Here is a 113,484-nt window from a genome sequence, read left to right as displayed (position 1 = left end):
CGCGGTCAGGCGAGGCCGGTGCGGGCCGCCACGGCGGTGTCCGGGTGGTCGGCGAAGATCCCGTCCAGGCCGAGGTTGAGGAACAGCTCGTACTCGGCGATGATGTCACCCCGGGCGTTCGGGTCGGTGCCGATCCGGTGGTCGACCGGCAGGAACTGATTCTCCGCCCGGAACGTCCAGGCGTGCACCACCAGACCGGTCCGGTGCGCGTCGGCGATCAGGCTGGTCGGGGCGAGCAGCCGGCCGGTCCGGTCCCGGGGGACGATCAGGTTCTTGTTCGCCCCGACGCCGTCCGCGTACCCGCTGATCCACTTCAGCCCCTCCGGCTTCGCCAGGTCGGCGTAGCTGCGCGGGTCACCGGCGACGGTGAGGTCGTACGGGCGGCCGGAGGCGTCGAGGAGCTGCGCCAGCTTGACGTCGATCATGCCGTTGAGCTTGCGCAGGTTGGCGGTCTCGAAGGACTGGATGATCACCGGCGAGTTCCGATGGGTCAGCTTGTTGGCCTTCAGCACGGCGACCAGCGGCTCCTCCAGCGGCAGCCCGATCGAGGCGAAGTAGCTGGGGTGCTTGGTCTCCGGGTAGATGCCGATGGTCCGGCCCCGGGCCCGACCCTCGGTCCGGGCCAGGTCGATGACCTCCTGAAGGGTGGGCACCTGGAACTGCCCGTCGAAGGCCGTGTTCGCGGTACGGACCTGGGGCAGCCGCTCCTTGGCCCGCAGGGTCTTCAGCTCGGCCAGGGTGAAGTCCTCAGTGAACCAGCCGGTGACGGTCATCCCGTCGATGGTCTTCGTCGCCTTCCGGGCAGCGAACTCGGGACGGGCCGCCACATCGGTCGTACCCGAGATCTCGTTCTCGTGCCGGGCGACCAGCTTGCCGTCCCGGGTGGCGACCAGGTCCGGTTCGATGTAGTCGACGCCCATCCGGATGGCCAGCCGGTACGCCTCCAGGGTGTGCTCCGGCCGGTAGCCGCTCGCGCCCCGGTGGGCGATGACGATCGGCCGCCGGTCGGCCCGGTCGGACCGGTCGGCACCGTCCGGTCCGGCCGACGCCGAGGTGGTCGGGGCCACCGCCGCCGCGGTCAGCAGCGCTCCGGCCAGGCCCATGGCGAAAAGGGTACGTCGCAACGCGCTCTCCTGATGTCGAGGGATGCGCCGAGTAGACCCGAGACGGGCGACCGTCAGTTGGTCGCCGGCTGGCCGGCCGGTGAATCCCGCGCGAGTCCCGAATGACCACACACCACGTCCGCTTGGCGCCAGAATGAGATGATGCGTCGGACGCTGCGACACCCGGTACGGCTGGTGCCGTTGGCGTTCCTCGGCGCGATCGCGCTGGGCACCGCCGTGCTGATGTTGCCGGTCTGCTGGGAGCAGCCCGGCCCGGCCCCGCTGCTCACCGCGCTCTTCACCGCCACCTCGGCGGTCTCGGTCACCGGGCTCTCCGCGGTGGACACCCGCAGTAGCTGGTCGGACCCCGGGCTGGTGATGATCGCCCTGCTCACCCAGCTCGGCGGCTTCGGCATCCTCGCCCTGGCCAGCCTGCTCGGTCTGGTCGTCTCACAGCGTCTCGGCCTGCGCAACCGGGCACTGCTGGCCGCGGAGAGCGCCGAGTTGGCCAAGGGCGACGTCCGCTGGCTGCTGCTGCGGATCGGCCAGACCGTACTGATCACCGAAGCGCTGATGACCCTGGTGCTCGCCGTCCGGTTCTGGTCGGCCTACGACTACCCGCCCAGCAGGGCGCTCGGCTATGCCGTGTTCCACGCGGTGCAGGGGTTCAACAACGGCGGTTTCTCGCTCTACCCGGACAGTCTGGCCCGGTTCGCCGGGGACCCGTGGATCTGCCTGCCGTTGGCCGCCGGCGGGATCATCGGGGGGTTGGGTTTTCCGGCGCTGTTCGAGGCGGCCCGCCGGTGGCGCCGACCAGGCCGCTGGACGGTGGCCACCAAGCTCACCATCTGGGGCAGCCTGACCCTACTGGTGGTCGGTTTCGTCGGCATCCTGGTGATCGAGTGGGGCAACCCGCGCACTCTCGGCCCCTTCGGCTGGCCGCAGAAGCTGCTGGCTGCGTTCACCCAGGACGCGATGATCCGTACCGGCGGGTTCAGCACGATCAACATCGACGCGATGAACGAGGGAAGCTATCCGTTCTTCATCGGCCTGATGTTCATCGGCGGCGGCAGCGCCAGCACCGCCGGTGGCATCAAGGTGTCCACCTTCTTCCTGCTCGCCTTCTGCATCTGGGCAGAGCTGCGCGGCGATCCGGACGTGGTGGTGGGCCGGCGCCGGATCGCCGAGGCCAGCCAGCGGCAGGCGCTGACGGTGGCCCTGCTCAGCGTCGCCCTCGTCGTGATCGGCACCTTCGTCATGATCGTGACCACCCGGGACCTGCAGTTCTACCAGGCGTTGTTCCAGGTGGTCTCGGCGTTCAGCACCACCGGACTGTCGCTCAGCCCGGCGGCGGCCACCCCGATCCCGGACCAGATCGTGCTGATCATGCTGATGTACATCGGCCGCATCGGCACGATCGCGGTCGGTTCGGCGATCGCGTTGAACACCCGGCAACGGCACTTCCGCTACCCGAAGGAGCAACCCATTGTCGGCTAGACACAAACCCAGCCCGGAGGAGTCCGGGATCGCCGTGATCGGTCTGGGCCGCTTCGGCTGCCACGTCGCGTACTCGCTGATCGCCCTCGGGTACGAGGTACTGGCCATCGACGAGAACCCCCGGACCGTGCAGCGGTGGTCCGAGCAGCTCGCCCGGGTGGTGCAGGCGGACGCGACCGACGAGACGGCACTGCGGCAGCTCGGCCTGACCGAGTTCGGGCGGGTCGTGGTGGCCATCGGCGCCTCGGTCGAGGCAAGCGTGCTCACCGTCCTGGGGCTGACCGACCTCGGGATACCGGAGATCTGGGCCCGGGCCACCTCGGAGAAGCACGCCAAGATCCTCGATGCGGTCGGCGCCGATCACGTCGTCTTCCCCGAGGCGGCAACCGGCGAGCGGGTGGCCCACCTGATCATCAGCAAGATGCTCGACTTCATCGAGTTCGACGAGGACTTCGCCATCGCCAAGGTCCGTACCCCCAGAACGCTCCAGGGCCGCCCGGTCGGGGAGATCGCGATCAGCGACCGGCACGGGGTGGTCGTGGTCGGGGCCAAGCAGCCCGGGGAGAAGTTCCGCTACACCTCCCCGGACACCGTGCTCGCCCCGGGCAGCATGCTGATCGTGGAGGGGACGATCAGCCAGGTGCAACGGTTCGCCGAGATGACCTGAGCAGGCCGGGCACGCCGCCTCCGTCAGTCGTCCTCACCGCCGCCGCCATCGTCGTCATCGTCGGGGGCCGTGCCTTTTCCCGGCGCGTCACCCGACCCCTTGCCCTTGTTGCCGGTGGTCGACTTCTTCGAGCCGCTGGAGGAGCCGCCCGAAGAGCCCGGTCCACCGGTGGCCTTCCTGCCCCCGGAGGTGGGTGGGGCACCGGTGGTGGCGGGCGCGGTGGTCGCCGGGGCGCCGGTCACCGCAGAGACCTGTACCGCACAGTCGGTGTCACCGATCCGGAACCGCACCGGCAACGGGTTGGTGGTGTCGTACCGGCCGGCCAGGGTGAGCTGTGCGGCAGCCCCGGGTGCCAGGCCACCGTCGCCGGTCGGCGGGCGCAGCAGGACGGTGGCGTCCTGCTGGTGCCAGTCGGCCCGATCGGCCTTGGCCACCCGCTGTTCACCGGGGAAGTCGAACCGCAGCGCGGCCGGCAGCGCCCGGCTGCCGGTGTTGGCGACCCGGACCTCGGCCTCGAAGGTCTTCCCGGTGTCGCGGCGCAGCGCGTACCGGACCTCGCAGCCGGCCGGCTCACCGACCATCATCCGGGCCTCGGTGGGCTTCTCCACGCCGCCACTCGCCGGGGAACGGGAGGTCACGCCCCACACCGCCCCGGTCACCGCGAGCAGGCCCACCCCGACCGCCGCCACCTGCACCCGGGCTCGCCGGTCGGCCACCCGGCGGGCCCGGGCGGCGGAGAGCGGCAACGCGTCGGTCGCCGCCGACCAGGGCAGGATCGTGGTACCGGCGTTCGCCATGGCCTCGGGGTCCTCGTCCCCGCCGCTCCACGGGGCGGGCGAGACGGGCACCACCGCGGCCAGCCCGGCCGCCCCGGCGAGGGTACGCGCCACCTCGGCGCTGTCCGGCCGGTCCGCCGGCTGCTTCGCCAAGCAGCGGTGCACCAGGTGGGCGACCTCCTCGGGTAGCCCGTCGACCGGGCCCATCGGGGCCGGTTCGGTGTAGAGGTGGGCCCGCAGCATCTGGGTACCGGTGCTCGCCCGCCAGGGCAGCCGGCCGGTGAGCATCCGGTAGAGCAGCAGACCGAGGGCGTACACGTCGGTGGCCGGGGAGACCTGCCCCCGGTCCAGGCGTTCGGGGGCGAGGTAGGCGGGCGTACCGAGCAGCGCCCCGTTCGGCGTGGTGTCACTCTCCCCGACCAGCGCGGAGATACCGAAGTCGACGACCCGGGCGCCGGTCGCGGTCAGCATCACGTTGCCCGGGGTCACGTCCCGGTGCACCACGCCCCGGGCGTGTGCGGTGGCCAGCGCCGAGGCGACCTCGGCGCCCACCGTGACCGCCTCCCGCCAGGGCAGCCTGCCGCTGCGGGTCAACCGGGCGGTCAACGACTCCCCGTCGACCAGTTCCATCACGACGTACGGGACGGTCAGCCCGACCTGGACCGACTCGCCGTAGTCGTAGACGTTGGTGATGTGCGGGTGGCAGAGGCGGGCCGCCGCCTGTGCCTCGATCCGGATCCGGTGCCGGAACTCCCGGTCGCTGGCCAGCCGGGAGGCGAGCATCTTGACCGCCACCTGCCGGCCGAGCACCTCGTCGTACCCGCGCCAGACGACCGACATGCCACCCGAACCGAGCTGCTCGACCAACCGGTACCGGTCGCCGAGCAACTGGGCACCGTGCCTACCCGCTACACCCATGGTTGTCCCTGTTGCCCGGGCGGTCCCGGGCTACACCTGAACCTGCTGAATCGGTCAGGGATAATCCGGTTCAGGCGGTGGCGAGAAGCTGATCCACGGGTGCGTAGTCGTCGGTCAGCACCCGGGCCGAACCGACGAAATCGGTCAATGCCTGCCCGGACATCACGGCCACCGGCTCGGTGAGACGGTCCAGCCGGGTACGGAGCGCATCCAGCGGCAGCGGCGAGTCCGAGGCGACGATGACGAAGTTGGCGCCCTGGGTACCCGCGATCCCGGCCGGCGGGGCGACCAGCGCGACGTGCGGGAACTCGGCGGCCACCGTGGCGAGTTCGGCCCGGATGAACCGGCCCGGCGGGTAGTCGATCACGTTCTGCGTGTAGATCCCACCCGGCCGCAGTACCCGCCGGATCCCTGCGGCCATCTCCCGGGTGGCCAGGTGCCAGGGCACCACGAGGTGCCCGAAGGCGTCCCCGACCACCAGGTCCCGGCTGCGGGCCGGTTCGGCGTCCAGCAGCACCCGGGCGTCACCGACCACTGCCCGCAACTGCGGCCCCTCGCGTACGCCCAGCTCCCGCCGGCCCAGCTCGACCAGGCCGCCGTCGATCTCGAAGACCAGGTTCGCGGTGCCGGGACGGGTCGCGGAGAGGTACGTCGGCACGGTGAACCCGCCGCCACCGAGGTGCAGGGCGTCCAGCCGGCGCCCGGCGGGGGCGGCCACATCGGCTACCGCCCCGATCCACTGGGTGTACGCGAACTCCAGGTGGGTCGGGTCGGCGAGGTCGACGTAGGAGTGCTGGGCGGAGTTGAGCATCAGGGTCCGGCCGGACGACCGCTGCGGGTCGACCTCGACGCGGGCACAGTGGTACGCCGTCTCCACGTCGCAGGGGTTCGGCGCGACGGTGGTCAGCGCCGCCCCGACCAGGCCGACCACCGCGACCGCCGACCTGGTCCGGGCCGGCCCGGGTAGCCCGGCCCGGTCCTGCCGGCGCAGGTACACCGCCAGCGCCAGCCCGGTCGCCCCGAGCACCACCGCGACGATCAGCACGATGGCCGTGCTGGGCAGCGCGGCGACCAGCACGAACCCGGTGGCCAGGGTGGCGGTGATGCCGCCCAGGGTGCCGATGCCGCTCAACCGGCCGACCACCTGCCCGGTCCGGCTCAGGTCACCGAGCTGGAGTTTCACCACCAGCGGGGTGACCGAGGAGAGCAGTGCCGCCGGCACGAAGACAGCGATCGCGGTGAGCAGCAGGATCGCGCTGGCCGCGCCGCCACGCAGCACCTCCCCGGCGTACCGGACCACCGGGACGGTGACCGCGGCGGCGATGCCGGCCAGCACCAGCGCCGGGGCGAGCAGGCTGCGCGGGTCCCGCCGGTCGGCCAACCAGCCGCCGAACCAGGCGCCGTACGCGATGGCGGCGAGCGCCAGCCCGATCACCGAGCTGGTCACCTCCAGGGTCACCCCGACGTACGGGCCGACCAGTCGCAGCGCGACGGTCTCCAGGACCAGTACCGCCCCGCTGGCCAGGAAGACCAGGAACGCGGCGAGGCCGTTGGGCAGCGGCTCGGAGTTCGCGGCGGCGGACGGCTCGGAGGTGGCCGTGACCTGCGGTGGTGGGACGCTCATCGCTGCGATGGTACGCAGCAGAACTGGCAAAAGGGTCAGTACATGGAGAGATGAACGTGGTTCGTGTGGTCGGCGGCCGGGCTGCCGCTGCCGCTGTACGAGCGCCACCCGGTGCCCGGATGCCAGATCTGCCGGTACCAGATCACGTAGAGCACACCGAGCCGGCTGGCGTTCTTGACGTAGAACGAGGCCACCGCGTCGCCGTAGCTCTTGTCCCCGCCGGTGGCGGTCTCGTTCTTGAATCCCCCGGCGGCGGCGGAGAAGTCGCACGCCCGGCCCTTGGGGTGCTCACCGCCGCCGCCACTGCGGTAGCAGGAGACGTACCGGGTGTAGCCGGCTGCCTTGGCCTGCTGCAACGCGTGCAGGGTGCGGGGGGTGATGCAGCCCGAGGTGGTCGGGTCGTTCACCGAGCAGGACTCCGACGGCCAGGAGCCGTCCGAGTTGCGGGGGGCCGGTTTCGCCGACGGCGAGTTGGCGCTGACGAACCCGCCGCTGGTACCCCGGCTGACCGCCGCGAGCGCCCGCTCGGCGTCCTTCTTCTTGCGTTCCATGACGGCGAGCTGCTTCTGCTGCTCGGCCACCTCGGCGTCGATGGCGGCCTTGGCCTTCGCGGCCTGCTCGCGGGCGGCGGTCAGCGCCCGCAGCCGCTTGTCGTCGCGTTGCGCCATCACCTCCAGCCCGGCGGCGCGTTGCAGGAACGCCTCGGGTGAGGTGCTGTTCAGCAGCATGGTGATCGGGGTCAGCCGGCCCAGCCGGTACGACTCGGCCGCCACCTCACCGACCTGGACGGTGAGCAGGGCCAGTTGCAGCTCCGCCGCCCGGAACTGGTCGCTCGCCACCTTCTGCCGCTGCTTGGAGCTGTCCAGCTTGGCCTTGGCCTCGATGTGCCCCTTGGCGGTCGCCTCCAGGGCGTCCCGCAGGCCTTTGGTGCCGCCCTCGTTGGGCGGGGTGGTCGGGGCCGCGTACCCGGGTGCGGCCAGCGCTCCGACCAGCACGGAGACGGCCGCCACGATCGCGACCAGCGGATTGAGGCACCGGGCGAGAGCCGTCCTGCGCACGAAAGCCGTTTCCTTCCGTCGACCGCCGGCCCCCCGGTGGTGCCCTGCCGGCGGCGGCCACCGCCGGCACCGCAGCGGTGCCTGCGGGCGGAGACCGCCGGTCACAATACCGGACCCCGCAGGCTGCGGTCGTCCCCGAACCGGGCGGGATGTGGCTCCCCCGGGCCACCGGTCGGCTGCGGACCGGCCGTGCTCGGGTGTTAAGCGGGGGCCCTTCCTCTACCAGAAGCGTTAAGAAGGGGCCCTTCCTTACGTCAGGAGGGCGGTGTGGACCGTCTGCCAGGTCGACTCGTCGGCGGCGACCAGCAGGCCGCGCCGGTCGTCCCCCGGGTGGTACTCGGTGCCGTCGAACCGGCGGGCCACCCCGCCCGCCTCACGGACCAGCAGCACCCCGGGGGCGTGGTCCCAGGGCAGGGTGCGCCAGAAGAGGACGAACTGCTGGTCCCCGGTGAGCAGATCGAGGTACTCCCGGCCGGCGCAGTGCTGCCCGTCGTGCACGTCCCCCAGCCGACCGATCCCGGCCTCCACCCGTTCCCGCAGCGGCGGCGGGAGGAACCGGGTCATCGCCGCACCCCCTGGTGATCCGTCCGCCGGTCCCAGCCGGACCGGCGTCCCGTTGCAGACGGTGCCGGCACCGGCCCGGGCCACGGCCAGATCGTCGGCGAGCGGGTCCAGGATCCAACTCGCGGTCAGCTCGCCACCGGTCAGCAGCACCACCATGATCGCGAACGGTCGGCGGCCGGCGGCGAAGTTCGCCGTACCGTCGACCGGGTCGACCACCCAGACCGGCCCGGCATCGCGCAGGTGCCCGAGCAGGCCGGGATCGGCGGCGACCGCCTCCTCCCCGACCACCGTCGAGCCGGGCAGCAGCCGACGCAGCCCGGCGTCGATCATCTCCTCGGCCCGCTGGTCGGCCACGGTGACCAGCTCACCCGGGGCCTTCTCGGACACCTCGCCGTCGCCGAGCCGCCGGAACAACGGCACCACCACCTGCGCCGCAGTGTCCCGCAGCAGCGCAGCGACCTCGTCCAGGGGTACGTCAACCACGCGGCGGCAGCCTCACCACGCTGACGAAGAACTCGTCGATCTGCCGGACCACCGAGATGAACCGCTCGAAGTCCACCGGTTTGGTGACGTACGCGTTGGCGTGCAGCTGGTAGCTGCGGAGGATGTCCTCGTCGGTCTGCGAGGTGGTGAGCACGACCACCGGGATCCGGCAGAGCTGCTCATCCTGCTTGATCTCCTCCAGCACCTCCCGGCCGTCCCGGCGGGGCAGGTTGAGGTCGAGCAGGATCAGGTCGGGAGCGACCGCGTCGGCGTACTGGCCCTCCCGGCGCAGGTAGGCCAGCGCCTCCGCGCCGTCGGAGACCACGGTCAGCCGGTTGCGCAGCTTGTGCTCCTCGAACGCCTCCTGCGTCATGAGCACGTCGCCCGGATCGTCCTCGACGAGCAGGACCTCGATCGGGCTGCGCCCGTCCGCAGGAGCGGTCATACCGCTGTCTCCTTCGTGCCACCGGTGCTGGCCGGGGCTGTGTCGTCGGGAGCGTCGCCGGACGGCGACCCATCCGCCCGTGCCGCACCGGGGTCCTCCTCCGGCCGGCGCTGGGCCGGCGCGGGCGCCGGGCCCGCAGTGGGCTGCACCGTCTCCGGGTCGGCATCCGCCCCGCTCTCCGGTTCGGTACCCGGCTCGACCGGGTCGGCGGACCCGGCCTGGTCCGGATGGGGCAGGACGGGCAGGGCGGGCAGAACGGGCAGGGTGAACCGGATGGCGGTGCCCTCCGGGACGTCGGTGTCCACCCAGACCCGACCGCCATGGTATTCGACGATCTTCTTGACGATGGCCAGACCGATGCCGGTGCCCGGGTACGCGTCCTTGGAGTGCAGCCGCTGGAAGATCACGAAGATCTTGTCGGCGAACTCCGGCTCGATGCCGATGCCGTTGTCCTGGCAGGTGATCTCCCACTCGTCGTCCACCCGGCGGGCGGAGACGTGCACCCTGGGCGGTATGTCCGGCCGGCGGAACTTGACCGAGTTGCTCACCAGGTTGGCCAGCAGATTGGTCAGCAGCGGTTCCTCGCCGCGGATCACCGGCAGGTCGGACCAGGTCAGCTCGGCACCAGCGGACTCCCGGGCGGCCTCGGTCTGGGCCGCCACGTCACCCATCACCCGGTCCAGGTCGACCTCGGTGAATCCGGAGGTCAACCGGCCGATCCGGGAGAACGCCAGCAGGTCGTTGATCAGGCGCTGCATCCGCTGGGCGCCGTCCACCGCGAAGGCGATGTACTGGTCGGCCCGCTCGTCGAGCTTGCCCGCGTACCGGCGCTGGAGGAGCTGGCAGAAGCTGGCCACCTTGCGCAGCGGTTCCTGCAGGTCGTGCGAGGCGACGTAGGCGAACTGCTCCAGGTCACGGTTGGAACGGGTCAGCTCCTCGGCCTGCTTCTGGAGCTGGCTGTTGACCCACTCGATCCGGCTCCGGGCCTCCCGGACCTCCGCCAGGTCGGCGGCGATCCGCTGGCGCATCGCGTCCACGTCGTCGGCGAGCTGGGCCAGTTCCGGCGGGCCCTGCCGGGTGATCCGGCGCTGGTAGTCGCCCTCCGCGACCTCGCGTACCTGCGCGGCCAACTGGGTGATCGGGCCGATGAAGAGCCGGTTGAGCGAGGTCATCAGGGCGAATCCGGCGACCACCACGACCACCCCGGCGACCACCAGCAGCAGCACCAGGATGTTCCCGGTGCCCCGGGCGTCGTCGGCGACCCGGTTACGCAGTCCGAGGATGGAGTCCTGGAGGGCGGTCACCGAGGTCCGGAGTCGGTCGAACTGCTGCCGGGCCGAGTCGGTGACCAGCGTCTGACCGGCGGTCGGGCCCTGGGCGGCGGTGGCGTCGATGATCGGCACCGCGATCGTGGCCCGCCACTGCGCGGACTCCTGCTCGACGGTCCGGAGCTGCTGACGGATCGCCGGCTCATCGGCGAGCAGCCGGTCCATCCGGGCGGCGATCTCCTGCTCCTGGGTCACCCCCTGCTGATAGGGCTCCAGGTCGGTGCGGTCCCCGCTCACCGCGTAGCCGCGTACCCCGGTCTCCTGGTTGACCAGGGCGGCGAGCAGCGCCTCGCCGTCCGAGTGGAGCGGACCGGTCTTGGTGAGCAGGGTGTCCAGGTGGGCCCGGTTCTGCGCGGCGACCACCACCGCACCGGCGGCGAGTAGTGCCAGTACCGCGCCGACCACCGCGCAGAGCGCCATGGCCCGGCGGCGTAGCGTCCAGATGGCCGGGTCGGTCGTCACCGGCCACCGCCCCGGCTGACCAGCAACATGGCCACGTCGTCGGCGAGCGGACCGCCGTTGATCTCCTCGGCCCGGCCCACCAGCCAGCCCGGCAGATCGGCCAGGGGTACGTCGCGGGTACGCCCGTCGGCGAGCAGGGCACTCAGCCCCGGCACGTCCAGCCGCTCCTCCCCGCCGTCGACCCGGCCCTCGATCAGCCCGTCGGTGTACATCAGCAGGGACCAGTCATCGGTGGCGAACTCCAGATCGAATGCGGTGGGACGGCGCGGGCGCACGCCGAGCAGCAGCCCGCCCGGGGCGGGTACCGGTCGGACGGTGCCCCCGGCGAGCAGCAGCGGTGGCGGGTGGCCGGCGAGCCGGACGGTCGCCCGGTTGGCGCTCAGGTCCAGCCGGGCGGTCGCCACCGTGGCGAAGATCTCCTGGAGGCGGCGCTCGCTCATCAGCACCTGTTCCAGGGCCGGCAGCACCTCGTCGTCGGGCACCCCGGCCAGGATCAGGGCGCGCCAGGCCACCCGTAGCTCGACGCCGAGCGCGGCCTCGTCCACGCCGTGCCCGCAGACGTCACCGACGATCAGGTCGACCCGGTCCGGTCGGGTCTGCACCACGTCGTAGAAGTCGCCACCGATCAGCGCGGCGTGCCGGCCGGGGCGGTAGAAGGTGTGGACGGCGACCTCGTCGGTCTCCATCAGCGGCGTGGGCAGCAGGCCCCGCTCCAGTCGGGCCGACTCGGCCTGACGCAGTTCCACCTCGCGCAGCCGCCGGGCGTTCTCGTCGGCGCGTTTGCGCTCGACCGCGTATCGCAGCGAACGGGCCAGCAGTACCCCGTCGACCTGGCCCTTGACCAGGTAGTCCTGCGCGCCCTCGGCGACCGCGCCGATCCCGAGGTGCTCATCGGAGCGGCCGGTGAGTACGCAGACCGCCGCGCCGGTGGACATGTCGAGGAGCTGCCGCAGCCCGTCGAGGCCCTGCGAGTCGGGCAGGCCGAGGTCGAGCAGGACGCAGTCGACCTTGGCGATCCGCTGCCGCGCCTCGTTCAGGCTGGTCGCGACGTGCAGGTCGATGGCCGCGTTGACCTCGGCCAGCAGCTCACCGACGAGGAAGGCGTCCCCCTCGTCGTCCTCGACCAGCAGGACCCGGAGGCGTTCCCCGGCGGGCAGATTCGGATTACGCCCGAGCCCACCGTGCTGGTATGCCCGGGGCACGACAGAGGAACCGGTCATACCGGCTCTCCGTACGGCTGGCCAACCGCAAGTGTGCTGATCGTCAGGCTCCTTCTAACTTGCCCCGCTGAATCCTGTATTAGACAACGCTCCCATACAACACGACCGGCACGGGATCTGCCGTGGCGAGCGGGTCACGGCGCCGCACACCGATCCACGGTATGCGACCGGGCTGATCGCTGCTGGACGCTGCTGGTCCGGCCGTCTGCAGGACGCGCCGGCCGGTCCGGGCGGGCAGGATGTGCACACCCCGCACCATCCACCACCCCCCGAGGAGGCACCGTGGGCGTCCCCCTGGCGCGGCCCGCCGACCGCGCGCTCGCCCGCCCGTACCGGCGGCGGCTGGCCGCCGCCGCGTCGCTCATCACCCTGATCGCCGTCGGCGCCGCCGTCCTGGCCACGCTGCGGCCACCCGCGCCCGTTCCGGCCGACGCCCCGGCGGACGAGTTCAGCGCCGCCCGCGCCTACCGGGAGGCGCAGGTCGTGGCGGCCGGCACGCACGTCGCCGGCAGTCCGGCCAACGACGAGGTACGCCGGCACATCGAGGAGACGCTGCGCGGGCTGGGCCTGGAGACCTCGGTGCAGGACACCATCGGTCCGGAGGCGGGTCAGCTCAGTGGTGGCGCCGGAGGTGCCGCCCTGGCCCGCGTCCGCAACGTGGTGGCCCGGCTGCCCGGCACCGACCCGACCGGGCGCGTCTTCCTGGTCGCGCACTACGACTCGGTGCAGGTCGGGCCGGGCGGGAACGACGACGCGGCCGGTACCTCGGCGATCCTGGAGGTGGCCCGGGCGCTGACCGCCGGCCCACGGCCCCGCAACGACGTGATCTTCGTACTCACCGACGCCGAGGAGGCGTGCCTGTGCGGGGCGGCGGCGTTCGCGTCCAGCCATCCGCTGGCCACCGACGGTGGGGTGGTGCTCAACCTGGAGGCCCGGGGTTCGACCGGCCCGGTGATCATGTTCGAGACGTCGGAACGGAACGCCGACCTGGTGGCCGCGTTCGGTCGGGCCGCACCCCACCCGGTCGGTACGTCCTTCGCGGTGGAGGTCTACCGGCTGCTGCCCAACGACACCGACTTCACCGCGTTCCTCGACGAGGGTTTCGTCGGGCTGAACTCCGCGTACATCGACGGCGGGGCGATCTACCACACCCCGCTGGACACCGTGGACCGGATGGACCGGCGCAGCCTCCAGCAGCACGGCGCCAACGCCCTCGCCCTGGCCCGGGAGTTCGGCGCCGCCGACCTGACCGACCTGGGCGCCCCGGGCGACGCCACCTACTTCCCGGTGCCCGGTGGCCTGGTCCGCTACCCGGGTTGGCTGACCTGGCCGCTGGCGCTGCTGGCGGTCGTCGGGGTGGCCGCACTGGCCTGGGCGGCCCGCCGGGCGGGGCGTACCTCGTGGCCCCGGCTCGCCGCCGGGTTCGGGCTGGCGCTGCTCCCGGTCGTGCTCGCCCCGCTGGTCGCCCAGCTCTTCTGGTGGGCGGTCACCGCCATCCGGCCGGGTTACGCCGAACTGCTCGACCCGTACCGGCCGGTCTGGTACCGGCTGACCGTGGTGGCCTCGGCGGTGGCGGTGTTCTTCGGCTGGTACGCGCTGCTGCGGCGGCGGACCGGTCCGGCCGCCCTGGCCGTGGGCGGGCTCGCCTGGCTGGCCATCCTCGGGGTGGTCCTCGCGGCGGTGGCACCCGGCGGGTCGTACCTGACCGCCCTGCCGGCGCTGGCCGGTGCGCTCGCCGGGCTGGTCGCCCTCCGGCTGCCGGTCGACGGCCCCGGGCCGGTGCTCGCGGTGACCGCCGCCGGGGTGGTCGCGGTGGTCATCCTGCTGCCGACCGTGGTGCTGCTCTTCCCGGCGCTGAGCATGGCGATGGGCGGGGTCGCGGCGTTCTTCTCGGTGCTGCTCGGGTTGGCCACCCTGCCGGTGGTCGATCTGCTGCACCCGCAGGCCGGCGGGCAGCGGGCGATGGACGCTCTGCGGGCCCGCCGCCGGGGTGCCGTCCCGACGTTCGCCGCCGCGCTCGCTGCGGTGGTGCTGGCCGGGGTCGGCCTGACCGTGGACCGCTTCGACGCCGACCACCCGGTGCCCACCCACCTGATGTACGCGCTGGACGCCGACACCGGGCAGGCCCGTTGGCTGAGCCACGAGGCCGATCCGCAGCCCTGGACGGCCGGGTACGTCGACACCGAGGCCTCGGTGGGCGGCGAGTTCCCCGCCCTCGGCGACGAGCCGCTGCGCACCGGGCCGGCGGCGGCTGCCCCGTTGCCGCCCCCGAGGGTCGAGAAGATCGCCGACACCGCCGCGAACGGGCTGCGTACCCTGCGGCTGCGGCTGGTGCCGGAGCGCCCGGTACGCCTCGCCGCACTGCACGTGGAGACGGGGAACGGCGCGGTGACCGTGGAGCGGGCGACGGTGGCCGGGCGACCGGTTTCCGACCCGGTCACCGACCCGGCGCAACGCTGGGGGTTCGGGATCGTCTTCCACGCCCCGCCGGCGGAGGGCGTCGAGATCGAACTGGTGCTGCGCGGCGCTCCCGGGCAGGTGCGGGTACGCGCGATGGACGCCAGTGACGGGCTGACCGGGCTGCCCGGCTTCCGGCCCCGCCCGGCCGGGGTGGGGATCGCCGGCTCGCACAGTTCGGAGATGGTGGCGGTGGCCCGCACGTACCCGGTCTGACCGGTCACGTCCCGCCCGGCGCCGTACCGGCACGGGTCGCGGGTCGACCCCGCCCCCCCTGGTCCCCCGTCCTTCGGGACGGGGGACCGCTCATTTTCTCCGGCCAATATCACGCCGATTCATGATCGGCCGTCCTGGATCACCGGGGGCGCATTCCGTGAAAGTTCCACCGGCACCGTGATCACTTTTCCGGCACCACATCCGGCGAAGATCGGATTTTTCCCTCCCGGCGCCGGCAACGGGCACAAACTATTGCGCAATCAGGCCATCATGAGGGAAATTCTTGGTCCGCGTTCCCACGACACCGACCGACGGGCCGCCACAGCCGGTTCATGCAAAGACGCTACCGGAGCGGAATCGGTCGGAATCCGTACCGCACCGGCACACAGGAAAGGGGGCCGACAATGCCGCAACCCCGGCCCGAAGTGCGTACGCCCCGAAAGGGGCACCGCCGGCTCATCAGCAAGATTTTCATCAGCCTCACCACCTCACTGGTAGCTCTGGCCTTCGCCACATTCCTGCCCACCGACCGGCAACCCGAGGTGCTGTGGAACACCGGCGCCTCGCTGTTCATCGGCGGCGTGATGTTCGTCGTGCTGCATCTGCTGGACGTGGAACGGCAGTTGGACAGCCTGGTCAAATCCGTCGACGACCATCGCGACCAGGTGGTGGAGAAACTGACCGACGGTTTCTCCCGCGTCCGGCTGGGCAGTGAACTCGTCGATCTGCGTGAGGTGTCCCGACTCAGCCCGGAGGAGATCACCCAGATCGCCGAGCTGATCCACTACCGGACACGGATCACCGAGGAGGCCACCCCGCTGGTCCGGGAGTTCGCCCAGACCGAGGTGGCCCGGCTCACCGAACAGCTCCGGCGGATCGGTGACCGCAGCGACGTCACCTACGAGGGCGAGGACCGGGAATGGCTGCTCCTACTGACCAGCATCGCCCGCCGCAGCATCCGGGCCACCAGTCTGAGTTCCATCGACGCCGGGGTCCGGGGTTTCGACGGCGGACTGTGGCGGGGTGAACTGGGCCGGCGGTACCTGGGCCGGCAGGCACAGGCCATCCGGCGGGGGGTACAGGTCCAACGGCTGTTCATCATCGACCGGGGTGACCTGACCGAGCATGATCTCCTCAGCGACCTGCGCCTGCATCTCCAGATCGGGGTGGAGGTGCGGGTACTCAACGCCAACGACGCCCCGCATCTGCGGGAGACGCTGCGCGACTTCATCATCTTCGACGAGGAGCTGAGCTTCCAGTCCACCGGCGCACCGATGGTCGGCCAGCACTACGCCTCCATCATGGACACCACACTGGTCACCAACCACGAGCGGATCCGGTCCCGGCTGGACGAGTTCAGCAACCTCTGGCCCTCAGCCGGGGTCCAGGTCGCCGAACTACAGCCCGACGGGCGGGTGGTGCTGTCCCCGCCCGGGTGAGCGCGCGTCTGCGGCGCCGCACCATCAGCGTCAGCGCCGCACGTCAGCCGTCTGAGCGGCGCCGCACCGTGAACCGTCGGCACGGCGCCGCAGGGTCAGGTGTCAACCGCGGGACCGCCCGGTCGCCACGATCATGCCGCCGTACCCCTCGCGCAACGGGTCACCGATGTCGATCGGGGTCACGGTGACATCGGTGGCGACCGGCGCCAGCGTGTCCCGCACCTCGTCGGCGTCGATGGCCACCGCCGGGAACCACCGCTCGCCCACGTGGTACCCCTGGGACTTCGCCATGAACGCGGTGGCGAACGGCGCCTGCGGACGCAGCGCGGCGACGAAGCCGTGCACCGCCCGGCGGAACTCGACCAGATCGGCCGAGAGCGAGCAGGCCACGAAGAACATGGTGCCCAGGTCCCAGTGCTCCGGGGGCAGGTCGAAGACGCTGGCCTGGTGCACCTCGGTCTTGGCGGTGAATTCGGCCCGGGGGTCTGCGACCTCGGCGTACGCCGGCCGGTCCCGGTAGACCTCCCAGAACCGCAGCCAGTTGTCGCCGAACCCGGCGACCTGGCCACGGAGCCAGGCCACGTTGGCCGCGCTGTACTCCCACAGGTCCAGGTGCGCGCAGAAGGGGAGCATCGCCAGTGAGGGGTAGAGGTTCGCGCCCGCCCCCACATCCACCGCGCGGGCACCCGGGGCGATCCCGGCGGAAACGAAGAAGTCCCGCACAATCACCATGATCTGCCGGTCATCGTCGCGCACATCAAGGTAGTTGTGAGATAAGTACGCCTCCGAATCGAACTGGTCCCAGTCGAATTGATCGTTCGAACCGGGTAGCGGCGCACTGCCATCGTCATTGACACGCAGGGCGGCGATGCCAGGTGAGCGTGCTCCGTCCATGGGATTCACCCTTCACGTTTCGGGTCCCGGTGCTTGCGGCGATGGCATCAGGAGGGACACTTTCCGCAACGCTACGGACCGGATAGCGTAACCATTGACGATACGCCCAAGTACTTGACCAGACAATTGACCAAGAATTGCCGCGCCATTGGATCATCTGATCGGTCCAGGCAGCGCACCGTACGTTCGGTTCCGGCCGCCCGGACGGGCCATCCGGCACGCTGACCATAGGCGCGGGCAGTGGTCACTGGAGCCCGCTGAGGCTGAACACCTCGTCCGCGCATCCCCAGGAGAGGGTGATACCCGCACCACCGTGCCCGTAGTTGTGCAGTACCGGGATCCCGGCACACGGCGCCCACTCCACCCGTACCCGGGGCCGACTCGGCCGCAACCCGACCCGCACCTCCCGGACGGCGGCACCGTGCAACCTCGGCTCGACCGCCGCGCAGCGGGCCAGGATCGCCGTGGTCGAGCCGGCGTCCGGCTCCAGGCTCTCCGCGCCGGGCAGCGCGCAGCCACCGAGTACCACCCGGTCCCCGTGCGGGAGGAAGTAGGTCAGCTCCCCGCGTTCCCCGTTGTCCTGGAAGAAGGTGTCGATCCCCGGGTTGTCCACGATCACCAACTGTCCCCGGGTGGGGTACATCTGCCCGTCGGGCACCAGCGTGCGGGATCCCAGGCCAGTGCAGTTGACCAGCACCCGGGCCGCTCCGGCGACCTCAACGAAGGAATTGATCCGGCCGTCCGCCATCCGTCCGCCGGCAGCGTCCAGTCGCCGGGTCAGGTAGTCGAGGTAGCGGGGCATGTCCACCAGGGGGACGGTGTACCGCCAGCCGCAGACGTACCCGTCAGGCAGCTCTTCGGGACGGCACAGCTCGAAGTCACCGACCCCGCGTACCCACAGCGGCGGCTCGACCGGATCGCGGGCCGCCTCCAACCCCCGGGCCAGATGCACCCCGGAGAGCGGATCCTCGGCGATCTTCTCCAGGGTCAGCCGGGTCTGCTCACTCCAGTGCGGCACCCGGTCGTCCCTGACCAGATAGGGGCCCCAGCTCGCACCGGCGCTCGCGGAGGTGGTGGCCAGGGGTGGCCGGTCAGCCAGTACGCAGACCGAGAACTTCGCCTCGGCGAACCGGATCGCGGTGGTCAGGCCGGCGACACCCGCTCCGATCACGAGCACGTCGAACTCCGCAGCACTCACCATTCGCCAATATTATCGGAGATCGACGTTTATCAGCAGACTTGTGTGTTGCGACCTCTCCCGCCATTTCCCGAGAATTGCCGCGATCTCGACACGTCCCGGGACCGCGGAATACGGGCACGATCATTACCCTCCGTGGAAATGCCACGGTGCACGGCGGGACCGGCTCCTCACTTCCAGCGGAAGTGCACGAAGAGTCGGCCGAAGTTCTTGGAGTCCTTCTCCACGCGGTGGTAGAGCTGCTTGACCTCCTTCTGGTCGAGGAAGCGCAGCACCCGCTTCTTGAGCTGCCCGGACCCCTTTCCGGGGATGATCTCCACCAGGGTGGCCTTCTTGGCCACCGCCTCGTCCATGATTCCGCGCAGCGCCCGGTCGATGTCGTGGCCGCGATTGAAAATGTCGTGAAGATCCAGTTTGAGCTTCATCGCGCGCCCACCGGCAGATCAGGTCCCATAACGGCCCATGGTAGGTCGGTCGCTCACCGCCGGCCGCCGACCCGGCTCTCCACCCGTTGCAGCGCGACCCGGTAGTCGTCGTTGGCGGAGTGCATCGCGGCGGCGATGCGCAGGTGCCGCAGAGCGTCCGCCGGCCGGTTCATCCGCTCCAGCGTCCGCCCCAGCACGTGGTGCGCGTAGTGGTCGCTCGGGTCCTGGTCGACCAGGGCCCGCAACTGCTCCTCGGCGCGGCCGAGCTGGGCCGACTGGAAGTAGGCCCGGGCCAGCAACTGCCGGACCGAGGCGTTGCCCGGCTCGGCCGCCACGATCGGCTCCAGCAGCCGGGCCGCCCCGCTGGCGTCGCCGGCCTCGAAGAACATGGTCGCCCGCCGGTACTCGGCCAGAAGATCCATCCCTCCCACCTCCTCGTGTCGTCCCGCGTTACGTCGACGCTGGCACAACACCGGCGGGAGCGCGAGTGTTCCGGCCCGCCTACCCGGTGCCGGTCGCGCCGGACATCAGCGCCCAGGCCCGCACGCCGCCGACGATCCCGGCGGTGTTCGGCACCACCACCACGTCCTCCCCCATCCGGGCCAGCTGCTCCGGCCGGATCAGCCGGGAGTTGCCGCCGCCCAGGTAGAGCCGGTCCCAGCGGAAGACCGGACGTAGGCCCTCCACCACCTGCCGGACCCGCCGGGACCAGAAGGCGTCCCCCAGCCGGCGCCGCTCCGGCTCGCCGACATAGGTGTCGTAGCTCATCCCCCACCGGACCGGCGCCTGGGACAGCTCCAGGTGCGGGGCGAGCACCCCACCGTCGAAGAGCGCGCAGCCCAGCCCCGTACCGAGGGTCAGTACCAGCTCGCACCCGGTGCCGGCGACCACCCCGGCGCCGTGCACCTCGGCGTCGTTGAGGGCGAGCACCGGCAACCCGAACGCCCCGGCGAGGGCACTGCGCACATCGAAACCGGACCACTCGGCGACAAGTTCCGGGTCGACCCGGCTGCGCGGGCCCGACCGGGTGACGTAGTGCGGGGTGGCCACCACCATTCCGTGCCGGATCATGCCCGGCAGACCGACCGTCACCCGGTCCGCCGGAGGGAGCTGGCCACCCACCTCCAGCAGCGTCTTGACGAAGATCGCCGGGGGCAGCGGGTACGGCGTCGGCACCCGGATCGGCCTGGCCCGCATCGTCCCCGCGTCGTCCAGTACCGAGGCCTTGATCCCGCCGCCACCGCAGTCGATGGCAAGAGTGGTCAGCACCGGAACAGTCTGCCCGGCTCCGTCGCCGACAGGCGCGCACCCCGACCGGATAGCATCAGTGCCTCGTGAGCGCCACACTGATCGTCAGGGACCTCGCCGCCGGGCATGGCGAGCGGGTGCTCTTCTCCGCCCTCGACCTGGTGGTCGCCCCCGGTGACGTGGTCGGCCTGGTCGGGGTGAACGGTGCCGGCAAGTCGACGCTGCTGCGTACCCTCGCCGGGATCCAGCCGGCCGAGCAGGGCACGGTCACGGTCAACCCACCCACCGCCACCATCGGGTACCTGCCCCAGGAGCCGGAACGACGCCCGGGCGAGACGGTACGGGCGTTCCTCGCCCGCCGCACCGGGGTGGCCGATGCCCAGGCCGCGCTGGACGCGGCGACCGAGGCGCTGACCGTCGGGGCGCCCGGCGCGGACGACGCGTACACCCCGGCGCTGGAGCGCTGGCTCGCCCTGGGTGGGGCGGACCTGGACGAACGGGCCGGGCAGGTCGCCGCCGATCTGGGGCTCGCCGTCGATCTCGACCAGCCGATGACCTCGCTCTCCGGCGGGCAGGCCGCCCGGGCCGGGCTGGCCTCGCTGCTGCTCAGCCGGTACGACGTCTTCCTGCTCGACGAGCCGACCAACGACCTGGACCTGGCCGGGCTGGACCGGCTGGAGGAGTTCGTCGGCGGATTGCGGGCCGGCACCGTACTGGTCAGCCACGACCGGGAGTTCCTGACCCGGACGGTCACCCGGGTGGTCGAGCTGGACCTGCACCAACAGCAGGTCCGGCAGTACGGCGGCGGGTACCTCGCCTACCTGGAGGAGCGGGAGGTGGCCCGCCGGCACGCCCGTGCCGACTACGAGGAGTACGCCGACACCCGGACCGCCCTGGAGGCCCGGGCCCGGACCCAGCGGGCCTGGATGGAGAAGGGCGTACGCAACGCCCGGCGCAAGGCCACCGACAACGACAAGTTCGTCCGGAACTTCCGGGGCGAGACCTCCGAGAAGCAGGCCGCCAAGGCCCGGCAGACCGACCGGCTGATCGAGCGGCTGGAGGTGGTCGAGGAGCCGCGCAAGGAGTGGGAACTCCGGATGGAGATCGCCGCCGCGCCCCGGGCCGGCGCGGTGGTCGCCACGCTGCGCGGCGCCACGGTCCACCGGGGTGGGTTCACCCTGGGCCCGGTCGACCTCCAGATCGACTGGGCGGACCGGGTGGCCATCACCGGTGCCAACGGGTCGGGCAAGTCGACCCTGCTCGCCGCGCTGCTCGGCCGGCTGCCGCTGGACGCCGGGTACGCCGCTCTCGGCCCCGGGGTGGTGGTCGGCGAGGTCGACCAGGCGCGGGGACTCTTCCTCGGCGACCAGCCGCTGATCGACGCCTTCGCCGCCGCCGTACCGGAACTCAACCCGGCGGACGTGCGGACCCTGCTGGCCAAGTTCGGCCTGCGCGCGGCGCACGTGCTCCGGACGGCGGCCACCCTCTCCCCCGGGGAACGGACCCGGGCGGCCCTCGCGCTGCTCCAGGGCCGGGGGGTCAACCTGCTGGTGCTCGACGAGCCGACCAACCACCTCGACCTGCCGGCGATCGAGCAGCTCGAATCGGCCCTGGAGAGCTTCGGCGGCACCCTGCTGCTGGTCACCCACGACCGGCGGATGCTCGCCTCGGTCCGGACCACCCGGCGACTGCACGTCGACGGCGGTCGGGTCACCGAACGCTGAACGCTGCCAATCTCCGGCGGTCGGGTCACAATGGACCCATGCTCAGGTGGGAGTACGCGCTGCTGGTGCGGCGCCGGCAGGCGAGTTCCCAGGATGTCGGCTGGGAGGTGACCTTCACCTGGTACGGCCCGGACGGCTCGATGCTCGACCTGACGCCGTACGGCGACACCGCGCTGTCACACCTCAACCGCGCCGGTGACCAGGGCTGGGAGATGGTGTCGATGAGCGAGGACACCAACCAGGCGGGCAGCAGCGAGCTGCACCGTTACCACCTGAAGCGGCCGAAGGTGACCGCCCCGCCCCGGCCACGGATGCGCGGTTCCCGGGCCACCCGCCGGTTGCCCGGCTGATCCCGCCGGGTGCATAGTCGGCCCGGATCGGGGTATGGGCGGCCCGGAGGTGTCCGGGATGGTCGCGCTGGCGCAGCACCCGCCCTCGGCCGACCGGCTGCGGGCGATCGACGGGTTTCTCGACGGAGCATGGGCCGACCTGGCCCGCCACGACGAGCGGTTACGCGGGCTGGCGGTCGAGGTGCGCTTCGACCGGGGCGTCGCCCACCTGACCGGTGAGGTCGCCGAGCCCGGTCAGCTCCGGCTGGTCCGGGACACCGTGGGCCGGTTGGCCGGGGTGTTCGGCGTCTGGTCCCGGGTCCGGGTCGGCGGCCGGGACCCGGTGGTGGTGGACCTGGGCTGCGGCCGGACCAAGCAGTACCCGGGCAACCTGGGGCTGGACATCTGGCCGGCGCCGGGGGTGGACGCGGTCGCGGACCTCTCCGGCTCGCTGCCGCTCGCCGACGACTCGGTGGACGTCATCTTCGCGGTACACATCCTGGAACACCTGATCGACTTCCTGCCGCTGGTCGACGAGGCCCACCGGGTACTCCGCCCCGGTGGCGTACTGCACGTGATGAGCCCCTGGTGGCGGCACGTGAACGCGGTCGCGGACCCGACCCACGTCCGGTTGCTCGACGTGCAGACAATCAAGGGGGTCTGCGGCCAGCGCCCGGCCGGCACCCCGCGCTGGTACCCGCTGCACGTCGGCTGCGACGGCGCGTCGATCTTCGCGGACCTCACCCCGCTCGCCGACGGCGATCCGGAACCCGCCCCGGCACAGCTGGCCCGGTTCTTCGACTGACCACACGGCTGACCACACGGCTCGTCCCGGGTCGTCCCGGCTGGTCACGGCCGGCGGGGCCAGTCGGCGGGTCTGCCTTGGGTGAGCCTTGGGTGAGCCGGCTGGTGCCGCAGGTCTTGTTGTCCCGCTGGCTCCCTGTCGAGCTGCTGGCGCAGACGGAGCGGAGCAACAGCGGCTGTGGTGCCCCGGCAGAGCCGGAGACCGATCACCCCCGCACGCACAAACGGAGCAGCTCGACAGGACCAGCGAGGGTGCCGTCGACCCACCCGGAGCGGCCATGCCGGTCGACCCCGGCCGGTCAGCCGCGACCGAGGGTGCTCTCCCGCAGGGCGAGGCGGTAGGGCGCGACCAGTTCCCGGGCCGGCGCGTCCCGCTCCCCGCCGAGCCGGCCAGCCAGCAGCTCGACCGCGAGCCGGGCGATCCGTTCCTTGTCGGGGGCGACGGTGGTGAGGGTCGGCATCGCGAACCGGCCGTCCTCGATGTCGTCGAACCCGGCCACCGCCACCTCCTCGGGGACGCGCAGCCCGTGCTCGTGCAGGGTCCGCAGGGCGCCCAGGGCGAGGGTGTCGTTGAAGCAGAAGACCGCGTCCGGGCGTACCCCGTTGGTGACCAGCTCCCGCACGGCCGCTGCGCCGTCCGCGCGGTGCCAGGCCGCGGCCGGCGCCACCAGGGTCTCGTCGTAGTCGATGCCCGCGGCAGCCAGGGCCTGGGTGTAGCCGGCCAGCCGGAGCCGCGCGCTGGCCCCCTCGGGGGTACGCTGCGCGCCGATCGCCGCGATCCGGCGCCGGCCGAGACCGATCAGGTGCGCGGTGATCTCCCTGGCGGCGGCCACGTTGTCGATCACCACATGGTCGGCCGGACCCTGATCGATCCGTTCGCCGAGCAGGACCATCGGGGTACCGTCCAGCCCACCGGCCAGGTCCTCGGCGGTCAGTGCCAACGGGCTGAAGATCAACCCGTCGATGAGGTGGTCCCGGATACCGGCGGCCACCACCCGTTCCTGTTCCCGCGCGCCGCCGGTCTGGTCGATCAGCACCGTCCAGTCGTACCCGGCCGCTGCGGTGACGACGTGCCGGGCCAGTTCGGCGAAGTACGGGATGTCCAGCTCCGGCACCGCCAGGGCGATCACCCCGGTCCGCCCCTTGCGCAGGTTGCGGGCGGAGAGGTTGGGCCGGTAGTTGAGCTCGGCGATCGCCTGCTCGACCCGGGCCCGGGTGTCCGGTCGGACGTGCGCGTAGCCGTTGACCACGTTCGAGACGGTCTTCACCGATACCCCGGCCCGCTCGGCGACGTCCTTGAGCCTGTGTCGCACGCCGCACCCTCCCCCGGTCACCTGCGCGCACTCTACCGCGTACGACGGCCTTTACAACGTTGACTACAACGTTGTAGAAAGCTTGCGACGGTCAGTGACCCCGGTCACTGACTCTGGGGACGAGGAAGGTGACACGTTGCAGACCGCGCAGCTCACGATCGACCCGGCGTTCCGGGTGGCGCCGGTGGACCGCCGGCTCTTCGGTTCCTTCGTCGAGCACATGGGGCGGTGCGTCTACGGCGGGGTCTTCGAACCGGGGCACCCCACCGCCGACGCCCGTGGCCTCCGCACCGACGTGCTCGACCTGACCCGGGAGCTGGGCGTCTCCGTGGTCCGCTACCCCGGCGGCAACTTCGTCTCCGGCTACCGCTGGGAGGACGGCATCGGCCCGGCCGGCGACCGGCCCCGCCGGCTCGACCTCGCCTGGAAGTCCATCGAGACCAACGCGTTCGGGCTGGACGAGTTCATGACCTGGGCCCGGCAGGCGGGCGTCGAGCCGATGATGGCGGTCAACCTCGGCACCCGGGGCGTGCAGGAGGCCTGCGACCTGCTGGAGTACAGCAACCACCCGGGCGGCACCCAACTGTCCGACCTGCGCCGCAGACACGGCGCCGAGCAGCCGTACGGGGTGCGGCTCTGGTGCCTCGGCAACGAGCTGGACGGGCCGTGGCAGGTCGGCCACAAGACCGCTGCCGAGTACGGTCGCCTCGCCGCCGAGACCGCCCGGGCGATGAAGATGATCGACCCCTCGATCAGCCTGGTGGCCTGCGGCAGTTCCAACCGGGGCATGCCCACCTTCGCCGCGTGGGAGGCCACCGTCCTGGAGCACACCTACGAGCACGTCGACTACATCTCGGCGCACACCTACTACGACCCCTCCGACGGCGACCGGGCCAGCCTGCTCGCCTCCGCCGTCGACATGGACGCCTTCATCAACGACGTGGTCGCCACCGCCGACCACGTGGCCGCCAAGCAGCGGCACCGGCGCCGGTTGAAGATCTCCTTCGACGAGTGGAACGTCTGGTACCAGGCCCGGTTGCAGGCCGACCTGGACCGGCGCGGCTGGGTGGAGGCACCGGCGCTGATCGAGGACACCTTCACGGCGGTGGACGCGGTGGTCGTCGGCGACCTGCTGGTCACCCTGCTCCGGCACGCCGACCGGGTCGGGGTGGCCTGCCAGGCGCAGCTCGCCAACGTCATCGGCCCGATCCGTACCCGCACCGGCGGCCCCGCCTGGCGGCAGAGCATCTTCCACCCGTTCGCGCTGACCGCCCGGTACGCCCGGGGCACCGTGCTGCGGACCGAACCGGTCTGCCCGCGCTACGAGACCGCGAAGTACGGCGATGTGCCGGTACTGGACACCGTCGCGGTGCACGACGAGTCCACCGACGAACTGACCGTCTTCGCCGTCAACCGGGGCCCCGGCGACCTGCCGCTCGACATCGACCTGCGCGGTCTGCCCACGCTGGACGGAGTGGCCCACCTGACCCTCGCCGCCGGGGACGACCCGGCGGCGGCCAACACCGAGGCCGAACCCGACCGGGTGACGCCCCGGACGCTCCCCACCCCCACCGGAGACAACGGGCACTGCACGGTACGCCTGCCCGCCGTCTCCTGGAACGTGCTGCGTTTCGCGCCCCGGCGCTGACCGGCACACTTCCTACCGTCCCCCAAGGAGAGTTACCCCATGATGCACAGCGAGATGAGCCGGCGGCGCCTGCTCGGCCTCGGTGTCGGGCTCGGCGCGGCGGCCACCCTGACGCTGGCCGGCTGCGGCGGCGGAGACGACAAGGAGTCGACCGCGTCGGGCAACGGTGGCAAGGAGTACACCGGACCGAAGGTCGACCTGAACCTCTGGAACGGGTTCACCGGCGGTGACGGTGACATCTTCAAGAATCTGGTCGAGCAGTTCAACACCGAGCACGCCAACATCGCCGTGTCGGTGGCCACCTACCGGTGGGAGGACTACTACGCCAAGCTGCCGGGCGCGGTCTCCAGCGGCAACGGGCCGGACATCGCGGTCATGCACATGGACCAGCTCGCCACCTTCGCCGCCCGGGGCGTCATCACCGAACTCGACGACGTGGCGAAGGCACTGGAGCTGACCGACTCCGACTTCGCACCCACCGTCTGGCAGGGCGGCCTCTACCGGGACAAGCGGTACGGCATCCCGCTGGACATGCACCCGCTCGGCTTCTACTACAACAAGGCGGTCATGCAGTCCGCCGGCCTGGACCCGAACAAGCCGCCGCTGACGAAGGACGAGTACACCGCCGCGCTGACCGAGCTGAAGAAGTCCGGCGTACAGGGCTTCTGGGTCAGCCCGTTCCAGTTCACCGGTGGGATGACGTTCTACTCGCTGCTGCACCAGTGGGGCGGCACCCTCTTCGACGCCGAGGTCGCCAAGGCCACCTTCAACTCCGACCCGGCGGTCGAGGCGTGCACCTGGCTGGTCGACATGATCAAGCAGGGGCACTCCCCGGCCAACGTCGGTCAGGACGCCGACTACCTGGCGCTCAAGAGCGGCAAGAACGCCTTCAACTGGAACGGCATCTGGCAGATCAACGACCTGAAGAAGAGCGCGGACGTCCAGTGGGGGGTGGCACCCCTGCCACAGATCGGCAGCAGGCCAGCGGCCTGGGCCAACTCGCACAACTTCACCATCGTCAAGCAGCGCAGCGCCAACGCGAACGAGGTTGCCGGCTCCAAGGTCTTCATCAACTGGCTCAGCCAGCACTCACTGGACTGGGCCGCCGGAGGTCAGGTGCCGGCCCGCAAGGCGGTCCGCGAGGACGCCGGGTTCAAGGCCCTGACCGAGGTGGGCGCGCTCGCCCCCGAGCTGGACTACGCCGCCTTCCCGCCGGCCGCCCCGGGCATCGGCGAGGCACTGCTTACCTTCTACCAGTCGTTCAACGAGGCGACGCTCGGCAAGAAGTCGCCGAAGCAGGCGCTGGACGACGGGGCGGCCAAGGCGACGAAGCAGCTTGAGGACAACCGCAAGAAGTACGGAAACTGACCTGTCGTGGCGGACGTGATCGAGGCTGGGGCGGCGCGTACCGACGCGCCGCCGCCGGCCGCCCGCCCCTACCGGGCCGGTGGGTCCGGCCGCTTCACCCCGTACCTGTTCCTGGCCCCGTACCTGCTGGTCTTCGGGGTGTTCGGCCTGCTGCCGATCGTGCTGGGCATCTGGCTGAGCCTGCACCAGTGGGACTTCCAACTGCCCAACCGGCCCTTCGTCGGGCTGGCCAACTACGCCGAACTCTTCTCCAGCGACTCGGCGATCTACTCCGACTGGTGGCAGGCGGTACGCGCCACGGCGATCTTCACGGTCGCCTCGGTGCCGCTGCTGGTGACCGTACCGCTGGGGCTGGCCCTGCTGCTCAACAAGGCGTTCCCCGGCCGGACCTTCTTCCGGGCGGTCTACTTCGCGCCGTACGTGGTCGGCGTGGCCGTGATCGGGGTGCTCTGGCGGTTCCTGCTGGACGCCAACCTGGGCCTGGTCAACCGGGTCGCCGGGGTGTTCGGGCTGCCCGCCGACACCCCGTGGCTGACCGGCATGCCGTGGGCGTGGATCTCGCTGGTCGGGGTGACCGTCTGGTGGACCTGCGGATTCAACGCGGTGATCTACCTGGCCGGGCTCCAGGACATCCCGCCGGAACTCTACGAGGCGGCCACCATGGACGGGGCCGGCACCTGGGACAAGTTCCGCAACGTGACGCTGCCCGGGTTACGCCCGGTGCTGCTCTTCGTGGTCACCACCACCGTGCTCGCCTCGGCGAACATGTTCGGCCAGTCGTTCCTGATCACGCAGGGGGCGCCGGGGACGGAGACCCGCACCGTGGTCTGGTACATCGTGCAGGAGGGGCTGCGGGACAACGACGCCGGCCGGGCCGCGGCGATGAGTGTCGTCTTCGCCCTGCTGCTGGCGCTGGTCAGCGTCGCCAACTTCCGGCTCTTCCGCTACCGGGAGGACTGAGGTGCCCATGACGTCGGCACTGCGCCGCACCGCCCGCTACCTCGTGCTGCTCGCGCTGGCCCTGGTCTTCGTGACGCCGCTGGCCTGGATGGTCGTCACCTCCCTGAAGGACTATCCGGACGCCCAGCGCATCCCGCCGAGCTGGCTGCCCGACCCGGTCTCCGGGTACGGCTACGAGCAGATCCTCGGCAACTCGGCCAACCCGGTGCTGCGCTGGTTCGTCAACAGCATGCTCGCCGCCACCCTGCACGCGCTGCTGGTACTGGTGACCGCCGCGACGGCCGGGTACGCGCTGGCCCGGCTGCGGTTCCGGGGACGGAAGGTGGGCTTCGCGCTGATCGTGGCGACGCTGTTCATCCCGCCGACCTCGCTGATCATCCCGAACTTCCTGGTCGTCGACTCGCTCGGGTGGATCGACACCCTGACGGTGGTGGTCGTACCGGGGGCGGCCAGCGCGTTCGGGGTGTTCTTCCTCCGCCAGTTCTTCCTCTCCCTGCCCCGGGAGTTGGAGGAGGCGGCCGTGCTGGACGGCGCCAACCAGTGGCAGATCTTCATCCGGGTGGTGCTGCCGCTGTCCAAGCCGGCCCTGGCCACCCTCGCGGTGCTGTCGTTCCTGACCAACTGGAACGACTTCCTCTGGCCGATCTTCGTGCTGTTCAGCCCGGAACAGCTCACCCTGCCGCCGGGGCTGGGGCTGCTCCAGGGCGCGTACGTCACCGACTATCCGGTCATCATGGCCGGCGCGGTGCTGGCGAGCGTACCCGTGCTGGTTCTCTTCGTCCTGGCCCAGCGGTACGTCATCCAGGGTGTCTCCCGTAGCGGCCTGAAGGGATGAGGATCCGACCACGGCCGGCCACCCCGGCGACCCGGTCCCGGGGTGGTACGGCGGCACTGGTCGCCGCCGTACTCGCGGTCACCGCAGCGACCACCGGGTGCCGGGCCGACGACCCATCCCCGACCACGGAACGCGAGAAGTCGATGTTCACCAACCCCGTGCACCACACCGACACACCCGACCCGCAGGCAATCCGGGTCGGCGACACCTGGTACCTCTTCCACACCAACGCCGATGGCCGGAACGTGCCCGTGCTGACCTCGCCCGACCTGGTGGACTGGACACCGGCCGGGGACGCCCTGCCGGAGCTGCCCGGCTGGGCCGACCCGGGCAAGACCTGGGCGCCGGAGGTCATCGCCCTGGCCGACGACCGCTACCTGCTCTACTACACGGTCGCCGGCCACGAGTCCGGTCGGCAGTGCATCGGCCGGGCGGTGGCCACCTCCCCCGGCGGGCCGTACCGGGACGACTCGACGGCGCCCCTGGTCTGTCAGGCGGACCGGGGCGGGGCCATCGACGCCAGCCCGTTCCGGGACACCGACGGCAGCCTGTGGCTGCTGTGGAAGAACGACGGCAACGCGATCGGGGTGGACACCTGGCTCTGGTCGCAACGCCTCTCGCCGGACGGACTCAGCCTGGTCGGTGCACCCCACCGGCTGCTGAAGCAGACCGAGGCGTGGGAAGGGCATCTGATCGAGGGTCCGTTCCTCTGGCGGCAGGACGGCACGCTCTTCCTCTTCTACGCGGCGAACGCCTACGACCGGGCCGAGTACGCCGAGGGGTACGCGGTCTGCGAGTCACCGGCCGGGCCGTGCGTGAAGGCGCCGGAGAACCCGGTCCTGCGAACCAACACGGTCGCCTCCGGTCCGGGCCACGCCTCGATGGTGGCGCACAACGGGCGGACCTGGCTGCTCTACCACGCCTGGCCGCCGGGCCAGGAGGGCGCGGTGGACCCGGGCCGGCAGCTCTGGCTCGACGAGGTCACCTGGGACGGTGGCCGACCCCGGGTGCACGGGCCGACCGGCACCCCGCAACCCCGCCCCTGAGCGGGGCCGTCTCCCCCTGACCGCCCGGCGCCGGGTGCGCGGCGCCGGGCCACGGGCGGCAGGACCTGCGGCGGTACCAGGTGACCGGGCTCCGGGGAGCAGCCGTCCCGCCGGTCCGACCGGAAAGTTCCGCGTTTCGCCGACATGAACATCGACTTATCTGAAATCTTGGTAACCAACCGAGAGGAACCAGTCACCATCCGGAGGTACCGTTGAGCGCACCGCCCACTCTGCCCGACGCGCTGCTTGGAAGGGTGCTCACCCTGGGCAAGGAGGACTGGCGCTACGGCTGCCGTCGACTGCGACTCCGGGTCGAGCAGGTCCGTCACGACCTGTCCCGCTACTACGACAACGAGTGGATCTGGCTGGTCGGCGAGACGCTGGGGCCGGACGGCGCGCCGCAGGGCCGGATGGGCGCCCTGGTCCGGGTCGCCGCACTCGCGGCCACCGACTGAGCATTCCGTCCCGCCCGGGGGCTTGCGCTCAGCGCACCTGGTGTGAAAATTTCCTTCTGGCGGCAGATAGCCCATGGCGGATTCTTGCTAAGTTGCGCAATCCTGCCCAGTCCGGCCGCCGCACCCTGCTCCGAGCCCCAACGGAGGGACACACCGCATGAAGGCAACTCGGCTCAGAGCCGCCGGGCTGGCCGTCGCGCTGCTCGGTACGCTCGCCGCCGCCTCCCCCGCGTCCGCCACCGAAACCGAGGGGGCGGCCCCATACACGCAGAGCACCTGCCAGACCGACCCCGCGACACCGAAGCGTCAGTTCCGGGCCATGTGGATCGCCTCGGTGGTCAACATCGACTGGCCGACCAAGGCGTCCTACACCGCACCGGACCGGATCGCCGCCCAGAAGGCGGAGTACGACGGCTGGCTCGACCTGGCCGAACGGCTCAACCACAACGCGGTCATCGTGCAGGTCCGGCCGACCGCCGACGCGTTCTGGCCGTCGCCGCACGAGCCGTGGTCGGAGTACCTGACCGGGGTCCGTGGCCAGGACCCGGGCTGGGACCCGCTGGCCTACCTGGTCGACCAGGCGCACAAGCGGAACCTGGAGTTCCACGCCTGGTTCAACCCGTACCGGATCTCCATGCCGGACGGCGCGGGCGCCGACATCGACAAGCTCGCCCCCGGCCACCCGGTGCGGCAGCACCCGGACTGGGCGGTGGCCTACCCGCTCAACGCGGCCGGCTCGCGGCTCTACTACAACCCGGGCATCCCCCAGGTCCGCGAGTTCGTCCAGACCGCGATGATGGACGCGGTCAACCGGTACGACATCGACGGGGTCCACTTCGACGACTACTTCTACCCGTACCCGGCGGCCGGGCAGGACTTCGGTGACCAGGCCACCTTCGAGCAGTACGGCGCCGGCTTCGCCAACAAGGCCGACTGGCGGCGGCACAACATCGACCTGCTCGTCCAGGAGATGAACGGGAAGATCAAGGCGGCCAAGCCGTGGGTGAAGTTCGGGGTCAGCCCGTTCGGCATCTGGCGGAACAAGTCCGCCGACCCGCTCGGCTCGGAGACCAACGGCTCACAGTCGTACGACGCCAACTTCGCCGACACCCGCAAGTGGGTGAAGGAGGAGTGGGTCGACTACATCCTGCCGCAGATCTACTGGCACATCGGGCTCGCCGTGGCCGACTACGCCAAGCTCGTACCGTGGTGGTCCGAGGTGGTCGAGGGCACCGACGTGCAGCTCTACATCGGACAGGCGGACTACAAGATCGCCGCGGCCGGGCAGCCGGCCCCCTGGTTCGACCCGAACGAGATGTCCAAGCACCTGTACTTCAACCGGGACTACCCGCAGGTCGCCGGGAACGTGCACTTCAGTGCGGTGCAGGTGCAGGCGAACCGGCTCGGGGCGACCGACATCTACGCCCGGGACCACTACTCCCGGCCGGCGCTGGTGCCGACGATGTCGCACCTGCCCGCCAAGCCGCTGCTGATGCCGGTGGTGACCGGCGCGACCCGGTCGGCCGACGGGGTACGGCTGAACTGGCGGCAGCCGGCGGACGGGATGGGCCCGCTGGGCGAGGCCACCTCGTACGCCATCTACCGGTTCGACGGGACCGGCCTGGCGGAGCCCTGCGGCTTCGCTGACGCCGCGCACCTGGTGGACACGGTCCGGGCCACCCCGGACGCGGTCCAGTCGTGGGTGGACCGCACGGCCGAGCCGGGCGCGGAGTACACCTACTACGTGACCGCGCTGGACCGGCTGTACAACGAGAGCCCGGCGAGCCCGCCGCGCTTCGTACGCTGATCAAGACCGGATGCCCCGGGATGTGCCACACATCCCGGGGCATTCGTCTTTTTCAACTCATCTCATGAAATTCACCCCGGGCAGGGGGATCAAAGGTCACCGATTGATCGAAGCTGGTTCCCATCCCGGTACCAGCCGGTAACCCCGTCCCCGGCGCCGCTGTGCGGTGCCGGATCCCTCAGGAGGTACCCCGTGCCCCGCCGTCTCACCACCCTGCTGGCGGCCGGTGCGCTCGCCCTGCTGACCCTGCTCGGCACCGCGTCGCCCGCCGCCGCCGTCACGTCCTCGGAGAAGCTCGCCGTGCTCTCCAGTTGGACCCAGACCAGCTCCACCAGCTACAACAACTGGAACGCGGCCCGGCTGAACAAGGCCGCCTGGTCCGCGTACGCCTTCGACTGGTCGACCGACTACTGCTCGTCCAGCCCGGACAACCCGCTCGGCTTCAGCTTCAACCTCTCCTGCTACCGGCACGACTTCGGCTACCGCAACCACAAGGCCATGGGTGCCTTCACCAGCAGCGCCAAGGCCCGGATCGACGACGCCTTCTACGCCGACCTGAAGCGGGTCTGCGCCACCCACAACTCCCTGGTGCAGCCGGCCTGCTACAGCCTGGCCTGGACCTACTACCAGGCGGTGAAGGCCTTCGGCTCGGTCATCATCAGCCAGTCCGAGCTGGACCGGGCGGCCCGGATGAAGGCCGACGCCGAACGGCGGGCCGCCGCGACGCTCTGACCCCGGATCAGGGCCGCTCCCAGCGGTCGGCGGTCTCCCAACCGGCCTCCCGCAGGACCGGGCGGGTCGCCGACCGTGGGCGCGGCGGTTCCACCTCGGCGAACCGGGCCGACCCGGCGGCCAGATCCGGATGCTCCACGGACAGCGCGATCTCCGCCGCATCCTCCAGGCTGAGCTGGGTACCGGCCGCGTACGCGGCATCGAATGCGGGGTCGCCCAGCTCGGCCCGGAGCTGCGCCTGCCGGGCCAACCAGTACGCGCCGAAGGTGCCCGGCGTGGCCCGCAGCACCGACCGGGTGGCCTGGGCCGCCCCGAACAGCCGGGCAGCCGTGACGGTGAGCCCCTCGGCGGCGCACCGCACCGCCATCGCGTTGAGGGTGTCGCAGGCCCGGCCGTGGAAGCCGTGGCTCATCCGGGAGCGCAGCGCGACCACCAGGTGGTCGTGCGCGGCGACCAGATCGTCCCGGGCCAGCGCCACCATGCCCAGCAGCATGTCCACCGAGCGCCGGGCCCGCTCCACCGGGCGGGCCGCCTCCACCGGCCGGGCCGCACCGAGCAGCTCCGCCGCCTCGTCCAGCGCACCCCGCTGCCAGAGCAGCTCGGCCAGGCTGTACACGGCGAGCAGAGCGTCCCCGGAGACCCCCTCCCGGCGGGCCCACTCGATCACCTCCCGGCAGACCCGTTCGGCCTCCGCGAGCTGCCCCATGTCCACCAGCGGCCCGGCCCGTCCGGCGAGTACCCGGGCCAGCAGACCGGCGTCCCCGGCCTGCCGGGCCGCCGCCTCCGCCCGCTGCGAGAAGCGCAGCTCCTCGGCGAACTCACCGTCGGCACCGGCGTGCAGCGAGTGCATGTGGTACGCCGCCGCCAGCTCCGCCTCGGCGATCCGTTCCCCGGTCTCGGCGATCCGGCTGTAGAGCCGGAACAGCCAGAGCCGCCCCTCCCGGGCCAGCCCCCGCTCCCGCCACCAGTGGTCCAGACCGCTGGCCAGACGCAGGCCGGAGCGGGCGCTGCCACCGGTGGCCGACCAGCGCAGCGCGGCCCGCAGCTCGGCGGCGAGCGGGTCGAGCGCGTACAGCGACAGGTTCACCGGGTTACCGCCCGGACCGAGGTACGCCTGTTCGAGGGCGTACAGCGACCAGGCCACGTGCCGGTCCCGGGCCGCCTGCTCCTCCCCGGCGTCGACCAGCCGACGGGCCGCGTACGCCCGGATCGGGTCCAGCATCCGGTAGGTGGCCCCGGTCGCACCCGGCTCGGCCACGATCATCGACTTGTCCACCAGCACCGCGAGCGGACCGAGGGGATCCTCGTCGAGCAGCCACTCCACGGTGGCCAGTTCCACCGGTCCGGCGAAGACCGCCAGCCAGCGCAGCAGCCGCGCCGCCCGGGGCCCGAGGGTGCGGTACGACCAGGTCACGGTGGCCTGCATGGTGACGTGCCGCTGGGTGGCCGTCCGGTGGGCGGCCCGGCTCGCCGGCGGGGTGACCTCACCCCGGGCGGCGGCGGCCAGGTCGACGGTGTCCTCCTGGCTGGCCGACCAGCGGGCGCCGGTCAACACCGGCTGATCCGCTTCGGTCCGCCCGGCGTCCAGGACGCCGAGCACGTCATCCAGCCGCTCGGCGAGCTGCCCTGCGGAGAGCACCCGCAGCCGGGCGGCGGCCAGCTCGATCGCCAGCGGCAGCCCGTCCAGCCGCTCGGCCACCCGGCGCAGGGCGACCGCCTCGGCCGGGCCCGGCCGCCGGCCGCCCCGGGCGGCGGTGGTCCGGTCGAGCAGCAACGCGACGGCGTCGCTCTCCCCACCGCCCGGACCGGGCTCCACCGACAGCGGCGGTATCCGCCACACCACCTCGCCCGGCAGGCCGAACGACTCGCGGCTGGTGGCCAGCACCCGCACCCCGCCGCCGCCGGTGAGCAGCCGGGCGATCACCTGGGCCGAGGCGGCCGGCTGGGCGTCGCAGGTGTCCAGCACGACCAGCATCCGGCGGGCGGCGGCGTACTCGACCAGGGTGTCCACCATGGGCCGGCCCGGCTCCGGGCGGAGACCGAGGACCGCGGCGACCGCGAAGGCCACCAGCCCCGGATCGGTCACCGTGGCGATGTCGACGAACCAGATCCCGTCCGGGTACGACTCGACCAGGCCCGACGCCAGCTCCACCGCGAGCCGGGTCTTGCCGGCCCCACCGGCGCCCAGCACGGTCACCAGCCGGTACTGCGCGACCAGGTTGCGCAGCTCGGCCCGCTCGGCCTGCCGGCCGACGAAGGAGGTCACCTGGGTGGGCAGGTTGTGCGGGCTGGATTCGGCGGTACGCGGTCGGGGGAACTGCCGTTCCAGGCCGGGTGCGACCAGCTGGAAGATACGTTCCCGGTCGTCGAAGCCGCGCAGCCGGTGCAGGCCGAGATCGAGCAGGGACGCGCCCGCCGGCAGCGGGGCGGCGTGCCGGGCGGTCGCCGCCGAGCAGAGCACCTGGCCACCGTGGGCAGCCGCGGCGATCCGGGCCGCCCGGTGCACCTCGGCGCTGGCGTACTCGCCGGCCACCGGTTCGGCGTACCCGGTGTGCAGACCCATCCGGACCCTCGGGATGGCCTCCGGCGCCGGCCAGTCGTGCCCGGCCAGGGCCCGCTGGGCGGCCAGCGAGGCGTCGAGCGCGGCGGCGGCGTCGGCGAAGGCGACGAAGAAGGAGTCCCCCTCGGTCAGCAACTCGGCACCGGCGCTGGCGGTGAGCGAACGCCGCAGCAGTCGTCGGTGCTCGCTGAGCAGCGGACGGTACTCGGCGCCCAGCATCCTGGCCAGTCGGGTCGAGCCCTCGATGTCGGTGAACATGAAGGTCACCAGCCCGCTCGGGAGGTCGGCCCGTGGCGACATGCGTGGCACCTCCGCCCCTCAAGTCGGCTTCATGCTGCCCTATGGTCAAGCCGTTACGCATCGTGAGAACGGTCGGGGCCGATCCGCCCCAACGTGCCGACCAGCCACCCCGGGTAGTCGATCCGCAACACGGGGTAGCTGATCCACATCGGCCAGGACAGCCTGCTGGTGGCCCGGCGACCATCGCCGGGACCGGCGTCAGCAGCCGCAGCCACCACCACAGCAGCCGCCCCCGGCCGGGGCACCACCGACCGGACCGGAGCCGGCCCCGCCCCGCCCGGTCACCGCCACTGTGGAGAGCAGTTTGACCGTGTCGTCATGGCCCTGCGGACAGGAAGCGGGCTCGGCGGCCTGGGCCATCGGCCGGTTGACCTCGAAGGTGTCGCCGCACGCGCGGCAGCGGAACTCGTACCGGGGCATGTACATCAGCCTACGACCGGTCCTGACGTGACGGCGGGGATGGGTGATACTCGACAGGTGTTGGACGGCGAGAAGAAGAAGACGCACCGGCCCCTGCGTTCCGCCGTCCCCCCGGCGGAAGGCCCATCAACCAGCTCCGGGTCGACCGCGCCCATCGGCGCCGACCCGGTCGCGGAGCCCGAGACCGTAGCCGGCCCGGAGCAGGCCGCACCCGGAGCGGGGACCGCCCGACCCGGAGCGAAAGCCGACAGCACCCCCGAGCCGAAGGCCGACAGCGCGCCCGAGGCCGAGACGGACAGCCCACCCGCCGCGAAGACCGACGGCACGGCTGACGCGAAGACCGACGGCACGGCTGACGCGAAGACCGACGGCCCACCCGCCGCGAAGACCGACGGGGACGATCCGTCGACGGGTACGGACACGCCGGACGCCGGGGGCACCGATGCCAAGGCACCGGCCACCGGACGGCGTCGACGCATCCCGTTCGCCCACGCGGTCCGGCTGCCCCCACCCCGGCAGGCCGCCCGGGTGGCGGTGACCGCCACCCGGGCCTGGTCCCGCCGCCCCAGCGGCCGGCTGGTACTGCCCGGGCTCTTCCTGCTGGTGCTGGTCACGGTGACCGCCCTGGTCGGGGCCCTGCTGGTCCCGGCATCCGGGCGGACCCCCCGGCCGGCCGCCCAGACCGATCCGTCCGGCCCGGCGACCGGTTGGCCGGACGGCGGGCCGTCCGCCGCCACCCCGGGCGTACCGACCGGCCCGCCCGGTGGCGTCACCCCATTCCCCGGGCAGTTCCCGGGCGGCCCGGTGACCGGCCGGCCGGCCGACGCCCTGGTGGTGTGGGCCCAGCAGACCGCGCAGAAGGTCGGCATCCCGGTGGTCGCCGCGCAGGCATACGGGTACGCCGAACTGGTCCTGCGCAACACCATGCCGAGTTGTGGGCTGACCTGGACCACCCTCGCCGCGATCGGGTACGTGGAGTCCCGGCACGGCGCCGCCAACGGCGCGGTGCTCGGCCCGGACGGGCAGGCCCTGCCGAAGATCATCGGCGACCCGCTGGACGGACAGGGTGGCCGGATGCGGATCGCCGACACCGACCGGGGTGTGATGGACGGCGACCTCACCTACGACCGGGCGGTCGGTCCGATGCAGTTCATCCCGACCACCTGGCAGGAGATCGGCGCGGACGCCGACAACGACGGGCAGAAGAACCCGCACGACCTCGACGACGCGGCGCTCGCCGCCGGCAACTACCTCTGCAAGGGCGGGCGGAACCTCACCATCCCCGGGGACTGGTGGAACGCCATTCTCTCCTACAACGACGTACGCCGGTACGCCCAGGACGTCTTCGACACCGCCAACCGGTACGGCATCGCGAGCCGGACCTGACGTGATCAACTACGCACATTGGAGAACCGGGCACTTTTCACCAGCTACGGATAACGGCAAGCTAGACCCGTGATGGTGCGCGAGTGGGATCCCCGCAGGGCTCCGTCCGCCGAGATCGGGTCGCTGCTCGACACGCTCAACGCGGTCCTGGCAGCCGACCTCCCGGCGGATCCGCCGTGGCGGGACGGTTCGCTGCGCGAGTATCTCGCCGAGGTGATGCCCGGCGAGCGACGTATCTCGTGGGTCGCCCAGGCGGTGCCGGGCCCCGACGGGCAGCCCGGACCCATCCTCGGCCACATCAACGTGCTGCTCCTCGGCGACATCGGCGTGATCGACCTGCTGGTGCACCCGTCCGTCCGCCGGCACGGGGTCGGCCGGCAACTGCTCCAGGTGGCTGCGCACCGCACCCTCCAGGAGGGCTTCCAGTCGATCGGGGTCGAGGTGGTCGGCGACACGCCGGCCGTCGACTTCTACACCTCGCTCGGCTTCGTCCGCGAGTACGTGGAGACCCGCAGCGTGCTCCGGCTGGACCGGGTCGACTGGACGGCCCTGTCCGGCATGGCCTCCGGCATCAGCAGCGGGTACCGCCTGGAGTTCTGCCCCGGTGGTCCCCCCGACGAACTGTTGGACGCGTACGCGCGGGCCAAGGCGGAGGTGCGGGACACCGAGAACGCCGACGGGGAGGACGACGACGATCCGCGTCCCAGCTCGTACGACCCGCAGCGGCTCCGGGACAGCCTCGACTGCCTGGACCGACGGGGCATGAAGCCGTACATCGTGCTGGCCATTCACGAGCGCACTAGGCGGGTGGCCGGGCTGACCGAGGTGGTGGTGCCCGCCCAGCACCCGACCCGCGCCGACCAGTACGACACCATCGTCTCCCCCGACCACCGGGGCTACGGCATCGACCGGGCGATCAAGGCGCGGATGCTGCTGGAACTGCGCTCGGCCGAGCCCGAGCTGACCGAGGTGCAGACCTGGAACGCGCAGGCCAACGAGGCGATGCTCGCGGTCAACGCCGAGCTGGGCTTCCGCCCCGACCGGGAGTGGTGCGAGTACGGGGTCGACGTGGCCGAGCTGGCGCACCGGCTGGACGCCATCGGGTGACGAAGAGTTCACCAACCCGACCGATCAGGGATGGACGGCAGCCGGCCCAGCGCCTTAACGTGCGTTGATTCCCCGTAACCCCCATCGTGGAGGCTTCATGCGCCCGCGCCGCATCCCGGCCGCGCTCGCGACCGTCGCCGCCGTCACCCTGACGGCGGCCGGAGTCGCACCAACCGCGGCCAGCGCCGCGCCCACCGACCTGTTCATCTCCGAGTACGTCGAAGGCTCGTCCAACAACAAGGCGGTCGAGCTGTACAACGGCACCGGGGTCCCCGTCGACCTGGCGGCCGGCGGATACCAGCTGCAACTGCACTTCAACGGCTCCACCACCCCGACCAGCCTGGCGCTGGCCGGTACCGTCGCCCCCGGTGACGTCTTCGTCTTCGCACACGCCAGCGCGGCACCGGCGATCCTGGCCCAGGCCGACCAGACCACCGGCGCGGGCCTGTTCAACGGCGACGACGCGATCGTGCTGCGTAAGGGCGACGCGGTCATCGACTCGATCGGCCAGGTCGGCACCGACCCGGGCACCGAGTGGGGTACCGGCGCGGCCAGCACGGCGGACAACACCCTGCGCCGGCTCGCCTCGGTCAGCGCCGGGGACACCGACCCCTCCGACGCCTTCGACCCGGCCGCCCAGTGGACCGGACTGGCGACCGACACCTTCGACGGGCTCGGCGCGCACACCGTGGACGACGGCGGCCCGACCGACCAGCCGGCCACCGTGACCTGCGGCGGCACCCTCGCCACCCCGGTCGGCACCGCCGCGACCCGGGAGGTCACCGCCACCGACCCGGACGACACCGTGGTCGACCTGGCGGTCACCTCGGTCAGCCCGGCACCGGCCACCGGCTCGATCACCCGGACCGCGGTCACCCCGGCCACCGGGGTCGGCGGCACCGCCCAGGCCACCGTCACCGCCTCCGCCGACCTGCCCGCCGGGTCGTACGCGGTCACCGTGACCTCGACCGACGCCGACGGCACCACCGCGACCTGCACGCTGACCGTGCAGGTGACCACGGTGCTGACGGTCGGCGAGGTGCAGGGCCCGACCACCGACGCCGAGTCGGGTCCGGCGGACCGGTCCCCGCTCGCCCCGGCCAGCGGCAACGGCACCAGCAGCACGCTGTACGACGTGCGCGGGGTCATCACCCAGCGGACCCTGGCCCGGACCTCGGCCGGTGCCCCGCAGTACGGCTTCTTCCTGCAGAGCCGGAACGGCGCCACCGACGGCGATCCGGCCAGTTCGGACGGCGTCTTCGTCTTCATGGGCTCGTTCACCTCGCTGATCGGTGGCTACGTGCCGACCGTCGGCGACGAGGTGGTCCTGCGCGCCCGGGTCTCCGAGTACTTCAACCAGACCCAACTCTCCGGCGCCTCGCTGGTGCAGAAGCTCGCCTCGGGGCTGGACGTGAACGCCGAGGTCACGGTGACCGACGCGGTACCGCCGGCCGACGCGGACGCCGCCGCCCGGTTCTGGGAGCGGCACGAGGGCGCCCGGCTGCGGGTACGCGCCGGCAGTGGCGCGGTGAGCGGCCGGAACGTCTTCGGCTCCACGGCCGACTCCGAGGTGTGGGTGATCGACCGGGACGACCCGCTGCTGGACCGGACCGACGCGTACGCCCGCCGGTTGTTCCGGGACGTCCACCCGCTGGACAACGACCCGTCGCGGCTCTTCGACGACGGCAACGGCCAGCGGATCATGCTGGGCACCATGGGGGTCAAGGCCGCCGCCGGGGACACCGCCGCGCTGCTGCCGCCGGCCCGCACCTACGACACCCTGACCATGGACGCGGTCGGTGGGCTCTACTACTCTTTCGAGAAGTACGGCGTGCAGGTGGAGCAGGCGGCGTTCGCCGCCGGTGCCGACCCGTCGGCGAACCACCCGCCGCAGCCGGCCAACCGGTCGCAGGAGGTCGCGGTGGCGACCTACAACGTGGAGAACCTGTACGACTTCCGCGACGACCCGTTCGACGGCTGCGACTTCACCGGCAACGCCGGTTGCCCCGGGGTGCGCCCGCCGTTCGACTACGTGCCGGCCAGCGAGGCGGAGTACCAGGAGCAGTTGTCGAACCTGGCCGACCAGATCACCCGTGATCTGCACTCGCCGGACCTGATCCTGGTGCAGGAGGCCGAGGACCAGGACATCTGCACGGTCGACGGTGCCACGCTGGTCTGCGGCACCACGGACAACGCCGACGGCGCTCCGGACACCCTCCAGGAGTTGGCGCTGACCATCGCGGCGGCCGGTGGCCCGGCCTACGCGGCGGCGTACGACCGCACCGGCGCGGACGCCCGGGGCATCACCGCCGCCTTCCTCTACCGCACCGACCGGGTCTCGTTGGCCCCGGCCGAGGCGACCGACGCGGTGCTCGGTGCCACCCCGACCGTGCAGTACCGCGCGCCGGGGCTGGCGTCCAACGCCGACGTGCAGAACCCGAAGGCGCTCAACGCGGTGCTGCCGCCGGACGTGGACACCTCCACCGGCAAGGACGGCGACAACGTCTTCACCCGGGCCCCGCAGCTCGGGAAGTTCCTGGTGGCGGCGGCTCCCGGCGCGACCGAGAAGTTCACCCTCTGGGCGGCCAGCAACCACTACTCGTCCGGCCCGGACAGCCGGGTGGGGCAGCGGCGGGAGCAGGCGGCGTACGGCGCGGCGATCGTGTCCGCGATCGAGGCGGCGGACCCGCACGCCCGGGTGGTGTACGGCGGGGACCTGAACGTCTTCCCCCGTCCGGACGACCCGATCGCCACCGGCGCCGACCCGACCCCGTCGGACCAGTTGGCTCCGCTCTACGGTGCCGGGCTGCACAACCTGTACGACGGCCTGCTCGCGGACGTTGCGTCGGCGGCGTACTCGTACAGCTTCGAGGGGCAGGCGCAGACGCTGGACCACCTGTTCGTCAACGACGCGCTGCACGGGGACCTGGTCCAGATGCGCGCCGCGCACATCAACGCCGACTGGCCGGCGGAGTACGCCGGGGACGGTTCGCGGGGTTCCAGCGACCACGACCCGCAGGTGGCCCGGTTCCGCTCGCGGGCGGCGTTGACCGTGGCCGACGTGTCGGTGGTCGAGGGCGACCGGGACACCCGGGAGCTGATCTTCACGGCCACCGTCTCCCGGCCGCTCTCCCAGCCGGTACTGCTCTGCGCGACCACGCTGGGCGTCTCGGCGACGGCCGGCTCGGACTTCACGTCGTACGCCGGCTGCCGGACCCTGGCTGCCGGGCAGACCTCGGTGGCCTTCCCGGTGACCGTACGCGGGGACCGGCGCCCGGAGGCCGACGAGAAGCTGGCCATCGTGGTGGCCGGCGTGCCGGGGCTGCGGCTGGCCGACCCGGTCGCCTTCGGCACCATCTCGAACGACGACTGATCCACGGCTGAGCGCGGCTGATCCAGGCCCCGTCGACCCGGCTCCCGGCCGGGCCGGCGGGGCCTGCTCAGTACTGATCGCGCATGTCCGGCGGTGGTGGCAGGTGCCGGTGCTTCGCCACCCGCACCTCCCACTGGCTGCGGCGGCGCCGCATCTCGCGCAGCACCGGACTCCGGTGGAAGGTCTCAGGCGGCCGGGCCAGGCCGTAGATGTCCGCCCACCACTCACCCGGCTCCGGGTCGAGGATCGTGGAAAGGTGGGACGGGTACCTCCGGCCGGCGCCGTCGAAGGTCTCGTCCCAGTCGCGCATCGGCTGGATCACCCGACCGTCCTGGTCGACCACGGCCAGGAAGAGACCGGCGGCACCGAGCAGCCGTTCGAGTACCGCGATGCTCGGCGTCATCCGGCCCGCCTCCACCTTGCCGACGGTGCTCGGCGCGACCCGGGCGAACCGGGCCATCTGCCGTTGCCCGAGCCCTGCGATACGCCGGGCCCGCCGGACCAGACCGGCCACCGGATACTGACCGACCGAGGGCTGGGGCGGGGGCGGATCCAACGCGGAAGGCATGCCGCCAGCCTGCCGAGCGGTGTCAGCCCATGCAACGCCTGTGGATAAACCTGTGGAAAACTCGGCGCTGGTGCGACGGACCCCTCGGGTCACAGCACCTCGGTCACAGCACCTCGGTCGCACCCTTTGCTCTGCTTCAGCGACGGCAACACCGAGCCGGGCTCAGCGTTTCCTCCGCTGAAGCAGAGCAAAGCGCGTGGAGGAGGGTACGGGTGGCGCCAGGAGAGCACCGCAACGCAGCAGAGCCACCGCAACGCAGCAGAGCAGCAGAACGACGCGGCAGCTCAGCGGGACGCCCCGGAGGAGTGGGTGGCTCAGTAGCCCTGGCGCAGCAGGTGGGCAGCCTCGACCGCCCAGTAGGTGAGGATGATCTGCGCACCGGCCCGGCGGATCGAGGTCAGCGTCTCCAGGATGACCCGTTCCCGGTCGATCCAGCCGTTCGCCGCCGCCGCCTCGACCATCGCGTACTCGCCGGAGACCTGGTAGGCCGCGACCGGCACGTCGACCGTGGCGCGGACCGCCGCCACCACGTCGAGATAGGGCAGGGCCGGCTTGACCATCACCAGATCGGCACCCTCGGCCACGTCCAGCTCGACCTCGCGCAGCGACTCGCGCAGGTTCGCCGGATCCTGCTGGTAGGTGCGCCGATCCCCGTCCAGCGCCGACTCCACCGCGTCCCGGAACGGGCCGTAGAACGCCGAGGCGTACTTCGCGGCGTACGCGAGAATCGCCACGTCGGTGTGACCGGCGACGTCCAGCGCCCGGCGGACCACGCCGACCTGGCCGTCCATCATCCCGGACGGGCCGACCACGCCGACCCCGGCGGCGGCCTGGGCCACCGCCATCTCGGCGTACGCGGCCAGCGTCGCGTCGTTGTCGACCTCACCGGTCGGAGTGAGCAGCCCGCAGTGCCCGTGCGAGGTGAACTCGTCCAGGCAGAGGTCGCTCATCACCACGGTGGCGTCGCCCACCTCGGCGGTCACGTCCCGGATCGCCGTGTTGAGGATCCCGGTCGGGTCGATGCCGCCGGACCCGGTCGCGTTTCGCTCGGCCGGCACTCCGAAGAGCATGATCCCGCCCACGCCGGCCTGTACCGCCTCGGCGGCGGCCTTGCGCAGCGAATCCCGCGAGTGCTGCACGACACCCGGCAGGGAGGCGACCGGGCGTGGCTCGGTCAACCCCTCCCTGACGAACATCGGCAGCACCAGCTCCGACGGTGCGACACGGGTCTCCGAGACCAGCCGGCGCAGCGCCGGGGTGCGGCGCAGTCGGCGGGGCCGGATCTCCGGGTACGGCATGGCACAACTCCTAACGGGCCCTCAGGGCTCCCGATGGAACCTCGGGTCCTAGCGGAACCTCAGGGCGGTCGGCCCCTGCACCTTCGAACCACGGCGCTGCTTGGCGGGCATCGCGGCCAGCTTCTCCCGCAGCTCGACGGCGTAGGACGCGAGCGCCTCCACCAGGTCGGGCACCGAGGCGTCGGCCGGCTGGACGTCGACCCGCAGGCCGAACTCGGTCGCCGTCTCCGCCGTCTTGGGACCGATCACCGCAACAACCGTACGCGCGTGCGGCTTCCCGGCGATGCCGACCAGGTTCCGGACCGTGGAGGACGAGGTGAACAGCACCGCGTCGAACCCGCCCGACTTGATCGAGTCCCGGATCTCGGCCGGCGGTGGCGCCGCCCGGACCGTCCGGTACGCGGTCACGTCGTCGACCTCCCAGCCGCGCTCGGTGAGCCCGGCGGCGAGCGTCTCGGTGGCGATGTCGGCGCGCGGCAGCAACACCCGGCCGACCGGGTCGAGGATCTCGTCGTGCGGGGAGAACTCGGCGAGCAGACCCTCCGAGGACTGCTCCCCGGACGGGATGAGTTCCGGCTGGATACCGAAGGCGCGGACCGCGTCGGCGGTCGCCTCACCGATACAGGCGATCTTGACGCCGCCGAAGTGCCGGGCGTCCAGTCCGTGCTCGCCGAACTTCTCCCAGACCGCCCGGACCGCGTTCACCGAAGTGAAGATCACCCAGGCGTACCGGCCGTCGACCAGGCCCTTGACCGCCCGCTCCATCTGCGCCGGGGTACGCGGCGGCTCCACCGCGATGGTCGGCACCTCGCACGGGATGGCGCCGTACGCCCGCAGCCGGGCACTCATCGCGCCGGCCTGCTCCTTGGTACGCGGCACCAGCACCTTCCAGCCGTACAGCGGCCGGTTCTCCCACCAGCTCAGCCTGTCCCGCTGGCCGACCCCGACACCGATGGTGAGCACCACCCGACCGGTGAAGCCGAGCGCGGCGGCCACGAAGCTGTCCACGGTCGACGTGGTCGTGTACTGCGTCTCACCCGTGCCGTCACCGGTCACCCCGACCCCGGTGCTGCCGTCGACCCCGGCGGCGAGCAGGCCGTCCCGGACCGCGGCGAGGTCCCCGGCGTCCACCGCGAGGGCCAGCGAACCCCGGCCGACGGCGGCGGCGAGCGCGTCGAAGTCGAGCGTGGTGACGTCCTCGACGTCAGCGGCGGTACGCACACCCGGCAGCGGCACACCGGCGTAGGTGGCCACCCCCTCGGCCTGGCCGACCCCGGGCACCACCTCGAAGTGCGCGGCGGTACGGGCCACCGCCTGCACCTCCTTGATTACCGAGTCGTGACCGAACGGGTCGCCCGCGACGAGGTGCACGGCCGACAGGCCGGACCGGGCGGCCGAGATCAGCACCTTCGCCACGTCGCCCGGTGCCCCCTCCGCCGGGGTGAACTGGGCGTCCTCCCGGGCTTCGGCGCGCACGGCATCGAGCAACGACTCGGGTACCCCCCGGTCGTACACCACCTGGTCGGCGTCGACCAGGGCGTCGTGCGCCCGGCGGGTCAGCAGGCCCGGGTCGCCGGGTCCGGCCCCGACGAACGCGATGCGCCCTACGGGCTTACGGGTGCGGGTCATTCTGTGCTCCCAAATTGCTGGGTCCCCGGGCCGGATTGTTCAGGCTGACCGAGGATCGAGTCGGCGCCACGGTCGAGGAGTTCGGCGGCGAGCGCCTTACCGATCCCCTCGGCGTCGGCGGGCGTTCCGGTGCGGGACAGCCGGAGGTCACGGGTACCGTCCGGGCTGATCACCGCACCGCGCAGGTAGATCTCATCGCCGTCATCGCCCTCGGCGAGTTCCGCGAAGGCGGCGACGGGTGCGCTGCACCCGGCCTCCAGGGTGGCCAGTAGCGCCCGTTCCGCAGTGACCGCGGCCCGGGACGGTGCATGATCGAGTACCGCGAGCAGCTCGACCAGCTCCGGGTCGTCGACCCGGCACTCCACCGCCAGCGCACCCTGGGCGGGCGCGGGCAGCATCAGCATCGGGTCGAGCGTCTCGCTGATCTCGCCGACCCGCCCCAGCCGGGCCAACCCGGCACGGGCCAGTACGACCGCGTCGAGGTCGGCGTCCGGGCCGAGTACGCGCCGGACGCGGCTGTCGACGTTGCCGCGGATCGGGGTGACGGTGAGCTGCAGCCCGAGCGCGTGCAGCTGGGCGATCCGGCGCAGTGCACCGGTCCCCACCGTCGCGCCGGGCGGCAGTTCGGCCAGCGTGCTGCCGTCCCGGGTGATCAGCGCGTCGCGCGGATCCTCGCGGGGCGGCACCGCCGCGATGTGCAGCCCACCGTGCGCAGCGGTGGGCAGGTCCTTGTACGAGTGGACCGCGAAGTCGATCTCGCCGGCGGTCAGCGCGTCGCGCAGTGCGGACACGAAGACCCCGACCCCGAGTCGCTGTACCGGCGCGGAGGAGCGGTCCCCGGCGGTGACCACCTCGACGAGCTCGACGGCCCGTCCGGTGGCGGTGGTCAGGGCATCGGCGATCTGCCCGGACTGGGCCATCGCCAGCGCACTGCCCCGGGTACCGAGGCGCAGGGCCCTCATCGGTCACCTCCGGTGGTCGGGGTGGACGGGTCCACCGGCGGAACTGCGTCGGGCACGGTGTCCACCGGCGGGGCGACGTCGGGCACGGTGTCGACCGGCGCGGTCTGCGGGACCTGGAGATCGAAGAGTTCCCGCAGCAGGGCGGCGTACTGGTCACCGCCGGGTTCGGCGGCGAGCTGGCGGACCCGGACGGTGGGCGAGTGGAGCAGCCGCTGCACCACCCGGTGCACGGTGTGCGCCACCTCGGCCCGCTGATCGTCGGTCAGATCGGGCCGGCGCTGCGCCAGCCGGCGCAGTTCGGCGGCGACCACGTCCTCGGCGCGGCTGCGCAACGCGGCCACGGTGGGCGCGACATCGGCGCCGCGCAGCCAGGTGAGGAAGCTCTCCACCTCACCGGCCACGATCCGGGCCACCTCGGCGGCATCGGCGGCGGCCGGGCCGTCGGCCAGCGTCGCGGCGAGCCGGTCGATGTCGATCACCTCGACACCGGGCAGCTCCGCCACGCCGGGCCCGACATCACGCGGTACGGCGAGGTCGAGCAGGACCAGCGGACCCCGGTCGGCTGGTCGTCCGGTCAGCGCCCGGGTAACCACCTCGGAGGTGAGGACCGGTTCCGTCGCCGCCGTGGCGGCCACTACGATGTCTACAGTGGACAGCAGGGTGGGCAGTTCGGCGATCGGTACGGCATTCGCGCCGTACGTCCCGGCCAGTCGCACCGCCCGCTCCGCTCCCCGGTTGGTGACCGTCAGCGGGCCGGCACCGAGGCGGGAGAGGGTGGCCACGGCCAGGGCACCCATCGCACCGGCCCCGACCACCAGCGCGGAGCGCCCGGCCAGGTCACCGTCGGCGTGCCCGGCGGCCAGATCGAGCGCGGCGCTCACCACGCTCTGCCCGGCCCGGTCGATCCCGGTCTCGGTGTGGGCCCGCTTGCCGACCCGCAGCGCCTGCTGCATCAGCTCGTGCAGCAGCCGCCCGGCCGAGTCGGCACCGGTTGCCCAGTGGTACGCGTCACGCAGCTGGCCGAGGATCTGGGCCTCGCCCACCACCATCGAGTCCAGGCCGGCGGCGACCCGGAAGACGTGGTCGACCGCCGCGCCGTCGTAGTGGACGTAGAGATGGTTGGCCAACTCCCCCGGCGGGCAGCCGGCCTGCTCGGCGAGGACCGCGCAGATGTCACCGAGGCCGCCGTGGAATCCGGACACCGCGGCGTACACCTCCACCCGGTTGCAGGTGGAGACGACCACGGCCTCGCCGACGTAGGGCTGGGCGACCAGGCGGTCCAGGGTGCGGGTGAGGTCGGCGGGGGCGACCGCGAGCCGTTCCAGGGTGGCGACCGGAGCGGTGCGGTACGACGCGCCGACGACGAGCAGGTTCACGTGCCGACCGCCTCCTGCGTGCCGGGAGCCGCGAGCCCGCCGGGCAGCGCGGTGAACCCCGACCCGCCGGTGGCGGGTAGCGCGGTCAGCGACGCCTTGCGGTGCTCGTGGAAGGAAAGGATCTGCAGCTCGATGGCGAGGTCGACCTTGCGCACGTCGACCCCCTCGGGAACCGAGAGTACGCACGGCGCGAAGTTGAGGATGCTCGTCACGCCGGCCGCGACGAGCTGGTCGGCGACCCGCTGCGCGGCGGCGACCGGAGTGGCGATCACGCCGATCGCGATGGACTCCTCCGCAGCCGCCCGGGGCAGTTCGTCGATGTGCCGCACGATCAGGCCGTTGATCTCCTCACCCACTCGGGCGGGGTCGGCGTCGAAGAGCGCGGCCACCCGGAATCCCCGGCTGGCGAAGCCGGCGTACCCGGCCAGCGCGTGACCGAGGTTACCGATGCCGACCAGTGCCACGCCGCGCCGCTGGGTGAGCCCGAGCACGAACTCGATCTGGTCGACCAGGAGCGCCACGTCGTAGCCGACGCCCCGGGTGCCGTAGGAGCCGAGGTGGGAGAGATCCTTGCGGAGCTTGGCGGAGTTCACCCCGGCGGCGCCGGCCAGGCCCTCGCTGGAGATCGTTTCGTGACCCGCCTCGGCCAACTGGTGCAGGGCGCGCAGATACTCGGGGAGCCGGGCGACCGTCGCCTCCGGGAGATCCGGGAGCGCCGGGACGGCACCGGCGCGGCCGGGCGCGTCAGGGTGACGGTGCTGACTCATGAGACTCCGTGCGGTGCGATCCTCGGTCCACCCGAAGGGTCGACCGTTTCGGGACTCCCGCTGGCTCCCGCCGTGACCGGCTGTGCTAGCAGGGCTCGTCGGAACTACAGAGTAGGCGCTTGTGAAGACGTGCACAAATCGCGATCTTGACAGGCCGCGACACGGCTTCACCAGGCCCTCCGTTCTCAAGATCGATCGAACGGCCTCGTTCGGGCCGCCCGGCGATTATTGCCCAATTCAGACTTCTCTCGCCAATCACCGCCGCCCGGTGTGGCCGAAAACCCCCTGCTGACGCCGCCCAGACCACCCCTGCAACCCCCAACCCGGGTTGATCATGAAGTTATCGCCGGCCGGTGCCCGTTTTGTCGTCATTAACTTCATGATCAACCCGGGTCCGGCGGGGTGGGCCGGTGCGGGTGGGCCGGTGCGGGTGGGACGGGATGGGCCGGTCCGGTGGGCCGGTGCGGGGTGGGGCGGGGACGGGATGGGGTGGGTACCCGGGGAGGGGGCGGATCAGGGCAGGGTGGCGGCCACGCGGACCGCCTCGGTCAGGGTGTCCGCGACCGGCCGCCCCGAGGCACGCAGCCGGCCCGGATCGGTGAACCCGCCGGTGTAGAGCACACACCGCCCGCCGACCGCCTCGGCCGCGTCAGCGTCATCGATCGAGTCACCGATCAGTACCACCGAACGGCCGTCCAGCCCCAACCCGGCCAGGTGCTGCTCCAGGTGGGCCGCCTTGCGGTCGCCGCCGACCGCCGCCCGCAATCCGTCGACCCGGGTGAAGTGCCCGTCCAGCCCGTACGTCGTGACGGTGGGTACCAGCTCGTCGTGGAACCACATGGAGAGCAGGGACTGGCTGCCGGGCCAGGACCGCATCGCCTCGGTGGCCTCCTCCGCCAACTGGCAGGTGGTGAGCCCGGTGCGGTACGCGTCGTGGAAGACCCGGTCGAGCCGGCCGAACTCCTCGTCGTCGACCGCTCGGCCCAGCACCTCGGCGTAGTAGTCGGCGATCGGGCGACGGAACCGGGTCCGGTGCTCCTCGGCGGTGACCGTCGGGCCACCCACGTGCGCGAAGACCGCATTGGTGGCGGTGACCACCAGGCTCAGATCGTTGAGCAGCGTGCCGTTCCAGTCCCAGACAAGGTGGGGGCGTACCGGAGTCATGGCCGGACCATACCGAGCCCGGGCCCGTCGACGGCAATCCAGCGGACCGGGTTCACGTCACCGACGACATCGGGGGTCGGCGCCGTCAGAGCAGCGGGGTGGTGAGGTCCCGCAGCAGCCGGTCCTCCTCCACCCGCCAGTAGCCGTGCTCCTTGCCGTCCAGCAGCACCACCGGCAGCCGGTCGCCGTACTCGCGCTCCAGCTCGATGTCGTCGGCGATGTCCAGTTCGGTCCACCGGTCGCCGGTGACCGCCGCCACCCGGTCGAGCGCGGCCCGCGCGTCGTCGCAGAGGTGGCAGCCCTGCCGGGTGATCAGGGTCAGTCGGGGCTCAGTCGCCATCGGGCACCTCCGTACCGGTCCGGGCCGCCGGGAGCAGCCGCTTGCGTACCTTGCCGATCACCGAATGGGGCAGCGTGTCGACGAAGTCGATCGCAGTGGGGCACTTGAACCGGGCCAGGTTGCGGGCACAGTGCGCCAGCAGGTCCGCCTCACTCGCCGTACTGTCCGGTGCCGGCACCACGTACGCCCGCACACTCTGCCCGGTACGCGGGTACGGCACCCCGAGCACCGCCGACTCCACCACCCCCGGGTGGGACTGGAGCACCAGTTCCACCTCGTGCGGGTAGACGTTGAACCCGTTCACCAGGATCAGCTCACCGAGCCGGTCGACCAGGAACAGGTCGCCCTCGCCGTCGGCGTAGGCGATGTCCCCGGTGGCCCACCAGCCGTCGGGATCGGGGCCGCCCCGCCCGTCCGGCCAGTACCCGGAGAAGAGGTTCGCCCCGCGTACCACGATCTCACCCGGATCCGTGCCGGGCGACGAGAACGCCAGGTCCGGCCCATCCGTGTCGGCCTCGGCCTCGATCGTCCCGTCCCGCCACAGGTCCACCCCGTCGGTACCGACCAGCCGCAGCTCGACGCCGGGGATCGGGGTGCCGATCGAGCCGGGCTTGAACCGTCCACCGACCAGCGTGGAGGTGAGCACCGGAGCGGTCTCGGTCAGGCCGTACCCGACGCCGACCGGGCGTCCGGCGGCCTCGACGAACCGGGCCGCGGTCGGCACCGGAAGCGGGGCCGCGCCGCACACCGCCACCCGGACCGACGCCAGCGCCCCGGCCAGGTCCGGCTGCGCCGGCCAGGCGAGGAACATCGACGGTACGCCGGCGAGCACGGTGACCCGGTGCCGCGCGATGTCGGCGAGGGACCCGGCCGGGTCGAAGCTGTCGATCAGCAGCCCGGTCGCCCCGTGGTACACCACCGCACCGAGCCCGGAGTTCAGCCCGTACGCGTGGAAGAGCGGAAGGGCGAGCAGCACGGTGTCGTCCGGGCCGACCACCGGCGGTTCGATCCGGTCGATCTGCTCGTGGTTGGCGAGCAGCGCCCGGTGGGTCAGCATGGCCCCCTTGGGCCGTCCCTCGGTGCCGGAGGTGTAGAGCAGTACCGCCAGGTCCTCCCCGGAACGGCCCGGGTGGACGGTCCCCGGTACCCCGGGGTGGGTCGGCAGGGTGGTGTGCACGGCCAGCGGCCCGGGCAGGTCGGCGGTGATCGCGGACGCCCGGTCCGCAACCTCGGCGGTACAGAGGAGCACGGCGGCGCCCGAGTCGGCCAGGACGTGCCGCAGCTCGGGGGCGGTCAGCTCGGGGTTGACCGGTACCGCGACGAGACCGGCGCGCAGCACGGCGAGGAAGGCCACCGCGAAGTCCGGGGTGTTGGGCAGGGCGATCGCCACCCGGGCGGGTAACCCGGGGGAGTCGGGGGGCGGCACGTCACCACCGGGCGTCACCGCGGCGCGGAGCGCGTGGCCGACGCTGTCCACGGCGGCGTCGAACTCCGCCCAGGTGAGGGTCACCCCGCGCCAGTGCAACGCGGGCCGGTCACCCTGCCCGGTTGCCGCGTGGCGTAACCGGTCGGCGAGGGTCGACGATGGGATGCTGCATGCGTCCTGCACGGTCGCTGAGTCTGGCACAGCCGACCACCGGCCGACTACGCCGTGGCTGTCAAAAACCTTCACACCGGCCCTTCGGTCCGGTGAGGAATGTTCGTTGTCGACGACGGACAACGGGTGCGGCACCGGTGCGCCGACCCGGGAAATACTTCCGCTCTGTGTAACGGACTTGCCACACAAGGGTGACGTTGGCCCTATCATCACTCGGGTCGGCTCACCCCATTTGCCGTGAGTCGACACCCCTCAGCCCGAGGAGGCCGCCGTGCCGTCAAGCGCACTGGATCAGCACCTCACGGGTCGCCGCGCAGCGGCGTACCCGGATCGAGTCGTGCCCGACCACACCGGGGCGGCGCCGCGTTCCGCGACGCCCGACCCGGGACCGTGGCGGGGCGCGCCGACCGGCGACCAGGCTGGAGCGTCCCGGTGACCGCCCACGGGTACGCCGAGCAACCGGGCGGGCGGTCCGCCCGGCACACCCTGGACGACGGGCTCGCGCTGCTCCGGACGTCCCTGGACGACATGCTCAGTCTCGCGGTACGCGGTGACGGAGCGCCCCGTGGGCTCCGCGGCCGCCCGCACCACAACGATCCGCCGCCCCGACCTGCGGCACCGGGCGGCAACGTCAGGACACCCGGTGGCGGAAGCAGGTTGGCCATGCCGGCCCGGCCCACGATGCCGACCCAGGGTCGCCCCAACCAGGGCCGACCGACGGACCATCCGGTCGTCGCCGAGCCGGCGGAGACCGAGACGGCGGTCCTGCCGGCGGTCAGTGACCCCGGCGGTCAGCCGGCCTCCGGCGGACCGGCCGGCTCCGACAGCGGCCCCACCACCAACTACCCGAGCCGTCCCGACCCTTCCGATCCGGCGACCGAGGTCTGGGCCCTGGTGGAACGGGCGCAGGCCGGCGAGGCCGAGGCGTTCGGCCTGATCTACGACCGGTACGTGGACACCGTCTTCCGCTTCGTCTACTTCCGGGTCGGCAACCGGCAACTCGCGGAGGACCTCACCTCGGACACCTTCCTCCGCGCCCTCAAGCGGATCGGCAGTTTCACCTGGCAGGGGCGGGATCTCGGGGCCTGGCTGGTCACCATCGCCCGCAACCTGGTCGCCGACCACTTCAAGTCCGGCCGGTACCGGCTGGAGGTGACCACCGGCGACGTCCTCGACGCCGACCGCGAGGACCGTGGGCCGGAGGGCAGCCCGGAAGCGGCCGTGGTCGAGCACATCACCAACGTGGCCCTGCTCGCCGCTGTCAAGCAACTCAACCCGGAGCAGCAGGAGTGCATCGTCCTCCGCTTCCTCCAGGGTTTCTCGGTGGCCGAGACGGCCCGGGCGATGCGGAAGAACGAGGGCGCGATCAAGGCCCTCCAGTACCGCGCGGTCCGGGCACTCGCCCGGCTCCTGCCGGACGGCTTCCAGCCGTGACCTTCCCGGCGCCCTCCGGCCATCGTGACCGGAGCCACTCCCGGTAGTTCTGTCGCCTACTGAGCCGTAACCGGTGTGGGCCACCACGCGTTTGTCCGGATGCGACCGGTGGTTGCCTCGGCATCCCCCCGGGCCCGGCGGACCGGGCGGCCCATCCGGCTACGACTGTCGCGCGCCGGTGCCCGCCGCCCTCCGCCGGCAACGACGGCCCTTGTCAGGGCCGTAACCAGCGAGAGGAGGTGCCGGCGGTGGACAGGTTCGTCTTCTCCCGCCGGCGCGCCGAGCGCTTCGCGCAACTTCTCGACGAAGCCAACGGCGGCCGGCGACACCATGTCCGTTCCAGGGTCGACGACGACCTTGCCGGACTCGTCGCTATCGGACAGCGGATCCGGGACGCGGCACCGAGCGACGGCCCGGACCCTGACTTCCGCACGAGTCTGCGGGCGATGCTCGTCGCCACAGCCGTACGCGAGGGTATCGGCGACGGCACACCGGAGACCGTCCCGGCGCCGCCGGTCCCGACCAGGGCTCCGCGTGCCCTGATCCCCAGTGCACTCACCGGTCAGCGGGCCCGGGCCCGGGGCGCGATCCTGGTCGGCGTCGCCGTCGGCGCGATCGCGGTCTCCGGCATCTCCGCCGCCAGCGAGAACGCCGTCCCCGGCGACGCGCTGTACGGCATGAAGCGCTCCACCGAGCGGGCCCAGCTGGCGCTGGCCAGCTCGGATCTCAGCCGGGGGCAGCTCTTCCTCGACTTCGCCCGGAACCGGCTCGCCGAGGCGGAGGCGCTGCGCGGTGATCCGGCCGGGTTCGTCTCGGTGCTCAACGACATGGACGCCGACACCCGCCAGGGCGTAAGCCTGCTGACCGCAGCAGCGGTGCAGCGGGCCGACAATGCCGCCCTGGACGCGATCAACACGTTCCTCGCCGGCCAGCGGCGGGCGGTGACCCGGTTGCTCGACAGCGGGTCGGGTACCCAGCGGGACCGGGTGGCCGACTCGCTCGCTCTGCTCGATGCGGCGGGCCGGCGGTCGGACGGGCTCCGGACGGCCCTGGCCTGCCGGGCTCCCCGATCGGTCCGCTCCGACTCGCTGGGCCCTCAGCCGCATTCCTGCCCGGAGAGCCGGCCGACCACCAACCAGCCGTCGGTGCCCGCACCCGTGGAGGGGAACCGTCCGGCGGAGCCGACCCGGCAGCCGGCGCCGACCCGGGCCACCGAATCGGCCCAACCGCCGGTCGTCCTCCCCACCGTGGTGCCGACCCAGGTGGCGCCGGACGCCGGTAAGCCGGAGATTGGCCGACCGGCCGGTTGACGCACGCCACGGCTTTCCGGGCGCGCTCCGGGGAGCCGGATCAGCCGGTTACTCTCCCTTGAGGCACGCGTCGCGGTCGTCGAGCGGAGGGAGGTCGGTGCGTGGTGGGCCGCTTCCGAAAGGTGACCGTCAGTACCGACGTACACGGTCACACCGCTGGCTGGGCGCCGACGGAGTTGGCCCCTCCGGCGCCGGCCGAGACCGACCCCACCGCCGCGGCCTTCTTCGACATCGACAACACCATGATGCAGGGCGCCTCCATCTACTGGTTCGCGCGCGGGCTGGCCGCCCGGGACTACTTCACCGCCGGTGATCTGGCCCGGTTCGCATGGCAGCAGCTCCGGTTCCGGTTGCTGGCGTACGAGCACGCCGGTGACATGTCGCATGCCAAGGAGACGGCGCTCGCCTTCGTCGAGGGCTGGCGGGTCGAGGACGTGGAGCGCCTCACCGAGGAGATCTTCGACGAGCTGATGGCTCCCCGGATCTGGGCCGGTACCCGCGCCCTGGCCCAGACCCACCTCGATGCCGGGCAGCGGGTCTGGCTGGTCAGCGCCGCTCCGGTGGAGATCGGCCGGGTGATCGCCGCGCGACTCGGCCTGACCGGCGCGATCGGTACGGTCGCCGAGGTGATCGACGGCGCGTACACCGGCCGGCTGGTCGGTGATCTGATGCACGGCCCGGCGAAGGCGGACGCGGTGACGCAGCTCGCCGAGGTCGAAGGGCTGGACCTGTCCTGCTGTGTCGCCTACAGCGACTCGGCGAACGACCTGCCGATGCTCTCGGCCGTCGGCCGGGCGGTGGCGGTCAACCCGGATTCGGTGCTGCTACGGGAGGCCCGGCTGCGCGGCTGGATGGTGCGCGACTTCCGGACCGGTCGCAAGGCGGCACGGATCGCGGTGCCGTCGACCGCCGCCGCCGGGCTGCTGGCCGGTGCGGTCACCGCCGGGCTGGCGCTGCGTCGGCGCCGGCTCGCCCGATGACGGTCACCACCACCCCCACCCGCTCCGCCCCCGCACCCGGCCGCCGGCCACGCCGCCTCGGCGCCCTGGTCGGGCTGGCCGCCGCGCTGGCCGCCGGTGCCGGTCTACTCGCGTCGTCACCGGTCACCGCCCCGCAGCCGGCCGGTCCCCGCCCACCGGGGGCGGCGGAGCAGGTCTGGCCGCAGGCCCGCCGGTTCGACCTACCGGCCGGGGTCGCCGACGGGCCGGCATACACCCCGGGGTACGTCCTGGACGGTGGCGCCTCGGTCGGTACCGCGGCCAGCCCGGACGGCACCCAACTGCGGCTGCTGTTCCGGGCCGCCGACGGCGCCACCCGGGAGCTGCGCCGGTTGCCGGTCGACCGGAGTCCGCAGTACGGCGGGTTCACCCGGGCCGGTGACGAGCTGGCCTGGTCCGAGTCGACCGGGGACGAAGAGGGTCGGGGGCGTACCGAGTTGTGGACGGTGAACCTGGCCGGCGGTGGTCCGGCCCGACGGTTGACCACCGACACCGGTGATCTGGTGCTGTTCAACTCGCAGTACGACCTGGTGCTGAACGGGGGTCGGCTGTACTGGCTCGCGGTGGCGCCGGATCCCGCTCCGGCGACCGAGGTGCGCTCGGTGGCGCTGACCGGCGGGCCGGTGTCGGTGCGTACCGAGCCGGGTGCCTGGGCGTTGTCGGCCTGGCCGTGGCTGGTCAGCGCGGGTAGCGGGGAGTACGGGCCGGTACGGCTGCGCAATCTGGAGGCCGGGACGGTCACCGAGGTACCGGCCGGCGGGAACGAGCTGGTCACCTGCGGTCCCGTCTGGTGCCGGGTGCTGGTACTGGCCGGGACGGGGCCGGGGCGGCTGGAGCTGATGCGGCCGGACGGCTCGGACCGGCAACGGGTGGCCGGCGGGGAGGCGACCGCAGCCGTCCTCGACGTGGCGGTGCAGGACCGGTTCGAGGTGCTGGTCCTCGCCGACGCGCAACGTACGGCGACCGGCACCCAGCAGCTCCGCCTCTACGACCTGGCGCGTCGGCAGACGGTGACCGTGGCCGACGGGGTGGGCATGGTGGCCAGCCGGGACGGGATGCTCTGGTGGTCGACCGGGACCGACGCGACCGCCGCCTGGCACGTCCTGGATCTGCGCAGCCTCGGCTAGGGGTGTCGCGCGGAGCGGACCGTGCCCCGCAGGACATCCCCGGGGATCACGGGCCGAACGGGTCGGGCCGGCGTTCGAGCAGCTGGTGCAGGGTCTGCTGGATGGTCTCCCGGACCTGGTCGGCGAGGTTGAACACGACGATCGGATCGTCGGCGGAGTCGACCAGGTGGGCGGTGGGGATCGGTGGGCAGAACTGGATCAGCCACTTGCTGGGCAGCGGCACCATGCCGAGCGGCCCGAGCCAGGGGAAGGTCGGCGTCACCGGGAAGTAGGGCAGTTTCAACAGCCGGGCCAGCGGCTTGATGTCGGCGAGCATCGGATAGATCTCCTCGCCACCGACGATGGCGACCGGAACGATCGGGGTGCCGGTGCGCAGCGCCGCCGAGACGAACCCGCCCCGCCCGAAGCGTTGCAGCTTGTAGCGCTCCGAGTAGAGCTTCCCGATGCCCTTGAAGCCCTCCGGGAAGACCCCGACCAGCTCACCCCCGCGCAGCAGCCGCTCGGCGTCCGGGCTGCAGGCCACCGTGCCACCGGACTTGCGGGCCAGTTCGGAGACGAACGGCATCCGGAAGACCAGGTCAGCGCCGAGCAGCCGGAGGTAGCGCCGGGCCGGGTGCCGGTCGTGCAGGGCTGCGGAGAGGATCAGCGCGTCCAGCGCCACCGTGCCGGAGTGGTTGCCGACGACCAGGCCGGGGCCGTCGTCGGGTACGTGCTCCAGCCCGAACACCTCGGTGCGGAACCAGTCCCGGTAGAGCAGCCGCAGCAGCGGGTGGAAGAACTGGTCGGTCAACTCCTGGTCGAAACCGAACTCGTCGACCTCGTACTCGCCGGAGAGCCGGCGCCGCAGGAACGCCAGGCCGGTGGCGACCCGACGGTCCCAGATGTCCGGCGGGTCGGCCGGTACGGGCGCCGGCCGGTGCCCGTTGCGCTGGGCTGCTCCGGCCGGGGTCGGCTCGCCCACCGGGGCCGGCTGGCCCGGATCCTCCGACGCCGGATCGGCCGCCGGGGTGGCCGGGGTCGGCCCGCCCGCCGGGGCGTCCAGGGGTACCAGCAACCGGGGCACCCGTCCCGGCCGGCCGTTGCCGTTGCTGTTGCCCGGCACCGCGCTCACGACCGCTCCCGCACGCTGGCCCGGACCTGCCGGATGCCGTCGAGGACGGCCTGCTCGGCAGCGGCGAGCTGGTCCCGGGTGACCACGATCCCGCCCCGGTGGGCGCGGATGAAGTCGTCGAAGGCGGCGGCGGTGGTACGCGGCGTGTAGCCGTACTCCTCGATCAGGCGGGTGGTGTCCACCACCCGACCGTGCACGAAGAGGTCGACCTGGTCCAACCCGTACCGCCCGAAGCCGAGGGTGCGGGCGACGCTGGCGGCACCGGAGAGTCCTGGTTCGAGCACCGGTACGCCGATCCGGCCCGCCCGGCGGATCGCCTGGGAGAGGTTGAGCACACCGGGACCGGCGACGTTGTAGGTGCCCGGGTGCTCCTCCACGACCGACCGGTGCAGGACCTCAAGGGCGTCGTCGAAGTGCACGAACTGCAACCGGGGATCGCGGCCGAGCACGGTGGGCACCACCGGCTGGGAGAAGTACCGGGTGAGGGTGGTGTCGGCGGTGGAGCCGATGAACGGGGCGAACCGGAGCACGGTCGCGGTCACGTCGGGGCGACGTCGGCGGAAGCCCCGGACGTACCCCTCGATGTCCAGGATGTCGCGGCCGAAACCGCCGCGCGGGACCTCCCTGGGCTCGGTCTCCTCGGTGAAGACGGCCGGGTCCCGGAACGACACGCCGTACGCGGCGGTGGAGGAACGGACGACCAGCTTGCGTAGCCGCGATGCCCGTTGGGCGGCGGCGAGCAACTGCATGGTGCCGATGACGTTCTGGTCCTTCATCGCCATCCGGCCCCCGTGCTGCCGGTCCGGTGCGGTGACCAGGGCGAGGTGGACGACCACGTCGGCGCCCAGGTCGTCGATGAGCGGGCCGACGGAGGCCATGTCGACACGGACCCGCTCGACCCGGTCGAGCAGGATGGCGAACTCCGGTGCCGGGTCCGCCGGGTCGAGGCCGATCACCCGGCCGATCCTGGGATCGGCCGCCAACCGGGCCGCGACGTGTGCGCCCAGATATCTGCTGACGCCGGTCACCACGACGACCCCCGGAGCACCCGAGGTGCCACCGGGGGTCATCGCGCACAACCCGACATCGGGCCCTGGACGGGCCCGCGTCGCCGCGTCCGCATCACCTGGGCCTCCGAGGGTCGACAGATGGCAAGTGCAGTCCGGTGCCGGGCAGCCGCCCGGCACCGGTCACTTGCCGAGACGGCGACGCTGGACGCGGGTCTTGCGCAGCAGCTTGCGGTGCTTCTTCTTAGCCATGCGCTTGCGGCGCTTCTTGACCACCGAGCCCATACGACAGCCTTTCGATGCAACGTGCGGGTCGGGCCGGCGCACACTCTGGGTGCCGCCGGCAACCGATCTGGACAACGGACCGGACCTGCCTGGTGGGTGTCGGACGCACCGGCGTGCGGTCACGGTCGCGGTCCAGGGTAGCCGCCCGGTATCAGCAGGACCAACGCGCCCCCGTCGATGCCCGATCCGCCCCGGTCCGGGACGTCGGTCCGGGCACCTCCTAGGCGGACTCCTGGAACGCCCCACGGAGGTACTCGTGCACCGCGTGCTCGGGCACCCGGAACGACCGGCCGACCCGCACCGCGGTCAGCTCACCGGAGTGCACCAGCCGGTAGACCGTCATCTTGGACACCCGCATCACCGTCGCCACCTCAGCAACGGTGAGGAACCTGACCTCCGACAGCCGACCGTCGGACTGTGACCCGGCCATGGCTCACCGACCCCATCCCATCCCCGGCGCGGGCCGCCGGACGGGATGACCCACGTCGACGGCGGGCAACGCGCGTGTTACCAGTACGGTAACGGGACGGCTGTGACCGGCGCGATCCCTTCCTGCAATTGATAACGAATCAGCAGCAAAATCGGCGTGTCGGCCTTTCCCCGGGAGTGCCGCCCGACGCGGAGGGCGTCCGGTGGCTCCGGCGGCGCCACCGGAGCCACCGGACGGGTGCCCCGGGCCACTTCCGGACGCGGACCGGGGCTCCGCGCTGGGAGCGGATCCACTATCTCAGGTCGGTCCGCAGTGTTGATCTCAGGCCACGGCAGCACGGACGGCGGCCGCGCACTCCTCGTGCAACACCGCCCACTGCTCGCCGAACGCTCGGCGGGCGGCCTCGTCGAGGGTCCGCCGTTCGTGCAGCACCTCCCGGACGAACCTGACCAGCCGCTGCTCGCCGTACCGCAGCGCCAGGTGGCGTACCGCCAGGTAACCGATGCCGTAGCCGGCGGCGACCCGGTCGGCCCCGGCCCCGGCGGCCGGCGCGACGCCGTCGAGTCGGCCGTTCCAGTCGCCGGTGACGAGCCGCCGCACCTCCGGTAGTTCCTGGTACCGGGCCACCGGCCGGCCACCGGCACCGGCCAGCTCGGCCAGCCCCTCCACCAGCCACCAGGTCTCGTCGGCCGAGGAGTCCCGGGACGGCAGCGAGGCGACGTGGGTCAGTTCGTGGCGCAGTAGGTCGTCGGCGAAGCTGTCCCGCAACCCGACCGAGTTGAGCACGACCTCGTGACGACCTCCGGTGGAGACCGCGTAGCCGGCGGTCCACTCGGCGCGGCCACCACCGAACCAGCGCCGCCACTCCCCCGCCCCGGCGTAGTAGACGACGTACCGGGCGGGCGGGGCCCCGACCGCGTACCGGTCGGCGGTCCGGGCGGCCTCCTCCGCTGCCCGGAGCAGCACGGGTAGCCGCCCGCGCAGTGCGGGGGTGGTCGCCACCAGGGTCCGGTCGCCGACCGTCACGGCCAGCTCGCTGACCTCCCACGGCCGGTTGCCGGTGGTTCCGCCGACCGGGTCGACGGCCAGCAGGCGGGGTACCCCGTCCACCGCCCGCCACCGGGTCTCCACCTGCACCCGGGCGGGCGGGCAGTCGGGGTCGACGAAGCAGTGTCGGTGCACCACCCGCAACTGCCACTGCCCCGGCTGGCCGTCGACGGGTTCCGGGACGCCCACCGGCTCCGCCTGCCACACGCTGATCCGCATCGCGCGCAGCGCGGCGTACCGGCGGCGCAGGTCGGGCAGCGCGGCCGGCGCGGCGACCGCCAGCCAGCCCGCCTCGTCGCCGCGCAGCAACGCGCCGGCCTGCCGGTCCAACTCCTCGCCGATCCGTTGGCCCAGCCAGCGGGCGGCGACGGCGGGTGGGTCACCGGGGCGCGGGCTGGCCGCCGGTTCCGGGGAGCCGGCGTCGGGACCGGCCAGCAGGGCGGTCGGCAGTACGGCACCGAGCAGCGCGGCGACCGCCGCCAGCGCGACGACCAGCGGCCACCACCGGCGTGGCCGCGATACCTGGTCAGCCCCGGTCACCGCCGGAGCCTACGACGCCGTGGGTCACCACGCGAACGGGCCGGCCGCCGCCCACGGCCGGCCGGGTCGTGGCGTTCACCGGTACCGGCCCGGGTCACCGACCCTTCAGGTACTCACGCAGGTGCCGGGCGGTGAGCGTGTCGGCCTCGGCCACCAGGTCCGCCGGCGTACCGGTGAAGGCGATCCGGCCGCCGTCGTGCCCGGCCCCCGGTCCGAGGTCGATCAGCCAGTCGGCGTGCGCCATCACCGCCTGGTGGTGCTCGATCACGATGACCGTGTTGCCGTCGTCGACCAGCCGGTCCAGCAGGGCCAGGAGTTGGTCGACGTCGGCCAGGTGCAGCCCGGTGGTCGGCTCGTCCAGCACATACGTGGCGGCCTTCTCGGCCATGTGGATGGCGAGCTTGAGGCGTTGCCGTTCACCTCCGGAGAGGGTGGTGAGCGGCTGGCCGAGACCGAGGTAGCCCAGCCCGACATCGGCCAGCCGGTTCAGGATCGCCCGGGTCGGGCCGCCGGGGAAGAAGTCCCGGGCCTCGGTGACGGACATGACCAGGACGTCGCTGATGGTACGGCCACGCAGCGTGTAGGTGAGCACCTCGGGGGTGAACCGCCGCCCTTCGCACTGCTCGCAGACGGTGGCCACGCCAGCCATCATGGCCAGGTCGGTGTAGACCAGCCCGATGCCCCGGCAGTTCGGGCAGGCCCCCTCGGAGTTCGCGCTGAACAGCGCGGCCTTCACCCCGTTGGCCTTGGCGAACGCGGTCCGGATCGGGTCGAGCAGGCCGGTGTAGGTGGCCGGGTTGCTGCGCCGGGAGCCCCGGATCGCCGACTGGTCGACGACGACCACGCCCTCCCGCCGGGGCAGCGCGCCGTGGATCAGGGAGCTCTTGCCCGAGCCGGCCACCCCGGTGACCACGGTCAGGACGCCGAGCGGGATGTCGACGGTGACGTTCTTCAGGTTGTGCAGGTTCGCCCCGGCGATGGTCAGCTCCCCCTGTGCCTTGCGGACCTCCGGCTTGAGCGTGGCCCGGTGGTCGAGGTGCCGGCCGGTCAGCGTGCCCGAGCGGCGCAGCCCGGCCACGTCGCCGGAGTAGCAGATCCGGCCGCCGTCCGGACCGGCACCCGGCCCGAGGTCGACCACGTGGTCGGCGATCATGATCGTCTCCGGCTTGTGCTCCACCACCAGTACGCTGTTGCCCTTGTCCCGCAGCCGGAGCAGCAGTTCGTTCATCCGTTGGATGTCGTGCGGGTGCAGCCCGACGGTGGGCTCGTCGAAGACGTAGGTGATGTCGGTCAGGCTGGAGCCGAGGTGCCGGACCATCTTGACCCGCTGCGCCTCTCCCCCGGAGAGGGTTGCCGACTCCCGGTCCAGGCTGAGATAGCCCAGACCGATCTCGACCAGCGAGTCCAGGGTGTCCCGGAGGGTGGCCAGCAGCGGCGCCACCGAGGGGTCCTCGATCCGCCGGACGAACTCGGCGAGATCGGTGATCTGCATGGCCGCGCACTCGGCGATGTTGCGACCGGCGATCCGGGCGGCCAGTGCGGCCGGTTTGAGCCGGGCGCCGGCGCAGTCCGGGCAGCGGGTGAAGCACACCGCACGGTCGACGAAGGCGCGGATGTGCGGCTGCATCGACTCCCGGTCCTTGGCCAGGTAGAGCCGTCGTACCTTGACCAGCAGGCCCTCGTAGGTGACGTTCGTGCCGCCGATCTTCATCTTGGTGGGCGGCCGGTGCAGCAGGTCGGCCCACTGTTCGGGGGTGTAGTCGCGCAGTTTGACGTCGGGGTCGACCAGGCCGGAGTGGGCCAGGCTCGACCAGTACCAGCTCCCGGGGTGGAAGTTCGGCGCGGTGATCGCGCCCTCGTTGAGCGAGCGGTCCCGGTCGACGAGTTCGTCGATGTCGACGTCGGAGACCCGACCCAGGCCCTCACAGGTCGGGCACATGCCCTCCGGGCTGTTGAAACTGAACGCGGTCGAGGTGCCGGCGTACGGGGTGCCGAGCCGGCTGAAGATGATCCGCAGCATGGTGTGGGCGTCGGTGGCGGTGCCGACCGTGGACCGGGAGTTGGCGCCCATCCGCTCCTGGTCGACCACGATCGCCGCGCTGAGGTTGCGCAGGGCGTCCACGTCGGGTCGGCCGAGGCTGGGCATGAAGGACTGGATGAAGGCCGTGTAGGTCTCGTTGATCAGCCGCTGGGATTCGGCGGCGACGGTGCCGAAGACCAGGGACGACTTGCCGGAACCGGAGACCCCGGTGAAGACGGTGAGCCGGCGCTTGGGGATGTCCAGCGAGACGTCGGCGAGGTTGTTCTCCCGGGCGCCCCGGATCTCGATCACGTCGTGGCTGTCCGCCGCCATCGGGCGGCTGGCGGGGGCGAGTTCCATGGCTGATATCCTTACGCAGTAAAGAGTTAGCTGCGCCACGTTACTTTACGCTGTAAGGAGTTGCAAGTTGGTGGTCTTCGCGGGCCAGGGCGATCCTCGGCGTTCGATGACCCTGCTCTGGCGTACCCCCGACTCGGTCGCCACCGCGCGGACCGCGCCCGGACCACGGCCCGGGCTGAGCGTGGACGTCATCCTGGACGCGGCCATCGCCATCGCCGACGAGCACGGCATGGCCGGGCTCTCCATGCGCGCGGTGGGTGAGCGGCTCGGCCGGACCGCGATGGCGCTCTACACCTACGTGCCGAACAAGGCCGAACTGCTGGACCTGATGTACGACCGCATCCACGCCGAACTGGCCACCGACCACCCCACCGACGGCGGCTGGCGGGCCGGCCTGACCGCCTGGGCCGAGGACCTGTGGGGCTTCTACCTGCGCCACCCGTGGGTGCTCCAGGTTTCGCAGGCCCGCCCGGTGCTCGGCCCGCACGAGTACGCAATGCTGGAGACGGTGGCCGGGATCATGCACGGCACCGGACTGCCGGCCAACGCCCGGCGGCGGATCATCAGCGCGCTGTTCCAGTTCATCCGGGGTACCGCGCAGACGGTGGCCGAGGCCCGCCAGGCCGCGTCCGCCACCGGCCTGAGCGACGAGGAGTGGTGGTACGCCCGCTCGGCCCTGCTCACCGAGGTCGCGCCGGACTTCGCCGAACGGTTCCCCATGGTCAGCAGCATGGAGACCGAGGGCGCCTTCCAGCTCGACGACGAGACCAGGCCCTACCTGGAGCAGGAGGCCTGGGAGACGTTCCGCAGCGGCCTCACCGTGCTGCTGGACGGGATCGAGGCGGCCCGGCGGGCCACCCCGACCGACCAGCGGTGACCGCCGCTACTTCTTGGAGACCAGCGCCCGGCCGAAGAAGGCCAGGTTGGCGGGGCGCTCGGCGAGCCGGCGCATGAGATAGCCGTACCACTGGGTGCCGTACGGGACGTAGGTCCGGACGGTGTACCCCTCGCCGACCAGCCGGGTCTGTTCCTCCGGGCGGATGCCGTAGAGCATCTGGAACTCGAACTGGTCCGGTCCCCGGTCGAACCAGCGGGCCCGGTCCTCGCCGATCGCGATCAGCCGTGGGTCGTGGGTGGCCAGCATCGGGTACCCGTCGCCGGACATCAGGATGTTCATGCAGCGGACGTACGACTTGTCCACCTCACGCGCCGACTGGTACGCCACCGACTCGGGCTCCCGGTAGGCGCCCTTGCAGAGCCGTACCCGGGATCCGGCGCCGGCCAGGTCACGGCAGTCGGACTCGGTACGCCGCAGGTACGCCTGGAGCACCGCGCCGGTACCCGGGTGGTCCTCGCGGAGCTTCGCCAGGACGTCCAGCGTCGAGTCGGTGGTGGTGTGGTCCTCCATGTCCAGGGTGACCGTGGTGCCTGCCTCGGCTGCGGCGGCGCAGATCGCCTGCGCGTTCTCGTAGGCCAGCTGCTCGTCGAACATCTGCCCGAGGGCGGAGAGCTTCAGGCTGACCTCGGCGGCCGGGGTGAGCCCGGCGGCGGAGAGCGCGGCGAGCAGGGTGAGGTACGCGTCCCGCGTCGCGTCGGCCTGCTCGGGGTTGACGGTGTCCTCGCCCAGGTGGTCGAGGGTGACGGTGAGGCCCTCGGCGACGAGCTCGCGGGTTGCGCGCAGCGCGTCGTCGGTGCCGGTGCCGGCGACGAACCGGCGGACGACGTCCCGGGTGTAGGGGGCCGTCTCGACGAGCCGCTCGACCCGGGATGACCGGGAGGCGGCGAGAATGACCGAACGGAGCATGAGCCGAGCGTAACGTCCCACAACCCCGGCCCGCCGTGCGGCAGCGGCACGCAGTACGGGTCTCCCGCACCCGGGCAGATGTTAACAAGGGGCCCTTCCTATACCGAAAACGATAGGAAGGGGCCCTTCCTTACAGGCTTTCCGGGGGAGGGACAGACTGGCATCCGTCAGCTACAACGTTCACGTGGAACAACACCCCCGGCGCCGACTGCGGTCGGCCACCGTGCAACTCGGTGCCCTGACCGCACTCGCGCTCGCCCTCTCCGGTTGCAACATGACATCCGACGACGACGATGACGACGACTGCGCGATGGGTCCGCTCGGTGGCGGCGACACCGTCGTCGTCGCCATGCAGGTACCGACGGTCGACACGCGCACGACGACCGGGACGTCCGGCGCCGACGCGGCCGCCGTCGTCCCCGAGCGGGGTGGCTTCGGCACCCACCTCGCCTCCTGTGGCGGCTGACCGGTGCGCCGGGTCACCGTCACCCCCCGCCCCGACTGGCACAGCACCGTCGGAGAGCAGGGGCTGATCTACGTCGACACCGAGCTGCCCGACGGCGAGGTGATGTCGTACTGGGACGAGACCGCCGCGTACGCCTTCGAGCTGGACGAGGTGTACCGGCTGGAGGAGGCGACCGAGGAGCTGCACCGGATGGCGGTGGCCGCCGCCGAGCACGTGGTGGCCCGCAACCGGTACGCGGACTTCGGCATCCCGGATTGGGCGACTGAGGCGGTGGCCCGGTCCCTGCGTGAACAGCCTCCCACCCTGTACGGCCGCTTCGACCTCGCCTACGACGGCAGCTGGCCGCCGAAGCTGCTGGAGTACAACGCGGACACCCCGACCTCGCTGGTCGAGGCGGGCATCATCCAGTGGTTCTGGCTGGAGGACACCCACCCGGACCGCGACCAGTGGAACAGCCTGCACGAGCGGCTGGTGGAGACCTGGCGCAAGATCGGCAAGGGGCTGCACGACCCGCTGGTGCACGTCGCCTGGTCGAACGAGGAGGAGTCCGGCGAGGACCAGATGACCGCCGGGTACCTCGCCGAGACCGCCCGGCAGGCAGGGCTACAGGCCAAGCTGATCCCGATGCTGAGCATCGGCTGGGACGGCCGGCGGTTCCGGGACGCGGCGGACCAGCCGATCACCACCTGCTTCAAGCTCTACCCCTGGGAGTGGATGCTGGCCGAGCCGTACGGCCGGCTGGCGGTGGAGCCGGGTACGCCGACCACGTGGATCGAACCGGCCTGGAAGCTGCTGCTCTCCAACAAGGCCCTGCTCGCCGTGCTCTGGGAGCTGTACCCCGACCACCCCTATCTGCTCCCCGCCTACCTGGACTCCCCCCGGGGCATGACCGAGTACGTCGTCAAGCCGCTGCTCGGCCGGGAGGGCGCCTCGGTGCGGATCGTCACCGGCGCCGAGGAGATCAGCAATCCGGGCATCTACGGCGAGGAGGGCTGGTGCTACCAGCAGTTCCATCCGCTGCCGGAGTTCGCCGGCAACCGGGTGGTGCTGGGCAGTTGGGTGGTCGGCGGGGAGTCGGCCGGGGCCGGGATCCGGGAGAGTCCGGGCCTCATCACCGACGGGTACGCCCGATTCCTCCCCCATTACATCGACGCACCGCGACAGGCGTGAGTCGTCTACCGTTGGAGTGTGAACTTCGACGCGTACGCCCGGACGGGCGTTGACCTCGTCAACGCCCGCCTGGACGACCTCGACGACCTGCGGTCCCTCTTCCCCGACGAGCACGCCTGGATGCGGGACGAGGTGGCCGAGCGGGATCTGGCCATCTTCCGCCGGGCGCAGAAGCGTCTGCGGGACATCTTCGAGTACGGCACCTCGGGCCGGGACGCGGACGCGGTCGCGGAGCTGAACGCACTGCTGGAGGCGTACCCGGTCCAGCCCCGGATCTCCGGGCACGACTCCAGCGACTGGCACATGCACGTGACCAGCCGGGGTGCCTCGGTGAGCGCGGAGTACCTGGCCGGAGCGGTCTGGGGCCTGTCGGTCTGGCTCTGCGAGTACGGCAGCGCCCGGTTCGGGGTCTGCGCCGACGAGCGGTGCGGCAACGTCTACCTGGACACCTCGTCGAACTGCTGCCGGCGGTTCTGCTCGGAGCGGTGCGCCACCCGGTCGCACGTGGCCGCGCACCGGGCCCGTAAGCGGGCGGCGGTCATCGAGCAGGCCCAGCCGCCGTCCCTCGCCCCGGTGAGCTGACCGGTACTGCCCCGGCGGCGGGACCGGCACGCTCCCCACGACGGAAGCAGGGCCCCGCGACGGGGCCCTGCTCTGTCACGGATTGACGGGCGGGGTCAGGCGTCGACCGGGGTCGGGGTGGCCAGGTGCTCGCGGGCGAAGTCGAGCGCGGCGCGCAGATCCGCCTCACGCTCGGCGCGGCTCTTCGCCCGGCGGGTGGCCACCTCGACCGCGACCGCCCCGGTGAAGCCCCGACCGGCGAGCGAGGAGAGCAGCTCGGCGCAGGGCTGGTTGCCCCGGCCCGGCACGAGGTGCTCGTCGCGCCCCTCACCGGTGCCGTCCCCGAGGTGCACGTGGGCCAGGCCGGCGCCCATCCGGTCGGCCATCTCCATCGAGTCGGTGTGCGAGGCGGCGCAGTGCGACAGATCGAGGGTGTACGCGTCGTACCCGGTGTCGGTCGGGTCCCAGCCGGGGACGTAGGGGACGAACTCCCGGCCGGCCATCCGGACCGGGTACATGTTCTCCACCGCGAACCGCAGGCCGCCGAACCGGTCGGCGACCCGGCCGATGCCGTCGGCGAAGGACCGGGCGTAGTCGCGCTGCCAGGTGAAGGGTGGGTGCACCACGACCGTCGGCGCCTCCAGCGTCTCAGCCAGTTCGGCGGCCTTCCGCAGCCGCTCCCACGGGTCCGGGCTCCACACCCGCTGGGTGACCAGCAGGCAGGGGGCGTGCACCGAGAGCACCGGTACGCCGTAGTGCGCGGCGAGACCGCGCAGCGCGCCGGCGTCCTGGCTCACCGCGTCGGTCCAGACCATCACCTCGATGCCGTCGTAGCCCAGCGCGGCGGCCAGCTGGAAGGCCGCCGCCGTCGGCTCCGGGAAGACCGAGGAGCTGGAGAGGAGTACGGGGGCAGGGGAAGTCACGTATATCAGGGTAGCCCGGCCCGGCGAGTACCACCCCCGCAAAAGGCGACAAAAGACTCATATTCCCCCACCATGGGTCAGGCGGATTCGAGCTGGTCCAGCCGGCGCAGGATGACCCCCTCCCGCAACGCCCACGGGCAGATGTCCAGCGATTCCACGCCGAGCCGGCGCATCACCGCCTCGGCCACCACCGCCCCGGCCAGCAACTGGTGCGCCCGCCCGGCACCGACCCCCTCCAGTTCGGAGAGCTGGCTCGGCGGGATGTGCCGGATGAAGCCGGTGACCTGCCGCAGGCCGGTCCTCGACAGGCTGCGCCCGACCCAGAGCCCGGCTCCCGAGGGCGCGGCACCCGCCAACCGGGCCAGGGTGCGGAACGTCTTCGAGGTGGCGACCGGTCGCTCCCAGCCGACCTCGGTGATCCGCTCCACCACCGGATCGAGCCGGCTCTCGACGTACTCCTGGAGCTCCTGCACAGCCTGGGCCGACGGCGGCGCGTCGGTCTCCGGCGTCACCCGCAGCCGGTCCCGGGTCAGCCGCCCGGCGCCCAGCGGCAACGACTCCGCCACCGCCGGCTCCTCGTCGACACCAGCCGCGATCTCCAGCGAGCCACCGCCGATGTCCAGCACCAGCAGCCGACCCGCCGACCAGCCGAACCACCGGCGGACCGCCAGGAACGTCAGCCGCGCCTCGTCGGCACCGGTGAGCACCTCCAGGCGTACCCCGGTCTCGTCCCGAACCCGGGCGAGCACCTCGGGCGCGTTGGTGGCGTCGCGCACCGCGGAGGTCGCGAACGCGATCAGGTCGTCGGCGGACAACTCGACCGCCGACGCGCGGGCTGCGGTCACCGCCTCCACCAGCGCATCCGCACCGGCCCGGGTCAGCGCCCCGTCCGGGCCGATCTGCTCCGCCAGCCGGAGCACCGCCTTGACCGACCGGGCCGGCCAGGGGTGGGCACCGTGGTGGGCATCGACCACCAGCAGATGCACGGTGTTGGATCCGACGTCGAGCACGCCCAGTCGCATGTGGGCCACCCTAAGGCCCAATCGTGCGGCCAGCCGGCCGGAACCTGGTCGGCGGCGTACGCTGGCCGGGTGGCAGGCCGCACTGAGCTCCGGATACTCGTCGACGACCCGCAGGATCCCCGCAGTCGCGAGGTGGAACTCGACTTCCCCCGCGAGTGGATAGAGTTCGTCGACCCAGCCGACCGCCGGCACCTGATCCGGGCCGACCTGACCTGGCTGCTCTCCCGCTGGACCTGCGTGTTCGGCAAGTCCTGCCATGGCATCGTCGCCGGCCGGGCAGCGGACGGCTGCTGCTCGCACGGGGCGTTCTTCACCGACGCCGACGACGAGAAGCGGGTCCGCGTCGCCGCGAAACGGCTCACCCCGGCCACCTGGCAGCACTACCGGCGGGGCTTCAAGAACTACACCGAGATGGACACCATCGACGGCGAGAACCCGGCCCGCCGCACCGCCACCCGGGGTGAGGACGAGCCCTGCGTCTTTCTCAACGACATGGACTTTCCCGGTGGCGGCGGCTGCGCCCTGCACGCCCAGGCGCTGCGCGACGGGGCGCACCCTCTGGAGTACAAACCCGACGTGTGCTGGCAACTGCCGATCCGCCGGGACCAGGAGTGGAGCAAGCGTCCGGACGGCACCAAGGTGCTGGTCTCCAGCCTGAGCGAATTCGACCGGCGGGGCTGGGGCGCCGGTGGGCACGACCTGGACTGGTGGTGCACCTCGTCACCGGAGGCGCACGTCGGCACCGAGCCGATGTACCTGTCGTACGCCCCGGAGCTGACCGCGCTGATCGGCGAGGCCGCGTACGTGAAACTCGCCGAACTCTGCGCCGCCCGGGTCCGCACCGGCATGGTCGCCCCCCACCCCGCCAGCGGGTAAGGAAGGGCCCCCCATTAACGCTTTCGGTAGAGGAAGGGCCCCTTATTAACACCTGAGCCGCAGAGCTGCGGCCTGCCGGGCCAGGTCGGCCACCCAGGCCCGGTGACCCTCCCGCCGGCAGGCTGAGCCGAGCTGCCAGACGGCTGGCAGCGGCGGCCGGACGCGGGCGTCGAACATCCCGACGAGCTGTTCCCGTGCCTCCGGACCGGCAGCCCTGCCCGCTGACCGGCAGCCCTGCCCGCTGACCGGAGCGACGCGAACCAGACCTGGTCAACAGGGGAGGTGCCCCTGCAAACACTGGCACACAACCTCACGGCTCGAACTTGTAGCCCAACCCCCGCACGGTCACGATGAAGCGCGGCGCCGACGGCTCCGGCTCGACCTTCGACCGCAGCCGCTTGACGTGTACGTCGAGGGTCTTCGTGTCGCCGACGTAGTCGGCACCCCAGACCCGGTCGATGAGCTGCCCACGGGTCAGCACCCGTCCGGCATTACGCAGCAGCAGTTCCAGCAGCTCGAACTCCTTCAGCGGCAGCTGCACCGGGGCCCCGTCGACAGTCACCACGTGCCGCTCGATGTCCATCCGTACCGGGCCGGCCGCCAGCGTCGGCGCACCGGACTCGGCGGACTCGGCGCTCTGCCGGCGGAGCACCGCCCGGATCCGGGCCACCAGCTCCCGGGGCGAGTACGGCTTGGTGACGTAGTCGTCCGCACCGATCTCCAGGCCGACCACCTTGTCGATTTCGCTGTCCCGGGCGGTGACCATGATGATCGGCACGTGCGAGCGCTGCCGCAGTTGACGGCAGACCTCCGTGCCGGACATTTCCGGCAGCATCAGGTCGAGCAGGACGATGTCCGCGCCGGTCCGGTCGAACTCGGTGAGGGCGGTGGGGCCGGTCGCGGCCACCGAGACCTCGAACCCCTCTTTGCGGAGCATGTAGGAGAGGGCATCGGAGAACGACTCCTCATCCTCGACGACCAGAACGCGGCTCAACGGGGCTTTCCTTTCCTCACCGGCGGAATGGACCCGCCGGAGAACTTCTCTGTTTCGCCGGTCACACCGACCGCCGTACCGTGCCGCCGGTCACACCGACCGCCGTGCCGTGCCGTGCCGCCGGTCACACCGACCGCCGTACCGTGCCGCCGGTCACGCCAGCTCCGGTCCGGCCCGTCACGCCGACCGCAACTCGGCCGTACCGGTCTCGATCCCACCCGATCGGTCCGACGGCAGCAGGTCGTCCGGGGGGCGGGCGGGCAACCGCAGGGTGAACGTCGACCCACCGCCAAGGGTGCTCGACACCTCGACCCGACCGCCATGGTTACTGGCGATGTGTTTGACGATGGCCAGGCCGAGGCCGGTACCGCCGGTGGCCCGGGAACGCGCCTGGTCGGCCCGGTAGAAACGCTCGAAAATGCGGTCCACGTCATTGGGGGCGATACCGATACCCTGGTCGGTCACCGCGATCTCGATGTCGTCGCCGTCCGCCCGGGTGGCCACCGTCACGGTGGTGTCCTCCCCCGAGTACGCGATCGCGTTGTCCACCAGGTTCGCCACCGCCGTCGCGATCTGGCTGTCGTTGCCGTGCACGGTCAGGTCCCGTTCACCGGCGACCACCACCTGTACCCGTCGGGCGGCAGCCGCGGTACGGGTCCGGTCGATCACCTCCGCGACCACCCAGTCCACCGCGACCGGCTCGGGTGGCGGCTGCGGCTCGGCCCCCTGCAACCGGGTCAGCTCCAGCAGCTCCTGCACCAGCCGGCCGAGCCGGGTCGACTCCTTCTGGATGCGTTCGGCGAACCGCCGGGCGGCCACCAGATCCTCGGCCGGCTCCGCCCCGGCCGACCCGGCCGAGCCGGTGGCGTCCAGCAACGCCTCGGCGAGCAGTTGCAACGCCCCGATGGGGGTCTTCAGCTCGTGGCTGACGTTGGCCACGAAGTCCCGCCGTACCCGGGCCAGCCGGTGTGACTCGGTCACGTCGGCTGCCTCCACCGCGACGAACCCGCTGCCGAGGCCCATAGCGCGCAGGTGCACGCCGAGCGGATCCGGGCCGGCGTTGTCGCGGCCCCGGGGCAGGTCCAGCTCGATCTCGCGCCGGACGCCCGTGCGGCGCACCTGCCCGGCCAGGGTACGGATCAGGGGATGCGCGGCCACCGAACCGGGGGTCGGCCCGGTGCGCAGCAGTCCCATCGCCCGGGCCGCCGGGTTGACCAGCACCGGCACGTCGTCCTCGTCGAGGACCACCACTCCGGCGCGCAGCGAGTCGATCGCCCGGCGACCGACCCCGGCGAGAGCGGCCTGCTCGTCCTCGGCCATCGCGGCCCTACCCCTCATCCAGGCTCGTACGCTCGCGGACCGGTCGGCGCCACGTGGATTCCAACGTGACAGCAGCAGTCCCGCGAGCAGGCCAACCACCAGCCCTGCCGCGACTGCGGCCACCACTGTCCAACCCACCGGGCGATCGTAGGGTCATTGTTCACCCGGCTAGTGCACAGAACGGGAGGAATCAGACCGACGTCGAAGAAAGTTCACCGTCCGGTCCGGTCTCGTTCACCGGGGTTCACCTGCGGTCCGCCGTACCGACCTACGGTAAGCGGCGCACCTGCCCTACCCGTACCTCGTCGCCGGCACTCCGACCATGGACCGGCGGCCACCGAACACAGGACGTGATGATGCGCGAGGAGTTCCGGGCCGACCTCCATCTGGTCAGTCAACTACTGGTCGACATGGCCGAGGCCGTCCGCGCGGCGATGCGCAACGCGACCCGGGCACTGCTGACCGCCGATCGGGAGGCCGCCGAGGCGGTGATCGCCCGGGACGCCGAGATCGACAGCCTCTACCGCCAGGTCGAGGAGCGGGTCTGCGACCTGCTCGCCAGGCAGGCACCGGTCGCCTCCGACCTGCGCGCGATGATCACCGCGCTGCACGTCGCCGCCGACGTCGAGCGGATGGGCGACCTGGCCGACCACGTGGCGAAGACCGCGCTGCGCCGGCACCCGTCCCCGGCGGTACCGGCCGAACTGCGCGGGGTGTTCAAGGAGATGGCGGCGGTGGCGGACCGGATCGCGGAGAAGATCGCGTCCGTCCTCTCCGAGCCGGACGTGGACCTCGCCGCCGAACTGGACCGGGACGACGACGCGATGGACGACCTGCACCGCGACCTGTTCAAGGTGCTACTGGACGACGAGTGGCCGTACGGCGCGGAGACCGCGATCGACGGTGCCCTGCTCGGCCGGTTCTACGAGCGGTACGCCGACCACGCGGTGAACGCGGGCCGCCAGGTGATCTATCTGATCACCGGCGAGACGGTGGTCGACTGACCACACCACAGCCCTGGGGAGGGGTTGTGTTAGGAAGGGCCCCTTCCTATACCGAAAGCGATAAGAAGGGGCCCTTCCTTACACCTCAGCGGCCCTGGTTGGCGACCGCCGCGGCGGCGTCCCGGGCCGCTTCCGGGTCGAGGTAGGTGCCGCCGACCACGGTCGGCCGCAGCTGCGCGTCCAGGTCGTAGCGCAGCGGGATCCCGGTCGGGATGTTCAGCTTGGCGATCGCCTCGTCGGAGATCTGGTCCAGGTGCTTGACCAGGGCCCGCAGCGAGTTGCCGTGCGCGGCGACGAGGACCGTCCGGCCGGCGAGGATGTCCGGCACGATCGAGTCGTACCAGTAGGGCAGCATCCGCTCGACGACGTCCTTGAGGCACTCGGTACGCGGCATCAGCTCCACCGGCAGCAGGGCGTAACGCGGGTCGCCGACCTGGGAGAACTCGTCGTTGTCGTCGATCGGCGGCGGCGGGGTGTCGTACGACCGGCGCCAGAGCATGAACTGCTCCTCGCCGTACTCGTCGAGGGTCTGCTTCTTGTTCTTGCCCTGGAGGGCACCGTAGTGGCGCTCGTTGAGCCGCCAGGACCGGCGGACCGCGATCCAGTGGCGGTCGGCGGCGTTCAGCGCCAGCTCGGCGGTCCGGATCGCCCGCCGCATGACGCTGGTGTGTACGACGTCGGGCAGCAGGTCGTGCTCGCGCAGCAGCTCACCGCCGCGTCGTGCCTCGGCCTCGCCCTTGGCGGTCAGGTCGACGTCGACCCAGCCGGTGAAGAGGTTCTTAGCGTTCCAGTCGCTCTCGCCGTGCCGCAGCAGGACCAGCGTCCCGACGGAAGGTCGCTCGCTCGCAGTCATGCCGCTCATCCTGCCCGACCCCGCCGGGCGACATGCCGCCAGTGGTGGTGACGACCACCACGTGGAAAGCGGATGACCAGCGCATCCGGACGGCACTAGGTTGTAAGGCGCTGGGGTTGTTTGGGTCATTACGTGTCCGGGGGGCGCAGATGCGGACGGTGCGGGGCTGGTTCCGGGAAACCACCGGCGGACTACCCAGCACCTTCTGGTATCTCTGGGTCGGCACCCTGATCAACCGGCTCGGCTCGTTCGTGTTGATCTTTCTCGCCATCTACCTGACCGGGGAGCGCGGATTCTCCGCCTTCCAGGCCGGCCTGGTCATCGGCGCCTGGGGGGTGGGTGGCGCGGCGGGCACGATGGCCGGCGGGGTGCTCACCGACCGGTGGGGACGCCGCCCCACACTGCTCACCGCACACCTCGGCGCGGCCACCATGATGCTCGCGCTCGGCTTCGCCCAGGAACTGCGGACCGTGGTGGGCGCCGCCCTGCTCCTCGGGCTCTTCGCCGAGGCGTCCCGCCCGGCGTTCGGCGCCATGGTGATCGATGTGGTGCCCGAGCGGGACCGGCTACGGGCCTTCTCGCTCAACTACTGGGCGATCAACCTCGGCTTCGCCTGCGCCGCGATCCTGGCCGGGCTCGCCGCAGAGGCCGGCTACCTGCTGCTCTTCGTCGTCGACGCGGCCACCACCCTGCTCACCGCGGTCGTCATCTTCGTCAAGGTCCGCGAGACCCGTACGGTCACCGTCACCCAGCCCACCGGACCCACCCGGGCCCGGCGCGGCGGGCTGGGCACCGCGCTACGGGACCGCGTCTACCTGGTCTTCGTGCTGCTCAACCTGTTCAACGCGCTGATCTTCCTCCAGCACATCTCGATGCTCCCCATCGCGATGGGCGACGACGGTCTCCCCGCGGCCACCTACGGTTGGGTGATCGCGCTGAACGGCGTGCTCATCGTCGCGGGGCAGCTCTTCATCCCCCGGCTCGTCCGGGGGCGCAGCCGGTCCCACGTGCTGGCCCTGGCCTCGGCCATCGTCGGGGTCGGCTTCGGGCTGACCGCGTTCGCCGACGCCGCCTGGTTCTACGCCGTCACCGTGCTGATCTGGACCCTCGGCGAGATGCTGAACTCCCCGTCCAACTCCAGCCTGATCGCCGAGCTGTCCCCCGCCGACCTGCGCGGTCGCTACCAGAGCGTCTTCTCCCTCTCCTGGCAGATCGCCGGGGCCTCCGCGCCGATCCTCGGTGGTCTGGTCCGGGAGCAGCTCGGCGACCCGGTGCTCTGGCTCGGCTGCGCCGCGATCGGGCTGCTGGTCGCCGTGGCGCACCTCGCCTCCGGGCCGGCCCGGGAACGTCGGGCGACGGCCCTGCGCCCGGCTGCTACGCCGGTCGCTACCGCACCGGCGGTGGTGAAGGCCGCCGCCGCCCCGGCTGCGACCGCCGGACCGGCCGCGATCGCCGCCACCGCGGTCGGTCCAGCCCCGCACGGGGTACCCGCCGGGACCGCCACCGAGGCGGTTGACCTGGCCCGCAGCTGATCAGATAGCGTCGGCGCGACCTGTTAGGAAAGTTTCCAGGAGGATTTGTGGTCGCCCTGCGGCGCTGGCTGCACGACACCGCGGGCGGGCTGCCCGCCACCTTCTGGTACCTCTGGTCCGGCCTGCTGATCAACCGGGCCGGCGCGTTCGTGGTCCTCTTCCTGTCGCTCTACCTGAGCGACGTCCGGGGCGCCAGCAAGGCGCTCACCGGCCTGGTCGTCGGGGCGTACGGCGCCGGCGGGGCGGTCGGTGTGCTGCTCGGTGGCGTGCTGGCCGACCGGTGGGGCCGACGCGCCACCCTGCTCTGGTCCCACCTCGCGTCCGGCGCGGCGATGATCGCGCTCGCCGTCACCGGCAACCTGCTGGCCATCGCGGTACTCGCCGCACTGCTCGGCGTGGTCCACTCCATGCCCAGCCCGGCGTACGTCGCAGCGATCATCGACGTGGTCCCGCCGGAGCGTCGTTCCCGGGCGTTCAACCTCCAGTTCTGGGCGTTCAACCTCGGGATGGCGGTGGCCTCCCTGCTCGCCGGGATACTGGCCGAGGCGAGCTACCTGGCACTCTTCCTGGTCGACGCGGGGGCGGCGCTGACCACCGCCGCACTGATCGCCTGGAAGGTGCCGGAGACCCTGGGCCGGAGCCGACGCGCGCAAGCGACCGGTGGGGTCCGGTCCGGCGGCGGCGAGGGTGGGTTGCGTACCGCGCTGACCGACCGGACGTTCCTGGTCTTCGTCGGGCTGACCTTCGTTCTGGCGGTGCTGACCACCCAGACGTCCACAATCCTGCCGCTCTCGATCCGGGCCGATGGGCTCGGCCCGTCGACGTACGGGCTGGTCGTGGCGGTCGGCGGGGCGCTCATCGTGCTGGGGCAGCTCTTCGTACCCCGGTTGCTGGACGGGCACCGCAAGCACCGGGTGCTGGCCGTGTCCACCGGGCTGATGGGGGTGGGATTCGGCGCACTGGCCTTCGCCGACGGGCTACCGCTGTATCTGGCGGCCTGCGTCACCTCGACGATCGGTTCGATGCTCGCCGCGCCACCCAACGCCGAAATCAACGCGGAACTGGCACCGGCTCCGCTGCGCGCCCGTTACCAGTCGGTCTTCTATCTGACCTTTCCGGCGGCTGCGTTCGTGGCGCCCACGCTCGGTGGAATCAGCCTCCAGTACCTGGGGGACGGACACTGGATCATCGTCGGTGGCGTAGGGCTGCTCGCGGTGGTCGGGCACCTGCTGGCCGGGCCGCCCCGGGAGCGCCGGGTCGCCGCACTGTGGTCCTCGGCCACTCCCGTCGACCGGGACGTCGCGGTGAGCCGCGAGAAGTTCCGGTGACCCGGAAGAGCCGGTGACCAGGCCGGGAAATCCCATTCGCTGGGTTGTGCCCGGCGGCGGCGGGCGACACTCACCCCCGTAAGCGTCGCCCGCACGCGCCGCCGGTGTACAGGTGGCTACCGTCCCCCAACGGCAAGCGCCACCTGTCCCCCAGCACCCCGCTCGGTGCGCGGATCTGCGTGATCCGCCGCTCCCCCGAACGTTTCCGAGCGTGGTGCGGTGCAATAAAGTTAGATCGGCCAGATTCCAGAAACAACCTGATCGGGCTGTCTCGCCGGTCACACCAACCGTTCCGGTGACGGTACCCGGCCTCGAATATGACCAACGTCATCCATGGGTCCTACATTCCCCGAATTCCGGTCAGCCATCCTCACGATCGGGTGACTCGGTACGGAAGAAATTGCTCTGCCGTCCGTCCCGCAACTGCTCCTGATAGATCAGATTCAGCCGTCGGGCGTCAAATGTCCGGAACCACTCCTCCCAGGTGATCTGCTTCAGCCGGGAACTCTCGCGGTACCCCGGCATGTTGAAGGTCAGCACCCCCGGTCGGCCGTTCCGTTCGGTCCCGGTGATCGTCGCCGGTTTCGCCTGTCGGGCCTGCGCCCAGCGACGAATCACCTCGTGGTTGGTGGTGACCAGGCTCCGGCCAGGACGTTCCGGCTGGTCGTTCAGTGAGGAGATCTGCTGGGCGTACCGCACCGAACGGGCCTGGGAGCCACCCTGGCGGGTCCGGCCAGCCGCAGTGGCGGTGCGGGAGCGTCCCGCTGTCCCGGCACCCTGCTTCGCCGTCCCACCGGCTTTGGTGGCCGTCCCGGCGCGTTTGGCGGCTGGGCCGGTGCGTTTGGCGGCTGGGCCGGCGTCTTGCCTGGCCGCGCCGCCCGGCCGTCGTTCCGCCCGCATCGCCCGGGTCAGGGTCGACACCAGGTCCGGTTTGCGCAGCCCGGATGTGCCGGTGACACCCCGCCGGCGCAGTTCGGCACGGATCTCGTCCACCCGCATGCGGGCGATGTCGGCCTCGGCGATCCGGCTGGCGCCGGACGACCGGGTGCGCATCGTCGTGGCGGTGCCGGACGACCGGTTCACCGTGCCCATCCGCCCCCTCGTCCCCGTGGCGGTGTCGGACGACCGGCTTCTCGCCGTCGCGGTACCGCCGCGACCTGAGCTGTTCCGCTGAGGCATGGCGTTCTCACGCTCCTCGACAGTGGCGTTCCTCGACTGTGCGGGGACCGTCACCCCTCGACAGTGGTCCTTGACAGCGGGGTCCCCTGACAGCGGGCTCCCTCGGCAGCGCGGGGGGACGGTCACCGCCCCGCCGCACCCGACGGCATACCCGCCAGCCGCGAGCCAAACCTGTGGGGTCAGGCGTTAAGAAGGGGCCCTTCCTCTACCAAAAGCGTTAAGAAGGGGCCCTTCCTTACCGCTCGAAGAGGTGGGCGAAGGCGGCCAGGTTGGCGGTGGACTCGCCCCGCTTGACCCGCCACTCCCACTCGCGCCGGATCGCCGTACCGAAGCCGATCTCCAGCATGGTGTCGAAGGACTCGTCGGCGTAGGTCAGCACCGCCCCGAGCAGCCGGTCGAGTTCGTCCTCGGTCACCCCGCCCAGGCTGACCCGTCCGGTCAGGTAGATGTCGCCGACCGCGTCGATGGAGAAGGCCACGCCGTACATCCGGGCGTTGCGCTGGAGCAGCCAGGCCCACAACTCCTCGCGGCGCTCGTCCGGCTGGCGCATCACGAACGCCTCGATCCGCAGCGAGTGCTCGCCGACGATCAGGTTGCAGATCGTCTTCAGCTTGTGGGTACCGGGCAGGGTGACCGCGTACGACGCCTCGCCGGTGGACTCGTACGCCAACTCCCGCTCGGTGCAGACGGTCTCGATCAGGGCCGCCACATCGCTCTTGGCGCTCATCGGCCCACTCTACGGCCGGCTGCCGCAGCCCGCTCCGTACCCGGTCAGCTCGGCCTCCAGCCTGGTCCGGTGCTCCGCCATCGCCTCGGCGTAGACGGCGAGCAGGCCAGAGACCGTACGGGTCCAGGAGAAGTTGCAGGCGTGTGCCACCGCGCCCCGGGACAGCTCCGCCCGGCGGGCCGGCGCGGGCAGCAGCCGGCCCAGGGTACGGGCCCAGTCGACCGGGTTGTGGCCGTCGACCAGCAGGCCGCTCACCTCGTCGCGGACCGCGGTGACCAGTCCGCCCACGGCAGCGGCCACCACCGGGGTACCGCAGGCCTGCGCCTCCAGGGCGACCAGCCCGAACGACTCGTTGTGCGAGGGGACCGCCACCAGGTCGGCCGCCCGGTACAGCGCCGGCAGGTCGGACCCGGTGGCCGGCGGCAGGAACCGAACGCGGTCGGCGACGCCGAGCGACGCGGCCAGCTCGATCAGGGCGGTGGGCCGGTCCAGGCCGCTCCCGCTGGGCCCACCGGCGATCACGACGGTGACCCGGGAGGCCAGTTCCTGGTCCCGCCCCCGCAGCGCGGCGATCGCGTGTACCAGCACGTCCGGCGCCTTCAGTGGCTGGATCCGGCCGACGAACGCGATCACGTACCCGTCGGTGGGCAGGCCGAGCCGGCGGCGCTCGGCCAGCCGGGTCACCGTCTCCTGCCCGGCGGCCGGGGGCCGGAACCGGTCGAGGTCCACCCCGGGTTCGACCACTGCCACCCGGCCCGGGTCGGCGTCGTACCGGGCGATCAGGTCCCGGGCCTCCACGCCCGTGTTGGCGACCAGCCGGTCGGCCTCGGCCACCACCTGCTCCTCGCCGATCACCCGGGCCTTCGGCTCCGGGCGGTCGCCGGCCGCGAGCCGGGCATTCTTGACCTTGGCAAGGGTGTGCGCGGTGTGCACCAGCGGCACTCCCCAGCGTTCCTTGGCCAGCCAGCCCACCTGACCGGAGAGCCAGTAGTGGGAGTGGATGAGGTCGTAGTGGCCGGGTGGCCGGGCCGCCTCGGCCCGGAGCACCCCGGCGGTGAACGCGCAGAGCTGGCCGGGCAGCTCCTCCTTGGTCAGCCCTTCCAGCGGGCCGGAGGCGACGTGCCGGACCTTGACGCCGGGCGCCATCTCGACCACGGGCGGCAGGTCGCGGGCGGTGGCCCGGGTGAAGATCTCGACCTCGACATCGGCCTCGGCCAACCGGCGGGCGACTTCGAGGATGTAGACGTTCATCCCACCCGCGTCACCGGTGCCGGGCTGGTGCAGCGGGGAGGTGTGCACCGAGAGGGTCGCGATCCGTCGGGGCCGGGGCCACGGCAGCGCACCACGCTGACGACCGACACCGGTGTGCATTTCCGCCACATCCGCTCCTTCTGCCACGGTTACAGGCCGTCCCGCACGACCGGCGCCCCAGAAGCAACCTCTGCGCCGGATTTCATCTTCCCGTTCAGCGGATCGACATTCCTCGGACCGTCGACCGACGTGACCCACCTCATGTGCCGGGTCCACCGACCGGCTCGACCGGCCGACGGGTCGGCGAGAATGGTCCGATGACTTCCGTCGCGATCGTCACGGGCGCCTCCAGCGGGATCGGCGCGGCCACCGCCCGCCGCCTCGCCCGGGAGGGCTTCCACGTACTCGCCGCAGCCCGCCGAGCCGACCGGCTGGCCGACCTGGTCGCCGGGATCGAGCGGGCCGGCGGCTCCGCCACCGCAGTCACCTGTGACGTGACCTCCGACGAGTCGGTGGCCGGGCTCGCCACCGCCGCCGCGCAGGCGCCCGGGCCGGTCACCCTCCTGGTCAACAACGCGGGCGGGGCGCGCGGCCTGGACCCGGTCGAGTCCGGCTCGGTCGGGGACTGGCAGTGGATGTACGACGTGAACGTGCTCGGCACGCTCCGGGTCACCCAGGCGCTGCTGCCCGCCCTGGAGTCCTCCGGTGCGGGCACGATCGTCGTGGTCAGCTCCACCGCCTGCTTCACGGTCTACGAGGGCGGTGGCGGGTACGCGGCGGCGAAGCACGCGCAGACCGCGGTGGCCGGGACGCTGCGCCTGGAGCTGTGCGGCCGTCCGGTCCGGGTCGTCGAGATCGACCCGGGCATGGTGCGGACGGACGAGTTCGGGCTGGTCCGCTTCGACGGTGACGCCGACCGCGCGGCGAGCGTGTACGCCGGGGTGGCCGAGCCGCTGGTGGCCGAGGACGTGGCCGACTGCATCGCCTGGTGCGCCACCCGTCCGCACCACGTCAACATCGACCGCCTGGTGGTCCGGCCCCTGGCCCAGGCCGCCCAGCACAAGGTGCACCGGGTCGGCTGATGGCCCGGTCCGGGCCGACGCCGACCGACGGCCGGGGCGCCACCGGGGCGACCGGCCGGAACGCGCCGCAGGGCGTGGTGACCCGGGGGACGACCAACCCCAACCGGCTGCGCCGGGTCGACAACTGGATCGCCACGACCTGCGGTGACCTGCTGCGGGACGCCGTCGATCCGCTGGTCGTCGACCTCGGCTACGGCGCCTCCCCGGTCACCGCCGTCGAGCTGCGCGCCCGGCTGGCCGCCCTGGTCCGCCCGGACGTGCGGGTGGTGGGGCTGGAGATCGACCCGCAGCGGGTCGCCGACGCGGCCCCCGCCGCCGACCCGCCCGGGTTGACCTTCGCCCGGGGCGGTTTCGAACTCGCCGGGCTGCGCCCGGTGCTGGTCCGGGCGTTCAACGTGCTCCGGCAGTACGACGAGTCGGCGGTCGACCCTGCGTGGCGGACGATGACCGGCGGGCTCGCCCCGGGTGGGGTGCTGGTGGAGGGGACCTGCGACGAACTGGGCCGGCTCGGCGCCTGGCTGCTGGTCGACGGCACCGGGCCCCGGTCACTGACCCTGGCCGCGAGGCTGTCCACCCTGGACACCCCGGCGACGTTCGCCGAGCGGCTTCCCAAGGCCCTGATCCATTACAACGTGCCCGGCGAGCCGGTGCACGCGTTCATCGCGGCGCTGGACGACGGCTGGCGTGCGGCGGCACCCTACGCGCCGTTCGGCCCCCGCCAGCGCTGGTTGCAGGCGGTCGCGGCGGTACGCGCGGCCGGCTGGCCGGTGCTGGACCGGCCGAGCCGGTGGCGGCTCGGCGAGCTGACCGTCGCCTGGCCGGCGGTCGCCCCTACCTGACGCGGGCCGGTGCCGGCGGTCGCCCCTACCTGACGCGGGCCGGTGGCGGTCAGATGACGCAGTTGACGAGTACCGGCTCGGGGTGCAGGGTCACGCCGAACCGGTCGTGCACGCCGTGCCGGATCTCCCGGGCCAGCGCCACCAGCGCGGCCGTCGACCCGTCTCCCCGGTTGGTCAGGGCGAGGGTGTGCTTGCCGGAGATGGCGACCCCGCCGGCACCCTGGTAGCCCCTGCCGAAGCCGGCCTTGTCGATCAGCCAGGCGGCGCTGACCTTCACCACTCCACCGGTACCCGGCCAGGCCGGCGGCTCGCCCAGCCCGGCGGCCCGTTCCCGGAGCAGGTCGTACCCGGCCTGGTCGAGGATGGGGTTGGTGAAGAACGAGCCGACCGACCAGGTGTCCGGGTCGTCCGCGTCGAGCACCATGCCCTTGCCGGCCCGCAGGGCCAGTACGGCGGCCCGCGCCTGGTCCAGCGGCACCTGCTCCCCCACCTCGACCCCGACGGCCCGGGCCAGTTCGGCGTAGCGGACCGGGCCGGAGAGCGGCGAGCGGGCCAGCCGGAAGTCCACCGCCAGTACCACCCAGCGGTCGCTGTACCGGAAGATGCTGGAGCGGTACGCGAAGCCGCACTCGGTACCGCTGATCTCGCCGACCGTGCCGTGGTGCCGGTCGTACACCTGCACGGCGGTGACCGTCTCGGCGACCTCCTGCCCGTACGCGCCGACGTTCTGGATGGGCGTGGCGCCCGCCGAACCGGGGATGCCGGAGAGGCACTCCAGACCGGACCAGCCGTTGCCGACCGTGGTCGCGACGAGGTCGTCCCACGGTTCACCGGCCTCGACCCGGATGGTCACCGTGTCCGCGTCCTCGGTGACGACGCGAACCCCCCGGGAGCGGATCAGCACGACGGTGCCCGGGAAACCGATGTCCCCGATCACCACATTGCTCCCACCCGCCAGGATCAGTACCTGTTCGGCACGCCCTTCCGCTTCTCGTACGTTCTGTACGATTTCCTCGGCAGTCGTCGCCACGGCCAGCCGCCCTGCCACCCCGCCCAGACGCAGCGTGGTGTATCTGGCCAGAAATCTGGCGTCGGCAGGTTCGGTGACGGCTGTCCGCTGGGCACTAACGTCTGACACGCCTTCACCCTAGGCTGAGATGCAGCCGCGCCGCCCACTGGTACGCCGGTCGCTTGGAAGGATCACGATGAGCAGACTGCACGGCAGCAAGGACTTCTGGCTCGGGGCGCTGCGGGTCGAGGGGCCGGCCTTCGGCGCGGCGGTGGCCGAGGCGCCGCCGCAGACACCGGTCCTGTCCTGCCCCGGCTGGACGGTCAGCGATCTCGCCCACCACCTGGCCCGGGGCTACGCCTGGGTCCGCTCGTTCGTCGGTTCGGGCACGACCAACCCGCCGGCCGGTCCGGGCGGGGAGACGCCCCCCGGGCTGAGCCCGGTGCAGCACTTCCAGCGGGAGTACGACCAGCTCATGGTGCTCCTCGACGGGCTCGACCCGGAGACACCGGCGTGGAACTGGGCGCCGCAGCCGAAGAAGGCCGCCTTCTGGCCCCGTCGGATGGCGCTCGAGACCGCGGTCCACCGGTGGGACGCGCAGCTCGCCATCGCCGCCGGTGAGCCGATCGAGGCGAAGCTCGCCGCCGACGGGGTCAGCGAGGTGCTGGACACCTGGCTGCCCGCCGGCCGGCGGCAGCACTCCGGGCAGTGGCACGGGGTGGTCCAGCTGGTGGCGACGGACGCCGGTCAGGAGTGGTACCTCCGGCTGCGCGGTACCGGGGTGGCCCTGCTGGACACCGACACGATCCTGGACAGCGACGACCACCACGCCCGGGCGCACGTCACCGGCACCGCGAGCGACATGCTGCTGGCGCTGTACGGCCGGATCGGTTTCGAGATGCTGGCGGTCACCGGCGACCGCACGCTGCTGGAAGGACTGCGGACCGGCTGATCCCGGGCGGCGGACCAGCGGATCCGCCGCCCGCCCGGCGGGCAGAATGACGGGGTGAACCCTCTCGCGGCCTGCCCCGTCACCGCCGGCCGGCTCCTCCTGGTCCCCCTGACGGTCGCGCACGCCGCCGAGATGGCCGGTGTGCTCGCCGACCCGGAGCTGCACACCTTCATCGGCGGCACCCCGGCCCGTCCGGACGAGCTGCGGTCCCGCTACGAGCGGCTGGTCGCGGGCTCACCCGACCCCGACGTCGACTGGCTGAACTGGGTGCTGCGGCTGACCGGACCGGACCGTCTGGTCGGCACGGTCCAGGCGACGGTCAGCCGCGCCGCGCCCGAGCCGGTCGCGGAGGTCGCCTGGGTGGTGGGGACCGCCTGGCAGCGGCAGGGCATCGCTACCGAGGCCGCCCGGGGTCTGGTCGGCTGGCTCCGGCAGCAGGGGATCCGCACGGTCATGGCGCACGTCCACCCCGACCACCACGCGTCGGCCTCGGTTGCCGCCGCCGCCGGACTCGTTCCCACCGACCACCGGCAGGACGGCGAGGTCCGGTGGGTTCTGCCGGTCGACGACCGGTCCGCCTGAGCCACTGGGTGAGGGTGCCCACCACAGCCGGTTGACTATCCCGCCACCCTCGGTGGAGGATCGACGGTGACCGGTTGGTTACCAGATACCGGAGAGCGCTCTCTTGACATCCCGGCGGGCGCGCAGCACCCTGTCGTGAGAGCGCTCTCTCGGGACGCTCCAGCGCACCCCACCACCAACCCTAGGGGGACCCTGACATGGGTGTCATTCCGCGTCGTCGGTTCGCGGCCGTGGCCGTCGCCCTGGCCGGCGTGCTCGTCGCCAGCAGCGCGTGCGGCGGCAGCGACGAGTCGCAGCAGGCCGACGGGCCGATCACGCTCACCGTTGATGTCTTCGGACAGCTCGGATACGAGAAGCTCTACCAGGAATACATGGCCGCCAACCCGAACGTGAAGATCGTCGAACGGGGTACCGGCAGCAACCTCGACGAGTACTCGCCCAAGCTGACCCAGTGGCTCGCCGCCGGCAAGGGCGCGGGCGACGTGGTCGCCATCGAGGAGGGCCTGCTCGTCGAGTACAAGGCCAACCCGCAGAACTTCGTGAACCTGCTCGACCACGGCGCCGCCGACCTCAAGGGCAACTTCCTGGAGTGGAAGTGGAACCAGGCGCTCACCGCCGACGGCAAGCAGCTGATCGGTCTCGGTACCGACGTCGGCGGCATGGCGATGTGCTACCGCAAGGACCTCTTCGCCAAGGCCGGCCTGCCCACCGACCGGGAGTCCGTGTCGAAGCTCTGGCCGACCTGGTCCGACTACGTCGCCACCGGTGAGAAGTTCAAGGCCGCCAACACCGGCGCGTCGTTCCTCGACGCCGCCACCAACACCTTCAACACCATCGTGCTCCAGACCGCCGGCAACGGACCGGGCTACCACTACTACGACATGCAGAACAACCTCGTGGTGGACAGCAACCCGGCGGTGAAGGAGGCGTACGACATCACCATGGACATCGTCGACTCCGGCCTCTCCGGCAAGTTCGGCGCCTGGTCCGAGGAGTGGGTCTCCGCCTTCAAGCAGGCCAAGTTCGCCACCATCGCCTGCCCGGCCTGGATGACCGGGGTGATCGAGGGCAACGCCGGCCCGGACGCCAAGGGCAAGTGGGACATCGCCAGCGTCCCCGGCAACGGCGGCAACTGGGGTGGCTCATTCCTCGCCGTACCGAAGCAGAGCAAGCACCAGCAGGAGGCCGTCAAGCTGGCCAAGTTCCTGACCAGCCCGCAGGGCCACATCGGCGCGTTCCAGGCCAAGGGACCGCTGCCGTCGTCGCCGCAGGCGCTCGCCGACCCGGCCATCACCGGCTCCAAGAACGCGTACTTCTCCGACGCCCCGGTCGGCCAGATTTTCGCCAAGGGCGCCAAGACCCTGAAGCCGGTCTACATGGGCCCGAAGAACCAGGCGGTCCGTACCGAGGTGGAGAACGCCGTCCGGACCGTGGAACTGGGTCAGCGGACCGCTGAGCAGGGCTGGCAGGACGCGGTCACCAACGCCAAGAAGGCCGCTGCCAAGTAACCCTGGAGAGGAACGCAGCCATGACCGTCCGTCTGGACGCGCGGCCGCCGACCGTAGAGGCCCGGGCGCAAGCCCGGGCCCCCCGGCTCCGGTTCAGCCGGTTCGACATGAAGTACTCGCCCTACCTGTATGTCGCCCCGTTCTTCGTCCTCTTCGGGATCTTCGGGCTGTACCCGCTGGTGTACACGTTCTGGGTCTCGCTGCACGACTGGGACCTGCTCGCCGCCGAGCACGACTTCGTCGGCCTGGCGAACTACACCGCGCTGATGACCGACACCGACTTCTGGCACTCGGTCGTCAACACGTTGGGCATCTTCGTCCTCTCCACGGTCCCGCAGATGCTGCTCGCCCTCTGGCTGGCCAACTGGCTCAACAGGCAGTTGCGGGCCCGGACCACGTTCCGGATGGCGGTGCTGATCCCCAACATCACCTCCACCGCCGCCGTGGCGATCGTGTTCGGCGCGCTCTTCGGCCAGCAGTTCGGCATGTTCAACTGGATGCTCGACCTGATCGGGCTGGACCCGATCGGCTGGAAGACCAACCGCTACGCCTCCTGGGCCGCCATCGCCACGATGGTGGACTGGCGGTGGACCGGCTACAACGCCCTGATCTTCCTCGCCGCGATGCAGGCCATCCCGCGTGACCTGTACGAGTCGGCGGCCATCGACGGTGCCCGGCCGGCCCGGCAGTTCTGGTCGATCACCGTTCCGCTGCTGAAGCCGACGATCATCTTCGCGGTGATCATCTCCACCATCGGCGGGCTCCAGCTCTTCACCGAGCCCCGGATGTTCCACGCGGGCACCAACCCGATCCGGGGTGGGCCCCTGCGGGAGTCGCAGACGATGACGATGTACATGTTCGAGAACGCGTTTGCCCCGCACTTCAACTTCGGATACGGCTCGGCGGTCGCCTGGTTGCTCTTCGCCCTCATCGCGATCGTGGCGCTGATCAACGTGCTGCTGATCCGCAAGCTCGGCGGCAGTGTGACGGGGGAGGACTGAGATGGCGGGTAGCAGGCTCTTCGCGGCGAGCCGGTTGACGTACTTCGCGTTGATCGTCACCGGGATCATGTCGATCTTCCCGATCTACTGGATGTTCGTCGTGGCCACCCGGTCCAGTGACGCCATGGGCCAACTGCCGCCGCCGGTCACCCCGGGCGGCAACTTCGGCGCCAACGTGGCCAAGCTGTTCAGCAACACCGACGCGTACTTCCTCACCGGTCTGATCAACTCGGCGATCGTCTCCGTCTCGGTCACCACGTCGGTGGTCTTCTTCTCCACCCTCGCCGGGTTCGCCTTCGCCAAACTGCGCTTCCGGGGCCGCAACGCGCTGCTGGTGGTGATCGTCGCGACCATGATGGTCCCCACCCAGCTCGGCGTGATCCCGCTGTACATGCTCATGACGAAGTTGAACTGGAACGACCGGCTGCCGGCGGTCATCGTGCCCGCCCTGGTCACCGGTTTCGGGGTGTTCATGATGCGCCAGTACGCCAGCCAGGCGGTCAGCAACGAGCTGATCGAGGCGGCCCGGATGGACGGCTGCAACACCGCCCGCATCTACTGGAACGTGGTGCTGCCGGCACTGCGCCCGGCGGCGGCGGTGCTCGGGCTGCTGACGTTCATGACCACCTGGAACGACTTCCTGTGGCCGTACGCGGTGCTCAACGACCCGGAGAACCCCACCGTGCAGCTCTCGTTGCGGGCCCTCTCCGACGGGTACTACACGGACATGTCGCAGGTGTTCACCGGTACGGCGATCGCCACCCTGCCCCTGCTGCTCGTCTTCGTCCTCTTCGGCCGCCAGATCATCGGCGGCATCATGGAAGGTGCGGTCAAGGCTTGAACGAGATCCGTTTCCCCGAGAACTTCATCTGGGGTGCGGCCACCGCCGCCTTCCAGATCGAGGGCGCCGCCCAGGAGGACGGGCGCGGCCCGTCCATCTGGGACACCTTCTGCCGCACCCCGGGCAAGGTGTACGCCGGGCACACCGGCGACGTCGCCTGCGATCACTACCACCGGTACCCGGACGACGTGGCACTGATGGCGGAGCTGGGGCTCCAGGCGTACCGTTTCTCGGTCGCCTGGCCGCGGATCCAGCCGGACGGCAGCGGCCCGATCAACCCGCGCGGCCTGGACTTCTACGACCGCCTCGTGGACACCCTGATCGCGCGGGGTATCGACCCGATCGTCACGCTCTACCACTGGGACCTGCCGCAGACGCTCCAGGACCGGGGCGGCTGGCTCAGCCGGGAGACCGCCGAACACTTCGCCGAGTACGCCACCGCGGTCCACACCCGGCTCGGTGACCGGGTCCGCACCTGGACCACCCTCAACGAGCCGTGGTGCTCGTCCTACCTCGGCTACGGCAACGGGGTGCACGCCCCCGGCCAGCAGGATCCGGCGGCGGCCTTCACCGCCATCCACCACCTGCTGCTCGGGCACGGCCTGGCGGCCGGGGCGCTGCGCGCGGCCGGCGCGGAGGTCGTCGGCATCACGCTCAACCCGACCGACGTGCAGCCCGCCGACCCGACCAGTGCCGACGACGCCGAGGCGGTCCGCCTGGTCGACGGCATGCACAACCGGATCTTCCTCGACCCGCTGCTGAGGGGCGCGTACCCGGAGGACATGCTGACGCACCTCGCCCGGTACGTCGACCCGGCGACCTTCATCCGCGACGAGGACGAGAAGCTCATCGCCGCCCCGGTCGACCTGCTCGGGATCAACTACTACTCACCGACCTACGTCGCCTGGCGGCCGGGGGCGGCGGGTGACGACAAGTACCCGGGTACCGAGGGGAAGGTGCACTTCCTTCCGGCCAACGGTCCGGTCACCGACATGGGCTGGCTGATCGAGGCGGACGGACTGACCCGGCTGCTGGAACGGCTCGGCCGGGACTACCCGGGGGTACCACTGATGATCACCGAGAACGGCGCGGCCTTCGCCGACCGGCCGCGCTACGACCCGGCCGTGGACGACGGCGAGATGCGGGATCCGGACCGGATCGCCTACCTCGACGGGCACCTCCGGGCCGCGCACACCGCGCTCGCCCGGGGCGTGGACCTGCGCGGTTATCTCGTATGGTCACTGCTGGACAACTTCGAGTGGGCGGAAGGGTACCGTAAGCGTTTCGGAATCGTCCATGTCGACTACCTGACCCAGCGGCGGACACCGAAGGCGAGCGCCCGCTGGTATCAGGAGGTGATCGCCCGGAACGGGCTGTGACGATGGTGGGGGTGTGACGATGGTGGGGGGTGGCATGACGACCGCGCAACGGCCGACGCTGGAGGCGGTGGCGCGGCGGGCCGGGGTCTCCCGGGCCACCGTCTCCCGCGTGGTGAACGGCTCCACCACCGTCGCCGAGGACATCCAGGAGGCGGTCCGCCGGGCGGTGGCCGAGCTGGGGTACGTCCCCAACCTGGCCGCCCGCACCCTGGTCACCCAGCGGACCGACTCGATCGCACTGATCATGCCGGAGGCGGCCACCCGGGTCTTCTCCGACGACCAGGTCTTCCCCGGCATCATCCAGGGCGTCAGTCAGGAGTTGGAGGCCGCCGACAAGCAGCTCGTGCTGATGCTGGCCGGGTCGGCGGCCGGCCACCACCGGGTCGAGCGGTACGCGCTGGGCCGGCACGTCGACGGGGTGCTCTTCGCCTCGCTGCACGGCGCCGACCCGCTGCCCGGCACCCTGGCCCGGGCCGGCATCCCGGCGGTGTGCAGCGGGCGCCCGCTCGACGACTCCGTCCCCTACGTCGACGTCGACCACCTGGGCGGGGTGAGCCGGGCGGTGGCGTACCTGCTCGACGCCGGTCGACAGCGGATCGCCACCATCGCCGGCCCACAGGACATGGTGGCCGGTATCGAACGTCTCGCCGGTTACCGGGACACCCTGGTCGCCGCCGGGCACCCACCGCTGGTCGCGGTCGGCGACTTCACCCGGGAATCCGGCGCGGTGGCGATGCGGCAGCTCCTCGACCAGCACCCCGACCTGGACGCGGTCTTCGCCGCCTCCGACCTGATGGCCCACGGCGCGCTGCGTACGCTGCGCGAAGCCGGCCGGCGGGTGCCGGAAGACGTGGCGATCATCGGCTTCGACGACATCGAGATGGCCGCCTACACCGACCCGCCGCTGACCACGGTCCGCCAGCCGATCCGGCAGATCGGCCGGGAGATGACCCGGCTGCTGCTCCGGCTCGCCGCCGGGCAACCGATCGACCGCGCGGTGATCCTGCCCACCGAGCTGATCGTCCGCGACTCCGCCTGACGGGTACGGGCGGCGCCCCTTCCTACGTTCGCAGGAAGGGGCGCCGATCAGTGGTACGCCGGTCAGCTCAGTCCTCGATGCTGCGCCTGCGCCACATCACCATGAGCACCGTGCCGGCTACGACGAACAGCGCACCGACGGCCACCAGTGGCACCAGCTCACCCGGGCCGGTCTTCGGCAGTTCTGGCTTGTGGGTGGGCTTGTGGGTGGGCTTGTGCGTCGCCGTCGGGCTCACCGTGGGACTCGCTGTGGGGCTCGCCGTGGGGCTCGCCGTGGGGCTGGGTGACGCACCGGCCGCACAGGTGGCGGACAGTACGAAGAACTCCGCAGTGCCCGAGATGACCGCAGTGGCGCTGAGAAGTGTGTAGCCGGCGGGCAACCGGATCCACGCCTTGCTCGTACCCATGTCGTTCACGATCGTCCCGCCGTCGGTCGGGATGGTCACGGTCACGTTTCCGTTGCCGCTGTCGAACGTGGCCGTCACCGACTCGAAGACGCCGGTGGTCTGCGGGTTTCCGGGCAGGTTGAAGATCCAGACGTCCTCACTCGGATGGGGTCCGCCCCCCAGGTCCCGATTACAGCCCTGTGCGAAGTCGGCAGCAGTGGTGGGCACATTGCCCGGGTTGATGTTGATGGTCGTCTGGGCAATGGCCGGCGCCATCGAGCCAAGCAGCAGCGCGCCGGCCGTGGCCCCGACAGCGACCAGACGGGTAAGTGCAGTTCTCATCGGTAATCCCCCGCATGTCCTCAAATAGACGCCTACGTCGCACTACATGGTAGTGAGGATGATTTGTGCCTTTTATCGCTTCGGCAAGATTCGGAGCACTGTTTCCTTGAAAAATCCTCACCAATTCCTTGAAAAATCCTCACCAGGCCGGCGCCCGGGCCGGGTAGGTTCCCCGGATGCCCGCTGCACACCTGATCCGCGTGCCCGCACTCGCCGACGCCCCCTACGCGTACGCAGCCACCGTCACCCCGGCGGCCCGGCTGATCCACACCGCAGGAGCCTGTCCGCTGGACCCCACCGGCGCCACCGTCGCCCCGGGTGACTTCGCCGGTCAGGCGGAACAGGTGATGACGAACCTGGCGGCCGCGCTCGCCGCAGCCGGTGCCCGGCTCACCGACGTGGTGAAAACCACCGTCTACGTCGCCTCGACCGACCGGGCCGACCTGGTCACGGTCTGGGACGTGGTCCGGGACAGGTTCGGCGACCACGATCCGCCGAGCACCCTGCTGGGCGTGGCCGTCCTCGGCTACCCCGACCAGCTCGTCGAGGTCGAAGCGGTCGCCGCGGTCCGGGAGGGTGCCGAGTGCTGATCCGGACCGCCGTACCGACCGACGCGCCCGCCGTGGTGGCGCTCCGCGCGCTGGTCTACCCGTACCTGGTGCGGGGGGTCGAATCCACCCGTCGCATGATCACCGAACCGCCACCCGGCGAGCACTGGACGGCCTTCGTGGCCGAGGTCGACAGCCGGGTCGTCGGTTGGGTCTCGGCGTACCGGAACAGGACCTCCTCGGTCCCGGACATCGGGGAGATATCCCTGCTCCACGTGCACCCCCGACACCGGAACACCGGGCTCGGCAGCGCACTGCTGGCCCGGGCACTAGGGCACCTGCGCCCGCTCGGCGTCCGTCGGGTCCGCACCTGGGCGTTGACCGAGGCGCTGCCGTTCGCCGCGAAACACGGCTTCGAGGCGAGCCGTGAGCTGCGCTACTCGGCCCTGGACCTGCGGGACGTACCACCGCTGCCGGCGGCCCCGGAGGGCGTCCGGCTCGTACCGCTGACGGAACTGGACCCCCGGCGGCTGCACGCGGCCTACGTGGCCGCCAGCGCCGACGAGCCCAACGACGTACCCCACGACGCGCTCTCCTACGAGACCTGGCGGTACGAGGTCTGGGACAACCTGGGCCTGGACCGCAACGCCAGCACCGCCGCCGACTGCGCGGGCACGCTGGCGTCGTTCTCGCTGGTGAAACGGGACGGTGACCGGATGTGGTCGGACATGACCGCGACGCTGCCGGCGTACCGGGGTCGCGGGCTGGCCCGGCTGGCGAAGCTGGCGGCGTTGCACCGGGCCGCCGCCGACGGGGTACGGACCGCCTACACGTCGAACGACGAGGCGAACAAGCCGATGCTCGCGGTCAACCAGCGGCTCGGCTACCGCCCGGTGGCGACCCAGTGGTCCTGCCTGGCTGACCTTCCGACCTGAGTCAGTCCTCGGCGGACACCTGCTGCCCGGTGCTGTCCCCCTCGACCAGGATGATCTCCACGTCACACCTCCTCGACCGGCTGGCCCAGCGACCGCCGGGTGAGGAGGGTGGCTCCGGCGACCGCCGCCGGCATGATCAGTACCGCGCCGAGCGGGATCAGGAAACAGACGAAGACGGCCGTCCCGAATCCGAGGGACATGGTTCGGTTGGTCCCCAGCACCCGACGCCGGTCCGGCAGGCCCATGCCCCGCCGCTGGAAGGACGCGCCCACCAGTTCCAGCGCCAGGAACCAGCCGCCCACCGCCACGCCGATGGCGGGTACCACGGTCTGCCCGACCACCGGGATGAAGCCGGCCACGAAGAGCGGGACGCCGACCAGGGCCGATACCGCGACCAGGCGTACCGAGTCGGCGGCACTGCGCCGCAGCGCCTTCCAGAACGGCACCTCCACCTGATCCGGGGTGCCGCCGTACCGCTGCTCCACCAGTTCCGAGATCCGCTCGTAGAACGGGTCGCCGATGAGCAGCGTGAGCGCGGTGAAGGTGACCACGGCGAGCAACCCGCCGACGCCGAGCAGGGCCAGCCCGGCGACCACCCGGACAGTGTTGCGCAGACCCGTGGACCAGTCGTCGGCGAACGGGGTGACCAACGCGGCCAACTCGTCGACGAACCACACCAGCGCGACGAACGCGCCGAGCAGGAGGATGCCGGAGAGCAGCGCGGGCACGATGCCGAGCAGGACCAGTTTCGGGCTGCGGGCATAGACCGCGAGGCCACGCAGGAGCAGGCCGGCACCGGAGAGGAACTGGCCTGCCGCGCCGGTCACCGGCGCCACCACCGAAGGGGAGTTCACGAGCCGGAAGCCTAGTGGCCGGCCGGCGGCCGGGTGCGGTGGAGCGGTGACAAGGGGCGGGAGTGTTAACCGGGGGCCCTTCCTATACCAAAAGCGTTAAGCGGGGGCCCTTCCTTACATCCACCAGGTGGTGGATGTTGGGGATCCACCGGGGCCGGGCCGGATCGCCGCCCGCTGGTTGATCCACAGCCGGGTCGGCGCGGGGATGCTTGATCGCGTACGACACCCGGGGCGGAGGGCGGCGTCATGCCGGTCATCGAGGTGACCAACCTGCATAAGAGGTACGGCGATCGGATCGCCGTACACGACGTCTCGTTCCGGGTGGAGCGGGGTGAGATCTTCGGCATCCTCGGCCCGAACGGCGCCGGTAAGACCACCACCGTGGAGTGCGTAGCCGGGCTCCGGGTCCCCGACGGGGGCGGGGTGTCGGTCCTCGGACTCGACCCCCGCAGGGACGCGGCCCGGCTACGCCACCGGGTCGGGGTGCAGTTGCAGGAGAGCCAGCTACCGGACCGGATCCGGGTACGGGAGGCACTCGATCTCTACGCCTCGTTCTACCGGGCACCCGCCGACCGGGATCGGCTCCTGGCCGATCTGGGCCTGGCCAACCAGCGGAACAGTGCGTACCGGTCGCTCTCCGGCGGGCAGAAGCAACGGCTGTCCATCGCGTTGGCGCTGGTCGGGAACCCGGAGGTCGCCATCCTCGACGAGTTGACCACCGGGCTGGACCCGCAGGGCCGCCTGGAGACCTGGGAACTCGTCGAACAGGTCCGGGACAGGGGGGTGACGGTGCTGCTGGTGACCCATCTGATGGCCGAGGCCGAACGGCTCTGCGACCGGATCGCGGTGATCGACGCGGGTCGGGTGGTCGCCATCGACACCCCGGCCGGTCTGGTCGGCCGTGTCGTACCGGAGCAGCGGATCCGGTTCCGGCCGGACGGGGAACTGGACGACGGGCTCCTCGCCGACCTGCCGGAGGTGACCTCGGTCCGGCGGGTCGGTGGGCAGGTCGTCGTCACCGGTACCGGCAACGTGCTGCACGCGGTCACCTCGGTACTGGCCCGCAGCCGGATCGTCGTGGCCGACCTGCGGCTGGACCAACCCACCCTCGACGACGCGCTGCTCCGCCTGATCGGACCGGAGGCCGACCGGTGACCGGGTTCGGTCGGATCCTGCTCGTGGAAACCCGGCTCCAGCTGCGGGACATCCCGATGCTGGTCTTCTCGGTGGCCCTGCCCACGGTCATCCTGGTCCTGCTCGGCGCGGTACCGGCGCTGCGCCGGCCCGACCCGCTCTTCGAGGGGCACAGCCTGGTCGCGTACCTCGCCCCGTCGCTGCTGATCATCTCGCTGGCCATGGCGGGGTTGAACGCCCTGCCGAACGTGCTGGCCGGGTACCGGGAACGCGGGGTCCTGCGTCGCCTGTCGACCACCCCGGCCGCGCCGGTCAGCCTGCTCGCCGCCCAGCTGGTGGTCAACCTGGCCATCGCGGTGCTCGGCGCGGTACTGCTGATCGGGGTGGGCCGGTTGTTCTTCGGGATCCCCCTGCCCCGGGCGCCGTTCGGGTTCGCGGTCGCCTTCCTGCTCGGTACCGGTGCGCTGTTCGCCCTCGGACTGCTGGTCGCGGCGGTGGCGCGGAGCACCCGGACGGCGGCCGGGCTCTCCACGGCGCTGAACATGTCGACCATGTTCCTCGGCGGCGTGTACCTGCCCCGGTTCCTCCTGCCCGACGTGGTGGTCCGGATCGGGGACGTCACCCCGCCGGGGGTACGGCCCCTGCTGGACGCCTGGAGCGGGACGCCGCCACAGCCGGCGCACCTGGCCATAATGGCAACGGTCACGGTCCTCGCCGGGGCGTTGGCCGCGAAGCTGTTCCGTTGGGAGTGAGCAGGCCACCGATGAGCACCACCGCGGAGCGGGTCCGTCGCCTGGCCACCTGGGAGGAACGGTTGACCGTCCTCTACCGGTTCCTGCCGTACCTCACCCTGGCGGTCTCGGCGCTGCTGTCCACGGTCACCGGTACGCCGCAACTGGCCGGCACGCTCGCCATCTCGGCGGTGGCCGCCGGTTGGGTCACCTGGTTCATCGTGCTGCACCCGGGCTGGACCTCCCGACGCCGGCTGATGGCGGTCTACTACGTCGGCCTGCTGGCCTTCGCCGCGGTGCTGGTGCTGCGCAGTCCCTGGTACGGCTTCTTCGCCTGGGTGGGGTTCGTACACGCGTTCCTCGCCCTGCCCAACGGCTGGCGGTTCGCCGGGGTGGCCGGCTCGGCGGTCCTGGTCGCCACCGCGCAGAGCGGTGGTCTCCCCGGCAACGGCGGACACTGGCTGTTCTGGACGGTGATCCTGCTGTTCAACCTCGGCGTGGCCAGTGCGGTGAGCTGGTTCAACTCGGTCACCGAGCAGCAGCACGCCAACCGGAAACGGCTGGTCGAGGAGCTTGCCGAGGCCAACCGGAGGCTGGCCGAGACCATGCGGGAGAACGAGGGACTGCATGCTCAACTGCTGGTCCAGGCGCGGGAGGCCGGTGTCCTGGACGAGCGGCAGCGGATGGCCCGGGAGATCCACGACACCCTCGCCCAGGGTCTGATCGGGGTGGTCACCCAGTTGGAGGCGGCGGAGCAGGCCCGCGACCGGCGCGGGGACTGGCAACGGCACGTCGGGTACGCCGCCGCGCTGGCCCGGGAGAGCCTGGCGGAGGCCCGGCGCTCGGTCCGGGCGGTACGCCCCGAACCGCTGGAGACCGCCCGGCTGCCGGACGCGCTGGCCGAGCTGACCCGGCGCTGGTCGGTACGACACGATGTCACCGCCGAGCTGGTCACCACGGGTACGCCCCGCCGGCTGCACCCGGAGGTGGAGGTGACCCTGCTGCGGGCCGGTCAGGAGGCGTTGGCCAACGTCGCCCGGCACGCCGCCGCGACCCGGGTCGGGCTGACCCTGTCCTACATGGAGGATGTGGTCACCCTGGATGTACGCGACGACGGGGTGGGTTTCCGGCCGGAGCGGGTCGGCACCGGTGACGACCGGTCCGGGTCGGATGGTGTCGGGCCCGATGGTGTCGGGTTGGGTGGTTTCGGGTTGACCGCGATGCGGCAACGGGTCGACGGGGTGGGCGGTGAACTGGTGATCGAGTCCGAGCCGGGGGCGGGTACGGCGGTCTGCGCGTCCGTCCCGGTGCTCCCCGGGGCCGCCCGATGATCACGGGCACCGGGGCCGCCGGATGAGCGGGCCGGTCCGGCTGCTGATCGTCGACGACCATCCGGTGGTCCGCGACGGGCTGCGGGGCATGTTCGCCGGCCACCCCGACTTCGAGGTGCTCGGCGAGGCGGCCGACGGCGCCGAGGCGCTCGTCCTGGCCCGGTCCCTGCGACCGGACGTGGTCCTCATGGACCTGCGGATGCCCGGCATGGACGGGGTGACCGCGATCGGCCACCTCCTCGCCGCCGAGCCCGCTCCCCGGGTGCTGGTACTGACCACCTACGACACCGAGGGTGACGTGCTGCCGGCCGTGCAGGCCGGGGCCACCGGGTACCTGCTCAAGGACACCCCGCGCGACGAACTGTTCCGGGCGGTCCGGGCTGCGGCGCGGGGTGACTCGGTGCTCTCCCCCACCGTGGCCACCCGGCTGATGGGTCGGCTGCGCGGCCCGGCCGAGACGCCGCTGAGCCAGCGTGAGCTGGAGGTCCTCACCCTGGTCGCCAAGGGCGCGACCAACCGGGAGGCGGCGGCGCACCTGTTCATCAGTGAGGCCACCGTGAAGACCCACCTGCTGCACGTCTACGCGAAGCTCGGCGTCAAGGACCGGGCCGCCGCCGTGGCGGTCGCCTTCGAGCGGGGGCTGCTCGGCCCGACCGGTCGGTAGCGGTACCTGTCCGCCCGGCCGGTCGGTGGCGGGCCACCGGCGACGGGCAGGATGGGACGGTGCGCGTCTCCCGGCTGATCTCGCTGTTGCTGCTGCTCCAGTCCCGGGGGACGATGACCGCCGCCGACCTCGCCGCCGAGCTGGAGGTCTCCGAACGGACCATCTACCGGGACGTGCTTGCCCTGTCCGCTGCCGGCATCCCGGTCTACGCCGACCGGGGTCGCACCGGTGGTTACCGGCTGCTCGGCGGGTACCGGACCCGGCTGACCGGGTTGAGCCGGGCGGAGGCGGAGGCGTTGTTCCTCGCCGGTCTGCCCGGCCCGGCCGGGGACATGGGACTCGCCGAGGCGGTCACCGCCGCCCGGCTCAAGGTGCTGGCCGCCCTGCCGCCCGCGCTGCGGGACGCCTCCACCCGCACCGGGCAACGCTTCCACCTGGACGTACCGGGCTGGTTCGAGTCGGCCGACCCGCCGCCACTGCTGGCTGAGCTGGCCCGCGCGGTCTGGCAGGACCGGACCGTCGGGTTGCGGTACCGCCGGCGTGACCGGGAGGTGACCCGGTCGGTGCAGCCGTACGGGCTGGTCCTCAAGAACGGCATCTGGTACCTGGCGGCCCGGGTCGGGGCGGGCCACCGCACATACCGGGTGGACCGGGTGGTCACCGTCGACGTGCAGGAGGAGACGTTCGACCGGGACCACGAATTCGACCTGGCCGGGTTCTGGGCGGCCCGGGCCGAGGAGTTCGTCCGGGAGGTGCTCGCCGACCGGGTCACCGTGCGGCTCAGCCCCACCGGGCTGCGGGTGCTCCGGCACGCGGCGGAGGCTTTCGCGTACGCCGAGGCGGTGGCCGCCGCCGGTGGACCCGACGGGCAGGGCTGGGTGGTCACCCGGCTGCCCGTCGAGTCCCTCGACGTGGCGTACGACGTGCTGCTGCGGCTCGGCCCGGAGGTGGAGGTGCTCGACCCGCCCGAGCTGCGGTCCCGGATGGCCGAGGCGGCCGACCGGTTGGGCCGGCTCTACTCCGGCCGGCGGCTCAGCGGTAGCCGGTCACGTCGGCCGGCCTACCGGCGTCGGCGACCTCGGTGATGTACCGCAAGCCGTCCGGGCGACTGCCGTCGAGGTCGGTGAAGCCGTACACCCGGGCGAGTTCACCGCTGGACACGGACCGGCCGTTCCAGCGGGCCCGGTCCGGGTCGGCGGCGAGGGCGGCCACCGCCCGGCCGACGAACGCGGGGCTCTCCGAGATGGCGAAGTGCGGGTCCTTCGTGGTGCCGTCGAGCCAGTTCTCCTCGGTGACCCCGAAGTGTTCGAGCATGGCCTCCGACCGGATCCACCCCGGCGTCAAGGCGACCGCCGTGGCGCCGTGCGGGGCCAGCTCCCGGGCCTGGCTGAACGCAAGCCGGTTCACCGACACCTTGGCCAGGTCGTAGAAGACCGAGAGCCGGTAGTTCCCGTCGTTGTACGCGGTGGTGCCGTCCCCGATCTCCACCACCAGCCCGCCGGGCTGCCGGATCAGCAGCGGCATGGCGAAGTGGCTGGTGATGATGTGGGTGTCGACGGCCAGCCGCAGCGTACGGAACCCGGCCTCCAGCGGCTGCTCCCAGACCGGTTTGTACCAGGTGATCAGCGGGTCGGCGCCCCAGATGTCGTTGACCAGTATGTCCAGCCGCCCCTGCTCACGGTCGATCCGGTCGACCAGGTCGCGCACCTGCCCGGGTACCAGATGGTCCACCTGGACCGCGAGGCCGGTGCCACCGGCCGCGGTGACCAGCTCGGCGGTCTCCTCGATGGTCTCCGGGCGGTTCATCTCCGAACGGTGTTCCCGGGTGGTCCGGCCGGTCGCGTAGACCGTCGCTCCGGCCGCACCCAGTTGCACCGCGATCTGCCGGCCGGCTCCCCGGGTCGCCCCGGCTACCAGGGCGACCTTTCCTGTCAGCGTTCCTGTCATACCGTCGACCCTGGCAGCGAATCCTGACAGGCAACGTCCGGTTTTCCAGGCCGATCCGAAGTCGTTTCCCCGGTTCGCCTGGATGCGCGATGATCAAGCGATGCACCTGCTGCTCGCCGGGATCGTCGGTTCGGTGGCCTACGGTCTGGCCGGCCCGGGGTCCGACGTGGACCGGATCGGCGTGTTCGCCGCACCGACCGTGGCGTTCCACGGGCTGCACCCGCCCCGGGAATCGGTGGTCACCACCCACCCCGACCTCACCTGGCACGAGGCCGGCAAGTACTGCCGGCTGGCGCTGAGCGGCAACCCGACCGCGAGTGAGCTGCTCTGGCTGCCGGACGAGCTGTACGAGACCCGGACCGACCTGGGCGACCGGCTGATCGCCATCCGGTCGGCGTTCCTCAGCGCGCCCCGGGTCCGGGACGCCTACCTCGGGTACGCCACGCAGCAGTTCCGCAAACTGGAGTCCCGGGGTGACGGCAGCTTCTCGGCGGACACCCGGCGACGGACCGCCAAGCACGCCCGGCATCTGGCCCGGCTGCTGCACCAGGGCCGGGTGCTCTACACCACCGGTCAGCTACCGATCCGGCTCGACGACCCGGAGTTCTACCGTGGATTCGGCGACCGGGTGGCCGGAGGGAAGCTGGCGGAGGCCCGCGAGCTGCTGGCCGCGGCGGCCGACGGGTTCGACACCGCGCACAGCCCGTTGCCGCAGCACCCGGACGAGACCACCGTGGAGCGCTGGCTGCTCGACGTGCGGGCCGCGCACCTGCCGGGCACGGACGATCAGATACGGCCCGACGCGTCGACGGACCAGCCCGGCGATATCCGCTGAGTCACTGTCGAGCTGCACCGGTTGTGCTAGCGGGCAGAACACCGCCGCAACCCGCCACCGGGTACCGCGCCCGCGTCACCCTGCCGGCCGGAACGACCGCACAGCCGGCCACCACCGCCGGCCGGAGGACCGTGCACCCCGCCGGAACGACCGCACGGCTGGCCACCACCGCCGGCCGGAGGACCGCACAGCCGGCAGGAACGACCGCACGGCTGGGCACCGCCGACGGGCTCGCGGGGACGGACCGCCATCGTGCACGTCGGACCCTGACGGCCGACAGCGGGTGCCGCCACAGCGCGCTGCCCCGTCTGTGCAGGCAGCTCGACAGGACTGTCAGCCCGTCCCCCACGCCGCGCCGGCACACGCCCGACCGGCACACGTCCTGCCGGCACGCCGCGCCGGCACACGTCCTGCCAGCACGCCGCGCCGGGCCCGTTTCCGGTCAGTCGTTGAGGAAGCCGGAGATCCGCGCCCGCAGGTCGGCCCGTTCGCTCCAGAGCACGCCCGGCCGGTCGTACACGTGCAGGGTGGCCCGGGGCAGCACGTCGGCGAGTTGCCCGGCGATCTCCGCCGGGTGCAGGTCGTCCCCGGCACAACCGATCACCAGGGCCCGGGCGGTCACCGCGCGCAGTGCCGTGAGATCGGGTACCGGCGCCTGGTCGGGAAGACCGGCCAGCCCGGTCGCCAGCCCGTCCCTCAGCAGTTGGTCGAGGCGCTGCCGCAGGTACGCCCAGCCGGCCGGGGTGTTCCGTACCGTCGGTGGTAGCTCCACCGCCACCGCCTCGGCGACGGCCGAGGCGTCCCCGCTCTCCACCGCGTCGAGCAGGTCGGCGATCCGCTGGCGGGCGACCGCTGGACGGGGCTGGTCGAGGGCGGCCGGCAGGAAGAGGACCACCCGGTCGAAGCGCTCGGGGCTCTCCGCCAACAGCCGACAGAGCGCACCGGCGCCGAGGCTGACCCCGACCGCGCGGGTGGCGCCGGTGAGATCGGCGATTGCCCGCAGGTCCCGGGCCAGGTCCAGATAGCTCCAGTCGCCCGGCGGCGCGTCGGAGCGGCCGTGCCCGCGGAACTGGAGGAACACCTTCCGGCCCCGGACCGCACTGCCGAACGGCCGGCTGGTCGCTATCCCGCCGCCCAGCCCGTGTGCGAACACGGTCACCGGGTCACCGCTACCGGTGATCAGCCGTTCCAGTCGTACCCCGTGCGGGGTGGCGACCACCTCGGTCTCCGGCTCGGGTAGGGCGGGCCGGCCGGTACGTGGCGCGCTCGGGCCCGGTCCGTAGGTGCGCGGGCCCCCGTCCGGTGGCGGTGGCCAGCGAAAATCCCTCACCAGAAGCCTTTGCCGTCGGTCAGGTCCCGCAGTCCCACCCGGACGTCGAGCAGATAGATCAGGCCGGCGGCGATGCCGACCAGACCGAAGATGCTGAGTACCCCGAAGCCGAGCAGGGTCAGCACCAGGCAGACGGCCAGGATGGCGATCCAGGCCCCCTTGGGCAGGGTGCCGATCGCGGGGAACGCGTCGGCGCGCTGGGTGATCGCGTGAATCAGCGCGACACCCTGGACGATCAACGCGATCACGAGCAGGACCAGCTCCACTACATAGCGGAACTGGTCGATGAAAAGCGGCGCGGCGATAGCCATGTCCGCAAGCTTATGTCGACGAGCCCGGACGCGTCCGCTCGGACGCGTCCGGGCTCGTCGCACCGGCGTACCGGAAACTACTTGGCGGCCGGGCGGGTCCGCTTGGTGGGCAGCTTGGCCGACGGGGTGGCGGTCGGCGCGGCGGCCGGCTTGCGGGCGGCACGCGGGCGGGTCGCCTTGGGCTTGGTCTCCACGACCTCCGCGACGGTGGCCGGGGTGGCGGTGGCCTCGGCCGGAGCGTCGGTGGCCGACGTCGTGGCGGTGGCCTCGGCCGGAGTGGCGGTGGCCGGCGCGGCCAGGGTCTCGGCCAGTTCGGCCTCGGTGACCTCGATGTCGGCGTTCACCGTGTCGGCGGCCTGCACCACACCGGACCCGACGACCCGCTCACCCCGGGCCACCAGGGCACCGTACGCGGCCAGCGCGCGCTCCTGCGCGGCCTGGGCGCCGGCCACGACCACTGCGGCGTTACGGGCCGCCACGGCCCGGATCCGGTCCAGGTCGAGGTCCGCCGGGACAGCCTTCTCGCGGAGGCCGGCGGCGGTGGTGTTGGCGGTACGCAGGGTGGCGACGGCCTTCTCCCGCAGGTCGGCGGTACGCAGGGTGGCCACCGCCTTCTCCCGCAGCTCGGAGGTGCTGTTCACCGCCTTGCCACCCAACTCGGTGACGACCGTGGGGAGCTTGCGCAACTGCTGGTAGGCGAGTTCGCCGGCACCGGCGGCGGCGTAGAGCGGAGCCGGGATACGGGTCGTCCGGGACTGCTGGGTCATCACTTCTCCTCTTCGACCGCGTCCGCGGCCTTGTCTTCGGTCGCCTTGTCGGCGGTGGTCTTCCTGGCGCTGGACTTCGTGGCGATGGTCCGGTCGTCAGCGGCCCTACGGACCACCCGACGGGTCGTCTTCTTCGCCGGCTGCGTGGAGCCCGGCTCGTTGGGAGGCAGTGCCGCACCGGTCTCGGTCACCGCAACCGATTCGAGTACCTCGGTGGCCGGTGTCCCACCGCCGGTGGGCCCACCGGCGGCCGGCGCGGCCGGCGCTTCGCCCACGGTGGACCCGTCGGCCGACGGCACCGTGGCCGACGGCTCGGCGTGCCGCAGGTTCTCCCGGCGGAACGTCTCGTAGATCTGGCTCAGTGACTGCTTCTGCGCCATGGTCAGGTCGGGATCGACCGCAATGGCGGCGAGCACCCCCTGCCCCTCCCGGTCGTCGAGGAGACCGGCCCGCAGGTACATCGCCGGGGTGGAGACCCGCAGCGCGCTGGCGAGCTGCTGGAGCACCTCGGCACTGGGCTTGCGCAGGCCCCGCTCGATCTGACTCAGGTACGGGTTGCTCACCCCGGCCTGCTCGGCGAGCTGCCGGAGCGAGATCCGGGCGTTGCGGCGCAGGTCGCGGATGAACTCCCCGACGTCACGGGGTAGGTCCTTGGGTGTCGCCATGCCCCGAAGCTAACCCCTCTCTGCTAACTTTTGCAAGCAGAACGCTAGCGATAGTTAGCGACCTCACCTCGGCCCGTCACCACCGGCCCCCTGCCACGCGTCGGCGCGACGGACGGGTTCTACCAGACGGACCGCACCGCCCCGACCCTCGCGCCCCCACCGGTCAACGGCACCTCGGCCAACTCGTCGAGCACCCCGGCGGTGACCCCCAGCCGGCGCAGAGCGGAGACCAGCACCGGCGTCCGGGCCCGGGCCGCTCCGTCGTCGACCTTGATCGCGACCGCACCGACCTCCGGTACCGCCACCGCGATGACGCCCTCCGCACCCACCTTGGCAAGCAACCCGGGCACCCCGGCCATCAGTCGGGTGTCGTCGGCCCCGGTCCCCGCCACGATCTCCGGGTGGGCCCGCATCGCGTCGACGACGGCGCGTTCCGCCGAACCGGACGTACCGTGCACCAACCGCAGGAACGCCCCGGCCAGCCCGGTCAGGGACAGGGCCAGCACCGGCGCCCCGCACCCGTCCACCCCGACCGCAGCCGCCGGCTCCCCGACCAACTCCTCGACCGTCGCCCGCAGCCCCTGCTGCAACGGGTGCTCCGGCTGCCAGTACCCGGCCACCGGCCAGTCCGCCGCCTGACAGGTCAGCAGCATCCCCGCATGCTTACCCGAACAGTTCATCAGGATGCGGGATGGACCGCCACCGGCCCGGTACGTCTCGGCCTGGGCCGACGCTCCGAGCGGCAGTTCGGGCGGACAGTGCAGGGCCGACTCGTCCAGACCGCCACCGCGCAGCATGGCGCGTACCCGGGCAACGTGGAAATCCTCGCCGAAGTGGCTCGCCGCGACCAGGGCCAGATCGGCCGGATCGGTGAGCCGCAGCCCCGCCCGGAGCATGCCGACCGCCTGCATCGGTTTGTTGGCCGACCGGGGAAACACCGGCGAGGTGACGTCACCCGCCGACGCGACCACCGCACCCTCGGCGTCCAACACCACCACCGACCCGTGGTGCTTCCCCTCCAAGAACCCGGACCGGACCACCTCGGCGAGCGGCACGCCGCCCTCGTACGTCTTTCCCACGAGGCGGAACGCTACTACGGACGTAAGGAAGGGCCCCTTCTTATCGCTTCCGGTATAGGAAGGGCCCCTTCTTAACGCCTGTCACAGGCCGAGCAACTGCCGGGCCTCGGCCGGGGTCAGCGGCGGACGCTGGGCCAACTGGGCGAAACTGACCGCGCGTGCCACCAGCTGCATGTTCGACTCGACCGGCTGGCCCTTGGCGTACGTGATGGTGTCCTCCATGCCGACCCGGAGATGCCCCCCGGCGGAGAGCGACGCGAGCATGACCGGCAGGGTGCTCCGCCCGACGCCCGTCGCGGAGAAGGTGGTGCCCGCCGGCAGATCCTGCAGCGCCTGGCGGCAGGCGACCAGCGCATCGGTGGTACCCGGCATCCCGCCCGGCACCCCCATCACGAAGTCGACATGCACATGGCCACCCGCAGGCAGCCCGTACTTCCCGAGCAGCCGCTGGAGTGCGGTGAGATGACCGAGGTCGAAGATCTCGTACTCCGGCACGATGCCGCGCTCCTGCATCCGGGTGTGCAGGTCGACGATGAACTCCCAGCGGTTGAGGAAGACGTCGTCGCCGAAGTTGACCGTACCCATCGTGCAGGAGGCCATGTCCGGCCCGGCATCCAGCACGGCGAGCCGGGCCGCCTCCGGGTCGGTCACCGCGCCGCCGGTGGAGAGCTGCACGATCAGGTCGGTGCCCTCCCGCAGCGCGGCAACGGTCTCCCGCAGCCGGCCGGCGTCGAGGGTGGGCCTGGCCTCGTCGTCCCGGATGTGGACGTGGATCACTGCGGCGCCGAGCGCCGCGCACTCCTTCGCGGTCAGTGTCAGCTCGTCGAGGGTCACCGGCAGCGCCGGTACGTCCGCCTTGCTCGACTCCGCGCCGGTGGGGGCAACCGTGATCAACGTCCCTGTTGTCATGCCGGCGATCCTAGACCGCGCCCCAGGGCTGATCACCAGCACCGACTCGGTTAACAGGGGGCCCTTCCTATACCGAAAACGTTAATAGGGGGCCCTTCCTTACACCTCAGTCGATGGCGGCGGCGGAGTCGCCGACCATCAGGCGGGCGTCGTCGGCGACGTTGCGCTTGACCACGGCCAGGGCGATCTGCCCCAGCTCGTAGTGCTGTACGGCGGTGCCGACGAAACCGACCGTCCGGCCGTCCAGGGTGACCGGCGTACCCGGGGACGGGAGCTGGTCGCTGGCCACCCCGTCCAGGTGCAGCAGTACCAGCCGGCGGGGCGGGCGGCCAAGGTTGTGCACCCGGGCGACGGTCTCCTGCCCCCGGTAGCAACCCTTGTCCAGGTGGACCGCCGGGCCGATCAGGTCCACCTCGGCGGGGATGGTCCGGTGGTCGGTGTCCAGCCCGACCCGGGCCCGCCGGGCGGCCACCCGCAGCGCCTCGTACGCCCACAGACCCGCCACCGGCACTCCGGCGGCCCGCAGCTCGGCGACCACCTGGTCCATCGCGTCCCGGGGTACCAGCAGGTCCACACCGAGCGGGCCACGCCGGGCCCACCCGCCGACGGGCAGCACGCGTACGTCGTACCGGCTGCTCGGCCGGGGTGGCACGCTGCCGGCGGCGAACTTCGCACCGGGCACCTCGACGGTGTCCGGTGCCGCCAGGTCGGTGACCCCGAGTGTGCCGACGGCCTGGACCGCGTCCGGACCGGCCACGGTGAGCAGCGCGTACCGCGCGGTGACGTCGGTCGGGTCGACCGGGGTGAAGAAGCGCATCTTCTCCAGGTAGCCGAGCAGGCCGCCAGTGGCGCCCGGCTCGGTGTCCAGCCAGGTGGTCTCGCCATCCTCGGCGACCATGGCGTGCTGCTCGATGTGCCCGTGCGGGGAGAGGACCAGCAGTTCGGTGCCCTGGCCGGCGCGCAGGTCGGCGAGGTGCTGGGTGGTGAGGGTGTGCAGCCAGCCGATGCGTTCGGCGCCGGGTACGGCGATGACTCCCCGGTGCGACCGGTCGACCAGTGCGGCACCGGTGGCCAGGGTGCGCTGTTCGCGCAGCGGGTCACCGTAGTGGGCGGCGACCGGGCGTACCCCGGCGGCGGCGTGCGCCGGCTCGGGCTGGTCGGGCGTCGCGGTGTCGATGGCCTCGACCGCCACCGCACCCGGTATCTCGATCATTTCCGCTCCCCGTTCTCGCTGGCCGGCTGGTGCCGCCCGGCGCTATCAGCGCTCGTGGTGGCGCCCGGCGCCACCAGCGGGCTCGTGGTTGCGCACGCCACCGGGTCCGTCGGGCTGCGGTGTCCCGGCGCAGTTGCCGCAGACCCCGAAGAGCGCCACGTGCCCGATGTCGACCCGGAACCCGCGTTCGGCGGCCAGTCGCCCGGCGAGCGGGTCCAGCAGTTCGGGCTCGATCTCGTCGATCGCGCCGCAGTCCCGGCAGACCAGGTGGATGTGCTGGTGCTCACCCGCCGCGTGGTAGGTCGGCGAACCGTGCGACAGGTGGGTGTGGGTCACCAGCCCGAGCCGTTCCAGCAGCTCAAGGGTCCGGTAGATGGTGGTGATGTTGACCCCGGCGGCCACTTCACGGACCGCCGTGTGCACCTGCTCGGGAGTGGCGTGCCCGAGGTCCAGCACAGCCTGGAGGATCAACTGCCGCTGCGCCGTCAGCCGCAGCCCACGGGAGCGCAGCAATTCGGCCAGGGAGGATTCCGACACCGTCCGATCATAGTTCGCCGTGCCGGGATGCCCGCCGCGGACGCCGCCCGGGAGGCTATGCTCGGCTGCCATGTCGGGACGCCGGATCATCGCGGTCGCCGGTCGGGGCGTCGTACCGGCCGGGGAGCCGGTGTTGCTGGGCGACGACCGGGGCGCCCTGCACGGGGACGGGGTTTTCGAGACCATGCACGTGCGGGGTGGGCGGCCCTGGCTGGTCGACGAGCACCTGACCCGGTTGGCCGGGGCTGCGGCAGCGGTGGACCTGGCGCTGCCCGGCCGCGCCGACCTGGTCGAGCTGATCGGCCTGACCTGTGCGGACTGGCCGGCCGGGGTCGAGGGGGCACTGCGGCTGGTCTGCACCCGGGGGCCGGAGAGCAGCGGGCAGACCACCGTCTGGACCACGTTGACCGAGGTGCCGGCGGGGGCCCGCGCCGCCCGGCGGGCCGGGCTCGCGGTGGCCACCCTGCCGCTGCCGGTCACCGCGACCGGTCGCGCCGGGCTGGACTGGCTGCCGGCCGGGATCAAGTCCACGTCGTACGCGCTGAGCAACGCGGCCCGGCGGTGGGCCGCCGCACACGGGGTGGACGACGTGCTCTGGGTGTCCACCGACGGGTACGCCCTGGAGGGGCCGACCGCGAACCTGGTCTGGCTGGACGGGTCGACGCTGTGCACGGTGCCGGCCGCCGCCACCGGGATCCTGCCCGGGGTGACCGCCGGCTGGCTGCTCGCGCACGCCGGCCGGCTCGGGCTCGCGGCGGCCGAACGGATGGTCACGCCGGAGCAGCTCCGGACGTCGGCCGGTGTCTGGTTCACCTCGTCGGTGCGCGGGCCGGCCCCGGTCCGTTCGCTGGACGGCCGTGCGCTGCCCGACTCCCGGTACACCGCCGACCTGCTCGACCTGCTCGGCTTCCCCATCCCACCCCCACCCCGGTCCCGTTGATCATGAAGTTGTTGTCACTCTGATCGGCGTGTCGTGGCAACAACTTCATGATCAACACCGGAAGGGGTGGGTGGGGTCGGATCAGCCGGCGACCCGGATGAGCCGGGCGGAGAGGTGCGGGGAGAGTCCGTAACCGACCGCCGCCATCTCCTGGGCGTACAACAGCGCCCCCTCGACGATGCCGAAGAGCCGGTGCCCGGCAGTGACCTCCTTGGCCGTGGCCGTCCGCACCACCGCGTCGGTGGCCAGCTCGACCTGGGTACCGGTACGCCGGCCGATGTACAGCTCCATGACGCCGGTCGGGGTGCTCAGCAGAGCCTCGATCTCGTCGGTCACCCGGTCACCGTCCATCACCGGCCGCCACCAGCCCACCTCACGACCGGCGGGCCGGATCGGTCGGCTCTGCTCGTCGAGCAGCCAGGCCCGCGACTCGTACGCCAGGAACGGCCGGCCGTCGTGGCTGATCCGGATCTCCTGCGCGTAGTCGAAGTCCTCGATGCTCGGGAAACCGCCCCGGCCCCGCCCCCGCCACACCCCGATGTACGGCAGGAAGCCGTCCAACGCGGGGTGCAGCTTCGGCCCCACCCGCAGGTCGTGGCTCTCCTCGAACGGGTACTCCTCAACCGGCGGCGCATTGAGCCACGGCGGCTGCAAGGGGTTCTCGTCGCTCACCAGCCGTCCTCCGTTCGCGACTGCGGGGCTCGCAAAACCGGCTCACTCCTCGCGCTCACCGATCCACCTTCGTTCGCGACTGCGGGGCTCGCAAAACCGGCTCACTCCTCGCGCTCACCGATCCACCTTCGTTCGCGACTGCGGGGCTCGCAAAACCGGCTCACTCCTCGCGCTCACCGATCCACCTTCGTTCGCGACTGCGGGGCTCGCAAAACCGGCTCACTCCTCGCGCTCACCAGCGTCCTCTCGACATGCGTACGGCAAGATAGACCAGGCCGCCGGCGAGCGCGCCGAGACCGGCGACCAGCAGGCTGACGAACCCGATCTCGGTAACCATCATGGTCATCCTATGCTGGCTCCATGGCTCGTACCCTTGTCGTCAAGGCCACGGCCGGAGCGGACGCACCGGAGCGCTGCGCGCAGGCGTTCACGGTGGCCGCCACCGCTGCCGCCGCCGGTGTGGACGTCTCGCTCTGGCTGACCGGTGAGTCCACCTGGTTCGCGGTGCCCGGCCGGGCACAGGAGTTCGAGCTGCCCCACTCCGCACCCCTGGCCGAGTTGCTGCACATCATCCTGACCAGCGGCCGGGTCACCGCCTGTACGCAGTGCGCAGCCCGGCGGGAAATCGGCCCCGACGACGTGCTGCCGGGGGTACGGATCGCGGGCGCTGCGGTCTTCGTGGAGGAGACGCTGACCGAGGGAGCCCAGGCTCTCGTCTACTGACCTTCCGCGACCGGCGCCGCTGATGCCCCAATTCGCCCTACTATGCGGTGGAGCGGGAGGGGCGGGGATGACCGGGGCGACAGTGGACTTCTTCAACTCCATACCGGGCAAGGCCCAACTGCTCCTGCGGATACCGATGGCCGGGACGCTCCGGATCGACCTCGTCGAGGGCCACAGAACCGAACACTGGTATGTCACCTTCGCGCCGGGCCAGGCCCAGGTGAGCCGGGACGAACAGGTTGCCGACGCGATCCTGACCGTGCCCACCGATCTCTTCGACGAGTTCGTCACCGGGCGGTCCCGCCCGAACGCGGCGGTACTGCGCAACGACGCCACCGTCAGCGGCGACATCCGGCTGTTCCTGGCCCTACGCCGGTTCTTCCCCGCCGCACCCGGGGTCCGGGATCCACGCGAGGTGGCCCGCGAGAAGGTCGCCGCCAGCCGGCAGACCGGTCACCAACGGACCACGAACCCGCCGAGCACCGGCCAGCACTCGACGGGCGCCGGCCGGTACAGCGGCGGCCACCAGCCGAACGCGGTCGACGATCCGGTAACCGGACCCGGCACCCGGGAGCACACCGGATGAAGCCGCTGGTCAGCATCCTCGACGGGAACACCTTCGTGGTCAGCGACCGGTCCGGGGACATCGACCCGTCCCCCGACTTCCCGACCGGGTTCTTCTCCTACGACACCCGGTTCCTGTCGACCTGGCAGCTCACCCTCGACGGGGAACGCCTGCACCCGCTCTCCGTGGACGACGTGCAGTACTTCGAGAGCCGGTACTTTCTCGTCCCCGGTGAACCCACCCACTATCTCGACGCGAAGGTCTCGGTGATCCGGCACCGGATCATCGGCGGCAGCTTCGACGAGGAGGTGGCCGTACTCAACCACTCCGGCGAGCCGGCGGAGCTGACCGTCCGGATGGAGGTGGGCAGCGACTTCGCCGACCTGTTCGAGATCAAGAACCCGCAGCAGAAGAAGGGAAGGACGTGCGCCGTCGTCGGCGAGAACCACCTGCTGCTGCGGTACGAGCGGCAGAGCTTCCGGCGCGAGGTGAACATCACCACCACCGAGCCGGGCGCCATCGACGAACACGGCATGACCTTCCGGATCACCATTCCACCGCACGGAGAGTGGTCGACCCGGCTGCACCTGACGACCAGGGTGCTCGGGGCCGGTGGGCGGGACTTCCGGGACAGCCTCCGGATGCAACGCAGCCGGTCGAAGGAGGAGATGGAACAGGAGCTGGATCAGTGGTTGGCCCAGGCGCCCCGGTTGGGCAGCGACTGCGAGCCGCTCAGCACGGCGTACCGGCGGAGCCTGATCGACCTGGCCGCGCTGCGGTACACCTCGATCACCCACGCCACCCAGCTCGTCACCGCCGGTCTGCCCTGGTTCATGACACTGTTCGGCCGGGACAGCATGTTCACCTGTCTCCAGGCCCTGCCGTTCCTGCCGCAGATGGTCCCACCGACACTGCGTACCCTGGCGGGCCTCCAGGGCACCCGGATCGACGACTTCCGTGACGAGGAGCCGGGCAAGCTCCTGCACGAGCTGCGCTACGGCGAGTCGGCGGGTTTCGAGGAACAGCCGCACTCGCCGTACTTCGGTTCGGCCGACTCCACGCCGCTCTTCGTCATCCTGGTCGACGAGTACGAACGGTGGAGCGGGGACAGCGACCTGGTCCGGACGCTGGAGTGGCATGTCCGGGCCGCCCTGGACTGGATCGACTCGTACGGCGACCTGCTCGGCACCGGGTACATCTGGTACGAGACCCGCAACCCGGAAAGCGGCCTGGAGAACCAGTGCTGGAAGGACTCGCCGGACGCCATCTCGTACGCCGACGGCCGGTTGCCGGACTTTCCCCGGGCCACCTGCGAACTACAGGGCTACGCGTACGACGCGAAGATCCGGGGCGCCCGGCTGGCCCGGACGTTCTGGAACGACCCGGCCTACGCCGACCGACTGGAACGGGAGGCGGCGGAGCTGAAGGAGCGGTTCAACCGGGACTTCTGGGTCCCCGACGGCGAGTACTACGCCATCGCCCTGGACACCGACGGCCGTCCGGTCGACACGCTCTCCTCCAACATCGGCCACCTGCTCTGGAGCGGCATCGTCCCACCCGACCGGGCCGCGAAGGTCGCCGCCCACCTGCTCGGCCCCAAACTCTTCTCCGGTTGGGGGGTACGCACCCTGGCCACCGACGCCGGCCGGTACAACCCGCTCGGGTACCACGTCGGCACCGTCTGGCCGTTCGACAACTCCATGATCGCCTGGGGCCTCTGGCGGTACGGCTTCCGCCGCGAGGCGGGGATCATCTGCCAGGCGATGTGCGACGCGGCGCGCTTCTTCAACGGCCGGCTGCCGGAGGCGTTCGCCGGCTACGACCGGTCCCGGACCACGTACCCGGTCCAGTACCCGACCGCGTGCAGCCCGCAGGCCTGGTCGGCCGGTACCCCGCTGCTGCTGCTCCGGGTCCTGCTGGGGCTGGAACCGCAGGGCGAGCATCTGATCATCAACCCGGCGGTACCGGAGGGGATGGGCCGGATCGAACTGCTCGACATCCCCGGCCGGTGGAGACGGGTCGACGCGCTCGGACGCAGCCGCCCCCAGCAGGAGGCCGACACCGAGCCCTGACCCGCCACGCCGGCTGACCCCGGACGACCGTGCGGCTGGTCGGCTTCCCGTTGACGTCAGCGGTCGCAGTCCAGGCTGACGGAGACCCGGGTCCGCTCGTCGGTGACGGTGACCGTCACGCCGAGCGGGCCGTTCCGGTAGGCGTACCGCTCGGGGGTGTCCACCACCACGGCGGGGCTCGCGGCGGCCGGCCGCAGCAGCGCTGCCGGCGGCGCCGGAAGGGCTCCGGGAGTGTCGGCCGACGCCGTGCCGGCCAAGCCGCGACCGGGGCACGGCACGGTCGTCCATTCGGGTACGTCGGGTACCGGCTGGCCGAGTGCGGAGAGAACCTGCGTCAGCTCGAACCGGATCCCGCCTCCGGGGCCGTCGGGATCGGGGTCGACCCCGCCGAAGCCGTCCGGGGCCGGCCGGCAGCCGGTTTCGACGTACAGCTCGGCCAGGCCGGGCTGCGGCAGCTCGCCATAGATTGCGACGAAGTCACCGGCGTCGGCGCGCAGCCGGAACCCCTCGTCGGTACGGCGGGCCCCGGCCCGGTAGTCAGCCGGGAGGCGCTCGGCGATCCGGCGCAGCACCGCCTCGCCGTTCTCCGTGCCGCTCCCGCTCCCGCTCCCGGTGCCGGTGCCGGTGCCGGTGCCGAAGTGCACGGTGACCTGCCGGGTCAGGATGGCACCGTCGAGAAACGGGGTGACCCGGCAGCCCCGCTCGAACTCGGTCGGGCCCAGCTCGACCACGCTCTCCGGACCGGACGCGGCGGCGACCAGCTCCCCGGTCGCCCGGTCCACCACCGGCACGGCCTCGGCCAGGTCGCGCTGCTCGCGGACGGTCGGCGGGTCGTCCCGGACCGAGATCCAGGTGAGCACGGCGAGCAGCACCGCCCAGACCACCGTTACGGCCAGTAGCCACCGGCCCCACCGGTTCCGGGCGGGCGGCTCCGGGGTCGGGCTCACCTGGGCGTACGCCGGCGCGTCCATACTCACGCGGCCCATCGTGGCACGCCGGATCCCGACCCGGCCGGGGAGGGCGGGACCTCCTGGCCCGAGCGGGCGACCGACGTCAGCCGGACAGCACCACCGCGAGCAGCAGAGCTGCCGTCACACCTACCCGCACACGTCCTCCTGCATAGTTGCGTCCGGCAGAGTGGTGTACGGCAGACCTGCAGCTCAGAGCCGGTTTGGCGTAGACGTGAGGCGGCCA

At 71.8% G+C, this 113,484-nt stretch carries 104 protein-coding genes and 2 pseudogenes; 51 read left to right on the top strand and 55 right to left on the bottom strand.

The window, feature by feature from the left end; all coding sequences use genetic code 11:
- Nucleotides 1–5 precede the first annotated feature (5 nt).
- The gene (locus V6U90_RS02820; protein WP_334430964.1) at nt 6–1,124 is read right to left on the bottom strand and encodes a glycerophosphodiester phosphodiesterase; all 1,119 of its coding nucleotides are present in this window, start codon (nt 1,122–1,124) and stop codon (nt 6–8) included.
- A 141-nt stretch (nt 1,125–1,265) separates the two neighbouring features.
- Between V6U90_RS02820 and V6U90_RS02815 the strand changes: the two genes are divergently transcribed.
- Together V6U90_RS02815 and V6U90_RS02810 are read left to right on the top strand one after the other, a co-directional pair.
- Nucleotides 1,266–2,600: a TrkH family potassium uptake protein gene (locus tag V6U90_RS02815; protein WP_334430963.1), complete on the top strand. Its 1,335-nt coding sequence runs from the start codon at nt 1,266–1,268 to the stop codon at nt 2,598–2,600.
- Nucleotides 2,590–3,267: a potassium channel family protein gene (locus V6U90_RS02810; protein WP_334430962.1), complete on the top strand. Its 678-nt coding sequence runs from the start codon at nt 2,590–2,592 to the stop codon at nt 3,265–3,267. Before V6U90_RS02815 ends, V6U90_RS02810 begins: the two co-directional genes overlap by 11 nt.
- A gap of 23 nt (nt 3,268–3,290) precedes the next feature.
- Here V6U90_RS02810 and V6U90_RS02805 read toward each other — a convergent pair whose 3' ends face one another.
- The 7 genes from V6U90_RS02805 to V6U90_RS02775 all read right to left on the bottom strand — a co-directional run bounded on the left by V6U90_RS02805 (nt 3,291) and on the right by V6U90_RS02775 (nt 12,145).
- Complete coding sequence (locus V6U90_RS02805; protein ID WP_442933509.1) at nt 3,291–4,961, bottom strand: protein kinase domain-containing protein; 1,671 nt, start codon at nt 4,959–4,961, stop codon at nt 3,291–3,293.
- A gap of 70 nt (nt 4,962–5,031) precedes the next feature.
- Nucleotides 5,032–6,585 carry a fused MFS/spermidine synthase gene (locus tag V6U90_RS02800; protein WP_334430960.1) on the bottom strand — a complete coding sequence of 518 codons (1,554 nt, stop codon included), beginning with the start codon at nt 6,583–6,585 and terminating at the stop codon, nt 5,032–5,034.
- A 35-nt stretch (nt 6,586–6,620) separates the two neighbouring features.
- Complete coding sequence (locus V6U90_RS02795; protein ID WP_334430959.1) at nt 6,621–7,643, bottom strand: coiled-coil domain-containing protein; 1,023 nt, start codon at nt 7,641–7,643, stop codon at nt 6,621–6,623.
- 249 nt (nt 7,644–7,892) lie between these two features.
- Complete coding sequence (locus V6U90_RS02790) at nt 7,893–8,690, bottom strand: inositol monophosphatase family protein (RefSeq protein WP_334430958.1); 798 nt, start codon at nt 8,688–8,690, stop codon at nt 7,893–7,895.
- A complete protein-coding gene (locus tag V6U90_RS02785; RefSeq protein WP_334430957.1) occupies nt 8,683–9,135 on the bottom strand; it encodes a response regulator in 453 nt (150 codons plus the stop codon). The genes V6U90_RS02790 and V6U90_RS02785 overlap by 8 nt, the downstream gene beginning before the upstream one ends.
- Nucleotides 9,132–10,883, bottom strand: a complete 1,752-nt coding sequence (locus tag V6U90_RS02780) for a sensor histidine kinase (protein ID WP_334431175.1) — start codon at nt 10,881–10,883, stop codon at nt 9,132–9,134. Before V6U90_RS02780 ends, V6U90_RS02785 begins: the two co-directional genes overlap by 4 nt.
- 38 nt (nt 10,884–10,921) lie before the next feature.
- Entirely contained in the window at nt 10,922–12,145 is a 1,224-nt protein-coding gene (locus V6U90_RS02775) for a PP2C family protein-serine/threonine phosphatase (RefSeq protein WP_334430956.1), read from the bottom strand.
- 282 nt (nt 12,146–12,427) lie between these two features.
- Here V6U90_RS02775 and V6U90_RS02770 point away from each other — a divergent pair, with 282 nt between their 5' ends.
- Nucleotides 12,428–14,818, top strand: a complete 2,391-nt coding sequence (locus tag V6U90_RS02770) for a M28 family peptidase (protein ID WP_334430955.1) — start codon at nt 12,428–12,430, stop codon at nt 14,816–14,818.
- A 425-nt stretch (nt 14,819–15,243) separates the two neighbouring features.
- Entirely contained in the window at nt 15,244–16,257 is a 1,014-nt protein-coding gene (locus tag V6U90_RS02765; protein WP_334430954.1) for a hypothetical protein, read from the top strand.
- A 102-nt stretch (nt 16,258–16,359) separates the two neighbouring features.
- Here V6U90_RS02765 and V6U90_RS02760 read toward each other — a convergent pair whose 3' ends face one another.
- The 5 genes from V6U90_RS02760 to V6U90_RS02740 form a co-directional block, all read right to left on the bottom strand.
- Entirely contained in the window at nt 16,360–17,151 is a 792-nt protein-coding gene (locus V6U90_RS02760; protein WP_334430953.1) for an SCO2525 family SAM-dependent methyltransferase, read from the bottom strand.
- A gap of 244 nt (nt 17,152–17,395) precedes the next feature.
- Nucleotides 17,396–18,352, bottom strand: a complete 957-nt coding sequence (locus tag V6U90_RS02755) for an FAD-dependent oxidoreductase (RefSeq protein ID WP_334430952.1) — start codon at nt 18,350–18,352, stop codon at nt 17,396–17,398.
- Nucleotides 18,353–18,519: 167 nt separating this feature from the next.
- Nucleotides 18,520–18,774, bottom strand: a complete 255-nt coding sequence (locus V6U90_RS02750; RefSeq protein WP_208811640.1) for a Smr/MutS family protein — start codon at nt 18,772–18,774, stop codon at nt 18,520–18,522.
- Between the two features lie 53 nt (nt 18,775–18,827).
- Nucleotides 18,828–19,196, bottom strand: a complete 369-nt coding sequence (locus tag V6U90_RS02745) for a tetratricopeptide repeat protein (RefSeq protein WP_208811641.1) — start codon at nt 19,194–19,196, stop codon at nt 18,828–18,830.
- A gap of 79 nt (nt 19,197–19,275) precedes the next feature.
- Nucleotides 19,276–20,043, bottom strand: a complete 768-nt coding sequence (locus V6U90_RS02740) for an ROK family protein (RefSeq protein ID WP_334430951.1) — start codon at nt 20,041–20,043, stop codon at nt 19,276–19,278.
- Between the two features lie 65 nt (nt 20,044–20,108).
- On the opposite strand from V6U90_RS02740, the gene V6U90_RS02735 reads away from it, so the two are divergent.
- The 3 genes and pseudogenes from V6U90_RS02735 to V6U90_RS02725 all read left to right on the top strand — a co-directional run bounded on the left by V6U90_RS02735 (nt 20,109) and on the right by V6U90_RS02725 (nt 22,880).
- A complete protein-coding gene (locus V6U90_RS02735) occupies nt 20,109–21,746 on the top strand; it encodes an ABC-F family ATP-binding cassette domain-containing protein (RefSeq protein WP_334430950.1) in 1,638 nt (545 codons plus the stop codon).
- A 38-nt stretch (nt 21,747–21,784) separates the two neighbouring features.
- Nucleotides 21,785–22,030, top strand: a pseudogene (locus V6U90_RS02730) (hypothetical protein); the annotation flags it as partial.
- A gap of 124 nt (nt 22,031–22,154) precedes the next feature.
- A complete protein-coding gene (locus V6U90_RS02725) occupies nt 22,155–22,880 on the top strand; it encodes a methyltransferase domain-containing protein (RefSeq protein WP_334431174.1) in 726 nt (241 codons plus the stop codon).
- A gap of 298 nt (nt 22,881–23,178) precedes the next feature.
- On the opposite strand, the gene V6U90_RS02720 is transcribed toward V6U90_RS02725, so the two are convergent.
- On the bottom strand, nt 23,179–24,192 hold the full coding sequence (locus V6U90_RS02720) for a LacI family DNA-binding transcriptional regulator (RefSeq protein ID WP_334430949.1): 1,014 nt from the start codon (nt 24,190–24,192) through the stop codon (nt 23,179–23,181).
- A gap of 136 nt (nt 24,193–24,328) precedes the next feature.
- Here V6U90_RS02720 and arfA point away from each other — a divergent pair, with 136 nt between their 5' ends.
- The 8 genes from arfA (at nt 24,329) to V6U90_RS02680 (ending at nt 33,043) form a co-directional block, all read left to right on the top strand.
- Complete coding sequence (arfA, locus tag V6U90_RS02715; protein ID WP_334430948.1) at nt 24,329–25,840, top strand: arabinosylfuranosidase ArfA; 1,512 nt, start codon at nt 24,329–24,331, stop codon at nt 25,838–25,840.
- Nucleotides 25,841–25,879: 39 nt separating this feature from the next.
- Nucleotides 25,880–27,208, top strand: coding sequence for an ABC transporter substrate-binding protein (locus tag V6U90_RS02710; protein WP_334430947.1), 1,329 nt, complete (start codon nt 25,880–25,882; stop codon nt 27,206–27,208).
- Nucleotides 27,209–27,214: 6 nt separating this feature from the next.
- On the top strand, nt 27,215–28,168 hold the full coding sequence (locus V6U90_RS02705) for a carbohydrate ABC transporter permease (RefSeq protein WP_334430946.1): 954 nt from the start codon (nt 27,215–27,217) through the stop codon (nt 28,166–28,168).
- A 7-nt stretch (nt 28,169–28,175) separates the two neighbouring features.
- Entirely contained in the window at nt 28,176–29,003 is an 828-nt protein-coding gene (locus V6U90_RS02700) for a carbohydrate ABC transporter permease (protein ID WP_334430945.1), read from the top strand.
- Complete coding sequence (locus V6U90_RS02695) at nt 29,000–30,049, top strand: glycoside hydrolase family 43 protein (RefSeq protein ID WP_334430944.1); 1,050 nt, start codon at nt 29,000–29,002, stop codon at nt 30,047–30,049. The genes V6U90_RS02700 and V6U90_RS02695 overlap by 4 nt, the downstream gene beginning before the upstream one ends.
- Nucleotides 30,050–30,261: 212 nt before the next feature.
- Nucleotides 30,262–30,504 (top strand): hypothetical protein, encoded by a 243-nt coding sequence (locus tag V6U90_RS02690; RefSeq protein WP_334430943.1) that lies wholly within the window; start codon nt 30,262–30,264, stop codon nt 30,502–30,504.
- A gap of 157 nt (nt 30,505–30,661) precedes the next feature.
- A complete protein-coding gene (locus tag V6U90_RS02685; RefSeq protein WP_334430942.1) occupies nt 30,662–32,311 on the top strand; it encodes a glycoside hydrolase family 10 protein in 1,650 nt (549 codons plus the stop codon).
- 192 nt (nt 32,312–32,503) lie between these two features.
- A complete protein-coding gene (locus V6U90_RS02680; RefSeq protein ID WP_334430941.1) occupies nt 32,504–33,043 on the top strand; it encodes a phospholipase in 540 nt (179 codons plus the stop codon).
- A 7-nt stretch (nt 33,044–33,050) separates the two neighbouring features.
- On the opposite strand, the gene V6U90_RS02675 is transcribed toward V6U90_RS02680, so the two are convergent.
- Together V6U90_RS02675 and V6U90_RS02670 are read right to left on the bottom strand one after the other, a co-directional pair.
- On the bottom strand, nt 33,051–35,903 hold the full coding sequence (locus V6U90_RS02675) for an ATP-binding protein (RefSeq protein WP_334430940.1): 2,853 nt from the start codon (nt 35,901–35,903) through the stop codon (nt 33,051–33,053).
- A gap of 198 nt (nt 35,904–36,101) precedes the next feature.
- Entirely contained in the window at nt 36,102–36,323 is a 222-nt protein-coding gene (locus V6U90_RS02670; RefSeq protein ID WP_334430939.1) for an FmdB family zinc ribbon protein, read from the bottom strand.
- Nucleotides 36,324–36,380: 57 nt separating this feature from the next.
- Between V6U90_RS02670 and V6U90_RS02665 the strand changes: the two genes are divergently transcribed.
- The 3 genes from V6U90_RS02665 to V6U90_RS02655 all read left to right on the top strand — a co-directional run bounded on the left by V6U90_RS02665 (nt 36,381) and on the right by V6U90_RS02655 (nt 42,189).
- Nucleotides 36,381–37,709 carry a lytic murein transglycosylase gene (locus tag V6U90_RS02665; RefSeq protein ID WP_334430938.1) on the top strand — a complete coding sequence of 443 codons (1,329 nt, stop codon included), beginning with the start codon at nt 36,381–36,383 and terminating at the stop codon, nt 37,707–37,709.
- A gap of 72 nt (nt 37,710–37,781) precedes the next feature.
- Nucleotides 37,782–38,816, top strand: coding sequence for a GNAT family N-acetyltransferase (locus V6U90_RS02660; RefSeq protein ID WP_334431173.1), 1,035 nt, complete (start codon nt 37,782–37,784; stop codon nt 38,814–38,816).
- A 97-nt stretch (nt 38,817–38,913) separates the two neighbouring features.
- Nucleotides 38,914–42,189 (top strand): lamin tail domain-containing protein, encoded by a 3,276-nt coding sequence (locus V6U90_RS02655; protein WP_334430937.1) that lies wholly within the window; start codon nt 38,914–38,916, stop codon nt 42,187–42,189.
- Nucleotides 42,190–42,256: 67 nt separating this feature from the next.
- Here the strand turns inward: V6U90_RS02655 and V6U90_RS02650 are convergent, their stop codons facing one another.
- The 9 genes from V6U90_RS02650 to V6U90_RS02610 all read right to left on the bottom strand — a co-directional run bounded on the left by V6U90_RS02650 (nt 42,257) and on the right by V6U90_RS02610 (nt 51,902).
- Nucleotides 42,257–42,757 carry a helix-turn-helix domain-containing protein gene (locus V6U90_RS02650; RefSeq protein WP_334430936.1) on the bottom strand — a complete coding sequence of 167 codons (501 nt, stop codon included), beginning with the start codon at nt 42,755–42,757 and terminating at the stop codon, nt 42,257–42,259.
- A gap of 314 nt (nt 42,758–43,071) precedes the next feature.
- Nucleotides 43,072–44,055 (bottom strand): porphobilinogen synthase, encoded by a 984-nt coding sequence (gene hemB, locus V6U90_RS02645; protein WP_334430935.1) that lies wholly within the window; start codon nt 44,053–44,055, stop codon nt 43,072–43,074.
- Between the two features lie 48 nt (nt 44,056–44,103).
- Nucleotides 44,104–45,684 (bottom strand): uroporphyrinogen-III synthase, encoded by a 1,581-nt coding sequence (locus V6U90_RS02640; protein WP_334430934.1) that lies wholly within the window; start codon nt 45,682–45,684, stop codon nt 44,104–44,106.
- Nucleotides 45,681–46,646 (bottom strand): hydroxymethylbilane synthase, encoded by a 966-nt coding sequence (gene hemC / locus V6U90_RS02635; RefSeq protein ID WP_334430933.1) that lies wholly within the window; start codon nt 46,644–46,646, stop codon nt 45,681–45,683. The genes V6U90_RS02640 and hemC overlap by 4 nt, the downstream gene beginning before the upstream one ends.
- Complete coding sequence (locus V6U90_RS02630) at nt 46,643–48,022, bottom strand: glutamyl-tRNA reductase (RefSeq protein WP_334430932.1); 1,380 nt, start codon at nt 48,020–48,022, stop codon at nt 46,643–46,645. Before V6U90_RS02630 ends, hemC begins: the two co-directional genes overlap by 4 nt.
- Nucleotides 48,019–48,789: a redox-sensing transcriptional repressor Rex gene (locus V6U90_RS02625; protein WP_334430931.1), complete on the bottom strand. Its 771-nt coding sequence runs from the start codon at nt 48,787–48,789 to the stop codon at nt 48,019–48,021. The genes V6U90_RS02630 and V6U90_RS02625 overlap by 4 nt, the downstream gene beginning before the upstream one ends.
- 513 nt (nt 48,790–49,302) lie before the next feature.
- A complete protein-coding gene (locus V6U90_RS02620) occupies nt 49,303–49,953 on the bottom strand; it encodes an HAD family hydrolase (RefSeq protein ID WP_334430930.1) in 651 nt (216 codons plus the stop codon).
- A gap of 85 nt (nt 49,954–50,038) precedes the next feature.
- Nucleotides 50,039–50,293: a glutaredoxin family protein gene (locus V6U90_RS02615; RefSeq protein ID WP_334430929.1), complete on the bottom strand. Its 255-nt coding sequence runs from the start codon at nt 50,291–50,293 to the stop codon at nt 50,039–50,041.
- Nucleotides 50,283–51,902 carry an AMP-binding protein gene (locus V6U90_RS02610; RefSeq protein WP_334430928.1) on the bottom strand — a complete coding sequence of 540 codons (1,620 nt, stop codon included), beginning with the start codon at nt 51,900–51,902 and terminating at the stop codon, nt 50,283–50,285. The genes V6U90_RS02615 and V6U90_RS02610 overlap by 11 nt, the downstream gene beginning before the upstream one ends.
- A 420-nt stretch (nt 51,903–52,322) precedes the next feature.
- On the opposite strand from V6U90_RS02610, the gene V6U90_RS02605 reads away from it, so the two are divergent.
- The 4 genes and pseudogenes from V6U90_RS02605 to V6U90_RS02590 all read left to right on the top strand — a co-directional run bounded on the left by V6U90_RS02605 (nt 52,323) and on the right by V6U90_RS02590 (nt 56,759).
- Nucleotides 52,323–53,324 carry an ECF subfamily RNA polymerase sigma factor, BldN family gene (locus V6U90_RS02605; RefSeq protein ID WP_334430927.1) on the top strand — a complete coding sequence of 334 codons (1,002 nt, stop codon included), beginning with the start codon at nt 52,323–52,325 and terminating at the stop codon, nt 53,322–53,324.
- A gap of 248 nt (nt 53,325–53,572) precedes the next feature.
- Nucleotides 53,573–54,448 (top strand): annotated as a pseudogene (locus V6U90_RS02600) (DUF5667 domain-containing protein); the annotation flags it as partial.
- Between the two features lie 290 nt (nt 54,449–54,738).
- Nucleotides 54,739–55,614, top strand: a complete 876-nt coding sequence (locus tag V6U90_RS02595) for an HAD family hydrolase (protein ID WP_334430926.1) — start codon at nt 54,739–54,741, stop codon at nt 55,612–55,614.
- The gene (locus V6U90_RS02590) at nt 55,611–56,759 is read left to right on the top strand and encodes a hypothetical protein (protein ID WP_334430925.1); all 1,149 of its coding nucleotides are present in this window, start codon (nt 55,611–55,613) and stop codon (nt 56,757–56,759) included. Before V6U90_RS02595 ends, V6U90_RS02590 begins: the two co-directional genes overlap by 4 nt.
- 46 nt (nt 56,760–56,805) lie before the next feature.
- Here V6U90_RS02590 and V6U90_RS02585 read toward each other — a convergent pair whose 3' ends face one another.
- The 6 genes from V6U90_RS02585 to V6U90_RS02560 form a co-directional block, all read right to left on the bottom strand.
- A complete protein-coding gene (locus V6U90_RS02585) occupies nt 56,806–57,642 on the bottom strand; it encodes a lysophospholipid acyltransferase family protein (RefSeq protein WP_334431172.1) in 837 nt (278 codons plus the stop codon).
- A gap of 224 nt (nt 57,643–57,866) precedes the next feature.
- Nucleotides 57,867–58,940, bottom strand: a complete 1,074-nt coding sequence (locus V6U90_RS02580) for an NAD-dependent epimerase/dehydratase family protein (RefSeq protein ID WP_334430924.1) — start codon at nt 58,938–58,940, stop codon at nt 57,867–57,869.
- Nucleotides 58,941–59,060: 120 nt separating this feature from the next.
- On the bottom strand, nt 59,061–59,162 hold the full coding sequence (locus tag V6U90_RS02575) for a 30S ribosomal protein bS22 (RefSeq protein ID WP_007465623.1): 102 nt from the start codon (nt 59,160–59,162) through the stop codon (nt 59,061–59,063).
- A gap of 220 nt (nt 59,163–59,382) precedes the next feature.
- Entirely contained in the window at nt 59,383–59,592 is a 210-nt protein-coding gene (locus V6U90_RS02570) for a helix-turn-helix domain-containing protein (protein WP_208816666.1), read from the bottom strand.
- A gap of 321 nt (nt 59,593–59,913) precedes the next feature.
- A complete protein-coding gene (locus tag V6U90_RS02565) occupies nt 59,914–61,179 on the bottom strand; it encodes a hypothetical protein (RefSeq protein ID WP_334430923.1) in 1,266 nt (421 codons plus the stop codon).
- Between the two features lie 94 nt (nt 61,180–61,273).
- On the bottom strand, nt 61,274–63,559 hold the full coding sequence (locus V6U90_RS02560; protein ID WP_334430922.1) for an excinuclease ABC subunit UvrA: 2,286 nt from the start codon (nt 63,557–63,559) through the stop codon (nt 61,274–61,276).
- A gap of 70 nt (nt 63,560–63,629) precedes the next feature.
- Here V6U90_RS02560 and V6U90_RS02555 point away from each other — a divergent pair, with 70 nt between their 5' ends.
- Nucleotides 63,630–64,436 carry a TetR/AcrR family transcriptional regulator gene (locus V6U90_RS02555; RefSeq protein ID WP_334431171.1) on the top strand — a complete coding sequence of 269 codons (807 nt, stop codon included), beginning with the start codon at nt 63,630–63,632 and terminating at the stop codon, nt 64,434–64,436.
- A gap of 6 nt (nt 64,437–64,442) precedes the next feature.
- Here V6U90_RS02555 and V6U90_RS02550 read toward each other — a convergent pair whose 3' ends face one another.
- Nucleotides 64,443–65,363, bottom strand: a complete 921-nt coding sequence (locus tag V6U90_RS02550; RefSeq protein ID WP_334430921.1) for a proline dehydrogenase family protein — start codon at nt 65,361–65,363, stop codon at nt 64,443–64,445.
- A 184-nt stretch (nt 65,364–65,547) separates the two neighbouring features.
- Between V6U90_RS02550 and V6U90_RS02545 the strand changes: the two genes are divergently transcribed.
- From V6U90_RS02545 to V6U90_RS02535, 3 genes are read left to right on the top strand one after another with little or no spacing between them, the layout of a single operon-like run.
- Nucleotides 65,548–65,829: a hypothetical protein gene (locus V6U90_RS02545; RefSeq protein ID WP_334430920.1), complete on the top strand. Its 282-nt coding sequence runs from the start codon at nt 65,548–65,550 to the stop codon at nt 65,827–65,829.
- A 3-nt stretch (nt 65,830–65,832) separates the two neighbouring features.
- Complete coding sequence (locus V6U90_RS02540) at nt 65,833–66,999, top strand: glutathionylspermidine synthase family protein (RefSeq protein WP_334430919.1); 1,167 nt, start codon at nt 65,833–65,835, stop codon at nt 66,997–66,999.
- 18 nt (nt 67,000–67,017) lie between these two features.
- Entirely contained in the window at nt 67,018–67,581 is a 564-nt protein-coding gene (locus tag V6U90_RS02535) for a CGNR zinc finger domain-containing protein (RefSeq protein ID WP_334430918.1), read from the top strand.
- Between the two features lie 95 nt (nt 67,582–67,676).
- Here the strand turns inward: V6U90_RS02535 and V6U90_RS02530 are convergent, their stop codons facing one another.
- Together V6U90_RS02530 and V6U90_RS02525 are read right to left on the bottom strand one after the other, a co-directional pair.
- Nucleotides 67,677–68,483 carry a sugar phosphate isomerase/epimerase family protein gene (locus tag V6U90_RS02530; protein WP_334430917.1) on the bottom strand — a complete coding sequence of 269 codons (807 nt, stop codon included), beginning with the start codon at nt 68,481–68,483 and terminating at the stop codon, nt 67,677–67,679.
- 77 nt (nt 68,484–68,560) lie between these two features.
- The gene (locus tag V6U90_RS02525) at nt 68,561–69,505 is read right to left on the bottom strand and encodes a Ppx/GppA phosphatase family protein (protein ID WP_334430916.1); all 945 of its coding nucleotides are present in this window, start codon (nt 69,503–69,505) and stop codon (nt 68,561–68,563) included.
- Nucleotides 69,506–69,574: 69 nt separating this feature from the next.
- On the opposite strand from V6U90_RS02525, the gene V6U90_RS02520 reads away from it, so the two are divergent.
- The gene (locus V6U90_RS02520) at nt 69,575–70,381 is read left to right on the top strand and encodes a hypothetical protein (RefSeq protein ID WP_334430915.1); all 807 of its coding nucleotides are present in this window, start codon (nt 69,575–69,577) and stop codon (nt 70,379–70,381) included.
- 310 nt (nt 70,382–70,691) lie between these two features.
- Here the strand turns inward: V6U90_RS02520 and V6U90_RS02515 are convergent, their stop codons facing one another.
- On the bottom strand, nt 70,692–71,375 hold the full coding sequence (locus V6U90_RS02515; RefSeq protein ID WP_334430914.1) for a response regulator transcription factor: 684 nt from the start codon (nt 71,373–71,375) through the stop codon (nt 70,692–70,694).
- Between the two features lie 177 nt (nt 71,376–71,552).
- Nucleotides 71,553–72,767 (bottom strand): sensor histidine kinase, encoded by a 1,215-nt coding sequence (locus V6U90_RS02510; protein WP_442933518.1) that lies wholly within the window; start codon nt 72,765–72,767, stop codon nt 71,553–71,555.
- Between the two features lie 284 nt (nt 72,768–73,051).
- Between V6U90_RS02510 and phoU the strand changes: the two genes are divergently transcribed.
- A complete protein-coding gene (gene phoU / locus V6U90_RS02505) occupies nt 73,052–73,699 on the top strand; it encodes a phosphate signaling complex protein PhoU (RefSeq protein ID WP_334430912.1) in 648 nt (215 codons plus the stop codon).
- Between the two features lie 85 nt (nt 73,700–73,784).
- Here phoU and V6U90_RS02500 read toward each other — a convergent pair whose 3' ends face one another.
- Nucleotides 73,785–74,552: a phosphoglyceromutase gene (locus V6U90_RS02500; RefSeq protein ID WP_334430911.1), complete on the bottom strand. Its 768-nt coding sequence runs from the start codon at nt 74,550–74,552 to the stop codon at nt 73,785–73,787.
- A 149-nt stretch (nt 74,553–74,701) separates the two neighbouring features.
- Between V6U90_RS02500 and V6U90_RS02495 the strand changes: the two genes are divergently transcribed.
- Together V6U90_RS02495 and V6U90_RS02490 are read left to right on the top strand one after the other, a co-directional pair.
- Nucleotides 74,702–76,084 (top strand): MDR family MFS transporter, encoded by a 1,383-nt coding sequence (locus V6U90_RS02495; protein WP_334430910.1) that lies wholly within the window; start codon nt 74,702–74,704, stop codon nt 76,082–76,084.
- A gap of 47 nt (nt 76,085–76,131) precedes the next feature.
- Nucleotides 76,132–77,412, top strand: a complete 1,281-nt coding sequence (locus tag V6U90_RS02490; RefSeq protein ID WP_334430909.1) for an MFS transporter — start codon at nt 76,132–76,134, stop codon at nt 77,410–77,412.
- A gap of 360 nt (nt 77,413–77,772) precedes the next feature.
- On the opposite strand, the gene V6U90_RS02485 is transcribed toward V6U90_RS02490, so the two are convergent.
- The 3 genes from V6U90_RS02485 to mshA form a co-directional block, all read right to left on the bottom strand.
- Nucleotides 77,773–78,591: a hypothetical protein gene (locus tag V6U90_RS02485; RefSeq protein ID WP_334431170.1), complete on the bottom strand. Its 819-nt coding sequence runs from the start codon at nt 78,589–78,591 to the stop codon at nt 77,773–77,775.
- A gap of 235 nt (nt 78,592–78,826) precedes the next feature.
- Nucleotides 78,827–79,318 carry a YbjN domain-containing protein gene (locus V6U90_RS02480; protein ID WP_334430908.1) on the bottom strand — a complete coding sequence of 164 codons (492 nt, stop codon included), beginning with the start codon at nt 79,316–79,318 and terminating at the stop codon, nt 78,827–78,829.
- 9 nt (nt 79,319–79,327) lie between these two features.
- Entirely contained in the window at nt 79,328–80,698 is a 1,371-nt protein-coding gene (gene mshA, locus V6U90_RS02475) for a D-inositol-3-phosphate glycosyltransferase (RefSeq protein WP_334430907.1), read from the bottom strand.
- A gap of 188 nt (nt 80,699–80,886) precedes the next feature.
- Between mshA and V6U90_RS02470 the strand changes: the two genes are divergently transcribed.
- The gene (locus V6U90_RS02470; RefSeq protein ID WP_334430906.1) at nt 80,887–81,651 is read left to right on the top strand and encodes an SDR family oxidoreductase; all 765 of its coding nucleotides are present in this window, start codon (nt 80,887–80,889) and stop codon (nt 81,649–81,651) included.
- Nucleotides 81,651–82,490, top strand: coding sequence for a class I SAM-dependent methyltransferase (locus V6U90_RS02465; RefSeq protein WP_334430905.1), 840 nt, complete (start codon nt 81,651–81,653; stop codon nt 82,488–82,490). The genes V6U90_RS02470 and V6U90_RS02465 overlap by 1 nt, the downstream gene beginning before the upstream one ends.
- A 49-nt stretch (nt 82,491–82,539) precedes the next feature.
- Here V6U90_RS02465 and V6U90_RS02460 read toward each other — a convergent pair whose 3' ends face one another.
- The gene (locus V6U90_RS02460; RefSeq protein ID WP_442933508.1) at nt 82,540–83,628 is read right to left on the bottom strand and encodes a UDP-N-acetylmuramate dehydrogenase; all 1,089 of its coding nucleotides are present in this window, start codon (nt 83,626–83,628) and stop codon (nt 82,540–82,542) included.
- 67 nt (nt 83,629–83,695) lie between these two features.
- Here V6U90_RS02460 and V6U90_RS02455 point away from each other — a divergent pair, with 67 nt between their 5' ends.
- The 7 genes from V6U90_RS02455 (at nt 83,696) to V6U90_RS02425 (ending at nt 90,801) form a co-directional block, all read left to right on the top strand.
- Nucleotides 83,696–84,451 (top strand): maleylpyruvate isomerase family mycothiol-dependent enzyme, encoded by a 756-nt coding sequence (locus tag V6U90_RS02455; protein WP_334430904.1) that lies wholly within the window; start codon nt 83,696–83,698, stop codon nt 84,449–84,451.
- 54 nt (nt 84,452–84,505) lie between these two features.
- Complete coding sequence (locus V6U90_RS02450; protein WP_334430903.1) at nt 84,506–85,033, top strand: GNAT family N-acetyltransferase; 528 nt, start codon at nt 84,506–84,508, stop codon at nt 85,031–85,033.
- A gap of 197 nt (nt 85,034–85,230) precedes the next feature.
- Nucleotides 85,231–86,541: an ABC transporter substrate-binding protein gene (locus V6U90_RS02445; protein ID WP_334430902.1), complete on the top strand. Its 1,311-nt coding sequence runs from the start codon at nt 85,231–85,233 to the stop codon at nt 86,539–86,541.
- A gap of 20 nt (nt 86,542–86,561) precedes the next feature.
- On the top strand, nt 86,562–87,542 hold the full coding sequence (locus V6U90_RS02440) for a carbohydrate ABC transporter permease (protein WP_334430901.1): 981 nt from the start codon (nt 86,562–86,564) through the stop codon (nt 87,540–87,542).
- Between the two features lies 1 nt (nt 87,543).
- On the top strand, nt 87,544–88,383 hold the full coding sequence (locus tag V6U90_RS02435) for a carbohydrate ABC transporter permease (protein WP_334430900.1): 840 nt from the start codon (nt 87,544–87,546) through the stop codon (nt 88,381–88,383).
- Nucleotides 88,380–89,762, top strand: a complete 1,383-nt coding sequence (locus V6U90_RS02430; RefSeq protein ID WP_334430899.1) for a GH1 family beta-glucosidase — start codon at nt 88,380–88,382, stop codon at nt 89,760–89,762. Before V6U90_RS02435 ends, V6U90_RS02430 begins: the two co-directional genes overlap by 4 nt.
- A gap of 34 nt (nt 89,763–89,796) precedes the next feature.
- A complete protein-coding gene (locus V6U90_RS02425) occupies nt 89,797–90,801 on the top strand; it encodes a LacI family DNA-binding transcriptional regulator (RefSeq protein ID WP_334430898.1) in 1,005 nt (334 codons plus the stop codon).
- Between the two features lie 67 nt (nt 90,802–90,868).
- On the opposite strand, the gene V6U90_RS02420 is transcribed toward V6U90_RS02425, so the two are convergent.
- Nucleotides 90,869–91,528 carry an LPXTG cell wall anchor domain-containing protein gene (locus tag V6U90_RS02420; protein ID WP_334430897.1) on the bottom strand — a complete coding sequence of 220 codons (660 nt, stop codon included), beginning with the start codon at nt 91,526–91,528 and terminating at the stop codon, nt 90,869–90,871.
- A 176-nt stretch (nt 91,529–91,704) separates the two neighbouring features.
- Here V6U90_RS02420 and V6U90_RS02415 point away from each other — a divergent pair, with 176 nt between their 5' ends.
- Together V6U90_RS02415 and V6U90_RS02410 are read left to right on the top strand one after the other, a co-directional pair.
- Nucleotides 91,705–92,118: a RidA family protein gene (locus V6U90_RS02415; RefSeq protein ID WP_334430896.1), complete on the top strand. Its 414-nt coding sequence runs from the start codon at nt 91,705–91,707 to the stop codon at nt 92,116–92,118.
- Complete coding sequence (locus V6U90_RS02410) at nt 92,112–93,011, top strand: GNAT family N-acetyltransferase (protein WP_334430895.1); 900 nt, start codon at nt 92,112–92,114, stop codon at nt 93,009–93,011. Before V6U90_RS02415 ends, V6U90_RS02410 begins: the two co-directional genes overlap by 7 nt.
- A gap of 62 nt (nt 93,012–93,073) precedes the next feature.
- On the opposite strand, the gene V6U90_RS02405 is transcribed toward V6U90_RS02410, so the two are convergent.
- On the bottom strand, nt 93,074–93,865 hold the full coding sequence (locus tag V6U90_RS02405; protein ID WP_334430894.1) for an EI24 domain-containing protein: 792 nt from the start codon (nt 93,863–93,865) through the stop codon (nt 93,074–93,076).
- A gap of 246 nt (nt 93,866–94,111) precedes the next feature.
- Here V6U90_RS02405 and V6U90_RS02400 point away from each other — a divergent pair, with 246 nt between their 5' ends.
- The 5 genes from V6U90_RS02400 to V6U90_RS02380 are packed head-to-tail and all read left to right on the top strand — an operon-like array spanning nt 94,112 to nt 98,810.
- Nucleotides 94,112–95,020, top strand: a complete 909-nt coding sequence (locus V6U90_RS02400) for an ABC transporter ATP-binding protein (RefSeq protein ID WP_334430893.1) — start codon at nt 94,112–94,114, stop codon at nt 95,018–95,020.
- Complete coding sequence (locus tag V6U90_RS02395) at nt 95,017–95,751, top strand: ABC transporter permease (RefSeq protein WP_334430892.1); 735 nt, start codon at nt 95,017–95,019, stop codon at nt 95,749–95,751. Before V6U90_RS02400 ends, V6U90_RS02395 begins: the two co-directional genes overlap by 4 nt.
- 11 nt (nt 95,752–95,762) lie before the next feature.
- Nucleotides 95,763–97,061 (top strand): sensor histidine kinase, encoded by a 1,299-nt coding sequence (locus V6U90_RS02390; protein ID WP_334430891.1) that lies wholly within the window; start codon nt 95,763–95,765, stop codon nt 97,059–97,061.
- 22 nt (nt 97,062–97,083) lie between these two features.
- A complete protein-coding gene (locus V6U90_RS02385) occupies nt 97,084–97,725 on the top strand; it encodes a response regulator transcription factor (protein WP_334430890.1) in 642 nt (213 codons plus the stop codon).
- A 59-nt stretch (nt 97,726–97,784) separates the two neighbouring features.
- The gene (locus V6U90_RS02380; protein ID WP_334430889.1) at nt 97,785–98,810 is read left to right on the top strand and encodes a helix-turn-helix transcriptional regulator; all 1,026 of its coding nucleotides are present in this window, start codon (nt 97,785–97,787) and stop codon (nt 98,808–98,810) included.
- Here the strand turns inward: V6U90_RS02380 and V6U90_RS02375 are convergent.
- Nucleotides 98,758–99,672, bottom strand: a complete 915-nt coding sequence (locus tag V6U90_RS02375) for an SDR family oxidoreductase (protein WP_334430888.1) — start codon at nt 99,670–99,672, stop codon at nt 98,758–98,760. The genes V6U90_RS02380 and V6U90_RS02375 overlap by 53 nt on opposite strands.
- An 82-nt stretch (nt 99,673–99,754) precedes the next feature.
- On the opposite strand from V6U90_RS02375, the gene V6U90_RS02370 reads away from it, so the two are divergent.
- On the top strand, nt 99,755–100,507 hold the full coding sequence (locus V6U90_RS02370; RefSeq protein ID WP_334430887.1) for a nucleotidyltransferase domain-containing protein: 753 nt from the start codon (nt 99,755–99,757) through the stop codon (nt 100,505–100,507).
- Nucleotides 100,508–100,949: 442 nt separating this feature from the next.
- On the opposite strand, the gene V6U90_RS02365 is transcribed toward V6U90_RS02370, so the two are convergent.
- From V6U90_RS02365 to V6U90_RS02330, 8 genes are all read right to left on the bottom strand, one after another.
- Nucleotides 100,950–101,837 (bottom strand): alpha/beta fold hydrolase, encoded by an 888-nt coding sequence (locus V6U90_RS02365; protein WP_334430886.1) that lies wholly within the window; start codon nt 101,835–101,837, stop codon nt 100,950–100,952.
- A complete protein-coding gene (locus V6U90_RS02360; RefSeq protein ID WP_334430885.1) occupies nt 101,834–102,148 on the bottom strand; it encodes a DUF2516 family protein in 315 nt (104 codons plus the stop codon). The genes V6U90_RS02365 and V6U90_RS02360 overlap by 4 nt, the downstream gene beginning before the upstream one ends.
- A 77-nt stretch (nt 102,149–102,225) precedes the next feature.
- Nucleotides 102,226–102,915: a hypothetical protein gene (locus tag V6U90_RS02355; protein ID WP_334430884.1), complete on the bottom strand. Its 690-nt coding sequence runs from the start codon at nt 102,913–102,915 to the stop codon at nt 102,226–102,228.
- A complete protein-coding gene (locus tag V6U90_RS02350) occupies nt 102,915–103,580 on the bottom strand; it encodes a helix-turn-helix domain-containing protein (RefSeq protein WP_334430883.1) in 666 nt (221 codons plus the stop codon). The genes V6U90_RS02355 and V6U90_RS02350 overlap by 1 nt, the downstream gene beginning before the upstream one ends.
- Nucleotides 103,581–103,699: 119 nt before the next feature.
- Nucleotides 103,700–104,659 (bottom strand): asparaginase, encoded by a 960-nt coding sequence (locus tag V6U90_RS02345; RefSeq protein ID WP_334430882.1) that lies wholly within the window; start codon nt 104,657–104,659, stop codon nt 103,700–103,702.
- Between the two features lie 81 nt (nt 104,660–104,740).
- Nucleotides 104,741–105,568: a 3-keto-5-aminohexanoate cleavage protein gene (locus V6U90_RS02340; RefSeq protein WP_334430881.1), complete on the bottom strand. Its 828-nt coding sequence runs from the start codon at nt 105,566–105,568 to the stop codon at nt 104,741–104,743.
- A gap of 106 nt (nt 105,569–105,674) precedes the next feature.
- Nucleotides 105,675–106,781, bottom strand: a complete 1,107-nt coding sequence (gene ygfZ, locus V6U90_RS02335) for a CAF17-like 4Fe-4S cluster assembly/insertion protein YgfZ (RefSeq protein ID WP_334430880.1) — start codon at nt 106,779–106,781, stop codon at nt 105,675–105,677.
- Between the two features lie 45 nt (nt 106,782–106,826).
- On the bottom strand, nt 106,827–107,318 hold the full coding sequence (locus V6U90_RS02330) for a Fur family transcriptional regulator (RefSeq protein WP_334430879.1): 492 nt from the start codon (nt 107,316–107,318) through the stop codon (nt 106,827–106,829).
- Nucleotides 107,319–107,388: 70 nt separating this feature from the next.
- Here V6U90_RS02330 and V6U90_RS02325 point away from each other — a divergent pair, with 70 nt between their 5' ends.
- Nucleotides 107,389–108,258 (top strand): aminotransferase class IV, encoded by an 870-nt coding sequence (locus V6U90_RS02325; RefSeq protein ID WP_334430878.1) that lies wholly within the window; start codon nt 107,389–107,391, stop codon nt 108,256–108,258.
- A gap of 81 nt (nt 108,259–108,339) precedes the next feature.
- Here V6U90_RS02325 and V6U90_RS02320 read toward each other — a convergent pair whose 3' ends face one another.
- Both V6U90_RS02320 and mtfM read right to left on the bottom strand, forming a co-directional pair.
- A complete protein-coding gene (locus V6U90_RS02320; RefSeq protein WP_334430877.1) occupies nt 108,340–108,930 on the bottom strand; it encodes an FABP family protein in 591 nt (196 codons plus the stop codon).
- Between the two features lie 232 nt (nt 108,931–109,162).
- Nucleotides 109,163–109,267: a small membrane protein MtfM gene (mtfM, locus tag V6U90_RS02315; RefSeq protein WP_036376929.1), complete on the bottom strand. Its 105-nt coding sequence runs from the start codon at nt 109,265–109,267 to the stop codon at nt 109,163–109,165.
- Nucleotides 109,268–109,290: 23 nt separating this feature from the next.
- Between mtfM and V6U90_RS02310 the strand changes: the two genes are divergently transcribed.
- The 3 genes from V6U90_RS02310 to V6U90_RS02300 all read left to right on the top strand — a co-directional run bounded on the left by V6U90_RS02310 (nt 109,291) and on the right by V6U90_RS02300 (nt 112,290).
- The gene (locus tag V6U90_RS02310; RefSeq protein WP_334430876.1) at nt 109,291–109,653 is read left to right on the top strand and encodes a DsrE family protein; all 363 of its coding nucleotides are present in this window, start codon (nt 109,291–109,293) and stop codon (nt 109,651–109,653) included.
- A 67-nt stretch (nt 109,654–109,720) separates the two neighbouring features.
- Nucleotides 109,721–110,239, top strand: coding sequence for an SCP2 sterol-binding domain-containing protein (locus V6U90_RS02305; RefSeq protein WP_334430875.1), 519 nt, complete (start codon nt 109,721–109,723; stop codon nt 110,237–110,239).
- Nucleotides 110,236–112,290 carry an amylo-alpha-1,6-glucosidase gene (locus V6U90_RS02300; RefSeq protein WP_334430874.1) on the top strand — a complete coding sequence of 685 codons (2,055 nt, stop codon included), beginning with the start codon at nt 110,236–110,238 and terminating at the stop codon, nt 112,288–112,290. The genes V6U90_RS02305 and V6U90_RS02300 overlap by 4 nt, the downstream gene beginning before the upstream one ends.
- 56 nt (nt 112,291–112,346) lie before the next feature.
- Here V6U90_RS02300 and V6U90_RS02295 read toward each other — a convergent pair whose 3' ends face one another.
- Nucleotides 112,347–113,261, bottom strand: coding sequence for a hypothetical protein (locus V6U90_RS02295; protein WP_334431168.1), 915 nt, complete (start codon nt 113,259–113,261; stop codon nt 112,347–112,349).
- Nucleotides 113,262–113,484 lie beyond the last annotated feature (223 nt).

This window comes from Micromonospora sp. CPCC 206060 (assembly GCF_036906895.1).
Lineage (GTDB): Bacteria > Actinomycetota > Actinomycetes > Mycobacteriales > Micromonosporaceae > Micromonospora.
This window is presented reverse-complemented; position numbering and strand designations above follow the sequence as displayed.

What these genes read in the sequence shown, in the direction of transcription:
- V6U90_RS02800 (WP_334430960.1), bottom strand. Translation starts at nt 6,585, where the DNA reads ATGAGCGTCCCACCACCGCAGGTCACGGCCACCTCCGAGCCGTCCGCC.
- V6U90_RS02655 (WP_334430937.1), top strand. Translation starts at nt 38,914, where the DNA reads ATGCGCCCGCGCCGCATCCCGGCCGCGCTCGCGACCGTCGCCGCCGTC.
- V6U90_RS02650 (WP_334430936.1), bottom strand. Translation starts at nt 42,757, where the DNA reads ATGCCTTCCGCGTTGGATCCGCCCCCGCCCCAGCCCTCGGTCGGTCAG.
- V6U90_RS02420 (WP_334430897.1), bottom strand. Translation starts at nt 91,528, where the DNA reads ATGAGAACTGCACTTACCCGTCTGGTCGCTGTCGGGGCCACGGCCGGC.
- V6U90_RS02425 (WP_334430898.1), top strand. Translation starts at nt 89,797, where the DNA reads ATGACGACCGCGCAACGGCCGACGCTGGAGGCGGTGGCGCGGCGGGCC.
- V6U90_RS02485 (WP_334431170.1), bottom strand. Translation starts at nt 78,591, where the DNA reads ATGCCTCAGCGGAACAGCTCAGGTCGCGGCGGTACCGCGACGGCGAGA.
- V6U90_RS02780 (WP_334431175.1), bottom strand. Translation starts at nt 10,883, where the DNA reads ATGGCGCTCTGCGCGGTGGTCGGCGCGGTACTGGCACTACTCGCCGCC.
- V6U90_RS02400 (WP_334430893.1), top strand. Translation starts at nt 94,112, where the DNA reads ATGCCGGTCATCGAGGTGACCAACCTGCATAAGAGGTACGGCGATCGG.
- V6U90_RS02640 (WP_334430934.1), bottom strand. Translation starts at nt 45,684, where the DNA reads ATGACCCGCACCCGTAAGCCCGTAGGGCGCATCGCGTTCGTCGGGGCC.
- V6U90_RS02775 (WP_334430956.1), bottom strand. Translation starts at nt 12,145, where the DNA reads ATGACCGGTTCCTCTGTCGTGCCCCGGGCATACCAGCACGGTGGGCTC.
- V6U90_RS02815 (WP_334430963.1), top strand. Translation starts at nt 1,266, where the DNA reads ATGCGTCGGACGCTGCGACACCCGGTACGGCTGGTGCCGTTGGCGTTC.
- V6U90_RS02755 (WP_334430952.1), bottom strand. Translation starts at nt 18,352, where the DNA reads ATGGTGAGTGCTGCGGAGTTCGACGTGCTCGTGATCGGAGCGGGTGTC.
- V6U90_RS02760 (WP_334430953.1), bottom strand. Translation starts at nt 17,151, where the DNA reads ATGGACGGAGCACGCTCACCTGGCATCGCCGCCCTGCGTGTCAATGAC.
- V6U90_RS02480 (WP_334430908.1), bottom strand. Translation starts at nt 79,318, where the DNA reads ATGAGCGCCAAGAGCGATGTGGCGGCCCTGATCGAGACCGTCTGCACC.
- V6U90_RS02685 (WP_334430942.1), top strand. Translation starts at nt 30,662, where the DNA reads ATGAAGGCAACTCGGCTCAGAGCCGCCGGGCTGGCCGTCGCGCTGCTC.
- V6U90_RS02350 (WP_334430883.1), bottom strand. Translation starts at nt 103,580, where the DNA reads ATGGCGACACCCAAGGACCTACCCCGTGACGTCGGGGAGTTCATCCGC.
- V6U90_RS02295 (WP_334431168.1), bottom strand. Translation starts at nt 113,261, where the DNA reads ATGGACGCGCCGGCGTACGCCCAGGTGAGCCCGACCCCGGAGCCGCCC.
- mtfM (WP_036376929.1), bottom strand. Translation starts at nt 109,267, where the DNA reads ATGGTTACCGAGATCGGGTTCGTCAGCCTGCTGGTCGCCGGTCTCGGC.
- V6U90_RS02415 (WP_334430896.1), top strand. Translation starts at nt 91,705, where the DNA reads ATGCCCGCTGCACACCTGATCCGCGTGCCCGCACTCGCCGACGCCCCC.
- V6U90_RS02550 (WP_334430921.1), bottom strand. Translation starts at nt 65,363, where the DNA reads ATGCTCCGTTCGGTCATTCTCGCCGCCTCCCGGTCATCCCGGGTCGAG.
- V6U90_RS02725 (WP_334431174.1), top strand. Translation starts at nt 22,155, where the DNA reads ATGGTCGCGCTGGCGCAGCACCCGCCCTCGGCCGACCGGCTGCGGGCG.
- V6U90_RS02435 (WP_334430900.1), top strand. Translation starts at nt 87,544, where the DNA reads ATGGCGGGTAGCAGGCTCTTCGCGGCGAGCCGGTTGACGTACTTCGCG.
- V6U90_RS02470 (WP_334430906.1), top strand. Translation starts at nt 80,887, where the DNA reads ATGACTTCCGTCGCGATCGTCACGGGCGCCTCCAGCGGGATCGGCGCG.
- V6U90_RS02390 (WP_334430891.1), top strand. Translation starts at nt 95,763, where the DNA reads ATGAGCACCACCGCGGAGCGGGTCCGTCGCCTGGCCACCTGGGAGGAA.
- V6U90_RS02560 (WP_334430922.1), bottom strand. Translation starts at nt 63,559, where the DNA reads ATGGAACTCGCCCCCGCCAGCCGCCCGATGGCGGCGGACAGCCACGAC.
- V6U90_RS02495 (WP_334430910.1), top strand. Translation starts at nt 74,702, where the DNA reads ATGCGGACGGTGCGGGGCTGGTTCCGGGAAACCACCGGCGGACTACCC.
- V6U90_RS02750 (WP_208811640.1), bottom strand. Translation starts at nt 18,774, where the DNA reads ATGAAGCTCAAACTGGATCTTCACGACATTTTCAATCGCGGCCACGAC.
- V6U90_RS02570 (WP_208816666.1), bottom strand. Translation starts at nt 59,592, where the DNA reads ATGGCCGGGTCACAGTCCGACGGTCGGCTGTCGGAGGTCAGGTTCCTC.
- V6U90_RS02625 (WP_334430931.1), bottom strand. Translation starts at nt 48,789, where the DNA reads ATGAGTCAGCACCGTCACCCTGACGCGCCCGGCCGCGCCGGTGCCGTC.
- V6U90_RS02300 (WP_334430874.1), top strand. Translation starts at nt 110,236, where the DNA reads ATGAAGCCGCTGGTCAGCATCCTCGACGGGAACACCTTCGTGGTCAGC.
- V6U90_RS02575 (WP_007465623.1), bottom strand. Translation starts at nt 59,162, where the DNA reads ATGGGCTCGGTGGTCAAGAAGCGCCGCAAGCGCATGGCTAAGAAGAAG.
- V6U90_RS02310 (WP_334430876.1), top strand. Translation starts at nt 109,291, where the DNA reads ATGGCTCGTACCCTTGTCGTCAAGGCCACGGCCGGAGCGGACGCACCG.
- V6U90_RS02805 (WP_442933509.1), bottom strand. Translation starts at nt 4,961, where the DNA reads ATGGGTGTAGCGGGTAGGCACGGTGCCCAGTTGCTCGGCGACCGGTAC.
- V6U90_RS02670 (WP_334430939.1), bottom strand. Translation starts at nt 36,323, where the DNA reads ATGCCCCGGTACGAGTTCCGCTGCCGCGCGTGCGGCGACACCTTCGAG.
- hemC (WP_334430933.1), bottom strand. Translation starts at nt 46,646, where the DNA reads ATGAGGGCCCTGCGCCTCGGTACCCGGGGCAGTGCGCTGGCGATGGCC.
- V6U90_RS02620 (WP_334430930.1), bottom strand. Translation starts at nt 49,953, where the DNA reads ATGACTCCGGTACGCCCCCACCTTGTCTGGGACTGGAACGGCACGCTG.
- V6U90_RS02675 (WP_334430940.1), bottom strand. Translation starts at nt 35,903, where the DNA reads ATGTCGCCACGGGCCGACCTCCCGAGCGGGCTGGTGACCTTCATGTTC.
- V6U90_RS02700 (WP_334430945.1), top strand. Translation starts at nt 28,176, where the DNA reads ATGACGTCGGCACTGCGCCGCACCGCCCGCTACCTCGTGCTGCTCGCG.
- V6U90_RS02385 (WP_334430890.1), top strand. Translation starts at nt 97,084, where the DNA reads ATGAGCGGGCCGGTCCGGCTGCTGATCGTCGACGACCATCCGGTGGTC.
- V6U90_RS02340 (WP_334430881.1), bottom strand. Translation starts at nt 105,568, where the DNA reads ATGACAACAGGGACGTTGATCACGGTTGCCCCCACCGGCGCGGAGTCG.
- V6U90_RS02745 (WP_208811641.1), bottom strand. Translation starts at nt 19,196, where the DNA reads ATGGATCTTCTGGCCGAGTACCGGCGGGCGACCATGTTCTTCGAGGCC.
- V6U90_RS02590 (WP_334430925.1), top strand. Translation starts at nt 55,611, where the DNA reads ATGACGGTCACCACCACCCCCACCCGCTCCGCCCCCGCACCCGGCCGC.
- V6U90_RS02305 (WP_334430875.1), top strand. Translation starts at nt 109,721, where the DNA reads ATGACCGGGGCGACAGTGGACTTCTTCAACTCCATACCGGGCAAGGCC.
- V6U90_RS02325 (WP_334430878.1), top strand. Translation starts at nt 107,389, where the DNA reads ATGTCGGGACGCCGGATCATCGCGGTCGCCGGTCGGGGCGTCGTACCG.
- V6U90_RS02785 (WP_334430957.1), bottom strand. Translation starts at nt 9,135, where the DNA reads ATGACCGCTCCTGCGGACGGGCGCAGCCCGATCGAGGTCCTGCTCGTC.
- V6U90_RS02710 (WP_334430947.1), top strand. Translation starts at nt 25,880, where the DNA reads ATGATGCACAGCGAGATGAGCCGGCGGCGCCTGCTCGGCCTCGGTGTC.
- V6U90_RS02455 (WP_334430904.1), top strand. Translation starts at nt 83,696, where the DNA reads ATGAGCAGACTGCACGGCAGCAAGGACTTCTGGCTCGGGGCGCTGCGG.
- V6U90_RS02580 (WP_334430924.1), bottom strand. Translation starts at nt 58,940, where the DNA reads ATGACCCCCGGTGGCACCTCGGGTGCTCCGGGGGTCGTCGTGGTGACC.
- V6U90_RS02465 (WP_334430905.1), top strand. Translation starts at nt 81,651, where the DNA reads ATGGCCCGGTCCGGGCCGACGCCGACCGACGGCCGGGGCGCCACCGGG.
- phoU (WP_334430912.1), top strand. Translation starts at nt 73,052, where the DNA reads ATGCGCGAGGAGTTCCGGGCCGACCTCCATCTGGTCAGTCAACTACTG.
- ygfZ (WP_334430880.1), bottom strand. Translation starts at nt 106,781, where the DNA reads ATGATCGAGATACCGGGTGCGGTGGCGGTCGAGGCCATCGACACCGCG.
- V6U90_RS02660 (WP_334431173.1), top strand. Translation starts at nt 37,782, where the DNA reads ATGGTGCGCGAGTGGGATCCCCGCAGGGCTCCGTCCGCCGAGATCGGG.
- V6U90_RS02525 (WP_334430916.1), bottom strand. Translation starts at nt 69,505, where the DNA reads ATGCGACTGGGCGTGCTCGACGTCGGATCCAACACCGTGCATCTGCTG.
- V6U90_RS02615 (WP_334430929.1), bottom strand. Translation starts at nt 50,293, where the DNA reads ATGGCGACTGAGCCCCGACTGACCCTGATCACCCGGCAGGGCTGCCAC.
- V6U90_RS02500 (WP_334430911.1), bottom strand. Translation starts at nt 74,552, where the DNA reads ATGACTGCGAGCGAGCGACCTTCCGTCGGGACGCTGGTCCTGCTGCGG.
- V6U90_RS02695 (WP_334430944.1), top strand. Translation starts at nt 29,000, where the DNA reads ATGAGGATCCGACCACGGCCGGCCACCCCGGCGACCCGGTCCCGGGGT.
- V6U90_RS02355 (WP_334430884.1), bottom strand. Translation starts at nt 102,915, where the DNA reads ATGACCCAGCAGTCCCGGACGACCCGTATCCCGGCTCCGCTCTACGCC.
- V6U90_RS02440 (WP_334430901.1), top strand. Translation starts at nt 86,562, where the DNA reads ATGACCGTCCGTCTGGACGCGCGGCCGCCGACCGTAGAGGCCCGGGCG.
- hemB (WP_334430935.1), bottom strand. Translation starts at nt 44,055, where the DNA reads ATGCCGTACCCGGAGATCCGGCCCCGCCGACTGCGCCGCACCCCGGCG.
- V6U90_RS02445 (WP_334430902.1), top strand. Translation starts at nt 85,231, where the DNA reads ATGGGTGTCATTCCGCGTCGTCGGTTCGCGGCCGTGGCCGTCGCCCTG.
- V6U90_RS02360 (WP_334430885.1), bottom strand. Translation starts at nt 102,148, where the DNA reads ATGGCTATCGCCGCGCCGCTTTTCATCGACCAGTTCCGCTATGTAGTG.
- V6U90_RS02375 (WP_334430888.1), bottom strand. Translation starts at nt 99,672, where the DNA reads ATGACAGGAACGCTGACAGGAAAGGTCGCCCTGGTAGCCGGGGCGACC.
- V6U90_RS02370 (WP_334430887.1), top strand. Translation starts at nt 99,755, where the DNA reads ATGCGCGATGATCAAGCGATGCACCTGCTGCTCGCCGGGATCGTCGGT.